Source organism: Halosimplex rubrum (assembly GCF_013415885.1).
Lineage (GTDB): Archaea > Halobacteriota > Halobacteria > Halobacteriales > Haloarculaceae > Halosimplex > Halosimplex rubrum.
On the sequence record NZ_CP058910.1, the window covers coordinates 890,810 to 999,648 of the forward strand.

General features: G+C 67.2%; 113 protein-coding genes, 3 tRNA genes, 3 rRNA genes and 1 pseudogene (1 of these 120 cut by a window edge). 71 read left to right on the forward strand and 49 right to left on the reverse strand.

Annotation, left to right across the window (positions count from 1 at the left end):
• The 3 genes in view from HZS55_RS04450 to HZS55_RS04460 are tightly spaced (at most 18 nt apart) and all read left to right on the forward strand, a layout consistent with a single transcriptional unit that may run on beyond the window.
• Positions 1 to 383 carry the end of a hypothetical protein gene (locus tag HZS55_RS04450; protein WP_246308358.1) on the forward strand. Its footprint begins 481 nt before the window's first position, so only the last 383 of its 864 coding nucleotides appear in the window; the start codon falls outside the window, past its left edge; it ends in the stop codon at positions 381 to 383.
• Positions 384 to 401: 18 nt separating this feature from the next.
• On the forward strand, positions 402 to 2,216 hold the full coding sequence (locus HZS55_RS04455) for an ABC transporter ATP-binding protein (RefSeq protein WP_179910537.1): 1,815 nt from the start codon (positions 402 to 404) through the stop codon (positions 2,214 to 2,216).
• Entirely contained in the window at positions 2,213 to 3,172 is a 960-nt protein-coding gene (locus HZS55_RS04460) for an energy-coupling factor transporter transmembrane component T family protein (protein ID WP_179910538.1), read from the forward strand. The genes HZS55_RS04455 and HZS55_RS04460 overlap by 4 nt, the downstream gene beginning before the upstream one ends.
• Before the next feature lie 40 nt (positions 3,173 to 3,212).
• Here HZS55_RS04460 and HZS55_RS04465 read toward each other — a convergent pair whose 3' ends face one another.
• The 5 genes from HZS55_RS04465 to HZS55_RS04485 all read right to left on the reverse strand — a co-directional run bounded on the left by HZS55_RS04465 (position 3,213) and on the right by HZS55_RS04485 (position 7,714).
• Entirely contained in the window at positions 3,213 to 3,989 is a 777-nt protein-coding gene (locus HZS55_RS04465) for a PHP domain-containing protein (protein ID WP_179910539.1), read from the reverse strand.
• Positions 3,989 to 4,726, reverse strand: a complete 738-nt coding sequence (locus tag HZS55_RS04470; protein WP_179910540.1) for a 2-phosphosulfolactate phosphatase — start codon at positions 4,724 to 4,726, stop codon at positions 3,989 to 3,991. Before HZS55_RS04470 ends, HZS55_RS04465 begins: the two co-directional genes overlap by 1 nt.
• 89 nt (positions 4,727 to 4,815) lie before the next feature.
• Positions 4,816 to 5,508, reverse strand: coding sequence for a rhamnogalacturonan acetylesterase (locus HZS55_RS04475; RefSeq protein ID WP_179910541.1), 693 nt, complete (start codon positions 5,506 to 5,508; stop codon positions 4,816 to 4,818).
• Positions 5,509 to 5,576: 68 nt separating this feature from the next.
• Positions 5,577 to 6,509, reverse strand: coding sequence for a lipoyl synthase (gene lipA, locus HZS55_RS04480; protein WP_179910542.1), 933 nt, complete (start codon positions 6,507 to 6,509; stop codon positions 5,577 to 5,579).
• Between the two features lie 62 nt (positions 6,510 to 6,571).
• Positions 6,572 to 7,714, reverse strand: coding sequence for a M48 family metallopeptidase (locus tag HZS55_RS04485; protein WP_179910543.1), 1,143 nt, complete (start codon positions 7,712 to 7,714; stop codon positions 6,572 to 6,574).
• 106 nt (positions 7,715 to 7,820) lie between these two features.
• Between HZS55_RS04485 and HZS55_RS04490 the strand changes: the two genes are divergently transcribed.
• From HZS55_RS04490 to HZS55_RS04550, 13 genes are all read left to right on the forward strand, one after another.
• A complete protein-coding gene (locus tag HZS55_RS04490) occupies positions 7,821 to 9,215 on the forward strand; it encodes an MATE family efflux transporter (RefSeq protein WP_179910544.1) in 1,395 nt (464 codons plus the stop codon).
• Positions 9,216 to 9,343: 128 nt separating this feature from the next.
• Positions 9,344 to 11,692, forward strand: a complete 2,349-nt coding sequence (locus tag HZS55_RS04495; protein ID WP_179911789.1) for a DEAD/DEAH box helicase — start codon at positions 9,344 to 9,346, stop codon at positions 11,690 to 11,692.
• Positions 11,693 to 12,100: 408 nt separating this feature from the next.
• Positions 12,101 to 12,349 (forward strand): hypothetical protein, encoded by a 249-nt coding sequence (locus HZS55_RS04500; RefSeq protein WP_179910545.1) that lies wholly within the window; start codon positions 12,101 to 12,103, stop codon positions 12,347 to 12,349.
• A gap of 189 nt (positions 12,350 to 12,538) precedes the next feature.
• A complete protein-coding gene (locus HZS55_RS04505) occupies positions 12,539 to 13,369 on the forward strand; it encodes a transcriptional regulator FilR1 domain-containing protein (RefSeq protein ID WP_179910546.1) in 831 nt (276 codons plus the stop codon).
• A complete protein-coding gene (locus tag HZS55_RS04510) occupies positions 13,369 to 14,022 on the forward strand; it encodes a hypothetical protein (protein ID WP_179910547.1) in 654 nt (217 codons plus the stop codon). Before HZS55_RS04505 ends, HZS55_RS04510 begins: the two co-directional genes overlap by 1 nt.
• 168 nt (positions 14,023 to 14,190) lie before the next feature.
• Positions 14,191 to 14,640: a hypothetical protein gene (locus HZS55_RS04515; protein WP_179910548.1), complete on the forward strand. Its 450-nt coding sequence runs from the start codon at positions 14,191 to 14,193 to the stop codon at positions 14,638 to 14,640.
• The gene (locus tag HZS55_RS04520; RefSeq protein ID WP_179910549.1) at positions 14,637 to 14,933 is read left to right on the forward strand and encodes a hypothetical protein; all 297 of its coding nucleotides are present in this window, start codon (positions 14,637 to 14,639) and stop codon (positions 14,931 to 14,933) included. Before HZS55_RS04515 ends, HZS55_RS04520 begins: the two co-directional genes overlap by 4 nt.
• Positions 14,934 to 15,062: 129 nt before the next feature.
• Positions 15,063 to 16,013 (forward strand): aminopeptidase, encoded by a 951-nt coding sequence (locus tag HZS55_RS04525; RefSeq protein WP_179910550.1) that lies wholly within the window; start codon positions 15,063 to 15,065, stop codon positions 16,011 to 16,013.
• A 366-nt stretch (positions 16,014 to 16,379) separates the two neighbouring features.
• Positions 16,380 to 17,132 carry a hypothetical protein gene (locus HZS55_RS04530; RefSeq protein WP_179910551.1) on the forward strand — a complete coding sequence of 251 codons (753 nt, stop codon included), beginning with the start codon at positions 16,380 to 16,382 and terminating at the stop codon, positions 17,130 to 17,132.
• A 5-nt stretch (positions 17,133 to 17,137) separates the two neighbouring features.
• Positions 17,138 to 18,247 (forward strand): hypothetical protein, encoded by a 1,110-nt coding sequence (locus HZS55_RS04535; protein WP_179910552.1) that lies wholly within the window; start codon positions 17,138 to 17,140, stop codon positions 18,245 to 18,247.
• On the forward strand, positions 18,240 to 19,280 hold the full coding sequence (locus tag HZS55_RS04540; protein ID WP_179910553.1) for a hypothetical protein: 1,041 nt from the start codon (positions 18,240 to 18,242) through the stop codon (positions 19,278 to 19,280). The genes HZS55_RS04535 and HZS55_RS04540 overlap by 8 nt, the downstream gene beginning before the upstream one ends.
• Position 19,281: 1 nt before the next feature.
• Entirely contained in the window at positions 19,282 to 19,866 is a 585-nt protein-coding gene (locus HZS55_RS04545) for a metal-dependent hydrolase (RefSeq protein ID WP_179910554.1), read from the forward strand.
• A 125-nt stretch (positions 19,867 to 19,991) separates the two neighbouring features.
• Positions 19,992 to 20,711 carry an endonuclease NucS domain-containing protein gene (locus HZS55_RS04550; RefSeq protein WP_179910555.1) on the forward strand — a complete coding sequence of 240 codons (720 nt, stop codon included), beginning with the start codon at positions 19,992 to 19,994 and terminating at the stop codon, positions 20,709 to 20,711.
• Here HZS55_RS04550 and HZS55_RS04555 read toward each other — a convergent pair whose 3' ends face one another.
• Entirely contained in the window at positions 20,712 to 21,359 is a 648-nt protein-coding gene (locus tag HZS55_RS04555) for an HAD family hydrolase (protein ID WP_179910556.1), read from the reverse strand.
• Positions 21,360 to 21,499: 140 nt separating this feature from the next.
• Between HZS55_RS04555 and endA the strand changes: the two genes are divergently transcribed.
• Complete coding sequence (gene endA, locus HZS55_RS04560; RefSeq protein WP_179910557.1) at positions 21,500 to 22,582, forward strand: tRNA-intron lyase; 1,083 nt, start codon at positions 21,500 to 21,502, stop codon at positions 22,580 to 22,582.
• Positions 22,583 to 22,610: 28 nt separating this feature from the next.
• On the opposite strand, the gene HZS55_RS04565 is transcribed toward endA, so the two are convergent.
• A complete protein-coding gene (locus tag HZS55_RS04565; RefSeq protein ID WP_179910558.1) occupies positions 22,611 to 23,231 on the reverse strand; it encodes an NUDIX domain-containing protein in 621 nt (206 codons plus the stop codon).
• A gap of 265 nt (positions 23,232 to 23,496) precedes the next feature.
• Here HZS55_RS04565 and HZS55_RS04570 point away from each other — a divergent pair, with 265 nt between their 5' ends.
• Both HZS55_RS04570 and HZS55_RS04575 read left to right on the forward strand, forming a co-directional pair.
• Positions 23,497 to 25,137: a tryptophan--tRNA ligase gene (locus HZS55_RS04570; protein ID WP_179910559.1), complete on the forward strand. Its 1,641-nt coding sequence runs from the start codon at positions 23,497 to 23,499 to the stop codon at positions 25,135 to 25,137.
• A gap of 117 nt (positions 25,138 to 25,254) precedes the next feature.
• Entirely contained in the window at positions 25,255 to 26,514 is a 1,260-nt protein-coding gene (locus HZS55_RS04575; protein ID WP_179910560.1) for a hypothetical protein, read from the forward strand.
• A 43-nt stretch (positions 26,515 to 26,557) separates the two neighbouring features.
• On the opposite strand, the gene HZS55_RS04580 is transcribed toward HZS55_RS04575, so the two are convergent.
• Complete coding sequence (locus HZS55_RS04580; protein WP_179910561.1) at positions 26,558 to 26,773, reverse strand: hypothetical protein; 216 nt, start codon at positions 26,771 to 26,773, stop codon at positions 26,558 to 26,560.
• A gap of 465 nt (positions 26,774 to 27,238) precedes the next feature.
• Here HZS55_RS04580 and pheS point away from each other — a divergent pair, with 465 nt between their 5' ends.
• The 3 genes from pheS (at position 27,239) to HZS55_RS22780 (ending at position 30,842) form a co-directional block, all read left to right on the forward strand.
• Positions 27,239 to 28,768: a phenylalanine--tRNA ligase subunit alpha gene (pheS, locus tag HZS55_RS04585; protein ID WP_179910562.1), complete on the forward strand. Its 1,530-nt coding sequence runs from the start codon at positions 27,239 to 27,241 to the stop codon at positions 28,766 to 28,768.
• A complete protein-coding gene (locus tag HZS55_RS04590) occupies positions 28,768 to 30,600 on the forward strand; it encodes a phenylalanine--tRNA ligase beta subunit-related protein (RefSeq protein ID WP_179910563.1) in 1,833 nt (610 codons plus the stop codon). The genes pheS and HZS55_RS04590 overlap by 1 nt, the downstream gene beginning before the upstream one ends.
• A 113-nt stretch (positions 30,601 to 30,713) precedes the next feature.
• A complete protein-coding gene (locus HZS55_RS22780) occupies positions 30,714 to 30,842 on the forward strand; it encodes a hypothetical protein (protein ID WP_281372963.1) in 129 nt (42 codons plus the stop codon).
• A 60-nt stretch (positions 30,843 to 30,902) separates the two neighbouring features.
• Here the strand turns inward: HZS55_RS22780 and HZS55_RS04595 are convergent, their stop codons facing one another.
• Positions 30,903 to 31,205 carry a MazG nucleotide pyrophosphohydrolase domain-containing protein gene (locus tag HZS55_RS04595; RefSeq protein WP_179910564.1) on the reverse strand — a complete coding sequence of 101 codons (303 nt, stop codon included), beginning with the start codon at positions 31,203 to 31,205 and terminating at the stop codon, positions 30,903 to 30,905.
• A 366-nt stretch (positions 31,206 to 31,571) separates the two neighbouring features.
• On the opposite strand from HZS55_RS04595, the gene HZS55_RS04600 reads away from it, so the two are divergent.
• Positions 31,572 to 32,540 (forward strand): ABC transporter ATP-binding protein, encoded by a 969-nt coding sequence (locus HZS55_RS04600; protein ID WP_179910565.1) that lies wholly within the window; start codon positions 31,572 to 31,574, stop codon positions 32,538 to 32,540.
• Positions 32,533 to 33,327, forward strand: coding sequence for an ABC transporter permease subunit (locus tag HZS55_RS04605; protein ID WP_179910566.1), 795 nt, complete (start codon positions 32,533 to 32,535; stop codon positions 33,325 to 33,327). Before HZS55_RS04600 ends, HZS55_RS04605 begins: the two co-directional genes overlap by 8 nt.
• Before the next feature lie 35 nt (positions 33,328 to 33,362).
• Here HZS55_RS04605 and HZS55_RS04610 read toward each other — a convergent pair whose 3' ends face one another.
• Complete coding sequence (locus HZS55_RS04610; RefSeq protein WP_179910567.1) at positions 33,363 to 34,418, reverse strand: quinone-dependent dihydroorotate dehydrogenase; 1,056 nt, start codon at positions 34,416 to 34,418, stop codon at positions 33,363 to 33,365.
• 43 nt (positions 34,419 to 34,461) lie between these two features.
• Positions 34,462 to 34,659, reverse strand: a complete 198-nt coding sequence (locus HZS55_RS04615; RefSeq protein WP_006882158.1) for a hypothetical protein — start codon at positions 34,657 to 34,659, stop codon at positions 34,462 to 34,464.
• A 267-nt stretch (positions 34,660 to 34,926) separates the two neighbouring features.
• On the opposite strand from HZS55_RS04615, the gene HZS55_RS04620 reads away from it, so the two are divergent.
• From HZS55_RS04620 to HZS55_RS04655, 8 genes and pseudogenes are all read left to right on the forward strand, one after another.
• Positions 34,927 to 35,274 carry a non-histone chromosomal MC1 family protein gene (locus tag HZS55_RS04620; protein ID WP_179910568.1) on the forward strand — a complete coding sequence of 116 codons (348 nt, stop codon included), beginning with the start codon at positions 34,927 to 34,929 and terminating at the stop codon, positions 35,272 to 35,274.
• A gap of 772 nt (positions 35,275 to 36,046) precedes the next feature.
• Positions 36,047 to 37,519, forward strand: a 16S ribosomal RNA gene (locus HZS55_RS04625).
• A 93-nt stretch (positions 37,520 to 37,612) separates the two neighbouring features.
• A tRNA-Ala gene (locus HZS55_RS04630) sits at positions 37,613 to 37,684 on the forward strand.
• Positions 37,685 to 37,969: 285 nt separating this feature from the next.
• A 23S ribosomal RNA gene (locus tag HZS55_RS04635) occupies positions 37,970 to 40,890 on the forward strand.
• Positions 40,891 to 41,020: 130 nt separating this feature from the next.
• Positions 41,021 to 41,142, forward strand: a 5S ribosomal RNA gene (rrf, locus tag HZS55_RS04640).
• Together the 16S, 23S and 5S rRNA genes with 2 tRNA genes alongside form the textbook arrangement of a ribosomal RNA operon.
• 175 nt (positions 41,143 to 41,317) lie before the next feature.
• Positions 41,318 to 41,393: transfer RNA gene (locus tag HZS55_RS04645), tRNA-Cys, on the forward strand.
• Between the two features lie 529 nt (positions 41,394 to 41,922).
• Positions 41,923 to 42,384 (forward strand): annotated as a pseudogene (locus HZS55_RS04650) (zinc ribbon domain-containing protein); the annotation flags it as partial.
• A 137-nt stretch (positions 42,385 to 42,521) separates the two neighbouring features.
• Positions 42,522 to 43,163, forward strand: a complete 642-nt coding sequence (locus tag HZS55_RS04655) for a class I SAM-dependent methyltransferase (protein ID WP_179910569.1) — start codon at positions 42,522 to 42,524, stop codon at positions 43,161 to 43,163.
• 56 nt (positions 43,164 to 43,219) lie between these two features.
• Here HZS55_RS04655 and HZS55_RS04660 read toward each other — a convergent pair whose 3' ends face one another.
• A complete protein-coding gene (locus HZS55_RS04660; protein ID WP_179910570.1) occupies positions 43,220 to 43,780 on the reverse strand; it encodes a class I SAM-dependent methyltransferase in 561 nt (186 codons plus the stop codon).
• 108 nt (positions 43,781 to 43,888) lie between these two features.
• On the opposite strand from HZS55_RS04660, the gene HZS55_RS04665 reads away from it, so the two are divergent.
• On the forward strand, positions 43,889 to 44,626 hold the full coding sequence (locus HZS55_RS04665) for a DsbA family protein (RefSeq protein WP_179910571.1): 738 nt from the start codon (positions 43,889 to 43,891) through the stop codon (positions 44,624 to 44,626).
• On the forward strand, positions 44,623 to 45,168 hold the full coding sequence (locus HZS55_RS04670; RefSeq protein WP_179910572.1) for a hypothetical protein: 546 nt from the start codon (positions 44,623 to 44,625) through the stop codon (positions 45,166 to 45,168). The genes HZS55_RS04665 and HZS55_RS04670 overlap by 4 nt, the downstream gene beginning before the upstream one ends.
• Before the next feature lie 238 nt (positions 45,169 to 45,406).
• Here the strand turns inward: HZS55_RS04670 and gdhB are convergent, their stop codons facing one another.
• Both gdhB and HZS55_RS04680 read right to left on the reverse strand, forming a co-directional pair.
• Entirely contained in the window at positions 45,407 to 46,702 is a 1,296-nt protein-coding gene (gene gdhB, locus HZS55_RS04675) for a glutamate dehydrogenase GdhB (RefSeq protein ID WP_179910573.1), read from the reverse strand.
• Positions 46,703 to 46,721: 19 nt separating this feature from the next.
• Positions 46,722 to 46,877 (reverse strand): rubrerythrin-like domain-containing protein, encoded by a 156-nt coding sequence (locus tag HZS55_RS04680; protein ID WP_179910574.1) that lies wholly within the window; start codon positions 46,875 to 46,877, stop codon positions 46,722 to 46,724.
• Between the two features lie 435 nt (positions 46,878 to 47,312).
• Here HZS55_RS04680 and HZS55_RS04685 point away from each other — a divergent pair, with 435 nt between their 5' ends.
• The 6 genes from HZS55_RS04685 to HZS55_RS04710 all read left to right on the forward strand — a co-directional run bounded on the left by HZS55_RS04685 (position 47,313) and on the right by HZS55_RS04710 (position 50,240).
• Positions 47,313 to 47,729 carry a helix-turn-helix domain-containing protein gene (locus tag HZS55_RS04685; RefSeq protein WP_179911790.1) on the forward strand — a complete coding sequence of 139 codons (417 nt, stop codon included), beginning with the start codon at positions 47,313 to 47,315 and terminating at the stop codon, positions 47,727 to 47,729.
• A gap of 84 nt (positions 47,730 to 47,813) precedes the next feature.
• Positions 47,814 to 48,227 carry a thioredoxin gene (gene trxA / locus HZS55_RS04690; RefSeq protein WP_179910575.1) on the forward strand — a complete coding sequence of 138 codons (414 nt, stop codon included), beginning with the start codon at positions 47,814 to 47,816 and terminating at the stop codon, positions 48,225 to 48,227.
• A gap of 7 nt (positions 48,228 to 48,234) precedes the next feature.
• Entirely contained in the window at positions 48,235 to 48,648 is a 414-nt protein-coding gene (locus tag HZS55_RS04695; protein ID WP_179910576.1) for a hypothetical protein, read from the forward strand.
• 85 nt (positions 48,649 to 48,733) lie between these two features.
• Positions 48,734 to 49,369 carry an IS6 family transposase gene (locus HZS55_RS04700; protein ID WP_179910577.1) on the forward strand — a complete coding sequence of 212 codons (636 nt, stop codon included), beginning with the start codon at positions 48,734 to 48,736 and terminating at the stop codon, positions 49,367 to 49,369.
• Positions 49,370 to 49,425: 56 nt separating this feature from the next.
• Entirely contained in the window at positions 49,426 to 49,644 is a 219-nt protein-coding gene (locus HZS55_RS04705) for a YgaP family membrane protein (protein ID WP_179910578.1), read from the forward strand.
• A gap of 2 nt (positions 49,645 to 49,646) precedes the next feature.
• Positions 49,647 to 50,240: a class I SAM-dependent methyltransferase gene (locus tag HZS55_RS04710; RefSeq protein WP_179910579.1), complete on the forward strand. Its 594-nt coding sequence runs from the start codon at positions 49,647 to 49,649 to the stop codon at positions 50,238 to 50,240.
• Positions 50,241 to 50,411: 171 nt separating this feature from the next.
• Here the strand turns inward: HZS55_RS04710 and HZS55_RS04715 are convergent, their stop codons facing one another.
• On the reverse strand, positions 50,412 to 50,966 hold the full coding sequence (locus tag HZS55_RS04715) for a DoxX family protein (RefSeq protein WP_179910580.1): 555 nt from the start codon (positions 50,964 to 50,966) through the stop codon (positions 50,412 to 50,414).
• 256 nt (positions 50,967 to 51,222) lie between these two features.
• Between HZS55_RS04715 and HZS55_RS04720 the strand changes: the two genes are divergently transcribed.
• The 5 genes from HZS55_RS04720 to HZS55_RS04740 all read left to right on the forward strand — a co-directional run bounded on the left by HZS55_RS04720 (position 51,223) and on the right by HZS55_RS04740 (position 54,820).
• On the forward strand, positions 51,223 to 51,459 hold the full coding sequence (locus HZS55_RS04720; protein WP_179910581.1) for a sulfurtransferase TusA family protein: 237 nt from the start codon (positions 51,223 to 51,225) through the stop codon (positions 51,457 to 51,459).
• Positions 51,456 to 52,601 carry an NAD(P)/FAD-dependent oxidoreductase gene (locus tag HZS55_RS04725; protein WP_179910582.1) on the forward strand — a complete coding sequence of 382 codons (1,146 nt, stop codon included), beginning with the start codon at positions 51,456 to 51,458 and terminating at the stop codon, positions 52,599 to 52,601. The genes HZS55_RS04720 and HZS55_RS04725 overlap by 4 nt, the downstream gene beginning before the upstream one ends.
• A 2-nt stretch (positions 52,602 to 52,603) precedes the next feature.
• On the forward strand, positions 52,604 to 53,230 hold the full coding sequence (locus HZS55_RS04730) for a DUF1641 domain-containing protein (protein ID WP_179910583.1): 627 nt from the start codon (positions 52,604 to 52,606) through the stop codon (positions 53,228 to 53,230).
• A gap of 117 nt (positions 53,231 to 53,347) precedes the next feature.
• Positions 53,348 to 53,686, forward strand: coding sequence for a thioredoxin family protein (locus tag HZS55_RS04735; RefSeq protein ID WP_218927273.1), 339 nt, complete (start codon positions 53,348 to 53,350; stop codon positions 53,684 to 53,686).
• Between the two features lie 15 nt (positions 53,687 to 53,701).
• Positions 53,702 to 54,820 (forward strand): aminotransferase class V-fold PLP-dependent enzyme, encoded by a 1,119-nt coding sequence (locus HZS55_RS04740; RefSeq protein WP_179910584.1) that lies wholly within the window; start codon positions 53,702 to 53,704, stop codon positions 54,818 to 54,820.
• Positions 54,821 to 54,944: 124 nt separating this feature from the next.
• Here the strand turns inward: HZS55_RS04740 and HZS55_RS04745 are convergent, their stop codons facing one another.
• From HZS55_RS04745 to HZS55_RS04755, 3 genes are read right to left on the reverse strand one after another with little or no spacing between them, the layout of a single operon-like run.
• Positions 54,945 to 55,166 carry a HalOD1 output domain-containing protein gene (locus HZS55_RS04745; protein WP_179910585.1) on the reverse strand — a complete coding sequence of 74 codons (222 nt, stop codon included), beginning with the start codon at positions 55,164 to 55,166 and terminating at the stop codon, positions 54,945 to 54,947.
• 6 nt (positions 55,167 to 55,172) lie between these two features.
• Entirely contained in the window at positions 55,173 to 55,769 is a 597-nt protein-coding gene (locus tag HZS55_RS04750; RefSeq protein WP_179910586.1) for a DsrE/DsrF/DrsH-like family protein, read from the reverse strand.
• A 2-nt stretch (positions 55,770 to 55,771) separates the two neighbouring features.
• A complete protein-coding gene (locus HZS55_RS04755) occupies positions 55,772 to 56,017 on the reverse strand; it encodes a sulfurtransferase TusA family protein (RefSeq protein WP_179910587.1) in 246 nt (81 codons plus the stop codon).
• A gap of 248 nt (positions 56,018 to 56,265) precedes the next feature.
• Here HZS55_RS04755 and HZS55_RS04760 point away from each other — a divergent pair, with 248 nt between their 5' ends.
• Genes HZS55_RS04760 through HZS55_RS04775 form a run of 4 tightly spaced genes read left to right on the forward strand, consistent with a single transcriptional unit; the run spans position 56,266 to position 59,683 of the window.
• On the forward strand, positions 56,266 to 57,459 hold the full coding sequence (locus HZS55_RS04760; RefSeq protein WP_179910588.1) for an MBL fold metallo-hydrolase: 1,194 nt from the start codon (positions 56,266 to 56,268) through the stop codon (positions 57,457 to 57,459).
• Between the two features lie 8 nt (positions 57,460 to 57,467).
• Positions 57,468 to 58,025 carry a YeeE/YedE family protein gene (locus tag HZS55_RS04765; RefSeq protein ID WP_179910589.1) on the forward strand — a complete coding sequence of 186 codons (558 nt, stop codon included), beginning with the start codon at positions 57,468 to 57,470 and terminating at the stop codon, positions 58,023 to 58,025.
• 1 nt (position 58,026) lies between these two features.
• On the forward strand, positions 58,027 to 58,485 hold the full coding sequence (locus tag HZS55_RS04770) for a YeeE/YedE family protein (RefSeq protein WP_179910590.1): 459 nt from the start codon (positions 58,027 to 58,029) through the stop codon (positions 58,483 to 58,485).
• 22 nt (positions 58,486 to 58,507) lie between these two features.
• Positions 58,508 to 59,683: an inorganic phosphate transporter gene (locus HZS55_RS04775; protein WP_179910591.1), complete on the forward strand. Its 1,176-nt coding sequence runs from the start codon at positions 58,508 to 58,510 to the stop codon at positions 59,681 to 59,683.
• Positions 59,684 to 59,761: 78 nt separating this feature from the next.
• Here HZS55_RS04775 and HZS55_RS04780 read toward each other — a convergent pair whose 3' ends face one another.
• Entirely contained in the window at positions 59,762 to 60,598 is an 837-nt protein-coding gene (locus tag HZS55_RS04780; RefSeq protein ID WP_179910592.1) for a universal stress protein, read from the reverse strand.
• Positions 60,599 to 60,968: 370 nt separating this feature from the next.
• Between HZS55_RS04780 and HZS55_RS04785 the strand changes: the two genes are divergently transcribed.
• From HZS55_RS04785 to HZS55_RS04810, 6 genes are all read left to right on the forward strand, one after another.
• The gene (locus tag HZS55_RS04785) at positions 60,969 to 61,121 is read left to right on the forward strand and encodes a DUF7512 family protein (RefSeq protein ID WP_179910593.1); all 153 of its coding nucleotides are present in this window, start codon (positions 60,969 to 60,971) and stop codon (positions 61,119 to 61,121) included.
• A complete protein-coding gene (locus tag HZS55_RS04790; protein WP_179910594.1) occupies positions 61,121 to 62,167 on the forward strand; it encodes a sulfite exporter TauE/SafE family protein in 1,047 nt (348 codons plus the stop codon). Before HZS55_RS04785 ends, HZS55_RS04790 begins: the two co-directional genes overlap by 1 nt.
• Before the next feature lie 127 nt (positions 62,168 to 62,294).
• A complete protein-coding gene (locus HZS55_RS04795; RefSeq protein ID WP_179910595.1) occupies positions 62,295 to 62,699 on the forward strand; it encodes a helix-turn-helix domain-containing protein in 405 nt (134 codons plus the stop codon).
• Between the two features lie 236 nt (positions 62,700 to 62,935).
• Positions 62,936 to 63,295, forward strand: coding sequence for a thioredoxin (gene trxA / locus HZS55_RS04800; protein ID WP_179910596.1), 360 nt, complete (start codon positions 62,936 to 62,938; stop codon positions 63,293 to 63,295).
• The gene (locus tag HZS55_RS04805) at positions 63,296 to 64,336 is read left to right on the forward strand and encodes an NAD(P)/FAD-dependent oxidoreductase (RefSeq protein WP_179910597.1); all 1,041 of its coding nucleotides are present in this window, start codon (positions 63,296 to 63,298) and stop codon (positions 64,334 to 64,336) included. It abuts the gene before it with no gap.
• On the forward strand, positions 64,336 to 64,707 hold the full coding sequence (locus HZS55_RS04810) for a hypothetical protein (RefSeq protein WP_179910598.1): 372 nt from the start codon (positions 64,336 to 64,338) through the stop codon (positions 64,705 to 64,707). Before HZS55_RS04805 ends, HZS55_RS04810 begins: the two co-directional genes overlap by 1 nt.
• A gap of 64 nt (positions 64,708 to 64,771) precedes the next feature.
• Here the strand turns inward: HZS55_RS04810 and HZS55_RS04815 are convergent, their stop codons facing one another.
• The 6 genes from HZS55_RS04815 to HZS55_RS04840 all read right to left on the reverse strand — a co-directional run bounded on the left by HZS55_RS04815 (position 64,772) and on the right by HZS55_RS04840 (position 69,680).
• A complete protein-coding gene (locus HZS55_RS04815; protein WP_179910599.1) occupies positions 64,772 to 65,695 on the reverse strand; it encodes a sulfite exporter TauE/SafE family protein in 924 nt (307 codons plus the stop codon).
• Positions 65,696 to 66,094: 399 nt separating this feature from the next.
• Entirely contained in the window at positions 66,095 to 66,448 is a 354-nt protein-coding gene (locus HZS55_RS04820; protein ID WP_179910600.1) for an SHOCT domain-containing protein, read from the reverse strand.
• A gap of 5 nt (positions 66,449 to 66,453) precedes the next feature.
• Complete coding sequence (locus HZS55_RS04825; RefSeq protein WP_179910601.1) at positions 66,454 to 66,870, reverse strand: DUF302 domain-containing protein; 417 nt, start codon at positions 66,868 to 66,870, stop codon at positions 66,454 to 66,456.
• Positions 66,871 to 67,080: 210 nt separating this feature from the next.
• Positions 67,081 to 68,022 (reverse strand): ABC transporter substrate-binding protein, encoded by a 942-nt coding sequence (locus HZS55_RS04830; protein ID WP_179910602.1) that lies wholly within the window; start codon positions 68,020 to 68,022, stop codon positions 67,081 to 67,083.
• Between the two features lie 64 nt (positions 68,023 to 68,086).
• Positions 68,087 to 68,752, reverse strand: coding sequence for a hypothetical protein (locus tag HZS55_RS04835; protein WP_179910603.1), 666 nt, complete (start codon positions 68,750 to 68,752; stop codon positions 68,087 to 68,089).
• A gap of 1 nt (position 68,753) precedes the next feature.
• Positions 68,754 to 69,680 (reverse strand): hypothetical protein, encoded by a 927-nt coding sequence (locus HZS55_RS04840; protein WP_179910604.1) that lies wholly within the window; start codon positions 69,678 to 69,680, stop codon positions 68,754 to 68,756.
• Between the two features lie 202 nt (positions 69,681 to 69,882).
• Between HZS55_RS04840 and leuS the strand changes: the two genes are divergently transcribed.
• Positions 69,883 to 72,669, forward strand: coding sequence for a leucine--tRNA ligase (gene leuS / locus HZS55_RS04845; RefSeq protein WP_179910605.1), 2,787 nt, complete (start codon positions 69,883 to 69,885; stop codon positions 72,667 to 72,669).
• A gap of 89 nt (positions 72,670 to 72,758) precedes the next feature.
• Here leuS and HZS55_RS04850 read toward each other — a convergent pair whose 3' ends face one another.
• The 5 genes from HZS55_RS04850 to HZS55_RS04870 all read right to left on the reverse strand — a co-directional run bounded on the left by HZS55_RS04850 (position 72,759) and on the right by HZS55_RS04870 (position 77,100).
• Complete coding sequence (locus tag HZS55_RS04850; protein ID WP_179910606.1) at positions 72,759 to 73,085, reverse strand: DUF7344 domain-containing protein; 327 nt, start codon at positions 73,083 to 73,085, stop codon at positions 72,759 to 72,761.
• Between the two features lie 55 nt (positions 73,086 to 73,140).
• Positions 73,141 to 75,207, reverse strand: coding sequence for a PAS domain S-box protein (locus HZS55_RS04855; RefSeq protein WP_179910607.1), 2,067 nt, complete (start codon positions 75,205 to 75,207; stop codon positions 73,141 to 73,143).
• A gap of 147 nt (positions 75,208 to 75,354) precedes the next feature.
• Positions 75,355 to 76,047 (reverse strand): protein sorting system archaetidylserine decarboxylase, encoded by a 693-nt coding sequence (locus HZS55_RS04860; protein WP_179910608.1) that lies wholly within the window; start codon positions 76,045 to 76,047, stop codon positions 75,355 to 75,357.
• A gap of 113 nt (positions 76,048 to 76,160) precedes the next feature.
• Positions 76,161 to 76,616 carry a peroxiredoxin gene (locus HZS55_RS04865; RefSeq protein WP_179910609.1) on the reverse strand — a complete coding sequence of 152 codons (456 nt, stop codon included), beginning with the start codon at positions 76,614 to 76,616 and terminating at the stop codon, positions 76,161 to 76,163.
• Between the two features lie 79 nt (positions 76,617 to 76,695).
• Positions 76,696 to 77,100 carry an Hsp20/alpha crystallin family protein gene (locus HZS55_RS04870; protein ID WP_179910610.1) on the reverse strand — a complete coding sequence of 135 codons (405 nt, stop codon included), beginning with the start codon at positions 77,098 to 77,100 and terminating at the stop codon, positions 76,696 to 76,698.
• 154 nt (positions 77,101 to 77,254) lie between these two features.
• Here HZS55_RS04870 and HZS55_RS04875 point away from each other — a divergent pair, with 154 nt between their 5' ends.
• A complete protein-coding gene (locus HZS55_RS04875) occupies positions 77,255 to 79,171 on the forward strand; it encodes a PAS domain-containing sensor histidine kinase (RefSeq protein ID WP_179910611.1) in 1,917 nt (638 codons plus the stop codon).
• Positions 79,172 to 79,173: 2 nt separating this feature from the next.
• Here the strand turns inward: HZS55_RS04875 and pheA are convergent, their stop codons facing one another.
• The 4 genes from pheA to HZS55_RS04895 form a co-directional block, all read right to left on the reverse strand.
• A complete protein-coding gene (gene pheA / locus HZS55_RS04880) occupies positions 79,174 to 79,983 on the reverse strand; it encodes a prephenate dehydratase (RefSeq protein WP_179910612.1) in 810 nt (269 codons plus the stop codon).
• Positions 79,984 to 80,345: 362 nt separating this feature from the next.
• Positions 80,346 to 80,630, reverse strand: a complete 285-nt coding sequence (locus tag HZS55_RS04885; RefSeq protein WP_179910613.1) for a DUF6360 family protein — start codon at positions 80,628 to 80,630, stop codon at positions 80,346 to 80,348.
• Between the two features lie 92 nt (positions 80,631 to 80,722).
• Complete coding sequence (locus HZS55_RS04890; RefSeq protein WP_179910614.1) at positions 80,723 to 82,498, reverse strand: nitrite/sulfite reductase; 1,776 nt, start codon at positions 82,496 to 82,498, stop codon at positions 80,723 to 80,725.
• A gap of 87 nt (positions 82,499 to 82,585) precedes the next feature.
• Positions 82,586 to 82,927, reverse strand: a complete 342-nt coding sequence (locus HZS55_RS04895; RefSeq protein WP_179910615.1) for a hypothetical protein — start codon at positions 82,925 to 82,927, stop codon at positions 82,586 to 82,588.
• 246 nt (positions 82,928 to 83,173) lie between these two features.
• On the opposite strand from HZS55_RS04895, the gene HZS55_RS04900 reads away from it, so the two are divergent.
• From HZS55_RS04900 to HZS55_RS04915, 4 genes are all read left to right on the forward strand, one after another.
• The gene (locus HZS55_RS04900) at positions 83,174 to 83,311 is read left to right on the forward strand and encodes a hypothetical protein (RefSeq protein WP_179910616.1); all 138 of its coding nucleotides are present in this window, start codon (positions 83,174 to 83,176) and stop codon (positions 83,309 to 83,311) included.
• Positions 83,312 to 83,442: 131 nt separating this feature from the next.
• Positions 83,443 to 84,114 (forward strand): DUF7119 family protein, encoded by a 672-nt coding sequence (locus tag HZS55_RS04905; RefSeq protein WP_179910617.1) that lies wholly within the window; start codon positions 83,443 to 83,445, stop codon positions 84,112 to 84,114.
• 40 nt (positions 84,115 to 84,154) lie between these two features.
• Positions 84,155 to 84,228: transfer RNA gene (locus tag HZS55_RS04910), tRNA-Lys, on the forward strand.
• 201 nt (positions 84,229 to 84,429) lie between these two features.
• Positions 84,430 to 84,636, forward strand: coding sequence for a hypothetical protein (locus tag HZS55_RS04915; RefSeq protein ID WP_179910618.1), 207 nt, complete (start codon positions 84,430 to 84,432; stop codon positions 84,634 to 84,636).
• 108 nt (positions 84,637 to 84,744) lie between these two features.
• Here the strand turns inward: HZS55_RS04915 and HZS55_RS04920 are convergent, their stop codons facing one another.
• Positions 84,745 to 85,806 (reverse strand): hypothetical protein, encoded by a 1,062-nt coding sequence (locus HZS55_RS04920; RefSeq protein WP_179910619.1) that lies wholly within the window; start codon positions 85,804 to 85,806, stop codon positions 84,745 to 84,747.
• A 195-nt stretch (positions 85,807 to 86,001) separates the two neighbouring features.
• Between HZS55_RS04920 and HZS55_RS04925 the strand changes: the two genes are divergently transcribed.
• Positions 86,002 to 87,297: a DUF7405 family protein gene (locus HZS55_RS04925; protein WP_179910620.1), complete on the forward strand. Its 1,296-nt coding sequence runs from the start codon at positions 86,002 to 86,004 to the stop codon at positions 87,295 to 87,297.
• Positions 87,298 to 87,351: 54 nt separating this feature from the next.
• On the opposite strand, the gene HZS55_RS04930 is transcribed toward HZS55_RS04925, so the two are convergent.
• Positions 87,352 to 87,735, reverse strand: coding sequence for a hypothetical protein (locus HZS55_RS04930; RefSeq protein WP_179910621.1), 384 nt, complete (start codon positions 87,733 to 87,735; stop codon positions 87,352 to 87,354).
• Positions 87,736 to 87,847: 112 nt separating this feature from the next.
• Complete coding sequence (gene ubaA / locus HZS55_RS04935) at positions 87,848 to 88,663, reverse strand: SAMP-activating enzyme E1 (protein WP_179910622.1); 816 nt, start codon at positions 88,661 to 88,663, stop codon at positions 87,848 to 87,850.
• An 87-nt stretch (positions 88,664 to 88,750) separates the two neighbouring features.
• Here ubaA and HZS55_RS04940 point away from each other — a divergent pair, with 87 nt between their 5' ends.
• Positions 88,751 to 89,356: a YIP1 family protein gene (locus tag HZS55_RS04940; RefSeq protein ID WP_179910623.1), complete on the forward strand. Its 606-nt coding sequence runs from the start codon at positions 88,751 to 88,753 to the stop codon at positions 89,354 to 89,356.
• Between the two features lie 41 nt (positions 89,357 to 89,397).
• On the opposite strand, the gene HZS55_RS04945 is transcribed toward HZS55_RS04940, so the two are convergent.
• The 6 genes from HZS55_RS04945 to HZS55_RS04970 form a co-directional block, all read right to left on the reverse strand.
• Positions 89,398 to 90,369: a methyl-accepting chemotaxis protein gene (locus HZS55_RS04945; protein WP_179910624.1), complete on the reverse strand. Its 972-nt coding sequence runs from the start codon at positions 90,367 to 90,369 to the stop codon at positions 89,398 to 89,400.
• A gap of 105 nt (positions 90,370 to 90,474) precedes the next feature.
• A complete protein-coding gene (locus HZS55_RS04950; RefSeq protein ID WP_179910625.1) occupies positions 90,475 to 91,995 on the reverse strand; it encodes a carboxypeptidase M32 in 1,521 nt (506 codons plus the stop codon).
• A 115-nt stretch (positions 91,996 to 92,110) separates the two neighbouring features.
• Positions 92,111 to 92,767 carry a helix-turn-helix domain-containing protein gene (locus HZS55_RS04955; RefSeq protein ID WP_179910626.1) on the reverse strand — a complete coding sequence of 219 codons (657 nt, stop codon included), beginning with the start codon at positions 92,765 to 92,767 and terminating at the stop codon, positions 92,111 to 92,113.
• 202 nt (positions 92,768 to 92,969) lie between these two features.
• On the reverse strand, positions 92,970 to 93,752 hold the full coding sequence (locus HZS55_RS04960; RefSeq protein WP_179910627.1) for an MFS transporter: 783 nt from the start codon (positions 93,750 to 93,752) through the stop codon (positions 92,970 to 92,972).
• A gap of 133 nt (positions 93,753 to 93,885) precedes the next feature.
• The gene (cofH, locus tag HZS55_RS04965; RefSeq protein WP_179910628.1) at positions 93,886 to 95,274 is read right to left on the reverse strand and encodes a 7,8-didemethyl-8-hydroxy-5-deazariboflavin synthase subunit CofH; all 1,389 of its coding nucleotides are present in this window, start codon (positions 95,272 to 95,274) and stop codon (positions 93,886 to 93,888) included.
• Positions 95,275 to 95,362: 88 nt separating this feature from the next.
• Positions 95,363 to 96,394: a sodium:calcium antiporter gene (locus tag HZS55_RS04970; protein ID WP_179910629.1), complete on the reverse strand. Its 1,032-nt coding sequence runs from the start codon at positions 96,392 to 96,394 to the stop codon at positions 95,363 to 95,365.
• Between the two features lie 131 nt (positions 96,395 to 96,525).
• On the opposite strand from HZS55_RS04970, the gene HZS55_RS04975 reads away from it, so the two are divergent.
• Together HZS55_RS04975 and HZS55_RS04980 are read left to right on the forward strand one after the other, a co-directional pair.
• Positions 96,526 to 97,578 carry a phosphoribosylaminoimidazolesuccinocarboxamide synthase gene (locus tag HZS55_RS04975; RefSeq protein ID WP_179910630.1) on the forward strand — a complete coding sequence of 351 codons (1,053 nt, stop codon included), beginning with the start codon at positions 96,526 to 96,528 and terminating at the stop codon, positions 97,576 to 97,578.
• A 16-nt stretch (positions 97,579 to 97,594) separates the two neighbouring features.
• On the forward strand, positions 97,595 to 97,981 hold the full coding sequence (locus HZS55_RS04980; RefSeq protein WP_179910631.1) for a CHY zinc finger protein: 387 nt from the start codon (positions 97,595 to 97,597) through the stop codon (positions 97,979 to 97,981).
• Between the two features lie 183 nt (positions 97,982 to 98,164).
• Here the strand turns inward: HZS55_RS04980 and HZS55_RS04985 are convergent, their stop codons facing one another.
• Positions 98,165 to 99,157, reverse strand: coding sequence for a formyltetrahydrofolate deformylase (locus tag HZS55_RS04985; RefSeq protein ID WP_179910632.1), 993 nt, complete (start codon positions 99,155 to 99,157; stop codon positions 98,165 to 98,167).
• A 197-nt stretch (positions 99,158 to 99,354) separates the two neighbouring features.
• Here HZS55_RS04985 and HZS55_RS04990 point away from each other — a divergent pair, with 197 nt between their 5' ends.
• From HZS55_RS04990 to purQ, 4 genes are all read left to right on the forward strand, one after another.
• On the forward strand, positions 99,355 to 100,320 hold the full coding sequence (locus HZS55_RS04990) for a GAF domain-containing protein (RefSeq protein WP_179910633.1): 966 nt from the start codon (positions 99,355 to 99,357) through the stop codon (positions 100,318 to 100,320).
• Positions 100,317 to 100,979 carry a DUF7504 family protein gene (locus tag HZS55_RS04995; protein WP_179910634.1) on the forward strand — a complete coding sequence of 221 codons (663 nt, stop codon included), beginning with the start codon at positions 100,317 to 100,319 and terminating at the stop codon, positions 100,977 to 100,979. The genes HZS55_RS04990 and HZS55_RS04995 overlap by 4 nt, the downstream gene beginning before the upstream one ends.
• A gap of 82 nt (positions 100,980 to 101,061) precedes the next feature.
• On the forward strand, positions 101,062 to 101,313 hold the full coding sequence (gene purS / locus HZS55_RS05000; RefSeq protein WP_179910635.1) for a phosphoribosylformylglycinamidine synthase subunit PurS: 252 nt from the start codon (positions 101,062 to 101,064) through the stop codon (positions 101,311 to 101,313).
• A gap of 55 nt (positions 101,314 to 101,368) precedes the next feature.
• On the forward strand, positions 101,369 to 102,046 hold the full coding sequence (gene purQ / locus HZS55_RS05005; protein ID WP_179910636.1) for a phosphoribosylformylglycinamidine synthase I: 678 nt from the start codon (positions 101,369 to 101,371) through the stop codon (positions 102,044 to 102,046).
• Between the two features lie 3 nt (positions 102,047 to 102,049).
• Here the strand turns inward: purQ and HZS55_RS05010 are convergent, their stop codons facing one another.
• From HZS55_RS05010 to secF, 4 genes are all read right to left on the reverse strand, one after another.
• Positions 102,050 to 102,259, reverse strand: a complete 210-nt coding sequence (locus HZS55_RS05010) for a hypothetical protein (RefSeq protein ID WP_179910637.1) — start codon at positions 102,257 to 102,259, stop codon at positions 102,050 to 102,052.
• Positions 102,260 to 102,332: 73 nt separating this feature from the next.
• The gene (locus HZS55_RS05015; protein WP_179910638.1) at positions 102,333 to 102,896 is read right to left on the reverse strand and encodes an NUDIX domain-containing protein; all 564 of its coding nucleotides are present in this window, start codon (positions 102,894 to 102,896) and stop codon (positions 102,333 to 102,335) included.
• A gap of 216 nt (positions 102,897 to 103,112) precedes the next feature.
• The gene (locus HZS55_RS05020; protein ID WP_179910639.1) at positions 103,113 to 104,708 is read right to left on the reverse strand and encodes a preprotein translocase subunit SecD; all 1,596 of its coding nucleotides are present in this window, start codon (positions 104,706 to 104,708) and stop codon (positions 103,113 to 103,115) included.
• Entirely contained in the window at positions 104,705 to 105,562 is an 858-nt protein-coding gene (secF, locus tag HZS55_RS05025) for a protein translocase subunit SecF (RefSeq protein ID WP_179910640.1), read from the reverse strand. The genes HZS55_RS05020 and secF overlap by 4 nt, the downstream gene beginning before the upstream one ends.
• Before the next feature lie 190 nt (positions 105,563 to 105,752).
• On the opposite strand from secF, the gene pan2 reads away from it, so the two are divergent.
• On the forward strand, positions 105,753 to 106,973 hold the full coding sequence (gene pan2 / locus HZS55_RS05030; RefSeq protein ID WP_179910641.1) for a proteasome-activating nucleotidase Pan2: 1,221 nt from the start codon (positions 105,753 to 105,755) through the stop codon (positions 106,971 to 106,973).
• A gap of 158 nt (positions 106,974 to 107,131) precedes the next feature.
• Here pan2 and HZS55_RS05035 read toward each other — a convergent pair whose 3' ends face one another.
• A complete protein-coding gene (locus HZS55_RS05035; protein ID WP_179910642.1) occupies positions 107,132 to 107,767 on the reverse strand; it encodes a class I SAM-dependent methyltransferase in 636 nt (211 codons plus the stop codon).
• A 158-nt stretch (positions 107,768 to 107,925) separates the two neighbouring features.
• Here HZS55_RS05035 and HZS55_RS05040 point away from each other — a divergent pair, with 158 nt between their 5' ends.
• Complete coding sequence (locus tag HZS55_RS05040; protein ID WP_179910643.1) at positions 107,926 to 108,834, forward strand: NAD+ synthase; 909 nt, start codon at positions 107,926 to 107,928, stop codon at positions 108,832 to 108,834.
• Positions 108,835 to 108,839: the final 5 nt, after the last annotated feature.

Genomic DNA, 108,839 nt, shown 5'->3' on the forward strand with positions numbered 1-108,839 from the left:
CGGTGTGGGCCACCGAGGGGATGGGCGCGCTGATGCAGATCGTCGTCGCCGGGATCGTCTTCGGCGCCGTTCCGACGCTGTTCCTGTATCCGCGCCTGCGCGGGAAGATCGAGCCGCTGCTGGGGATGCAGCCGGTCGACGGGCGTACCGGGCCGATGTTCACGCGCTCGTCGCTGAAGCGACTCGTCGCCTGGGTGGCGGTCCTGCCGGTCGCGTTCGCCGTCGAGACGTTCAGCGAGACCAGCGGCGGCATCGTCACGTTCACGCCGGAGTTCGTCGAGACCTACGGCCAGACGTTCCTGTTCGTGCCGATCGTCGCCGCGGCCCTGATCGCGTTCGGCCTCGTCGCCTACCGACAGCGCAAGGTCGAGGGCGGGGTCTAGCCCGGCGGTTTCGTTTTCATGCCTTCATCAGACATCGTCGTCGAGGACCTGACGTTCCAGTACCCCGGCGGCGACGAGCCGGTGTTGCGCGACGCGAACCTGCGGATCGAGCCCGGCGAGTTCACCGCCGTCGTGGGGGGGAACGGCAGCGGCAAGACGACGCTGTGCAAGACGTTCAACGGGCTGATCCCGCACTTCTTCGAGGGGCGGTTCGACGGCCGCGTCACGGTCGCCGGGACCGACACCCGCGAGGCCGGCGTCGCCGAACTCTCGAAGACCGTCGGCTACGTCTTCCAGGACTTCGAGAACCAGCTCGTCCAGGAGACCGTGCGCGACGACGTGGAGTTCGCCCCGCTGAACCACGGCCTCGAGGACTACGCCGAGCGGGCGACCCGCGCGCTGGAGATGGTCGGCCTGGAACACCTCGAAGACCGGTTCGTCTGGGAGCTCTCCGGGGGGCAACAACACCTCGTCGCGCTCGCGGGCGTGCTCGCGATGGACCCGGAGTTCGTCTTCGTCGACGAGCCCGCCGCCCAGCTGGACCCGCACAACGCCCGCGAGGCCTACGAGCAGCTCCGCCGACTCCACGAGGACCACGGCAAGACGGTGATCGTCATCGAGCACCACTCGGAGTTCGTCGCCGACTACTGCGACGAGATGGTGCTGGTCTCCGACGGCGGCGTCGCCTGGAAAGAGCCCGTCGAGGTCGGGCTCAACAGGCTGGACGACCTGAAGGCCCACGACATCCACCCGCCGCAGGTCACGGGCATCGGCGCCGACCTGCCGGAGGGGACGGGCGCGCTCGACGACGGGCGCTACCCCGTCACCGTCGACGAGGCGGCGACGGCGTTCCCGTCTGTCGGCCGCGGCGAGCGACTCCGCGCGGCTGATGGGGGCGAGCGGGCCGCGCGAGGGTCCCCAGCCGCCGGCGAAGGCGGCGACGCGCTGATCACCCTCGACGGCGTCGGCCACGGCTACCCGACGCTCCGGGAGGGGTACAACCGGGTGCTCGACGGCGTCGATCTGGACCTGTACGCGGGTGACCGCGTGGCGCTGGTCGGCGCCAACGGCGCCGGCAAGTCGACGCTCCTTCGACTGATCACGGGGCTGGAGTCCCCCGACGAGGGGACGGTGACGGTGCTCGGCCGGGACACGGGCGAGACGCTCCCGGAGACGCTGGCCGACGACACCGTCTACATCCACCAGAACCCCGAGGAGATGTTCGTCGAGGACACCGTCCGCAAGGACGTGGGCTACTACCTGCGGAACCGCGGCGCCGAGGACGCCGACGAGCGCGTCGACGATATCCTCGACTACCTCGACCTGACGGATCTGGCCGACCGCGACGGCCGGCTGCTGAGTCTCGGCCAGCAGCGCCGGGCCTCGCTGGCCATCGGCCTCGCGACCGACCCGACGGTCGTCCTGCTGGACGAGCCGACCGGCAGTCTCGACCTGCAGAGCCGCCGCGAAGTGACGGGGATGCTCCGGAAGGCCGAGAGCCGCGTCGAGACCGTCGTCGTCGCCTCCCACGACCTGCAGCTGGTCGCCGAGTGGGCCGACCGCGTGGTCGTCATGGGCGAGGGGACGGTGCTCGCCGACGCCCCGCCCGGCGAGGTGTTCGACGACCCCGACCTGCTGGCACGCACCGACCTCCGCCGCCCGCAGGTCGTCGAACTGAGCGACCGGCTGGGGGTCGACCCGGCCGCGCTCACCGCCGACGAGATGGTCGAGACCCTGACCGACGCGGCCGAGGCGACCGACGCACTCGCCGACGGCGGACCGGGCGTCGGCGGGGCCGACGACGGGACGAACACACGGGGTGACCGTCGGTGAAGTACGTCGACGCGGTCACCGACATCTCGATCGCCGACATCAAGGTCGACCTGATGCGGACGGCCTACGACAACGACCGGGCGCTTTTGAACAGCTTCGACCCCCGGGTGGTCCTGCTATGGACGGTCCTGTTCATGATCGTCCCGTGGCTGTTCTACGACCCGCTCCCGCTCGCGGTCTTGCTGGCGGCGGCGTTCGCCCTCGCCGCCCTCTCGCAGGTCAGCAAGTACCTGCTCGCGCTGCTTTTGTTCGGCCAGGTCACGAACGTCGGCTTCTTCGTCGTGATGGTGCCGGCGGTGGGCGGGGCGATCCAGGCCTTCGGCTACCTCGGGGACAACGCCGGGCGCGTCACCGAGGCGGTCGCGACGCTCGACCCCGCGGTCTTCGGCGAGGTCTGGTCGATCGCCGCGGGGGCGACCGCCCGCGGCGTCGACACCGCCCTCACCAGCCAGGAGGTCGGCATCGACGCCGTCGGCGCGGTCGTCCCCTTCTTCCTGAAGCTGACCATCATCTCGGTGATCAGCCTCGCGGTCTTCTCGGCGATGAGCCCGCGGAAGCTCTCGAAGGGGATGCTCCGGCTGGGCGTCCCCCGGCAGCTCACCTTCGCCATCGCCTACGGCTACCGGATGATGCCGCTGCTCGTCGAGGAATACCACGCCCTGGTCAACTCCTTCCGCCTGCGCAGCCAGGTACCCGAGAACACGGGCTTCCTGAAGTGGCGCTACTTCTACTACCTGCTGAAGTTGTCGGTGAAGGCGTTCTACCCGCTCATCTTCAACGTCGCGAAGCGCTCGCGGGTCACCGTCGAGGCGATGGAGACCAAGGGGTTCTCGCGCTCGCTCGGCGACGAGCAGAGCCGCGCGCTCCGGACGGAGGGTATGATGGTCCGGACCCGCGACGTGTCGTTCGTTTTCGGGTCGCTGCTGTTCGTCGCGGCCGTCTGGGCGTTCACCTGACGGTCGCCGTCCGTCCGTTCTCCAGAAGATCCGCACGAGGCTACTGTACGACCGTTTTCGGTTCGAACTCCGTCAGCGGAACGTCGTGGGCTTCGACGACCTCGCGGAGCGCCGGCACGCGCCGCTCGATCTCTCTCGGCGAGTGGCTGTCGGTGCCCAGGACGAAGCGCACGTCCCGGTCCAGAAACGCGTCGAGCATCGCGGGGTCCGGATGCGCGCGCCCGAGCGAGTCGTGGACGCGGCCGGCGTTGATCTCGGGGACCGTCTCCGAGTCGGCCAGGGCCGCGGCGACCCGCTCGTAGTCCGACCGGCGGGCGTGGCCGCGCAACGGCGCCATCCGCTCGGGTAGGTCGAGGTGGCCGAGCACGTCGAACAGCTCCGAGTCGACCGCCGCGACGACGGCGTCGAAGTAGCGCTCGACGGCCGCCCGCCGTTCCGCCTCGCTCGCGTCGGCGTACCCCGAGGCGGTCGTGTAGTCGTACTCGCCGGCGAAGTGGACGCTCCCGATCGTGTAGTCGAACTCGGCCGCGGCGAGCAAGTCGGCCGTCTCGGCCTCCGCGTCGGCGACGTAACTCACTTCGGCGGCGTCGTAGACCGTGAGGTCGGTCCGCGGGCGGAACCGCTCGATCGCCTCGCGGCGGCGCTCGTAGGTCTCGACGAGGTCGTAGCGCTCGCGGCGGCCGAACTCGTCGTCGACGACGATGCAGTGGTCGGTGAACCCCACGGCGTCCAGGCCCGCCGCCTCGGCCGCGCGGCACATCTCGGGGAGCGGCGACCCGTCCGAGTAGGTCGTGTGAGCGTGCAGGTCGGCGCGCATTACTCCTCGCTTACGTCGTGGAGCCGCTGGCCCTCGAGCGTTGGGACGACCGCGCTCTCGCTGAACCGCAGATCGTACTCGACGAGGTCGTTCAGCCGGATGTCGGCCTTCTGTTCGTACTTGGGCGCTTTGCCGAGCTTGGCGACCTGGCGGTAGAGCGCTCGCTCCTCGTCGGTCGGCGCCTCGCCGTAGACGTGGCGACCGATGACGACGGCGCCGACGGTGTCCTCGGGAGAGGGCTTGCCCTTCGAGCCCGCGGCGACCATGTAGGTCGGCTTCTCCGCGCCGTCGAGGTGGTCGGCCACCGCGCGGGCGTTGGCGAGGGTGCCGACGTACACGTCCACGTCGTCGCCGCCGCCCAGCCGGAGGTCCGTCACCGCGGCGCCGCCGTTGGTCGAGGTGAGCGCGGTCGGGCGGCCGGTCACGTCGGTGTCGTTCACCCACGTCGGGGAGTTGAAGAAGTCGTAGCCCTCGGTGGGGGTGTAGTCGTCGCTGGAGCCGCCGCCGATCCGCGCCTCGGGGTGGGCCTCCTTGAACGCGTGTTCGTCGCCGCGCTCCTCGGTGACGTGGACGTACTCGGCGCCGTTTTCGAACAGTTCGACGACGGTCGTCGAGAAGTGGGTCACGTCGATGACGACGTAGTTCCCCGCAGGCGGCTCCTCGGGGATCCGGGCCCGCGAGGGCAGGATGCGGTCGGTGAGTCGGTCCTCGATGTCGGTGTCGGCGAGCGACGCCATACCCCTGCCCGCGCGGACCGGACGGAAGCCCCTTGCTAAGAGCCCTATTGTCGGGAACCGTCGGGTCCGGACCGGTATTGAGCCCTCGGTCACCGACCGTCGCGGTCGACGCGGGCGGCCAGACCCAGGTCGAGCGCCTCGACCCCATCGAGTATCAGCTCGGCCATCCGGCGTGCGCCGCGCTCGCTGAAGTGCGTGTCGTCGGCCACGCCGTCGGGGTAGTTGGGGTGTTCGCCCGGCGGGAGGTGGTTGTAGAGGGGCTTCGACCCCTCGGGCCCCAGGTCGGCCAGGAGCGCCCGGCTCCGCTCGTCCGCGTCGATCAGCGCCACGTCGCGGTCCCGCGCGACCTCCCGCGTCAGCGCCGCGTAGTCGTGATGGGTGTCCTCGGGCTCGCCCGCCTCGTCGAAGTGCCGCCGCGCGATGGGCGTGAGCAACACGGGCGTCGCCCCGCGGTCGCGCGTCTCCGCGACGAACTGTTCGAGGTTGGCGACGAACGCCGACTCGGTCGTGTACTGCTCTTTCGAGGGGACCTCGTCGTTGTGGCCGAACTGCACGAACACGTAGTGGGTCTCGGTCAGACCGTCCACCACGGGGTCCCAGCGCCCCTCTTCGAGGAAGGTGCGGGTGCTACGCCCGTTGCGGGCGTGGTTGGCCACCGTCACCGAGTCGTCGAAACGCTCGGCGAACGGCGTCCCCCAGCCCGTCTCGGGGCGTTCGTCCGGATCTTTCTCCGCTGCGGTGGAGTCCCCGATCAGGTGGACGGTGGTCGAGTCGGACGGCATTTCCGTATCCGAAGTCCGACCGGGATATACGCGCGTCGGTTCCGCGCCGCTCGGCGGGATGACGGCCGTCAGTCGCCGCCGGCTCGCGCCTCGGCGCGGGCCCGCTCGACGCTCTCGCCCTCGCGGGCTAGGGCGTCGACGAACAGCTCGCCGGCCCGATAGGACGACCGGACCATCGGGCCGGCGGCGCAGTAGAGAAAGTCCAGTTCCTCCTCGGCGACCCGCCGCCAGGTGTCGAAGGCGTCGGGGTGGACGTACTCGCTGACCTCCAGGTGTGAGCGGGAGGGCTGGAGGTACTGGCCGAGCGTCACCACGTCGACGCCGACGCTTCGGAGGTCGGCGAGGGTCTGGTACACCTCGTGGTCGTACTCGCCGACGCCGAGCATGAGGCTGGTCTTGACGTACGAGTCGGACTCGCGGGCGGCCTGCCGGAGGACCGACAGCGACTGCTCGTAGCCCGCGCGTCGGTCCCGCACGGGCCACTGCAGGCGGTCGACCGTCTCGACGTTGTGCGCGAACACGTCCGGTTCGGCGTCCAGCACTCTCCGGACGAGTCGCTCCTCGCCCCGGAAGTCCGGCACGAGCGCCTCGACGAGGGTACCGGGATTGCGCTCCTCGATCGCCTCGATGGTCCGGGCGAAGTGGCCGGCACCCTGGTCGGGCAGGTCGTCCCGATCCACCGAGGTCAGGACCACGTAGTCCAGGCCGATCTCGGCGACGGCGTCGGCCACCTGCTCGGGTTCCTCGTGGTCGAGGGCGTCCATCCCGCCGGTCTCGACGTCGCAGAAGTTACAGCCCCGCGAGCAGCGGTCGCCCATCAGCATGAACGTGGCCGTTCCGGGGCCGTCGCGACCGGACCAGCACTCCCCGAGGTTCGGACAGTTGGCCTCCTCGCAGACCGTGTTGAGGTCGCGCTCACGGAGGCTCTCCTTGATGTCCGTGAAGCGCTCGCCCGACGGCGGCCGGGTCTTCAGCCACTCGGGCTTGCGGGCGCGACTCATTGGTGGGGGTTGGGTTCGGTCGGGCAAAAGCCTGGGGAGTTGGACCGGGCGTCGAACGAGGCTCAGCCGACCCGCGACCCCGGAGAACCCGGCGACCGCCCCCGCAGCCACTCGATCCGGTCGGCGAGGGGCGGGTGATACGAGAGCAACCGCGCCGGTCCGCCGCCCTCGACGATGTAGCGGCGGTCTGCCAGCACCTCCAGCGCACCGGCGAGGGCGGCCCCGCTCACCACCTCGGCGGCGTAGGCGTCGGCCTGTTCCTCCGTCCGGCGGACGACCCAGGCGAGGGCGACGGCGAACGGCGGCGTCCCGGCGAGGACCGCGACCAGTGCGGCGTCGGGCGCCACGCTCGCGGCGCCGAGGGCGGCCCCGGCGGCGACGGCGACCAGCAGGTACCGCAGGAGGACGTGCCCGCCCGCGTGGTGGCCGACCTCGTGGGCGACGACGGCGCGCAACTCGTCGCCGTCGAGGGTGTCGAACAGCGACTCGGTGAGGAAGACGTACTCGGCGCCCGGGACGATTCCGGCGGCGACGGCGCTGCCGAGGCGGGTGCGGTCGTCGACGACCCGCAGGCGAATGCCGTCGGGGAGGGCGGCGTCGACGGCCGCCCGCTCGGCGTCGGTCGGCCAGCGGGTCCGCAGTCCGACGACGAGCGCGAACGGCGCCAGCGCCGTCGCGACCAGCCCGAGGCCGACCGCGGCGACGACGCGAGGCCAGCCGGCGGGGACCAGCGCGATGACTCCCGCGGCCAGCAGGACCCCCGCGAAGCCGACCCCGTCGCGTTCGAGTTCCCAGGCGGCGGCGTCGCGGTAGCGGACGCGGAAGCCGCGGACCGCGCGGCGGTACGGGACCGTGGCAAGGCGCGCCGCGAGCGCGACGACGACGACCGGGAGCACGTAGGCGGCGACCGCGGCGACCACGCCGACGACCGCGCCCGCGGTCGGACTCACCGCCGCCGCGACCTCGGCGGTCGCGTCGGCCTGGACCGTTCGAGCGAGGCCGGACAGGCGGGTGCAGACGGCGGTGACCGCGGCGCCGACCAGGACGCCGCGGCGTCGCAGGCGGCCGAGCGCGGCGGCCGTCTCGGCGTCGTCCGCCGGCCCCTCGTAGGCCGACCGGCCCCGCCAGCGGACCGCCGCGCCGACGGTGATCGCGACGACGACCTGGAGGGCGACCGCCACCGGCGGGGTAAGGGAGGGACTCACGCGCGGACCGACGACCCCGACCGACAAAATGTCACCGAACGGTCCCGTAGATCGTTCAACACCTAAATACAAATATTTAACATGTATGGGGGCGAGACAGTGTGGTATGTTCGACGTGACGCGCGACGACATCGTCGGGGGATCCCTGTCGCGCGCGCTCGTGGTGCTGGCGGCGCCGCTGGTCGCCCAGAACTTCGCGCTGGTGGCCCAGTCGGTCGTCGACCTGTTCTGGGTCGGCCGCCTCGGGGGGACCGCGGTCGCGGCGGTCGGGCTCGCGACGGTCGTCGTCGGGCTGTTGACCGTCCCGCTCCGGGCGTTTTTCACCGGGAGCCAGGTGGTCACCTCCCAGCGAGTGGGTGCGGACGAGACCGAGGCCGCGCGCCGGGTCCCGTTCACCGCCGCGGTCTGTGCGATGGCCGTCGCGGCGGTGATCGGCGCGGCGCTCGTCGTCGGGGCGGACGCGGTCGCGGCGCTGTTCACCGACGACGCCGCGGTGGCGTCGGCGACCGCCGGCTACCTCACCGCCTACGCGCTGGCGCTGGTGACGACCGCGGCGAGCGACACGCTGGAGAGCGGCTTCACCGGCTGGGGGGACACGACGGCGGCGCTGTACGTCAACCTCACCGCTATCGTCGTCAACGTCGTCCTCGACCCGCTGTTGATCCTCGGCTGGTGGGTGTTCCCGCGGCTCGAACTGTTCGGCGCGGCGCTGGCGACGGCTATCGGCTACGGCGCCGGGGCGCTGCTGGCCGTCGCGCTCGCCGCGCGCGGTCGCGAGAGGTTCCGGCTGACCCGCGACGCGGTCCGCCCGCGTCTGGAGGCGGCCCGCGCCGTCCTCGACGTGGGGCTGCCCATCGCCGGCCAGTACGGCGGTCGGCAGGTCGCGCGGGTCGGCGTGATCGGTATCGTCTCCGCCGTCGGCGGGCCGGCCGCCCTCGCGGCGTACCACATCGGGTCGCAGGTCGCCACCGTCGCGTTCGTCCCCGCGCAGGGACTCGCCCAGGCCGCGACCAGCGTCGTCGGGCAGAACCTCGGGGCGGAGCAGCCCGCCCGCGCCCGCCGCGCGACCTGGGTCGGCGCCGCCATCGCGGCGGTCGGCCTCACAGTCTTCGGCGCGGTGCAGTGGGTCGTCCCCGCGCCCATCGCGCACGTGTTCGTGCCCGACCTCTCCGGGCAGGCCCTGGAGTACTCCGTCCTCTACCTCCAGATCCTCGCCTACGGCTACTGGGCGCTGGGGGTCATCTACACGGTCGAGGCCGGCTTCAACGGCGCCGGCAACACGGACGTGAGCATGTACTCGACGCTCGCGCAGTACTGGGCGGTCCGCCTGCCGGTAGCGGCGGTCGGCGCGTACGTCCTCGATCTGGGCGTCGCCGCGGTCTTCTGGGGGGTCACGCTGTCGAACGTCGCCGCGGCGCTGTGGCTGGCCGGCTACTTCTACCGGTCGACCGACGGCGGGATGTTGGTCCGTGCGGCCGACGACGCCGCGGCGTCGGACTGAGCGGGGGCGGCCGCTCCGGTCGCCGCGCGGCCGCCGCGACCGACTACTTTCAGTGCGCCATAGAAACGCATATGGCGGCGGGGCCCCCGGTTTCGTTCGTGTCACGGCACGCCGACGGCGAGACGGAACTGGCGGTGTCGGAGGTGCTGCCCGACTACGCCGGGGCCTTTCCCTTCGAGCGATTCAACGCGATGCAGTGCGAGGTGCTGCCGGCCCTGCTCGACTCCACGGAGAACGTCGTCGTCAGCGCGCCGACCGCCAGCGGCAAGACCGCCCTCGCGGAGGTGGCCATCTGCGAGGCGCTCGACGCCGACGGGACCGCCCTCTTTCTCGCCCCCTTGCGCGCGCTCACCAACGAGAAGGAGAGCGAGTGGGAGCGATTCGAGGACCTGGGGTATTCGGTCTACGTCGTCACCGGCGAGCGCGACCTGAACCCGCGCCGCGCCGAGCGGGCCGACATCCTCGTGATGACTCCCGAGAAGGCCGATTCGGCCACCCGGAAACACGACTCGCCGCGCTACTCCTTTATCACCGACGTGGACTGTTGCGTCATCGACGAGGTCCACCTGCTCGACTCGGAGAAGCGCGGGTCCGTGCTGGAAGTGACGGTGTCGCGCCTGCGTCGCCTCTGCGATCCCCGCGTGGTCGCCCTGTCGGCGACGATGCCGAACGTCGACGACGTGGCCGGGTGGCTCGACGCCCCCGCCGACAACACCTTCGAGTTCGGCGACGACTACCGACCGGTCCCGCTGCACGCCGACGTGCGGACCTACGCCCACGGCGACAACGCCTTCGCCGACAAGTACCGCCGCCTGTATCGCGCGCTCGACATCGCCGAGCCGCACATCCGCGACGAGGGCCAGGCGCTCGTGTTCGTCTCCTCGCGCCAGGACACCGTCCAGGCCGCCAAGAAATCCAGAGACGAGATCGTCGAGCGCGACATTCCCATGGGCGCCCGCGGCGACTACGACTTCCACAACGACGCCGCCGAGCTCTCGAACGACACGCTCAGGCAGTCGGTGCTCGACGGCGTCGGCTTCCACCACGCCGGCCTCTCGAAGGAGGACAAGAACCTCGTCGAGCAGTGGTTCAAGGAGGGGAAACTCCAGTTGCTGTTCTCGACCTCGACGCTCGCGTGGGGGGTGAACCTCCCGGCGCGCTGCGTCGTGATCCGCGACACCAAGCTTCACGACCCGCTGGAGGGCGAGGTGGACATGAGCCCGCTGGACGTGCTCCAGATGCTCGGCCGCGCCGGCCGGCCGGGCTACGACGACAAGGGCTACGCCTGGGTCGTCTGTGACTCCTCGGACGCCGACAAGTACCGCGCGTTGCTCCGGGACGGCAAGGAGATCGAGTCGCGGCTGGCCGAGGATCTCGACGCCCACCTCAACGCCGAGATCGCGCTGGGGACGGTGGGCGACATCGAGGACGTGATGGACTGGCTGGAGACGACGTTCTACTACGTGCGCGCGGCGAGCGCCCCCGACGAGTACGCCTCCGAGAGCGCGCTGCGCGAGCGCGTCAGCGACACGCTGCGCTCGCTCGTGGCCCGCGGGTTCGTCGAACGGGAGAACATGCGCCTCGAACCCACGCCGCTCGGACGGCTCGCCTCGAAGTTCTACCTGCGGCTCGACACCGCCCGGGAGTTCGCCGACCTGGCCGAGCAGGCGGAGGAAGACGACGCTCGCCTCGACCAGGACGGGATCCTGCGGGCCATCGCGACCGCGGCGGAGTTCGACAGCGTCAGCGCCCGGTCGGACGAGCGCGACGCCGTCGCCGCCGTCCTCGGCGAGACCGACGACCTGGATCCCGGCGGCCGGAAGGTGCTGGCGATCCTCGAATCGCGGATGCGCGGGACGACGCCCGGCGAGTTGCAGAGCGACGCGTGGGTGATCACCCAGAACGCGCTGCGCCTGCTCGCCGCGCTCCGGGCCTTCCTCGACCGGCTGGCCGGCCCCGCGGCCGCGAACCTCGCCTGCCGCATCGAGGCGCGCATCGAGGACGGCATCAGCGACGACGCGGTCGGGCTCACCGCCATCGACGGCGTCGGCTCCGGCCGGGCGAGCAAACTGGCCGCCGAGGGGATCACGACGCCGGCCGACGTGCGCGAGGCGGGCGTCTCGGGGCTACACGCCGCCGGCCTCTCCGAGGGCGTCGCCGAGCGCGTCGTCGACAGCGCCGGCGAGCTCCCCAACGTCGTCGTCGAGTGGGGCGAGTTCCCCGACAGCGTCGCCGCCGGCGAGAACGACATGCGGGAGGTGACCGTCCGGAACGTCGGCGGCGACGCCCGCGCGGGCCTGCGCGTCACGGTCAACGGGGTCGAGATGGCGACCAGGAACCGCTATCTCGGCGAGGCCGACCTTCCCGTGGGCGTCTTCGGCGGGAACGCCGACGAGCTGGAGTACGCGATCGAAGTCGCGTTCCCGGAACTCCCGCTCCACCCCGTCGTCGAGACGCGCTCGGTCCGCGTCGAGTGAACGACGGCCCGACGCGACCGCCGCCGGCGCCACGCGACTCGTCGACCGGCGGCACCGCCGACCGCGCACCGCCTCCCGAGCGCGCGCTCGCCTCTCCGGCCGCGCGCACCACTCCCCCGGCCGCGCGCACCGGCCCGGTCGCCCCGCCGAGTCGCCCCTCTTTCGACCCGAGACGTGGGGCGAATCGGCGTCCGTCGAAAATATACCCACGCTGTCTATTTTCCACTTAGATCCGGTTCTAAATCTTCTAACCGATTCTCGAACGGTACTAAAACGTTAGGGAGCCAACTGAAAGGTCGGTTCGGGGGCGGATAAAACGGGCCGTCGGGGAGAAACGACGCGAAATCACGCTAGCGGTCGTTCCTTTATATGGGGTAGTCGATGCAAGTGGGAGGTAGGTGACGAACAATGTCCAACGCCTCCCCGTTCCGTCGGTCCACTCCCGAACTCCCCTCGACTACCGGTGTACAGCGCCTCCAGTCGTTCGCGGTCGGTTCGGCCCAGTTCGCCGGCTTCTGGTCGGCCGTCGTCCTCCCGTTCGCGATGCTCGCCCTGATCGTCTCGGGGTCGGTCGTCCAGCAGGTCCCGCTGTTCGTCGGGCTGTTGCTCGCGAACGTCGCCGCGCTCCGCGTCGGACACGGCCACAAGCAGGACTGACCTCGCCCGTCCGACCGACTGCGCCCACCGCGGTCCCCGCGGTCACCTGCCCGTTCCTCCGCCGACTGCTCTCCTCGTCCCCGACCGATTCGACCACGCGACCACACCGACGAGGCGGCCAGAATCCCGCGTTCAATCGTTGTACGTGGGCAAATCATTTGAACGAGGAGTGGAAACGGTGGGACCGACATGCCTGACGAAAGCGACGTGAAGGCCGTTCTCGATCAACTGAACAGTCTCACGCAGTCTCGGGTCAAATTTCAGATTCTCCTCGACGCCGCCGACGGCCTCGACGCGGACGCGGTCACCGAAGCGTACCCCGGAGTCCCGTACACGAACAAGAGCAAGAAAGACGAGCTGAAAAAGGAGGGGCTCGTCCGCGAGGACGACGGGGAGATAACCCTGACCCAGCGGGGGAGACACATCGAGCGCTCGCTGCGGACCCTCTTCGACGAGTTCCTCATCGACAACCGAGTTCGACCGTTCTTTCGGTCGATCGAGTGCGACGACGAGTACGTCCCGGACGTGACGCACTTCGCGCAGGACGCGACGATCCACCGGGAGTCCGACGACCTCGACCTCACCGTGAAAAACCGGTACAAGGAGTGTCTCCGGGAATCCGAGACGCTCCGGGAGCTGTTGCCGTTCCCGCTGGGGCTGCGGCAACCGACCGAGGCGGAACTGGTCACCGACGACGCGTTCGACGCGGAGTACGTCCTCAGCGACGATTTCTTCTCCGATATCACCAACAACGCTCACTACCAGCAGCGGATGTACGACTACGCCGCCGACGGGACCGTCTCGTGGTACGTCGCCTCGGAGTTGCCGTACATGCTCAGCGTCTTCGACGACAGGGTGCTGTTCATCACCCAGAACGGGCGACTCAAGATCGCCCTCGAATCGGCCGACGAGGACATCGTCGACTGGGCGCGCGAGCGGTACCGAACGATTCGAGAGGCGGCGGCCGAACTCGACCTCGCAAGCGAGAACGGGGGCGTCCGTATCGAGCGGACAGAGTGATGAGCGCGGACGCCGACCACTTCCCCCGCGACCCCCGTCGGACGCTCCTCGTCGACAACGTCCGCGTCGCGACCGAGGTCGACTTCCTGGTCCCGCCGGCTGAGGCGTTCGCGACGGTCGAGTGGATCGACGAGCGGGCGGAGACGGACGACGGGTTCGGTGCCGCGGTCCGCGAACTGGACGACGAGGGGCTGGTCCGGTTCTACACCTCCGGGATGGTCGACTGCATCGACGTCGACGATCCGGTCGGAGCCTGCACCGCGCTCGGGTCGGTGGTCGAACGGCTCCGCGAGTCGGGCGTGGTCGGCGGGAGACGGTACGACCGCCGGATATCCAACATGTCGGCGAGGGCGGTTCTGGGCGTCCCGGTCCGGTTGAACAGGCTCTATCACGTGCTCCCCGTCCCGAAAGGCGACGTACAGCCGCCGGACGAGGGGTCGAACTCCCTCGACGTCGTCGTAGAGAGCGACGCCGTTCCCACCGAGCGGTACAACGACGAGCGCGACCTCGATTCGATGACGATGCGCGTCTCCGTGTTCGGCACCGGCACGATCCAGATCAAGGGGGCCAGACACCCCGATATGCTCGAGTGGGCGGTCTCTCTCGTCGCCGAGTCGGTGACCCCGGAGTGTCTCGGCGCCGACGCTCGGTGACGGACGTGACCGCACGGTTCGCTTCGCTCGGCTACCTCCGCCTCGGCTAGGGGGGTTTGGATCCAGGACCCGCTAGGTGACGGAGGGGTCGACGGAACTGAGCCGGGGCGGGATCGAACCGTCCGCGATCCGAGCACACGCAGCGACCGCGCCCCTATCTTCGTCCGTATGTCCGAGACGCGTACACTCGAACGGCACGAAGGCGCGGTTCGCGTCGCCGGCGCGGACGACCTGTCGTCGGAGGCGGTCGCCGAACTGCTGGCGTTACAGTCTCGAAAGGAGCGGCTCGAGGCCCGAATCGACGACATCCGTCGGGAGCGGAGCCTCCAGGCCGACTGTATCGGCGAACTGAAGTTTCAGGGCGAGGACGCGGCGGTTCGGACCCACGAGGAGCGGATGGCGACGCTGGGCGAGGAGCTGACGGCCGTCCGGGAGCGGCTGGAGACCGTCGAGACGGAGATCGACCGGACGCTGGCCGCAGTGGTGGACGCCCGCGAGCGGGCCGGGCGTCGACGAGGGGTCGAGGGCTCCGACGACAGTGCCGACGCTACCGACGACAATGCCGACGGGGCGGTCGACGCGCCCGACGAGGACTCGGGGGGGCCGTCGGCCCGATGAGCCGAGACGTCGCGAGCGAACTGGCCGCCGAGCACGGTGACGACTACTCGGGCGCGCAACTGCGAGCGGTCGAGGCGGTGATCGAGAACAAACTGGACGGGGACCGCTCCGGCGAGGCGATCGACCTCGAACCGGGACCCGAATCGGTCGTGGTCGTGCGCTTCGACGGCGAGCGGTACTACGCAGACCCGGACAACGAGTACTGCATGAACCACGGTGTCAGGGCCGGGAACGCCCCGCCGGAAGCGGAGACGACCGACGGACGCGGGGAGACGAACTACGGCGTTCGATGAGTCCGCCGCGCCGGTCGTCTCCCGCCTGCATCCGGGTGCGGTGGCACCGCGTCCGCGGATTTCCGGCCGCGAGAACGGATCTGTGGGGCGCTTCGTAATACATATTGAGCCCGGACTCGATGATTCGCTGTGACCGATCTCCGCCGGCCAGCCGAGACGGCAGTCGAGAAGTGTCTGGGACTCGAGTCCGCAGAATCGTGTCTCGTCGTCACAGACGAGGTGTGCCAGTCAGTGGGGGAAGCCATCTACGAGGTCGCTCGGGAGACCACCGACGACGCCGCCATCGTCAGGTACGGATCCGGCGACCAGTTCAGCGAGGAGCCGCCGACGCCCGTGGCGGCGGCGATGCAGCACGCGGACGTCGTGTTCGCGCCGACCGCCAACAGTCTCAGCCACACGCAGGCGCGGTCGGCCGCGACCGACGCCGGCGCCCGCGTCGCGACGCTCCCGACGATCACCGAGACGGTCTTCGAGACGGGGCTGAACGCCGACTACGACCGGATCGCCGACGCGTGCGAGGACATCTTCTCGCAGGTCGTCGACGCCGAGGAGATCCGGGTCGTCACCGACCGCGGGACGGACATCACCCTCGAAACCGGTTCGGCCGACTGGTACCAGGATACCGGGATCCTCCGCGAACCCGGTGAGATGACGAACCTCCCGGCGGGCGAGGTGTTCACGAGTCCGACCAGCGGCGACGGGACCTTCGTGGTCGACGGGACGATGCGCCCCCACGGGCTCCTGGACGACACCGACCCGATCGAGATCGACGTCGAGGCGGGGCAGGTGACCCGCATCAGCGACCCGGCGGTCCGCGAGGAGATCGAGTCCGCGGCCGAGACCGCGGGCGACGCCGCCTACAACCTCGCGGAGCTGGGTATCGGGACCAACACCGGCGTGACCGAGCTCGTCGGCTCGGTCCTCCTCGACGAGAAGGCCGCGGGGACCGTCCACATCGCGGTCGGCGACGACCACGCGATCGGCGGTGACACGGCGGCCCCGATCCACCTCGACGGCGTCATCCGCGACCCGACGGTGTACGCCGACGGGGACGAGATCGAACTGCCGAGCGGTATCTGACTGTTTCTGCCCGACCGTCGCGGCTCCGGTTTCCTGGGTAGCCGGTGGTCCGACAGGGCCGCCGATCGGAACGGGTGTCGAATCTAGCGGGGGTTTGTGTCAAACGGCCCCGCCGGTTCCACCGTTCGGAACGGTTCGCCGGGGGTCCGGCGTTCGAACCCGCCCGACGGGAGCGGCACGCCCGCCTCGCCAACGGCGGTCACGTTCGAGTCGACCCCGGGCGGTCGGACGCCGCCCGGAATCCGGCGGTGGCCGTACCGAAGCTCGCGGACTCCTACCCCCATTACGTACTGTTGTCGCATGCTTCGGAACGAACCGGGAGACCGGCCGACTCGACCGTCGCTCGGACACGACAGCGCCGCCGCGGTGTCCGGACGCGAGTCCGCCGTCGCTCTCCTCCGACGAACCGGTACCGACGACGACAACCACGCCCGCTCGCGGGTCGCGGCCTACACCGCGTGTCTCCTGCTGGTCTCGCTGGCCGTGTTCGCACCGGCGGCCGCGGGGATGCCGAGCGAGGGGGACGAGTCCTGTGACGCGCCCGTCTCGGTGCGCGAGACCGCTCACGAGCGGCTGAACTCGATGCGCCAGGTCGACGACGACGCGCTCGTCGGCGTCCCCGAGGAGACGATCGACGCCGCGGCGCGGCAGGTGTCCGACGGGGACACGAGCTACGACCTCGGCGAGTACTGCAGCGCACGGGACGCCTACCGGGCGGCCGTCGAGCAGGCGACGCCCGCGCTCCGCGAGGCCTACCGCACCGGTGCCGCCCGCTCGCTCAACGCCTCGCGACGCATGGTCGAGGCCGAGCGGGCGGACGGGAACCCCGCCCCCGAGACCGGCGCGCTCGCGGTGAAGATCGACCAGCAGTCCCGAGAGCTGGCGAACGCCTCGTCGCTCGCGGCGCTGGAGACCCGGTACGAACGGGCGACCGCCCTGCAGCGGGAGACGCGCCAGCGGCTCCCGACTCGGCCCGCCGGGCTGGTCGCCGAAGCGCTGACCGAACAGCCGGTGGTCACGGCCGTCGCCGCGGTCGCGACGCTCCTGGCCGCCGTCTTCGCCCGCCTGCTGTGGGCCACCCGCACCGACTCGTCCACGACCGCCCACCTCACCCGGTGATTCACATGAACTTCGACATCGACACCCTGTTCGATTCGCGCACCGAACTCAAACGCCACCAGCAGTCCAAAGCGATGGTCAACCTCTGGTCGAGCCTCAGCGACCAGAGCCACGAGGAGTTCGCCGCGCTGCTGGAAACCCTCGGTATCGACCACGCCGTCACCACGTACCGCTGCGAGGACCGCCCCGGCGGCCGGAGCGTCCACCGGGCCGCCGACCAGGCGCAGGTCGGCGGCCGTCACGAACTCGACGACCTCTCGGAGGCCCTCGGCGACTGCGCGGAGGTGCTGACCTACCAGACGCCGAACGGCACCGGGATGATCCGCATGGAGTCGATCCGGCCGTGCGGCAGCGAGCCGCTCGACGCCATCACCCGGATCCTCGTCGTGAGCCCGTCGCCGACCGACCGCGAGCGCATCTGTAACGCGTTCAACCTCGCCACGCTCGACCGGGACAACGCGCAGAACGTCTTCGTCTCGAAGGCGTCGCACAACGAGACGCCCCGGTACCCGGCGGCGCTGGGCGAACTCGGCACCACGATGGTGTTCGTCGACACGATGAACCTCTTCTGCCCGGCCGTCACCCACGGGACGGTCCCGGCCGGCGGGGTCAGCGTCACGCGCCAGCGGATCGCCTCGGAGATCCTCGACCAGCGCGCCCGACTGGGCCGCGCGCACAACGAGCTGCTCGGGTTCGACCCGAACGACTGGTTGCCTCCCGGTCTCGCGGCCGACGACCTGCGGGTCTGGAGCGACAACGACACCCGAGCGTACCTCGTCTTCCCGCGCGACTACGACCAGACGCGGCTGACTGACGACCTGCTGGCCGACGACGACGGGATCCGGATCACGTCCTTCGAGGCGCCCGTCGACCGCATCCGGGTCATGCTCACGCGGGAGCTCGCCGACGAGTTCGTCCGGACGGTCAAGGTGTCGAACGTCCGCTGGCTCTACGAGAACGCCGCCGACCTCGACGCCTGGCGCAAAGAGGTCGACCGCGAGTGCAGCCCGACGACCGACCCCCGGGAGGAGGTCGTCCGGTTCCTCACCGAGGAGATGAACGTCTACGACCCGGACGTCCGGGCCGCGCTCCGGGAGGCGGGCGCCGATGTCTGACCACGAACGCGACGGTGCGGTCCGCGCCGTCGAGGTCGGCGAGGTCCTCCCGCGGGTCGAACGCGCCGCGCGGTCGCCCGCCACGCTCGGGGCCGTCCTCGCGGTCGGCTTCGCGGCCGCCCTCGCGGTCGCCGTCGCCACCGCGGGGCCGGTGCGCCTGCTCGCGGTCGTCCCGGCCGCGGCCGCCGCCGCCCTCGCGGTCCGGCTCCGACGGGCGACCCGGGCCGTGCTGCCGGCCGTGCCGAGCGTCGACCTCCGGGCGTTCCCCGAGGTCGACCCCGGGTGTATCGCGGACCACCTCGTCGGCTCGCACGGGGGACCGCCCCGGGGGCTCCCCGGCGGGGAACTCGTGGTCGCCGAACTCGACACGGAGTCGGCCGACCGCCTCGCCCGGATCCCCGACGAGTGCGCGTCGCGGTGGTCGGACGAGGGGCTCCACACCGTCCTCGTCGCGGTCCCGCGAGCGCCGGCCGACGTCGTCGAGTCGGTCGCCGAGTCCTACGACGCCACGCTGCTGGTGAGCGACCCGGCCGATATCCAGCCGCTGCTGGGGTACCTGCCGGACCTCATGGCCGAACCCGAAAGCGACGCGCTCACCGGGGTCGGGTCCGCGACGGTTCGGCAGACGCCCGTCGACGGCCGCCTCCCCGGCGACCCGGCGCTGCGCGAGGACCTCAAGAACGGGAAGGGCAAACCCCTCAACCCGGTCGTCGAGAGCCTCCGCGAGGAGCCCGGTCGGCGGCCGAGAGCGACGATACTGTCGGCGCCGCGGGACTACGTCTCGCCCGCGCTCACGGCGCGCGAACGGACCGCGCGGCGGCTGGTCACCGTCCAGCACGACGAGCCGACGGTCGACCTCGTCCGGTTCTACCTGGCCGACGAGCTGTCCGGGGACGACCGGCCCGTGACCTGGCGCCGGAACTCCATCCGGGAGGACGACCCCGAGCGCTCCCGACGGAAGCCGGACCGCGACTGCCGGACGCCCGACGACGGCGCTCCCGAGGCCGACCGCCGCCTCGGATCCGAGTGCTAGCATGGGTTCGTTTCGGGCACACCTGCGCGCCGGGGCCGGCGCGCACCTCGCGCTCGTCTCCGGGACCGTCCTCCTGGCGCTCCCTCACGCGCCGGTCGAAGCCGTCGTCGCGGCCGTCGTCGGGGCTCCGGTGACCGTCGCCGGCGCCGTCGTTCCGGACGTCGACCACCCGAACAGCCGTCCGTACCGCGTCGCGCGGGTCTGGGTGCCGCGCCTGACCGCGGGGGCCGTCGGATTCGCGGGCGCGGCGTCGCGGGAGTCGGTCGTCGGTCTCTTCCGGCGCGGTCCGGTGCCCGACCCCGCGCCGTTCTGGGCCGGCGTCGCCGTCACCGCCGCGACCGCGACCGCGTTCGTCGCGACCGCGCGCGCCGTCCCGTTGGTCCGTCCGACCCACCGGGGAGTCACGCACCATCCGGCCTTCGGGGTCGCCGCGGGTCTGGCGCTGACCGCGCTCACCCTGACGCTCCTCCGCGCTGCCGGTGTCGAGCATCTCCGCCTCGTCTCGCTGGTCGTGGGGCTCTGTTTTCTCTGCGGGTTCGGGTCGCACCTGTTCGTCGACGACATCTGGCAGGTGCCGTCGCGCTGAGCGCCGCCCGGTCCGTCTTCGCTCCCGGTTGGCCGCCGTGTCGACCGCGACGACCGACCGGTCGCCGTGGCCCCGATGCGCGGCCACGCGTAGGTATAAGTCGGAGAGCGCGACCAGGCCGACCCATGCACGACGAGGTGCGCGTCGTCGCGGGCGACTGCACGACGACGTTCGACGGCCGCAACGAGCGCGAACACCGCGGCGACGTGGTCACGGTGGTCAAACCGGACAACACGGTGCTGGTCCACGACGCCGACGGCTACCAGCCGGTCGCCTGGCTCACCAGGGCCGACAGCGTCCAGTTCGTCGACGGCGTCCTCGACGCCCGCGAGGGCGACCAGCACCTCCGCGTCGAGGTCCACGACGAACACGGCGCCGCCCGCCACCCCGTCTCGCGGGCGGGCGTCCCGGTCGGCGACTGCCCGACCTGTGAGGGGCGGCTCGTCCTCGCCCGCGGGGCCGTGCTGTGTCGGACCTGCGACGAGGAGTACTCGATCCCGCGGGACGGCGCGGTGCTGGAGGAGTCCTGTCCGGTCTGCGCGCTCCCCCTGCTTCGGGTCGAGCGAGGCGCAGAGTTCGAGGTCTGCGTCGACCGCGACTGCGAGTCCATCGACGACCGGGTGACCGAGCGCTTCGACCGGGAGTGGGACTGTCCGAACTGCGAGGGGGACCTGCGGATCCTCCGTCGGGGCGGCCTGATCGCCGGCTGCGAGCGCTACCCCGACTGCGATACCGGGTTCGGCGTCCCCACGGGCGTCGTCGACGGGACCTGCGACTGCGGCCTGCCGGTGTTCGAGACGCCGTCCGGTCGGCGGTGTCTGGATACGGGGTGCGAACGGCCCTGATCAGTCCCCGTCCGCGCGGGCGAGCAGGTGCTCGCGCAGGTCGTTCGGGGAGTCGGCGACGTAGTCGGCCCCGCTCCGGTCGGTCTCGTCGGCGGCGCCGTGGCGGAAGCCGACGACGTGCATCCCCGCCCGACCCGCCGACTCGATCCCGTGCAGCGAGTCCTCGACTGCGACCGTCTCGACGGGGTCGACGCCGATCCGCTCGGCGGCGTGTTCGTAGACGCCCGGTTCGGGTTTGCCGGGGCCGTCGAAGGCGTCGGCGCTGACGACGGCGTCGAAGTCGAGACCGAAGCGGTCGAGCACCACGTCGATCCAGTCGTGGGGCGACGAGGAGACCAGCGCGACGGTGACGCCGCGCTCGCGGAGTTCGGCGAGCAACTCGTCGCCGTCGGCGAGCAGGGCGACCTCCTCGCCGTAGATGGCCGTCGCGGTCTCCTCGTACCAGCCGAGGAACTCCCCGCGATCGGCCTCGATCTCGTAGGTCTCGGCGAGGTAGTCGTAGATCTCCCGGTAGTTCATACCCGTGATCTCGTCGAGATCGAGGTCCTCCAGGCCTACCAGCGGGAGGAGCTGTTCGCGTTCGTAGGGGTGCCAGTAGTCCTCGGAGTCGACCACCACTCCGTCCATGTCGAAACAGACCGCGTCCATGGCCCGTGGTCGCCCGGCGGCGTGGTGTGTCTTTCGGCGGGGAGCGTCCCCGCCGTCCGTCGCCGGTGCGTCTCCGAGGCCCCGTCGACTCGGAACCCGTGATCGCAGGTGCTTTCCGCGGCGGTAGGTTGCTCTCACACATGCACGCGACGCTCTCGGGGGACGTGGTTCGAGCGGGCGAGCGGGCCCGCGAGCGCTTCTACGACTCGAGCGGCTACGGCCATCCCGTCGACAGCGGGTCGCTCGAACTCGCGCCCGTCGAGGCGGCCCACCTGCTCTACCGCGGCGACCTCGACGCGGTCGAGGGGCCCGACGGCGCGGCGATGGACTTCCGGGCGTTCCTCTCCTCCGCCGCGGTCTCGGAGATCGCCTTCCTCGTCTACAAGGACCTGCGCGACCGCGGGTTCTACCTCTCGCCCGCACGCGCTGGCTGGAGCGACTCCTCGGCCGCCCGGGCGGCCGTCGACGACCCCGCGGTCGACTTCGTCGTCTATCCCCGCGGCTCCGGCCCGTGGGACGACGAGGTGGCCTATCGCGTCGGCGTCGTCAGCGAGCGCGAGGCCGTTCCGGCGAGCGGTCTGGGCGACCTCGTCCTCGCCGTCGTCGACGAGGAGGGCGCGCTCACCTACCTGCAGACGGAGCATCGGGAGGTGTCGGGGACGAGCGAGGCGGACCTTCCGACGGGCGTCTCAGGCGAGTTGCTGTCCGACCGGTCGCTCCTCTGGGACCCGCCGGCGGCGATCTACGACCTGGGGTTCTACGGCCAGCCGCTCGACGACCGGGACGGCGACGTGATACAGCTCTCGCTGCTCGAAGCGTCGTATCTCGCCCGCGAGGGCGTGCTCGACGTCGAGGGTGGGGTGGCGGCCGTGGTCGAGCGCGGCCGCGAGGTCGAGGGCGAGCGCTTCGACCGCCGCCTGCGGGTGTACGAGTCGCTGCGCGAGCGCGGACTCGTGCCCAAGACCGGCTACAAGTTCGGCGCGGACTTCCGGACGTATTCGGACGTGCAGTCCGTCGACGACCTGGGCCACTCGGAGCTGTTGATCCGGGTGCTCGCCGGCGACCACACCTTCTCGCCGCGGGATCTGGCGCTGGACGTGCGGCTGGCCCACGGCGTCCGGAAGACGATGGCGTTCGCGCTGGTCGGCGACGAGGACGACACCGCCGACACCGACGATTCGGACGGGATCGAGTGGCTGTCCGTGACGCGGCTGACGCCGTAGGTCGTCCCGACGTTTCGTCTGGGTGGCGTCAGTCGAGGACGGCCCGGACGTCGCCGATCACGTCACCGCTCTCGTCGGGGTCGGCCGGGAGTTCGTCGTACCAGCCGGCGCGCCACCCGTCGACGCCGCTGGAGACATCGTCGGACGCGTCGACGGGTGACCCGCGGAACAGCACGTGCCAGGTCGTGTTCTGGTGTCGGGTGTCGCCGTCCGTTCCGACGACGTGGTCGACCGTCCGAAGCCGTTCGACACCGTCCAGTCGGACGGTCGTGCCCGCCTCTTCGGCGACCGCCCGGCGAGCGGCGTCCGCCCAGTCCCCGTCCGCCTCGACGACGGTGTTGGGCAGAAAGACGCGGTCCGCGTCTTCCGGGCGGAGGAGCAACACCGCTCCGCTGTCGTTCGTCACGCCGACGACCGCCCGACCGGCGGCCGTCGCCTCGCAGTGGTCCGGGTCCTCGTGCGCGTGCGTCCGCTCGGCGACGGTCGGTCCCTCCCGTCCGCGCAGGGATCCCGGGTCCGTCAGCGATTCCACCGGCGTCTCGGTCGTCGGATCGATCTCCGTCGCCGTGACCTCCGCGTTCGCCTCGTCGTTCGTCTCCCTCTCCGTTCCGCCGTCCGCGGCGAAGCCGTATGGTGCGAGTACTGTCATATGGGTGGCGCTGTCGCTGGTCGGCAGGCAGTGCATCCGGGCCGTAGCGGTCGAGAGCCGTCGACGCTCTCGGGATACCGGTATAGTTGCGACTCCCGGATAAAATTTACTACTTGGATTAAGTTTACTCTTCACTTACAAATTCGCGTGCCTAGGTGATAAAGTTTGGGGCGGCGGTCGACCCGCGGTGGGCGGCGGATCGGCGCGGCGGGGTGGGGGAAAGCGAACGCTATTAGTGCGTGTCGGGGCGAATACCTCCCAATCGATGACATCCGATTCGCCCGATTCAGACGCGGCCGAGGGGGACGCCGGCACCGAGGAGGCCCGGCTCCACACAGACGGTGGGGTCAACGCCGAAGGCGCCGACGACACGACGCTGGACCCGTGGGGGTCGGCGACCGTCTCGGACTACCGGAAGCTGTTCGCCGAGTTCGGCATCGAGGCGTTCGACGAGGTGCTGCCCGAGGTGCCCGACCCACACTACCTGATGCGCCGCGGGGTCATCTTCGGCCACCGCGACTACCGCCCGGTCGCTCGCGCGATGCGCGACGGCGAGGACTTCGCCGCGCTCTCGGGGTTCATGCCCACCGGCGACCCGCACATCGGCCACAAGCTCGTCTTCGACGAGATCATCTGGCACCAGCAACAGGGCGGCGACGCCTACGGCCTCATCGCCGACCTCGAAGCCCACAGCGCCCGCGGTCTGACCTGGGACGAAATCGACACGCACGCGCGGGACTACGTCCTCTCGCTGCTCGCGCTCGGGTTCGACCCCGAGGAGGGCGAACTGTACCGCCAGTCGACCAACCGCGACGTGCAGGACCTGGCCTTCGAACTCGGCGTCGAGGCGAACTTCTCGGAGCTGCAGGCGATCTACGACTTCGACGGCGAGACGGACGTCTCGCACATGCAGAGCGTCGTCACGCAGATGGCGGACATCCTCTACCCGCAGGCCGACGAGCCGCGCCCCACGGTGATCCCGGTCGGCCCCGACCAGGACCCGCACATGCGTCTCGCGCGGGACCTCGCCGCGCGGATGCGCTACTTCCGCGTCACCGAGGCGTTCGCCGGGTTCGAAGTCGCAGACGAGCGCGAGCGCGCCCTGCTCGGCGAGGTGTACGAGTCGCTCGACGAGGGCGACGCGGCCGCCGGGGACGCCGGCGACGACACCCTGCGCTGCGAGGACGCCGCCGACGCCCTGCGCGCCGACCGCGCCGACTACGAGACCGCCGGCTACGACGCGGCCACCGTCGAGGGGGTCCTCGAGAAGCTGGAGAACGCCGGCATGGAGCCGATCCGCCGGCGGACCCGGTTCCTCGGGCGCAACGCGACCGACGCGGCTTTCGACGCGCTGGTCGAGGCCGTCGACGGCGAGAAGCGCGTCTACGACGAGCACGTCGACGCCTTCGAGCTCTCCCGCGAACGAGCGGAGGACCTCGCTCGCGAGGTCGAACTCGACCACGGCGGCTACGGCTTCCTGGCGCCCTCGTCGATCTACCACCGGTTCATGACCGGGCTGACCGGCGGCAAGATGTCCTCGTCGGTGCCCGCCTCGCACATCTCCCTGCTCGACGACCCCGAGGAGGGCTACGACAAGGTCAAGGCGGCGACCACCGGCGGTCGCCAGTCCGCCGAGGAACAGCGCGAACTCGGCGGCGAGGCCGACGAGTGCCCGGTCTACGAGCTGTACGCTTACCTGCTGGCGGGCGACGACGACGAGTTCGCCACGGAGGTCTACGAGGAGTGCGTCGGCGGCGAGCGCCTCTGCGGCGGGTGCAAGGAGCAGGCCGCCGAGCTGATGGCCGAGTTCCTCGAAGACCACCAGGAGAAACGCGCGGAGTGGACCGAGAGGCTCGACGAACTGGACATCGACCTGAACGTCGCGGCCGATCGACGGGGCCGGTGAGGCGGGGACTGCAGGGCTCGCGGGACGGGGACGGCGGTCTCGGCCGTCTCGCACACCCGCACGAACGCGGCACGAATCCCCAAGGGTAATGTTCGTAAGTGGCATACGAACGAGCGGATGACTGACAGTGGTAGTGGACGGGGTAGTATCGACACGGACGAGCGAGGCCGGTTCGGTCGCGCGATGACGACGGCCCGGTCGCTCGCGATCGTCGTGCTGGTCGTCACGGCCGCGAGTCTCGCCGGGTGTGGGATGCTCGGCGGCGGTGGCGGCGGTGGCGGCGGTGGCGACGACGGCGTCGACGGCGCAGCACAGGGGAACGTCGACGCGCCGCGCGAGGTCTCCGAACCGATGGACCCCTCGGCGAGCGAGGTCTTCAGCCGCGTCACCGAGATCATGGACGTAGAGGCCGAGGCGCCGGGCGTCAGGGTGACGAACCTGCCGACCGGCCAGAATCAGTCGACCGCGTTCGTGACCGCGATGGTCGGGCTGCCCGACGACCCACAGCGGTTGCGGGTCCCGGTCAACGCGACGTACGACCCCGAAGAGAACTCGGTCCTGTTCAACGACGAGACCGTCTTCGACCTGAACGGCTCCCGGACCGAGTATCTCCTCGCATACAACTTCGCACTCGGGATCCACTACCAGAACGACTGGATCGATACCAACAGCTCCCAGAGCGCCGTCTTGCGGGGGACGTTGGAAGCCGTCATGCGCGAGTACGCCGACGAGTACGACCTGGACGGCAACCTCGTGACCGCGCACGACTCCGCCGACGCCGCCTTCGAGGCGTCGACGCCCTACGAGTGGGCGACCTTCGACGCGCTGAACTACTACGGCGCCGAGTACGTCGACTCGCAGATCGACTCGGCCAGCGAGATCCCGTCGATCTACGAGGACGGCCTTCCCGAGACGACCGAGCAGTTGCTCCACGACACCGACGAGGGGCCGACCGACCTCTCGGTGAGGACCGACGTGTCGAACTGGTGGATCGACGAGCGGATGCCGTTCCTGGAGTCGACGCTCGGTGAACTCGGGACCCGAGCGGTCCTCCGAAGCCAGCTCTCGGCCTCGGACGCCGCCGCCGCGGCCGATGGCTGGGGCGACGACACCGGGATGGCGTTCACCTCGGCCCGCAACAGCTCCGCCGGCGCCGTCTGGGTCCACAGCTGGGACTCGGCGTCCGAAGCCGACGAGTTCGTCAACGCGACCGAGGCCTACGCCGAGGCCAGAAGCGACGACACGTACGCCGTCAACGTCACGCGACCGGCCGAGGACACGACCGTGGTGGTCGCCCACCGCGGGAACTTCATGTCGAACGTGGAGATCGCCTACGCCGACGGGACCGTCGAGGTCGTCGTCGGCGGCGGCTCGTAGATCCTATCCGCGGATTCTCCGTTTTCCACCGTCGTAGCGGCCGCTACTCCTCTATCTCGATCTCGATCGGCTCGGCGGCGGGCTCGGCGCCACCGGCGTCGAACCGCTCGGCCAGTCGCCAGCTCGCGACGGCACCCACGGTCCCGAGGACGACGCCCGCCCGAACCCCGGTGTCGCGGTCGCGCAGGACGCGACCGAGGACGTAGCCCACGAGGAAGTTGATCGCGAAGTTACCCACGGCGCTGCGAGTGCGGTCCATACGCGCCCTTTGTGACCCGGCGGCATAGACGTTGCCTCGTGGTCACCTCGGACGGGTCGCGGTGGTCGGACCCGGTCGTCGAGTCCGGAACGCTTTTGCGCGGCGCCGTGAATGGCCTTCACATGGCACCCGAACCCTCGACGGGACGGATCGCACGCGAACGGCCAGCAGTGCGATCCGGGTTCGGGTTTTTCTCCGGCGCCTGACGGACGGCGGACGCCCGGGCCGACGGTTCGTGTCGAAACGAACGCCCGGGGTCCCGGCGGAAACCGTCCGCGTCGGCTCGCGGCGCGGCGCCGACCGCGTCACCCGTGGCCCGCGGCCGCTCGCATCGTCGAGGTCCTCACGTCTCGCGGGAACCGCCGTTTCCCGCTCGCGTCGCCGAGGCGCTCCCGGTGGTCGCGCCTCGCTTCGCTCGGACCTCGCAACCGTTAACTGACGACCACGCAGATTCACGACCAACGAATGAAACTTCCGGAAACGCAGGTCGCCGTGCTCGAAGCCGCGAGCGCGGACGACCCCACACCAGTCGAACAGATCGCCGAGGAGACCGGCGAGCAGGTCCAGGCGGTGGCCGGCGCCGCCTTCGAACTCGAAGCACAGGGCTTGCTCGCCGTCACCGAACGGACCGACGCCGAACTCGTCCTCACCGAGGAGGGCGATGACTACGCCTACGACGGCCTGCCCGAACACAGCCTCTGGGTCGGCGGCCTCTCCAACGACGCCGTCGACGAGCCGATCGAACTCGGTCAGGCCATCGGCCGCGGCGGCCTGGAAGACGAACAGGTCGAGATCGCGCTCTCGAACTTCGCCCGCAAGGGCATGGGGACCATCGACAGCGGCTCCATCCAGGTCGACCCCGACTTCGACCTCGAAGCCGATGCCGAGCGCACGCTCCTCGAAGTGCTCCGCGGCGAGGAGGGCGAGATCGCCCCCGACGAGGCCGACGAGGAAGCCGTCGCGTCGCTCGAACGCCGCGGGCTCGTCGAACGCGAGGAGTCGACGGTGCGGGAGGTCACGCTGACCGACGAGGGCGTCACCGCGATGATGGAGGGCATCGAGGTCGCCGAGACCGTCGGTCAGATCACGCCGGAACTGCTGACCTCCGGCGAGTGGGAGGCGGTCGAGTTCGCCGAGTACAACGTCCAGGCGGACGCCGAGACGGTCCACGGCGGCAAGCCCCACGCGCTGCGGGAGATGTCCGAGCGCGTCACGGACGTGCTCGTCGGGATGGGCTTCGAGGAGATGCAGGGGCCCCACGTCGACGCCGACTTCTACATCAACGACTGCCTGTTCATGCCCCAGGACCACCCGGCGCGCAACCACTGGGACCGCTTCGCCCTCGAGGAGCCGGCGGCGATCGACCGCGAGCACCTCCCGCCGGATCTCGTCGACCGCGTCGAGGCCGCCCACCGCGACGGCGTCGGCCCCGACGGCGAGGGGTATCACTCCCCCTGGGACGAGGACTTCGCCCGGGCGCTCGCGCTGCGCGGCCACACCACGAACCTCTCGGTGCGTCACCTCGCCGGCCTCGCCGAGGGCGACCTGGAACCGCCCCAACGGTACTTCTCCATCGAGAAAGCGTATCGCAACGACACCCTCGACTCGACGCATCTGCTGGAGTTCTTCCAGATCGAGGGCTGGGTGATGGCCGAGGACCTCTCGGTGCGGGACCTGATGGGCACGTTCACCGAGTTCTACGAGCAGTTCGGCATCACCGACATCCAGTTCAAGCCCCACTACAATCCCTACACCGAGCCGAGCTTCGAGCTGTTCGGCCGCCACCCCGAGACGGACGAACTCATCGAGATCGGTAACTCGGGCATCTTCCGCCCGGAGATGCTCGAACCGCTCGGCGTGGAGGCCGACGTGATGGCGTGGGGACTCGCGCTCGAACGGCTGTTCATGCTCGCGACCGGCGCCGAAGACATCCGCGACGTCCACGGCACGCTCGTGGACCTGGAGTTCCTGCGGAACGAGGAGGTGGTGTACTGATGCCGACCGTCGAGATAGACCCCGACGAGCTCCGAGAGCTCACCGGCCACGACGAGAAGAGCGACGAACAGCTGCGCGAGGACATGTTCGCCCTCGGCCTCGAGTACGAGGGCGAGACCGACGACGGCGAGTTCGAGCTGGAGTTCGCGCCCGACCGACTCGACCGCCTCTCGGTCGAGGGTGTCGCCCGCTCGCTGCGCTACCAGTACGGCGACGACCGGGGCGTCTACGTCCCGACGACCAACGACGCCGACTGGACCATCGAGGTCGACGCCGACGTGCCCGACGAGCGCCCGTACGTCACCGGCGCCGTCGTCCGCGGGCTGGACATGGACGAGGCCGCCCTCGAATCGCTCATCCAGCTGCAGGAGAAGCTCCACGCGACGATGGGCCGCCAGCGCGCCAAGGGCGCCATCGGCGTCCACGACCTGACCATGCTGAAGGGCCAGGTCGGCGCTACCGGCGGCGAGGACACGCCCGAGGAGGAGGCCGACCCCCGCACCGAGGTCGCGCCCTCGGGCGGCAACTCCGTCCGCTACACCGGGATCGGCAAGCGCGAGGACCGCTTCGTCCCCCTGGAGGAGAACCACGAGATGACTCCCCAGGAGGTCTTGATGGCCCACCACACCGCAAACAAGTTCTCCGACTTGGTCGAGGACTACGGGTCGATGCCGGCCATCTACGACGACGTCGGGATGTTCTCGTTCCCGCCGATCATCAACGGCAAGCGCACCGAGGTCACCACCGACTCCCGGGATCTGTTCGTCGAGATGACCGGCACCGACCAGTGGACGATCGACCACATGCTCAACATCGTCTGCTACGCGCTCGACGCCCGCGGCGGCCGCGTCGAGGAGATCGAAATCGAGTACGCCGACGACGCAAGCGGCGACTACGCGGGCAACACGCTCGTCCGCCCGAACTTCGAGACGAAGACCAAGACCGTCGACCACGCCGACATCGAGTCGATGCTCGGGATCGACCTCGACGGCGAGGAAGTCGTCGACCTGATGCAGCGCGCCGGGTTGGACGCCGCCGCGGACGACGACACGGAACGCGAGCCCGAGCGGCGGGAGACCCCGGACGCGAGCGCCGACGCGCTGTCCTACGAGGTGGAGATCCCGCCCTACCGCGTGGACGTGCTCCACCCCGTCGACGTGATCGACGACGTGGGCCGGGCCTTCGGGTTCAACGAACTCGACCCCCGCTACCCCGACGTGTCCACCGTCGGCGGTCGCCACGACCGCTCCCGGCTGGAGCGGGCCGCCCGCGAGTCGCTCGTCGGGCTCGGCTTCGAGGACCTGCTCAATTTCCACCTCATCAGCGAGGCGGCCAACTACGAGCGACCGGGCGTCGAGCGCGGCAGCGACGCCCTCGGCGGCGGCGAACCCGCCGTCATCGGGGAACCCTACAGCGAGGACTACGAGATCGTCCGCACCTGGGCGTTGCCCTCGATCATGCTCGTCCTCGAAAACAACACCCACCGGTCGTACCCCCAGCACCTCTCGGAGGTCGGGCTCGCCATCGAGCAGGACGAGACCCAGCCGACGCTGGTCGACGAACGGCACACCGTCGCGGCCGCGCTCGCCCGCCACGACGCCTCCTACGAGGACGCCAAGGCCAGCCTCCAGGCGCTGTGTCGCGCCTTCGACGTCGAGCTGGCCACCCCGCCGACCGACCACCCGACGTTCATCTCCGGCCGCACCGCCGACATCGTCATCGACGGCCGGAAGGTCGGCGTCATCGGCGAGGTCCACCCGAAGGTGCTCGTCGAGTACGATCTGGAGGTCCCCGTCGCGGCCTTCGAGTTCGAACTGGACGCGCTCCGGTAGCTCCGCGAGCGAACGGGGCGAGGTGCGACCGGAGGACGCACCTCGGTGTGAACGGGGAGCGAAGCGACCCGTGAACGGAGTGAGCGAGCGTCTTTTTGCCCCATCTTTTTGCGGTGAGCGGTGCCCGCAACCCGGCGAAGCCGGGTGAGGACATCCGAACCGGAAAAAGGTGGTCGCAGTACGACCTGGAGGTCCCCGTCGCGGCCTCCGAGTTCGAACTGGACGCGCTGCGAAGCGACTGACGGCGTATCCGTCCGTTCCCCCGAGCCGCTTTCTGTGGGCGATCCGCTAGCAGCCGACGGTCACTCCGAGCCGGCCGACCCCGACTCCGCCAGCCGACGCTCGTACTTCGCCAGCGAGGTCTCCAGCGCTTCCTCGGCGTCGATATCCAGCGCGTCGGCGGTCGCCAGCAGCGCGAAGACGGCGTCGCCGAGTTCGTCCTCGCTGACGGCCAGTTCCTCGGGTGCGGCGCCGTACTCGCTGGACTTGGCTGCGTCGGCGGCGATCTCGCCGACCTCGGCGGCCAGGTCCAGCACACGGTAGGCCGGGTCGGCGTCCATGTCGTGTTCGTCGGCGAACGCGGCGACGCGGTCCTGTGCGTCCATGGAGCGGGGTTGAATCGGTGTCCGGAAAACGATTCGGTGCCGAGAGCGGCGGATCGGTACCCTTCGGTTCGGTGTGCTCGTCGATCGGTTGTGTCTGCTGGGATCGGTTCGGACGGAAGTCGCACGAGAGATCCGCGCTCTCGGCACCGCCCGCTCACGGCGGAGCCGTCTGCTCGCGGGCCGGAGGCCCGCTCGCACGGTCCGTGGGAGCTTCGCTCCCACGCTATCGCCGCCACGCGCGGCTACGTCGCGCCACGGAGGCCGCGACAGCGCGCGCCGACCGCACCGCAACCGACACCGCCTGTACTGAACACTCCTGGCGGGCCGCGGCGAGGCTATTAGTGGGTGCCCGTCGCACTGAGAGGCATGGCAGCGCTCGAAGTCGCGGGGCTCACCAAGGACTACGGGGAGGTCCTCGCCAACGACGACGTGACCTTCGCCGTCGAGGAGGGCGAGGTGTTCGGCTACCTCGGCCCCAACGGCGCGGGGAAGACGACGACCATCCGGACGCTGATGGGGTTCCAGTCGCCGACGAGCGGCGGCGGGACGGTCCTCGGCCACGACGTGACCGACGAGCGCGACCTGATCGCGGCCAAGCGACGGATCGGCTACCTCCCGGCCAACCCCGCGTTCGACGAGGGCGTGACCGGCCGCGAGATCCTCGACCTGCACGCGTCGATCAAGGGCGACGAGCGCCGCGGGGAGCTGCTGGAGACGTTCGATCCGCCGGTCGACCGCAAGGTTCGGGACTACTCGACGGGTAACGTCCAGAAGCTCGGGCTCGTCCAGGCGTTCATGCACGACCCCGACCTGGTCGTGATGGACGAGCCCACCGCCGGCCTCGACCCGCTCATGCAGCGGGCCTTCAACGACTTCGTCGAGGCCGAGCAGGAGCGCGGCCTCACAGTCTTCCTCTCCTCGCACGTCCTCAGCGAGGTCCGTCGGATCTGTGACCGGGTAGCCATCCTCCGCGAGGGGCGACTCGTGACGACCGAACGGATCGAGGACCTGCTCCATCGCACAGGCAAGTTCGTTCGCGTGCGCGTCGCGGGCGACGTGGGCCCGGCCGCCTTCGATGTCGACGGCGTCCACGACATCTCTTGCAGCACGACCGACGGCGGTCGAGCCGAGGACGCCGCCGACGCGGTCGACGCCTCCGACGCGACCGGCCGCCGCCGCATCGACGGCCCGATCACCGAGTGTACGTTCACCTTCACCGGCGACGTGAACGAGCTGATCGCAACGCTGGGCGAGCGGCGAGTCCTCGACCTCGACATCGAGGAGGCACCGCTCGAAGAGGTGTTCATGCGGTTCTACGGGGGAACGGATGCTTGAGATAGCCCGCTACGAGGGGGGCCACCGGATCCGCGGGGCCGCGGCCGCGACCGCCGCGCTCGCGGGGTTCGCCCTTCTCTATATCTTCGTCTACCCGACCTTCGCCGAGAGCCTCGGCGCCGACATCGACCAGTTGCTCGAAGCCTACCCGGAGGCGCTCTCGAAGGCCTTCGGCGTCCAGTCGCTGGCGACCATGGAGGGGTATCTCGCCTCCGAGCTGTACACGTTCGGCTGGCTGCTGGTCGTCGGGATCTACTTCGCCTACGCCGGCGCGTCGCTGATCGCCGCCGACGTCGAGCGCGAGCGGATGGATATGCTCCTCTCGCTGCCGGTCTCGCGGGCGCGGGTCGTCCTCGAATCGTTCGCCTCGCTTGCCGTCCCGCTGGTCGCGCTCTCGACGGTCGTCCCCGTCGTCGTGGTCGTCGCCACCGAGGTCGTCGGCTACCCCGTCTCCGCCGTCGACGTGGCCGCCGTCCACTTGCTCTCGGTCCCGTATCTCACGACCTGCGCCGCGCTCGGCCTCGTCGCCTCCGTCGTCTTCGACCGGGCGGGGGTCGCCCAGCGGGTCGCCGCCGGCGCGCTGGTCGGGCTCTTCTTCGCCGAGTCGCTCGTCACCGACACGGACTTCGAGGCCGTGGGCGCCGTCTCTCCGACTCGGTACGTCGACCCCAACGCCGTCCTCCGGGAGAGCGAGTACGTCTTCGGCGACGCCGCCGTCCTCGTCGCCGCGACGCTGGCGCTGCTCGCGCTCGCAGTCGTGATCTTCCGGCGGAAAGACATCGAGTAGCGCCGTCCGCTCGTCCCGCCGCGCCCGTCGCCCCGCTAGTTCAGGTCGGCACCGACGGCCGCTTCGACCGAGTCGAAACCGTCCCGTTCCAGCAGGTCGAGGAGGCCGAGATTGATCTCGCGGGCGATGGCGGGGCCGCGGTAGAGGAAGGCGGTGTACAGCTGGACGAGCGAGGCGCCCGCGCGGATCTTCCGGTAGGCGTCTTCCGCGGTGGCGACGCCGCCGACGCCGACGACCGGTACGTCGACGCGTTCGGCGACGAAGCGGGTCATCTCCGTGGCCCGGGCCTCGATAGGGGCGCCCGAGAGCCCGCCGGTCTCGACGCGGTTGGGGCTCTCCAGGCCGTCCGGTCGTTCCGTCGAGGTGTTGGTGGCGACGACGCCGTCCAATCCGAGTTCGGTGACGAGATCGAGGGTGTCCGCGACCGCGGGCTCGGGGAGGTCCGGCGAGAGCTTGATGAGGAGCGGCGCGGCGCCGGCGTCCTGCAGCTCGGTGAGGATCGCCGTCATCGCCTCGCGGTTCTGTAGCTCCTCGAACCCCTGGGAGTTCGGACAGGAGACGTTGACGACGAAGAAGTCGCCCCCGGCGGCGACCTCCTCGTAGGTGGCCAGGTAGTCCGCGGGCGCGCCCGCGGTGTCGACGTGTTCCGACTTGGCGATGTTGACGCCGACGGGGACCGGCGCGTCGAGGGCCGCGAGGCGCTCGCCGACGACCTCGGCGCCGTCGTTGTTGAGGCCCATGCGGTTGATGACGGCGTCGTCGGCGCGCAGGCGGAACATCCGCGGGCGCTGGTTGCCCGACTGGGGGACGGCGGTGACGCCGCCGACCTCGACGAAGCCGAAGCCCAGCGCGGCCAGTCCGCGGACGGCCTCGGCGTTCTTGTCGAAGCCCGCGGCCACCCCGACGGGATTGGGGAACGACTGCTCGAGCGCGTCGACGCGCAGCCGCGGGTCGTCGACGGCGTAGTGCCGGGCGAGCGCGCGGTCGAGCGGTGCGTGGCCAGCGAGGCCGACGACGCCGTGGCCGAGGCCGTGGGCGGTCTCTGCGGGGAGCGAGAACAACAGTGGTTTTGCGATATCGTACGCGTTCATAGGGGTGAGATCGCCCCTTGGTGGGGCGGGGCCGGCCCGGGCGCTAGAACTCGTGCTCCACGTCGTCCGGGTCGGCCTTCTGAATGATGATCTTGTTGTCGCGGACCCGGACGAACACCTCGTCGCCGATCTCCATGCCGGCGACGGCCAGCTCGTCCTCGTGGATGTTGATATGGACGTTGTGGTACTCGCCGTCCTCGTCTTTGGCGCCACTCGGGCTGAGCTTCTTCTTTCGCACCATCGCGCTATCCTATTCGGCCCTTCGCCGCAGGATCCACTTAAGTCTACCGTGCCCGCCCGCCGGTCGCGGTCGATCCCGTTCCGACGGCGCTGATCGACCGTGCGCGCGAGTTTTATTCCCCCCGCTCGAGGCGGAAATCTGGTCGATATCGACCGCCGTCAGCCCACCGACCGGGCCAGCTTATAAACGAATCGCCAGCACGCGCCCCGATCCGGGGGTATATTTATAATGAATCATGTGCTGGGTTGTCATGGAGCGGTCGAACCAATGGCACCCGATAGCGACAAGCGCAACTTCGCGCTCAGGACGGAGAACGGTGAGGAAGACAGCGTCTTTTCGGGGAGTACACCTCGGCAGGCGGCACTGAAGGCGGCGCGGCGGCTCGACCCGGCCAGCAGCGAAGCGGCGGCCGCACGGGAGTCGATCCGCCTGCGGGAGAAGGGCACGCACAAGGTCCACATCTACGAGGGGTGGTCCTGGAAGGAGTCGCCGCCGGACGTCGACATGAACGAGTGGGACGCCGAGGACCCCTCGGACGTGTGGATGAACCAGGTCGACGAGATCACGAAGGCGAACGTGTCGAAACAGGGCGTCGAACACCTCGACGATATTTGAGTCGGTCGCTGACAGTTCTCCCCGACTCCCCCCCTCCGACGCCCGATCCCGTCCAAGCCGCGGGACCATCACCCGCGTGTCGCGCTCGGCGTGCGTGAACTACATAGGGCAGCCGCCCCGACGAGCGGATGCGTGGCTCCCACTCGGCCACACCGAGCGCGCGACGCGCGGGATGACTGGCCGCCCTCCTGCCACGCGACACCCGACTCGACCAGCGACGGCTCCGACTCCCGCCCGTCACCCGGTCGCTCGTGTGAGCTGGACCCATGAAATCGCATGACGTGGCGGGTACCGATTCGACGGCCTTAAGTGAATCACCCCCATCGGAATAGATACGAAGCGGCGCGGGGCACACGCCCCCGCCGGGCCGCGGGACGCGCCCCTCGTTCGCCGGACGACCGGCCGAACGGATCGGGCACCTGTCCCCGTCCCGTCGTGCGGTTTCGACGGGAATCGATCCGACGCCCTTAAGTGTAACAGGGCACTCGGATGGATTGCAAGCGCGGCCCGGTCGGGGCCGACGAAACCCGGCCGTCCGGACCGACGCGATGTCGAAGGGGTTATGTACCCTCCTCGACCTACGTTGAGGTCCGAAGGAAATGAGGATTCCACCCCTGCGGTCCGCCGTACAGATGGGATCTGATGTTAGCCCTGGTAGTTCGGTGACACTCGGTCTGTGACTGCGTGTCGCCGGATGCTAGACAACGATAGCGATCGAGATCACACTCATATCGAGTGTGTTCCCGCCTAACCCCCCTGCTTTGCAGGGGACATTCCGGTTGATCCTGCCGGAGGCCATTGCTATCGGAGTCCGATTTAGCCATGCTAGTCGCGCGGGTTCAGACCCGCGGCAGATAGCTCAGTAACACGTGGCCAAACTACCCTATGGACGGAGATAACCTCGGGAAACTGAGGCTAATATCCGATACAGCTCGCATGCTGGAGTGCAGCGAGCTGGAAACGTTCCGGCGCCATAGGATGTGGCTGCGGCCGATTAGGTAGACGGTGGGGTAACGGCCCACCGTGCCGATAATCGGTACAGGTTGTGAGAGCAAGAGCCTGGAGACGGAATCTGAGACAAGATTCCGGGCCCTACGGGGCGCAGCAGGCGCGAAACCTTTACACTGCACGACAGTGCGATAGGGGGACTCCGAGTGCGAGGGCATACAGTCCTCGCTTTTCTGCACCGTAAGGTGGTACAGGAACAAGTGCTGGGCAAGACCGGTGCCAGCCGCCGCGGTAATACCGGCAGCACGAGTGATGGCCGATTTTATTGGGCCTAAAGCGTCCGTAGCCGGCCGAGCAAGTCCGTTGGGAAATCCACGCGCTCAACGCGTGGGCGTCCAGCGGAAACTGTTCGGCTTGGGGCCAGAGGACTCGAGGGGTACGTCTGGGGTAGGAGTGAAATCCCGTAATCCTGGACGGACCGCCGGTGGCGAAAGCGCCTCGAGAAGATGGACCCGACGGTGAGGGACGAAAGCTTGGGTCTCGAACCGGATTAGATACCCGGGTAGTCCAAGCTGTAAACGATGCTCGCTAGGTGTGCCACAGGCTACGAGCCTGTGCTGTGCCGTAGGGAAGCCGAGAAGCGAGCCGCCTGGGAAGTACGTCTGCAAGGATGAAACTTAAAGGAATTGGCGGGGGAGCACTACAACCGGAGGAGCCTGCGGTTTAATTGGACTCAACGCCGGACATCTCACCAGCACCGACAACGGTAATGATGGTCAGGTTGATGACCTTACCCGACGCCGTTGAGAGGAGGTGCATGGCCGCCGTCAGCTCGTACCGTGAGGCATCCTGTTAAGTCAGGCAACGAGCGAGACCCGCATCCTTAATTGCCAGCAGCACCCTTGTGGTGGCTGGGTACATTAGGGAGACCGCCACGGCTAACGTGGAGGAAGGAACGGGCAACGGTAGGTCAGCATGCCCCGAATGTGCTGGGCAACACGCGGGCTACAATGGCCGGGACAGTGGGAAGCTAATCCGAGAGGATACGCTAATCCCCTAAACCCGGTCGTAGTTCGGATTGAGGACTGAAACTCGTCCTCATGAAGCTGGATTCGGTAGTAATCGCGTGTCAGAAGCGCGCGGTGAATACGTCCCTGCTCCTTGCACACACCGCCCGTCAAATCACCCGAGTGGGGTCCGGATGAGGCCATCATGCGATGGTCGAATCTGGGCTCCGCAAGGGGGATTAAGTCGTAACAAGGTAGCCGTAGGGGAATCTGCGGCTGGATCACCTCCTACTGACCGGGACTGGGGCGTCGCCCCAGCCCACCTTCTAGCGTCCCGCGACCGCCCGCAGACCGGGCACCTATGAACTACCAGGGTTAACGACGGGCCCATAGCTCAGCGGCAGAGCGCCGCCTTTGCAAGGCGGAGGCCCTGGGTTCAAATCCCAGTGGGTCCATGTCACGTACGGCGATTCGAACCGTGTCCCTTAAGTGGGTCACTCCACTCGAATCGTAGTACGGAAGACCGGTGCACCATCCCGTGCGAACGCGGATGGGAAGGGTCGATGCACGCGCCACCTCACTCGTGGGTGTGCAGATGAGACTGTGTGTACGTGCGATCCAGGCGTCCACTGGACTCGTTCATCGAGTCCAACGACGTAGGAGATCCATCACTGGATCTCCACATTCGGAGGTCCCTCACCGGACCTCCACATTGAAGGTCCCTCACCGGACCTTCTCCACTAACGTGGCTGCTATGCCACCTGGTGAATAGCTCGGCTCGAGAGCCGACGAAGGACGTGCCAAGCTGCGATAAGCCTGCGGGAGCTGCATGGAAGCGAAGAACGCAGGATATCCGAATGGGAATCCCCACCGCAATTGCTTCGCGCAATGGGGAACGCCGGGAATTGAAACATCTTAGTACCGGTCGGAAAAGAAATCAAGTGAGATATCGTCAGTAACCGCGAGTGAACGCGATACAGCCCAAACCGAAGCCTTCGGGCAATGTGGTGTATTGGGCCGGCACTCATCGTCGGAACCCTTCTGTGAAGTCTCCTGGAACGGAGCGCGACACAGGGTGAAAGCCCCGTAACGGAAGCTAGTATGACGTGAGCCGGTTCCGGAGTAGCGGGGGTTGGAAATCCCTCGTGAATATGGCAGGCATCTACTGCCAAGGCTAAATACTCCTCGAGACCGATAGCGAACAAGTAGCGCGAGCGAACGCTGAAAAGTACCCTCAGAAGGGAGGCGAAACAGGGCTTGAAATCAGGTGGCGATGGAGCGACGGGGCATGAAAGGCCCGTTCGAAAACGACAGAGGCGCGAGCCTCCAGTAGGACCGAACGGGAGCCGATGTTCCGTCGTACGTTTTGAAAAACGAACCAGGGAGTGTGTCCGTTTGGCGAGTCTAACCGGTTCATCCGGGAAGGCACAGGGAAACCGACATGGCCGCAGTGCTTTGCACCAGGGCCGCCGTGTTCAAGCGCGGGGAGTCAAACTGACACGACCCGAAACCGGACGATCTACGCGTGGGCAAGACGAAGCGTGCCGAAAGGCACGTGGAGGTCTGCTAGTGTTGGTGTTTTACAACACCCTCACGTGACCTACGTGTAGGGGTGAAAGGCCCATCGAGTTCGGCAACAGCTGGTTCCGACCGACAAATGTCGAAGCATTACCCCTGCCGAGGTAGTTCGTGGGGTAGAGAGACTGATTGGGCGGACCGCCCTCGAGAGAGGTCGGCCGTCCTGTCAAACTCCGAACCTACGAACGCTTTTGACGCGGGGAGTTCGGTGCGCGGGGTAAGCCTGTGTACCGTGAGGGAGACAACCCAGAGTCGGGTTAAGGTCCCCAAGTGTGGACTAAGTGCGATCGAAGGTGGTCTCAAGCCCTAGACAGCCGGGAGGTGAGCTTAGAAGCAGCTACCCTCCAAGAAAAGCGTAACAGCTTACCGGCCGAGGTTTGAGGCGCCCAAAATGATCGGGGCTCAAGTCCACCACCGATACCTGACCACGCTCGTTACAGAGCGATTGTGTAGGTCGGCGTTCTGATCGGGTGGAAGCACGGCCGAGAGTTCGTGTGGACCGATTAGAAACGAAAATCCTGGTCATAGTAGCAGCGAAAGTCGGGTTAGAATCCTGACGGCCAAAAGGGCAAGGGTTCCTCAGCACTGTTCGTCAGCTGAGGGTTAGCCGGTCCTAAGTCTCACCGCAATTCGAATGAGACGAAATGGGAAGCAGGTTAATATTCCTGCGCCACCGTCCACTCAAAGTCGACGCCTTGGGGTAGACCGAGCCGGGCCATCGCCCGGTCGAACTGTCCAACTCCGTGGAAGCCGTAATGGCACGAAGCGGACGAACGGCGGGATAGAGAAATTCGGTTCAACCTGGGGCCCGTGAAAAGACGAGGACGATGTCCGTACCGAGCACCGACACAGGTGCCCATGGCGGAGAAAGCCTAGGCCTGTCGGGATCAACCGACGTTAGGGAATTCGGCAATCTAGTCCCGTACCTTCGGAAGAAGGGATGCCTGCCTCGGAAAGAGGCAGGTCGCAGTGACTTGGAGGCTCCGACTGTCTAGTAACAACATAGGTGACCGCAAATCCGCAAGGACTCGTACGGTCACTGAATCCTGCCCAGTGCGGGTATCTGAACACCTGGTACAACAGGACGAAGGACCCGTTAACGGCGGGGGTAACTATGACCCTCTTAAGGTAGCGTAGTACCTTGTCGCTTCAGTAGCGACTCGCATGAATGGATCAACGAGAGCCTCGCTGTCCCAACGTTGGGCCCGGTGAACTGTACGTTCCAGTGCGGAGTCTGGAGACCCCCAAGGGGAAGCGAAGACCCTATAGAGCTTTACTGCAGGCTGTCGCTGGGACGTGGTCGCTACTGTGCAGTGTAGGTAGGAGCTGTTACACAGGTACCCGCGCTAGCGGGCCACCGAGGCATCCATGAAACACTACCCGGTAGTGACTGCGACCCTCACTCCTGGCGGAGGACACCGGTAGCCGGGCAGTTTGACTGGGGCGGTACGCGCTTGAAAAGATATCGAGCGCGCCCCAAGTCCATCTCAGCCGTGTCGGAAACGCGGCGAAGAGTGCAAAAGCAAAAGATGGACTGACAGTGTTCTTCCCAACGAGGAACGCTGACGTGAAAGCGTGGTTTAGCGAACCAATTCGCCCGCTCGATGCGGGCCATTGCTGACAGAAAAGCTACCTTAGGGATAACAGAGTCGTCACTCGCAAGAGTACATATCGACCGAGTGGCTTGCTACCTCGATGTCGGTTCCCTCCATCCTGCCCGTGCAGAAGCGGGCAAGGGTGAGGTTGTTCGCCTATTAAAGGAGGTCGTGAGCTGGGTTTAGACCGTCGCGAGACAGGTCGGCTGCTATCTATTGGGGGTGTCATTGGTATCTGACGGGAACGTCCGTATAGTACGAGAGGAACTACGGATGGTGGCCACTGGTGTATCGGTCGTCCGAGAGGGCGCTGCCGAGCAGCCACGCCACACGGGGTAACGGCTGAACGCATCTAAGCCGGAAACCCACCTGGAAAAGAGATACCACCGAGGTCACTCGTAGAAGACGAGATCGATAGACTCGGGGTGTACGCACCGAGGCAACGAGGTGTTCAGCCCGCGAGAACTAATCGACCGAAGCCACCAATCATACGCACTGCGACTCGCTGAACGAGTCCAGGCGCAATCTGGATCGCACGTATCACACGGTTCCTATCGACCACCGATACTGGTATCCGAACGCGGTGTTCGGACGCGGTTCGATTCCGCGGATCGGCGTTAGGGCGGCCATAGCGGCGGGGCGACACCCGTACCCATCCCGAACACGGACGTTAAGCCCGCCTGCGTTCCGGCGAGTACTGGAGTACGAGAGTCTCTGGGAAACCTGGTTCGCCGCCTCCACTCATTTCTGGCCATCCCGGCCAGGTTCATCACCCTCGACCAGTCTCATCGCTGGTCGGGGGTTTTCGTCATTTATTACCGAGTGCCGACAGTGTCGATCGGGTTCCCGGAAGCGACCGACGGACGGGCCAGAATCCGATGGGCTTAAGCGACGCAGGCGGATACTATCGGACGCGCCAAGGTGGCAGAGTCCGGCCGAACGCAGCGGCCTGCAGAGCCGCCCATCGCCGGTTCAAATCCGGCCCTTGGCTCTCACACGATACCCTAAAGCCCAAGACGACCTTCTCTTGGGTTTCTTACTATCCCAGAGCCAAATTTTTAGATACTGACAGAAGTATGTGAGGGACAGCTTTGACTTCACGGAGTGGCAGCCCCATCGAATGAAGTCGGACCGCGAAACAGCGCACGGGTATCGGCGTGCGATCATTCTCCCAAGTGTCTTGATTCTCGATGTCTAAGGGCTCTCTGAGGAGGTCTAGGAGTTGCACGGACACTTCTCGCTACGACCTCCTCGCTTCTCAAACTCGCTGAACTAGACAGTGCCACTCCACGAGGTTGGTTCCTTACACCGTAAATGAACAAGAAGAAAAACGGGTCTGCGAACTGTTCAATGAGCCCTGTTGCTGCTAACGTACAACCGTGAGGCACCGTTGGCTCTACGTGGAAGAGTTCGATTTTCTGATCATCGGATCAGGATCCGGCCTCGACGTAGCGAACGTCGCTGTGAACCAGGGACTATCAGTGGCTATCGTCGAGAAGGGGCGGCTCGGAGGGACGTGTCTCAATGAACGACTGTACGACGAGGGCGTGGCGACGGTGTACGTTGGCGACTTGACCGACGTGCTGGAAACGCACTGGTCGGTCAGGGTGAACGAGAAGACGCACAACTTCTGGGCGTTCAAGCAGTTCATCCACCGTCTCGCGCGCGTCCGTGAGGAGTCCGGCATCAGCCTCGAAGCCGAGTCGGAAGCGTGGACGAGTCAGACGTGTCCCGAGTGTGGCGACCGCGAAAAGACGGTTCGCCACGAGGATACGCTGACGTGTCCGTGCGGTTTCGAGGGGCACGCCGACCTCACGGCGTCAGAGACGTTCCTTCGGGAACACAGCGATACGGAAGTCAGGCCGATGGCACGGCCCGTGCGATTCGAGTGGGACGACCACGACTGGTCGGAGTCACCACGCTCTCACGAAAGTCCCAAAGAAGTGCGCACAAATCCGCAAGTTGCATCCGTGGGTCGGTAGCCGAATCCCCAACGGAGGAATCCTCGCGCTTCAGCGCGGGGAGGATGTCAATGAGCGACCGGCGGAGAATCTGTGGGGACGCTCGAAGCCGCCGATCGCGCCTCTGGATTCATCAGACAGACGCCCGTAGGTACCGTATGGACGACCGACAAGGGCCATCATATCCGCTGTTCGCTGCGATATACGACCCGGCGATGGCAGTCGTCGAGCGAACGCTACTGCGCCCTCATCGAAGCTATTTGGTCGACGATATCCACGGTGCGGTCCTCGATATCGGTGCCGGAACTGGAGCTATGTTCCCGTACTTCGACGCCGTCGCCGATGGGAACGTCTCGTTTCACGCGATCGAACCCGACCCGCACATGCGACGACAGGCAAGCGAGAAGGCGGTCGAGTTGGAACTCGAGATCGACCTCCGGGCAGCGGGCGCCGAATCGCTCCCGTACGAGGACGACTCGTTCGACGTCGTGATCGCCTCGATGGTGTTCTGTACGATCCCGGATATCGAGGCGGCGCTCTCGGAGGTCGCCCGCGTGCTACGGCCCGGCGGCGAGTTCCGCTTTTTCGAACACGTACTGGACGACGGGTGGCGTGCTCGCGTCCAGTCGCTTCTCGCACCGGTCTGGAAGCGGGTCGCGGGCGGCTGTCACCTGACGAGACAGACTGCGTCCGTGTTCGCCGCCGACCGATCGTTCGACGTCGTCGAACTCGATCGGATGAACCTCGGTGTGACGCCGATACGACCGTTCGTTCGAGGCCGATTGCGGAAACGAACGTGAACGAGAGGTAGTCGGCACCACTCCTCACGCTGCCGGCTCGTACCCTTCCCCGGGCTTCATGTAGCTGTGGCGACCAACAGGAACGTCTCTGGCCGAACGGCCTCGTGCTCGATGTGGAACCCGGCGTTCGACAGTGCGTCTGCCGCTTCCGTGGCAGTGAACCGCTCATCGAGGGGTGGGCCGGCCTCCTCGGTCCCCGTCGCACTCCAGTCGACGATGACGAGTCGCTCCTCGGGCGCGAGGACACGATCGATCTCGGCGAGCGCGTCGTCGCTGGCGAACTCGTGGTAGGTCATCGTCGAGAAGGCGGCATCGATCGAATCCGCGTCGACCGGCAGGTCGCTCACCTCGGTGGTGAAGAGGTCGACGTTCTCGGGGAGGCCCCTCTTGCGATAGTAGTCGTGCATCGCCTCCTGCACGTCGACGCCGTACACGGTCCGCGCGTGGGGCGCTACGTCGTCCGTGTAGAATCCCGTGCCGCTCCCGAGATCGACGACGGTCTCGTCGGACGAGAGGTCGAGCGCCCAGAGCAGTTCCTCGGCCGAGAGAAACCGGTATCGCCGCTCGGCCCGTTCGAGTTTGTCGGCCCGGGACGCGTCGAATGTGTGATGGCCCATGCCCGCAATATCGTTGTCGCCGGGAAAGACTCTTCCGTATTGTACTGCGCCTACGCCGGTACGTAGTCGTAAAACCCTTCGGTCACCCTCATGTACGCCTGTGTATTGATGGAAACAGAGAACAATATTACGGGGCGGCGAGCACTCCTCGCCGGTGGTGGAACCATCGCGTTCGGTGGTGCTGTCGCGTATTTTGCGTCGCGCTCCGAGTCGGGCGGACAGGAATACGTCCCCGACACCTTTCACACGAGCGAGGAGACGACGGGATTCGGGGTGGAACTCGCGGGTCGACCGATCGCCGGCGACGCCGACGCCCCGGTCGACATCTACTACTGGACTGACTACCTGTGCCCGTTCTGTAAGCAGTTCGAGACGGAGACACTCCCGGACGTTGGGCTCGACTACGTCGACGCTGGCCAAGCGCGAATAATTACCCTCTCATATCCGAACATCGGCGAGTACTCCACTCCGTCAGCGGTCTGGGGCCGTTGCGTCTGGGAGCAAGTCGCCGATACCGACCCAGCTGCCTTCTGGCGGTGGCACGGCGCGGCCTTCGACGCCCAGTCGGAGTCAGGACACGATTGGGCGGACGAGGAACGGTTCACGAGCATCACCGAACAGACGGAGGCTGTCTCCGTCGCCGACGTAGACGCTTGTCGACAGGACCGCGGCGATGCGATCCGCGAATCCATCGACACTGACATCGCGACGGCGCAGTCGGCCCGAATTCAGGGGACGCCAGGATTCGTGCTCTACAACCGCGAGAGCGACGTCGCCGGAAAGATCGTCGGTGCACAACCCTACGACAACTTCGCCGACGCACTCGATCGAGTTAGAGAGGCATGACAGAGACGGATTCAGCAGTCCATCCTGCGTGGCTTCGTGATCTCCGCGATGCACTCGTATATCCGCTCACGTCGAACGGGCGGTTGCTTACCACCGGCGTCGCAACGGGTGTAACCTACGTCATACTGGTACTGAGTGCGTTTCCGCAGTTTTCAGTACAGGTGCTTACCCGAGACCCGACCGACCTCGCGTACGCCGTGACGGCCCTCACGCGGGAGGTGTTCCTCGGAACCGGATGGTTGGGTATCGGACTCGTCGCCGTCTACGCGCTTTTGACGGGCGTCGCCGTGACGAACGCCGTTGCCCTCATCCGGCGCGCCCGGCGCGCTGGCGCGTCGACGCTCGCCGGGATCGTTCCGGGCCAGCTCGCCGCCGGTTGTGCGAGCTGTGGCGCAGGTGTCCTCGGGGCGTTGGGCTTCGTCGGCGCGATGGCGGCGCTCCCGTTTGACGGAAACCTGCTCCGGATCGGTGGTATCGCCCTCCTCGCCATCTTCCTCGGGCGAGCCGGCGATCCGCGAACCTGTTCGATCGATCCAACGTGACCATGCGATCGAACAATCGACGACGGTTGATCGGGACGCTGGACGCAGTGCGCAGACGAACGAACGTCGCTCGTCGACGGGAGGTGGGCCGGTGACCGAACGTCCACGCCTGGGATACGACCGGATCGATTCGGCATTTCCGTCCGAGTCCTCGATCTATTGAGTGGTATTACCGCTCGGTCCCGCTTGTTCTTTTGGGGTCGCTTCCTCGGAACGGTAGAACGTATATCCACCCGGATTACGGCCAGAGCCCGCGACTCTCGTGAGCATCGGCGATCCGCGAAAGTCCGACGATGTACGCGCCTTGCCGCCAGGTCGCATCGTGGGCTTCGAACTCTTCTCGGACGGCGTTCCACGCGGCGACCATCTCAGCTTCGAGCTCGTCGTTGACCCGGTCGAGCGACCACGCGCGCCGATTGATGTCCTGTAGCCACTCGAAATAGCTGACCGTAACCCCACCGGCGTTGGCGAGAATATCGGGGATGACGGGGATTCCCCGCTCGGCTAAGATCGAATCGGCAGCGAACGTGATCGGCCCGTTGGCCCCCTCGACGATGAGGGCGGCCTGGATGTCGCCGACGTTGTTCTCGGTGATGACGTTTCCGACGGCCGCGGGGATCAGGACGTCGACGTCGAGTTCGAGCACGTCCTCGTTGCTGATCGTCTCGTCCGCGTACTTCGTGACGGCTTCGGGTTCCTCGTCGTGGGTCGGGATAGCGCGGGTGTCGACCCCGTCCGGATCGTAGGCCGCACCGTTCACGTCGCTCACGGCCACGATGGTCGCTCCCCAGTCGTCGAGCAGGCGGGCCGCATTTGCGCCGACGCTCCCGAAGCCCTGGACGGCGACTGTCGTCTCTTCGAGCGGGAAGTCGTAGTACTCGCAGGCCTCGCGAGTGATGATGGCGACGCTTCGGCCGGGTGCTTCCTCTCGCCCTTTACTCCCGCCGATGACCGGTGGTTTCCCGGTTACCACGCCAGGAGTCGTCTCGGCTTCCTGGACGCTATAGGCGTCCATGATCCACGCCATCTCCTCGGAGCCAGTCCCCATGTCCGGCGCCGGAATGTCGGTCATGGGACCGATAACGTTGCGGAGTTCGTTGGTGAACCGGCGCGTCAAGCGTTCGACCTCGTCGTCACTCAGATCCTTGGGATCGACGACGACGCCGCCCTTCGCGCCGCCGAACGGGAGGTCCATGACTGCACACTTCCAGGTCATCCACATCCCTAACCCGATACACTCCTCGCGGGTGACCCCCGGATGATATCGCAGGCCGCCTTTATACGGCCCACGGACGCTATCGTGCTGGGCCCGAAATCCCTGATACATTTCGACGGAACCGTCGTCCCGTTTTAGGGGAACTGTTACTTCGTGGACTGCTGCGGGATAATTGAGGCGTGTGACAACGTTTGGATCGACGTCGATGAACGCGGCCGCTTCGTTGAGCTGATGCCGGGCAGTATCGAGCGCTGATTCCGGAGCTTCGTCCTGTCGTGCGTCTACATCCTCCGCTGTCGATGGGGTATCGGAAGCCATGGTGGGGAGTTCAGTAGGGTTATTCGAGGGACTTCGCCCGGTTCTGGAACTCGCCGCCACACTCACAGGCGCCGGGGTGAGAGTCCGCCTCGACGATGGTGCCACACTGGAGACACTCGTACTTCGACGGCGACGTCGGGTCGTTCTCGTGCTCGTAGTCTTGGCCTTGTGGCATACGATACACTTGTGGCGCCAGCGGTAAGTATTAATCGTAATGAGAATATAAGGGGCATTAGATACCACACGATCCGTCAGGAACGGGTCCCCCTCTGGATCCTCCCTGTCGAGGTACGCGTCCCCTGTATCGAACGGTCCCTCGTTCGCCCACACGGAGGGAACTCGACCGGGGAGACGACTGCTACGGAGAGACGGACAGTCCGTCTTCGGCCACGATCACTTCGCCGATGTCCGCAAGCTCGATCTGGCTCGGGTCGATTGGGAGCACCATTAATGTATTATATTGGGAATATAATACAAAGTATCTTTGGATAAGATCGAGGGAAAGGGTGGTAACAGGAATCAGGATAGCCACACCACATTCTGGGCTAATGTAGTATTGTGGTATTTGGGAACATCTTAAATCTTCTCTGTCACCGTAGTCTCTGATATGATGGCCACCTCCGTGCGTGAGGATCTTGAGCGCGACCTGGGATGTCTCGACCTCCTGGGATGCGTTCACGGACTCAACGAGCGGGATCAGACGGTCTTCCGCCTGCTACAACAGGCGGAAGAGAGACTCACCGTCGATGACGTAGCAGACCGATTGGATTGTGAGAGATCTACGGCGTATCGCTCGATTTCCCGGCTTCACGAGGCTGGCGTCGTCGTACAGGAGCAAGTAAACTACGAGAACGGTGGGTACTACTACGTGTATCGTCCGCGGACACCCGAGAAAATTGCTCACGATATGCAGCGGTTGCTCAACGACTGGTATGCGGATATCGGACAGCTCATTCAGGAGTTCGAAGATCGATATAGTCGGGACTCGGATAGCCGAGAGAACCAGCCGCTGCAGTCCTGTTCCTGACCCAATTCACTCACTTCCATCACAAAATAGTATTGTTCAATATCCACAAAACAATTAAAGCGGCGCGATTCTAACGAGCAATTAATGGCTGAAGATATTGAAGAGATCCGGCGACAGAAACTGGCGGAGCTTCGAAATCGGACTGAAACGGACGGTACTGAGGAGTCTGCCTCGACGATCCCGTCCGAACCGGTCCAGATCAACGGTAGGCCCGAGCTATCCGAAACTGTCACCGAGTACGACCTCGTGCTAGCCGACTTCTACGCCGACTGGTGTGGTCCGTGCCAGATGCTCGAACCAGTCGTCGAAACGATCGCGGCCGAGACCGGTGCGACTGTAGCGAAGATCGATATCGACGCGAACCAGCAACTCGCCGCCGAGTACGATGTTCGGGGCGTTCCGACGCTCGTTCTGTTCGCCGACGGACAGCCGGCGGAACGACTCGTCGGAATGCAGGACGAAGCTCAGCTTCGCTCCGTGATCGAAACCCACGCGTGAATCACCGATGACCGATGGATTCGCTGACGCGGATAACCGCCTCTCGGAGGACCGCCCGCTTGGGGATATCGCTGGCTCCCTCGAATCGACACTGAAGGCTGATCTCGGTGAGACGCTGGTCGGCCTGGCTTCCTACGAGGATGGCGAGTACGATGTCCTATACCGAGACGAGGCGGCATCCTCACAGTACTCTGCGTCGGACATCCGGACGATTCTAAAGCACATTCAGCTGGAGGCGATCGGCACTGCAGTCTACGAGGAGTCCCACGGAGAGCCGTTGCATGCGACCGTTCGCGTTTACGATACGCTGGTCACCATTGCCGTACCAGTCGAGGGGACGACCGGGCTCGTGGTCGTGGTACGGAATGATGGATCGCACGATCCGTATTCAGCGATCGAGACAGTCAGACACGCGGTATAGACGTTGCAAAGGGTGTTTGTACTTCCAGAGGCGCGGTGTTCAGATAAGGTTTGAAAGGTGAGGCGTAGCGTTTTCTGAGTGATTCATGCCCGAAAACGCTAGCCTCGGCGGTAATCTGGACCAATTCGACTTAGATTTTGTGGAGCGGGAAGCGACACCGCGACTGTTGATGAAGCTGAGTATTCAGTTGCATCTGGCTAGATTCTCACTTTCGAATACTGTTTCTGTTCTTGGGGTATTCGGTGTCAAACGTGCTCGTTCAACTGTTCATAATTGGGTTCACAAGGCTGATTTACAGCCCGAAGGTGGACACTCACCGGATCACGTCGCGGTTGACGAAACCGTGATCCGACTCAACGACGAGCAGTATTGGCTGTACGCTGCTGTCGATCCGGAAACGAACAAACTGCTGCATACAAAGCTGAGACCAGCTACAACGAAGGTGCTTGCTCAGTTATTTCTCGCCGAGCTCAGCGAGAAACACGACGTTGACGACGCCGTGTTTCTCGTCGATGCCTCCAAATCGTTACAAACTGCGTGTCACCGACATGGCTTCGATTTCAGATACGAAAAACATGGAAATCGGAACGCTGTTGAACGTGTCTTCAGAGAAATAAAGCGGCGAACTGTACGATTCTCAAGTTGTTTCAGCAACGCCGACGCAGAAACAGCCGACGATTGGCTCAAATCGTTCAGCTTCGCATGGAATCAGCTTATCTGAACACGATGGGCGCGCTCCGGGTAAGACTTAGGGTTCTGTATTGTGTATAGTTGTGTATGGAGAACAATATCGGTGCCACAGACAGACTGATCCGGATCACCGTCGGCATCGCACTCGCGGCCGTGGGACTCGCGTCGCTCGGTGACCTGCTCGGCTTCGGTGTGACGGTCGGCACGGTTCTGACGCTGCTGGGCCTCGTGCTCGCCGGGACCGGGATCGTTCGGGTCTGTCTCCTGTACCGCCTGCTGGGTGTGGACACGTCGAGGTCCCGCTAGGGATGGATCGGTTCCAGAACACCGGACAGCCCGACTGGGACTGGTGGAGCAGACTCTGGCCGACGCCCGGTGCGACGCTCCGGAAACTCGGTCTCGCGTCCGGCGAGTCGGTCGCCGAGGTCGGCTGTGGGAGCGGCTACTTTGCCCTTCCAGCCGCCCGTATCGCCGAACCTGAGCCAGTGTACGCGATTGACTTGGACGCGTCATTGCTCGACGAACTCGATAGTCTCGCCGAACAGCAGGACATCGAGAACGTCGTCCCGATCCACGGCGACGCCCGGAACCTGACCGGCGTCCTCCCCGAACCAGTCACCACGCTCGTCGTGGCAAACACGTTCCACGGCGTCGACGACCAGGCGGGATTGGTCGAACAAGCGTTCGAAGCCATCGAGTCCGGCGGGCGTCTGATCGTCGTCAACTGGCACGAGCGCCCGCGGGAGACGACGACTGTCGGAGGTGACCCTCGGGGACCCCCGACGGGGCTTCGGATGACGCCAGAAGAGACCGAAGCTGCCGTGCTCTCGACGGCCTCCTTCGAGCGTGACCGACAGGTCGAGCTACCCCCGTACCACTACGCGCTCGTATTCGAGCGGTAGTCGGGCGACCCTCCCTGTGGTTTCCCGATTGCCACCCAGTCTAGGGTGGCATAGACGAGTTCACAAGGTGGTTGAATTCAGAACTACCGAGGATGAATTCCCTGCTCAGTGCGTATGCATACTTAGCGCCGACACTCTGTTCGAAAGCGAGTCGAAGGTGCGAAAACGGCCCTACCCAAGGAGATACCGAGTCCAGGGATATCGTTCGACGAGCGGCTGCCCATTGATTTCGTACTGTTCGATATAGGCGTCCACCCCGAGGATACGGCCGGCACCGAAGGCGGCGACCGAGAGGAACACGAGCATGTACGCGAAATCCCCGTTGATGTAGCCGTGAGCGATATCCCAGTTTCCGAGGTAGAACATCAGCATCATGAACGCGCCCCAGAACGCAGCGAGGCGCGTGAGTGCACCGAACAGAAGCCCTAATCCGATAAATACCTCCCCCCATGGGACAGCAATATTTACGAAGTCTACGAACCACGCAGTGTCACCCATCGTAACAAAGAGGTCGGCAACGGGACTTCCGTTGGCTGGTGGCGCGTTCTGCAAGTATCCCGACGCGCTAAAGCTCCCGGATAAGATCTTTTCAAAACCACTCTGGAAGAATGCCAATCCCATCATCAGTCGCAACGCGAGGATAAACCACACACTCAGCGTATGAAGTCGTCCATTTGCTGTGAATCCAGCAACCGTACTTTGAAGTTGTACCTCTTGAGAGGACATACTGAGATCCATACATAGCCAACTGGTAAAGAGTCTTCGTCACTTAGAACGCCCGTGCCAGACTTCTGCGGTACCGCTGTTGTATCTCTAACCGTACTGAGCAGGTGATTCATCTCCAGTAGTTCTGAAACCAGCCACCTTGTGAACTGTTCTGTGACCGCTTCACCCACCCATCTTCCCTACGGATTTTCAGAATCTTGGAATCCATACACAATACTAATACTGTCCGTTCCCAACTGTCGCCTGTGAGATACCCGTGACTGACATCGAGCCTGACGGTACGGTCGACGCCAGAGGCGCAACCTGTCCCGGTCCACTGATGGACCTCATCGGAAAGATCCGGGGCGCTGAGTCGGGGGACGTGATCCGACTCCTGAGCGACAACGAACAATCGCTCACCGACGTGCCCGAGTGGGCCGAGGAAGCCGGCAACGAACTACTCACGGTCGAGGAACGCGACGACTACAACGCGTTCTACGTGGAGAAAGCATGACCGAGCACGTCGTCATCGTCGGTGGCGGGACCGGCGGGACCGTCCTCGCGAACGACCTCGCGGACCGACTCGAACCCGAACTCGACGCCGGCGACGTCCGCGTCACGCTGGTCAACGACGACCCCGACCACGTCTACAAACCGGTCTGGCTGTACGTGCCGTTCGGCCAGCGCGAGCTAGACGACGGACGCCGCCGGCTCGCTGACCTCGTCGATGACGCAATCGATCTCCGGATCGGCCGCGTGTCCGACATCGACACCGAGTCCCAGCGGCTCCAGTTCCACGGGAGCGCCCCGTCCGTCGGCTACGATTACCTCGTGCTGGCGACCGGGTCGACGCTAGAGCCCGACCAGATACCTGGCCTCACGGAGGACGGTCACAACTACTACAGCGAGTCGGGCGCGACCGAACTGCGCGACGAACTGCTCTCGTTCACCGAGGGCGACCTCGTGTTGAGCGTGATCGGAACTCCGCACATGTGTCCGGCTGCGCCACTGGAGTTCGTCTTCATGGCCGACGACTGGCTCCGCGAGCGCGGTCTCCGGGAGGACGTCGACATCACGTACACGTACCCGATACAGCGCGTCCATGGCAACCCCCACATCGCCGAGTGGGCTCGTCCCATCATGGAGGAACGGGACATCCAGGTGGAGACGTTCTTCAACGCCGAGTCGGTCGACCCGGAGACGGAGACGATCACGTCGATGGAGGGGACCGAACTCGACTACGACCTGCTCGTGGCCATCCCGCCCCACCGCGGTATCGACCTGATCGAGGAGGCGGGGCTCGGCGACGACGGCTGGGTCGACGTCGACAAGCACACGCTGGAAGCCGAGGCCGCCGAGAACGTCTACGCGCTCGGGGACACCGCCGACACCGGCGTCCCGAACGCGGGCAGCGTCGCACACTACCAGGCCGGCGTCGTCGGCCAGCGCCTCGCCAGCGAGATTCGGGGCCGCCCGGCGACGGCGACCTACGACGGGAAGACGCTGTGCTTCATCGAGACGGGGATGGACGCGGCGTCGTTCGTGGAGTTCGACTACGAGAATCCGCCGTCGCCGGCGCCGCCCTCGGAGAAACTCCACTGGTCGAAGCTGGCGTACAACGAGTCGTACTGGCTGACCGCTCGAGGACTGCTCTGACCATGTCCGAACAGGAGAACTCCGACCAGTCCGAGCTGGAGGCGGCGATCGAACAGAACCCCGAGGCAGTCGCCGAGTTCGTGGAGCACCTCGACGCCGTCAACGAGCTACTGGACGTGCTCTCGCTGGGCGAGAGCGCGCTCGACGACGAGATGGTCCGCGAGCTCTCGGCGACGGGGTCGACGCTGGCGGAGTCCGCCGACGGGCTGGCGACCGACGAGACCGCGGCGCTGGCCGAGACGGTCGGGGAGAACGGCGACGAACTGCGTGAGGCACTCGACACGTTGCTCGCGCTCCAGCGCAGCGGTACGCTCGACGAACTGGCCGAGATCGCGGAAGTCGGGTCGCTGGCGACTGCGGCACTCGACGACGAGATGGTCACGTCACTGGCGGGCACCGGCGCCGCGCTTGGCGAAGTCGCGCAGACGGCGTCCGACGACGACACTCGTGACGGCATCGAAACGTTGTTAGAGAGTGTCGGTGAAGCGGAGCGGAACTCACCCGAGCAGGTCGGAGCCGTCGGCCTGGTTCGCGGATTACGTGACCCGGATGTCCAGTACGGGCTGGGCTACCTGCTGGCGCTTGCAGGCGCGCTCGGCCGTGCGCAATCTACCGAGAAGTCGTACTAATCGGTCCCTTCGGGTCGGGCCACTCTCCCAGTCGATGTAGACGGGGGAGTGACCGATCCAAGTTATATTGTGCAATCGACCCAAGACTATTAAACAGCCGGTGCGTAGCGTCTCGTAATGGCAACACAGACAGCGGAGACGGACAGCGTGGTTTCGCTCGGTGAGGACGACATCGAAGCGGTCGTCGAGGACAGTCGCGTCACGCTCGTGGAATTCTACACGGAGTGGTGTGGCACCTGCAAACGGATGGAGCCGGTTCTCGAGACGATCGCCGTAGACACGGACGCGACGATCCTGACGGTCGACATCGAATCCAATCTCGAAACCGCGATCGAGTACGGTGCCCAGAACACGCCCACCTTCGTCCTGTTCGTCGACGGGCAACCGGTGAAACAACTCCGTGGCGGCCAGACCGAACAGTCACTCCGAGAACTGATCGCCCGGTACAGTGACTAATTTGCGGAGGATGAGATGAACCCTAGAGAACTCCGCGCCGATACGCCCGCCCTGCACGAGGACATCTACCTGAATTTCGGTGCTCACGGCCCGAGTCCACGGTACGTCGTCGAGGCCGCAGACGAGTTCGTGCAGTCACACGAGTACGATACGAGTACTCGAAACGACCCCTACGAGGTGGCCTTCGACACCTATGACCGCGTGCGGGAGCGTGTCGCCACCTTCGTCGGTGCGGACACCGACGAGATCGCACTCACGGAGAGTACGACCGCGGGTATCAACGCCGTCGCGACCGCCATCGACTGGGGGCCCGGCGATACTGTCGTTCGGACCGACCTCGAGCATCCAGCCGGGACGCTCCCGTGGCAACGCCTCGAACAGGAGGGCGTCGAGGTTCGCGTCGTCGAGACCGAGGACGGCCGCGTCGATCTCGACGCCTTCGCCGAGGCCGTCGCCGACGCGCGTCTGGCGTGTTTCAGCGCGGTGACCTGGACGCACGGTACCCGGTTACCCGTCGCCGACCTCGTCGACATCGCCCACGAGGCCGGCGCGTTCGCGCTCGTCGACGCCGTGCAAGTGCCGGGACAGCTCCCCCTCAATGTCGGCGAGTGGGGCGCGGACGCCGTCGCGGCGGCCGGCCACAAGTGGTTGCTGGGGCTGTGGGGCGGCGGCTTCCTCTACGTCGACCGCAACGCCGCTGAAGCTCTCCAGCCCACCACAGTTGGCTACCGAAGCGTCGAAACCCCGACTGCAGATCCCTACGAGTTCGCGCCCGGCGCCCGACGATTCGAGGTCGGGTCGTCGAATCCGGCTCCACACGTCGCCCTGGCCGAGGCCATCGATGCGATCGGTGAGGTCGGTGTCGACCGTATCGCCGACCGGAGCCAGAAATTGGCCGGCCATCTGGCTGATGGCGTCCCTGACGACAGGCTTCTCAGTCCTATGGACCCCGAGTCGGGACTCGTGACGATCGACGTCGACGACCCCGAAGCGACGGTGGACCGACTCGCGTCGGAGGGGATCGTCGTTCGTGCCCTGCCAACGCCGGACGCCGTCCGCGCGTCGGTCCACGCGGTCAACACGCACGCAGAAATCGAGCGGCTGCTGGACGCCCTCGAACCGGAGTGGAACTGACGCGAACGCCGTTCTCTGCCGTACCACGCTCCGATGTCTCTCGGACTGTGTGTAGAAAGTGGACGTCGCTGCTGGAGTAGCCGTCCGTGGGATACTGCGTATCAGAGAGAATTGACGGCCTACTTTACTCGACCTGTACGCGACCGTTCTCGTCGACGACGACGTCGTGACCACGATACGCGAAACGAATCTCGAGGGCAGACGTTGCCGAATCCTCGATCAACGTTTCGAGCGCATCCGGGTCGGTGACTTCGGCTAGCGGCGGGTCGAGTGTGACGGGCTCGACGCCCTCTTCCTCTGCGACGGTATCGACGATCTGGGGGATAGGGTCTTCGAGTTCATTCATCGAAGGTTAGACGAGAAGTTGGATGTCGGCGTCGGCCATGTCTTGGAGGGCGGTGGCGGCGCCGACGCCCGTGGTGACGCCGTCGTAGAAGTCGTCCTCGTCGTAGTCCATCAGGTCGATAGTCATCTGACAGGCCTGGAACTCCACGCCCATGTCGAGGCTCGTCTCGAGGAGCTCCTCGATGGTGGCGGTGTCGTTGTCGTCGATCTTCTTCTCCATCATCTTCGTCGTCACGCGGTCCATCCCGGGGAGGGCGGCGACCGCGTTGGGCACGGGCATGTTGGGGTTGCCGACCGAACTCAGCTTGAGGTTCTTCGAGCGCTCCTCGTGGAGGATGTCCAGTCCCCAGAACGTGTGGAAGACCGTCACCTCGTAGCCGAACGCGGCGGCGGTGCTGGCGAGGATCAGCGGCGGATAGGCCATGTCCAGTGTCCCCTTGGTCGCGATGATGGACATCTTCTTGCCGGCGTCCTCGTCGCTCGCCTCGGCGAGCGATTCCTCGAGCTCCTCGACGCGCGCGGCCAGCTCCGCGCGGGAGGGCGCGTCACTTTCGGCCGCGTCGGGAGCGTCTTCGGCTGTCGTGTCTGACGTGTCCGTGCTCATCTTCACTCCGTCTTGCGCACGTAGTGTTTGTACACGTCACCGCTCTCCTCCTGTGCGAGTAGCTCGACGCCGTCCGTGCCGTCGGCCCAGCCGTCGATGTCGCTCATACTGCCCGAGTCGGTCGCGAGTACCTCCAGGACCTCGTCGGCGTCGAGGTCGTCGATGGCCGATTTGGTCTTGACGACCGGCATCGGGCACGATGCACCTTTCACGTCGAGCGTCTCCGCGATGTCGTATTCTGCACTCATTGTTGTGTCCGCTCCGTTGGTCTGTCTTGGAGCTAATGCACAATATTGGCCCTGTAGTTAAAAGAATGTCGATTCTTGTGATGGCTACAAACAACCGGACGATAGATAGTATCGTAAGCACCCCAGTATTGGGTGTGTAGTCGTCTATACTGTTCTCGCCAGAACTTCGGCCCTAGTAATATTGTATGATTTGTGGATTTCCATGCAAACTCTTTAGTACGTCCATCCAGTAGGCAGGGATGCACGACATGAACGCAGAAGACTTCCCGACTCCGGACGCCGACGTGGAATCCGTCGACCCGGAGACGCTGAAGGATCGCATCGACGCGGGCGAAGACCTGACGCTGCTCGACGCGCGGATGAACTCGGACTACGAGGAGTGGCGTATCGACGGCGAGAACGTCACGTCGATCAACGTCCCGTACTTCGAGTTCCTCGAGGACGACATCGACGAGGATGTCCTCGATCAGATCCCCGACGACCGCGAGGTAACCGTCCTGTGCGCGAAGGGCGGCGCCAGTGAGTTCGTCGCGGGGACGCTCGCGGAACACGGCTACGACGTGAACCACCTCGAAGACGGCATGAACGGCTGGGCGAGCATCTACGAGACCGTCGAAGTCGAGCGCTACGACGGTGCCGGCACGCTCCTCCAGTACCAGCGTCCCTCTTCGGGCTGTCTCGGCTACCTCCTCTACGACGACGGCGAAGCCGCGATCATCGATCCGCTGCGGGCGTTCACCGACCGCTACCTGGAGGACGCAGACGACCTCGGTGTCGATCTGAAGTACGCGCTGGACACCCACGTCCACGCCGACCACATCTCGGGCGTGCGTGCCCTCGACGACGAGGGTGTCGAGGGCGTCATCCCCGAGGCGGCCGTCGACCGCGGCGTCACGTACGCGGACGAGCTGACCACGGCCGAGGACGGTGACACCTTCGAGGTCGGCGACGCCAGCATCGAGGCCGTCTACACGCCCGGCCACACGACCGGAATGACCTCCTACCTCGTCGACGGCAGCCTGCTCGCGACCGGTGACGGGCTGTTCATCGAGAGTGTCGCTCGCCCCGACCTCGAGGAGGGTGACGATGGCGCACCGGACGCGGCCCGCATGCTCTACGAGTCCCTGCAGGAGCGCGTGCTGACCCTGTCCGACGACACCCTGATCGGGGGCGCGCACTTCAGCGATGCCGCCGAGCCAGCCGCGGATGGGACCTACACGGCGCCCATCGGCGAGCTCGTCGCGGAGATGGACGCGCTCACGATGGACGAGGACGAGTTCGTCGACCTGATCCTCTCGGACATGCCGCCCCGGCCGGCCAACTACGAGGACATCATCGCGACGAACCTCGGACAGAACGCCGTCGACGACGAGGAAGCGTTCACGCTCGAACTCGGCCCCAACAACTGCGCGGCGAGCCAGGAGTCGCTCGCGGGTGACTAACGACGCCAATGGTGACTGATCCAGTCCCGCTCCAGCTCGCCGCCGACCTGTTCCCCAACGGGATCAGCCGGTACGCCGTCGGTGGGCTACTCGTCGGGCTCGGCACCGTCGTCATCTACCTCGGGACGGGCATCCCAGCAGGGGCGAGCACGTTCCTCGAGTCGACGCTGTCGTACGTGTCCGGCCAGTCGCGGTTCCAGCAGTACGTCGCCTCGCGGGACTGGCGGCTCGTGTTCACGGCCGGCATCATCCTCGGCGGACTGGCCTTCGCCGCGACCGTCCAGTCTGGAGTGGTCACGAGCTCCCTGTACGAACCCGGGACCACCGGCCAGCTGTACGAGGTCGCCGGTGTCACGCTCTGGACGACGGACGTCCAGCCGTGGCGGCTGTTCCTCGGCGGCATCCTCGTCGGCATTGGGACCCGCGTCGGCAAGGGCTGTACGTCCGGTCACGGCGTCTGTGGCGTCGGCTCGGCGTCGAAGACCTCGCTCGTCGGCGTCCTGACGTTCCTGACGGTGGCGATCGGGACGGCACAGGTCGTCTCGGCATTGGGGGTGAGTCCGTAACATGGCGGATCGTCACCCGCTGTTCAAGCCGCTGATCTTCGTCGGTGGCCTGATATTCGGGTTCGGCCTCGGGTTCAGCCACATGGCGCGCCCGGAGGTCGTGCTGAACTTCCTCCAGTTCGACGACCTCGGCCTGCCGTTCGTGATGTTCGGCGCCGCCATCGTCTCCGGGGTCGCGTTCGCGTTGCTCCCCCGGATTCGAGACGCCGCGCCGCTCACCGGCAACCCCTACGAGCGGCGGCTGAAGCCGTTCGACCGGAACGTCCTCGTCGGCGGCGCCGTCTTCGGCGTCGGCTGGGGGCTCTCCGGGATCTGTCCCGGGGCAGCGTACGCAAGCCTCGGGACCGGCAACGTGACCATCCTCTGGGCGCTCGCCGGGATGTTCCTCGGCGCGTACGTCCAGGGGTACTGGCGGAGCCGCGCGGCCGGCTCCGAGCCCGTTCCTTCGGGAGCGGACTGACACCGGACTCCACGCTTCGCTCATGGACCCATCAGTTATCGGCCTGTTCCTGGTCGCCGGACTGGCGAGCCTCTTCATGGCGTGGGTGATCGGCGCGGGGTCGAGCGGTGCGACGCCCTTCGCACCCGCGGTCGGTGCCAACGCGATCTCGACGATGCGAGCGGCCTTTATCGTCGGGATCTTCGGGTTCGCCGGCGCGGTCGTCCAGGGCGCGAACGTCTCCGAGGCCGTCGGCCGCGGCCTCGTCGGCGGTATCAGCCTCCCCGTCACGGGCGTCATCGTCGTTCTGGCGATCGGCGCGGGGCTGATGGCGGTCGGGATCCGTACCGGGTATCCGATCGCGACGGCGTTCACCGTCACCGGCTCGGTCGTGGGCGTCGGGTTGGCGCTGGGCGGGTCGCCCGTCCCGTCGAAGTACCTGCAGATCGGCGCGGTCTGGCTGCTGACGCCATTTGTCGGCGGCGGGCTGGCCTACGCGATCGCGAGCGTCCTCCCGCGGGCGGACGTGCCCGAACGGTACAGCGTCGCAGCGCTGGCCGCGCTCGTCGGCGCCGTCCTGGCGAACGTCGAGTTCACGTACGTCGGGCCGGGGACGACGGCGGGCTCGTTCGTCGGTCTCGCCCGGCGGACGGTCGACTTCGCGATGGTCGGGCCGGTCGCGGTCTCGGGAGCCGTCGCGCTCTCGATCGGTGTCCTCGTCTGGTGGGACATCCGACGGGACACGGCCGGCGGGCTGCGGCGCGTGTTGCTCGCGCTCGGCTCGCTCGTCGCCTTCTCCGCCGGCGGGAGCCAGGTCGGGCTGGCCGTCGGGCCACTGCTCCCCCTGCTCGACTCGGTGGCGGCGGTCCCGATGGCGGCCGTGCTCGTCGGCGGCGGGTTCGGGATCCTCGTCGGGTCGTGGACCGGCGCGCCGCGGATGATCAAGTCGCTGGCGCAGGACTACTCCTCGTTAGGACCCCGCCGCTCGATCGCCGCGCTCGTCCCCTCCTTCCTCATCGCCCAGCTCGCCGTGCTGCTGGGCGTCCCGGTTTCGTTCAACGAGATCGTCGTCAGCGCGATCATCGGCAGCGGCGCCGCCGTCGGCGGCAGCGACGCGGTGAGCGCGCGCAAGATCCTCGTGACGGTCGGCGCCTGGGCCGGGTCGTTCGTGCTCGCGTTCGCGCTCGGCTACGGCGCGATCGCCGTGTTGCCGGTGTGATGCGACAGTGCCTCGGGAACTTACCTGCTCCAAGAAGTTGTGTGGTGGTAGCTCGTCGGTGGTGCGAGCGGCGTGCCCTCAGGCCGTGCGGGGCGGCGGGACCAGGTAGACGTTCCCCTTCGCCCGAGCGACTAAGTCCTCGGAGACGCTCCCGAGCATCAGTCGGCGGATCCGACTCTGCCCGCGCGAGCCGACCAGCGTCGTGGTCGGCGTCACCGCCGTCTCGATGTCGAGGATCTCCTCGGCGGGGTCGCCCCGGCGGACCTCGATCGCCGTCTCGATATCCCAGCCGTCCAGCGTCTCCGCGAGGTCGGCGAGCCGCTCCTCCGGGCCAGTCTCACCGCGGTCTTTCGGCGACTCGACGTGTACGAGCGTCGCCTCCTGGGTCGCGTGACGGAGATACGAGAACGCGTCGAACGCTCGCTCGGCGTTCTCGGAGAAGTCGGTGGCGTAGAGAACTCGCTGGAACAGGTGCTCGCGGAGCACCTCCGGCTGTTCGTCCCCGCGTTCGACGCGGTTGACCAGGAGCGGCACGACGGTCGTCCGCGCGAGGTTTCGGGCAGTCGACCCGATCACGCGGTTGGCGAGCGGGCTCTGTCCCCGGGAACCGACGATCGTCAGGTCGGCGTGAACCGTCTCCGCGATGCCGTTGATGCGCCGGTGGGGCGTCCCCCGGACGACGTGGGTCTCGATGTCGAAGCCCGCCGCCTCCATCACGCTGCGGTAGCGGTCGAGCGCGCGCTCACGGCGCCCTTCCAGATCCATCCCCGGCATCCCGGGGTGGACGTTCGACGGGACGACCGTGACCAGGTGGACCGTCTCGACGCCGATCCGTTCGAGACACTCCAGGCAGGTCTCGTTCTCGATGGCCGCCTCGCTCGCCGCAGAGAGGTCCGTCGCGTAGATCGCCCTCATGATCGGACCGACGCACCGCTCGCATAATATTGTTTCTATCATACAATTGGGGGCAGAGACACGACTTTGGCAGTGGGAAGTCACGTCGATCGGTCGCGTACGTGCCGGCCAGAATATGCAGACAACTTATCATTAGAGAGCCGAACCGATACGCGCGCTCTACCGAGTCTGAACCGCCTCGGCCGCCGTTCGCGTCGATCGATGGGGACCGAATATTCCCATAACGTACGGGGATATTCGAGTGGGATAGCGATTCCATCCGTTGCAGTAATATTGTATACTGGTCCCAAAACCGTTAAATACAGTAGTCGATTACGAGGACGTGAGCAGAAATCCATGAACTACGCACTATCGATCGAGGTGTCGACGAATGTTCGGACTTGAGAGCGCGGCCGGCGTCGACGGTGCCGCGCTCGTGATCGGGGTCGTGCTGGTGGAGGCGCTCGTCCTGTACGTCGGCTACGGGCTCCTCGAACGGGCGGTCGGCCCACGACTGGTCGAGGCGCTGCGAGGTGAATCGTGATGGAGGTGTTCGGCGTGGCAGTCACGCTGCTCGCGCTGTTCGCCGGCTTCGGGGTGCTGATCGGTCTCCTCTTCGGTTTCTTCGGGATGGGGGGATCATTTCTCGTCACGCCCGCGCTGATGGTGATGGGCTACGAGACGGACGTGGCCGTCGCCTCCGGGCTGGCGTTCGTGTTCGCCACGTCGGTGATCGCGACGCTCAAACACCGCGACCTCGGGCAGGTCGACTACAAGCTCGGCGTCCTCATGATCGCCGGGACGACCGCGGGGATCGAGGTCGGGAAGATAGGACTGCACTGGCTCCAGGATATCGGACTGGCCGACACCGTCGTCAGCGTCATCTACGTCGCCCTGCTCGGCGGTATCGGCGTGTTCATCACGTACACCGCCACGCGCGGCGACGGCGATAGTGGCGGCGGTATCAGCCACGACGCGGACGGCGAGGCCGAGGACGATATCGACGGCGAGGACATCCCCGATATCGCCAAGACGATCCAGTCCTACCGCGTACCCCCGATGATGCGCCTCCGCGGGGGGGTCTCGGTGTCGCTGTGGCTGATCCTCGCGGTGGCGTTCGCGACGGGACTGCTGTCGGGATTCCTCGGCGTCGGCGGGGGGTTCATCCGCATGCCCGCGCTGTTCTACCTCATCGGCGTGCCGGTCCCGGTGGCCGTCGGGACCGACCTGTTCGAGATCGTCTTCTCGGGCGGGATCGGGAGCTTCCTCTACGCGATGGACGGCGCGGTCGACCTGTCGATCGTCGTTCCGCTGCTGGCCGGGAGCGCACTCGGCGCGCGGCTGGGCGCCGCGGCGACCGACCTCGTCGACGAGGACGAGATCAAGGTGTACTTCGGCGTGATGCTCCTGCTCGGCGCGCTGGCCGTCGCGATCCGCAAGGTCGGGGAGTTCGCGGACATCCCCGTCCTCCAGACGGTCTCGCTGGTCGTCATCCTCGGCGCCGCCGCGCTGGTGTCCGGCGCGGTCGTGGTCAGCTCCGTCCGGGCGCTCCGGTCGGAACCCGCGCGCGCTACCAGCACTGCGGACTGACGACCGTCTCCGCGTCCGGTCGAACCGTCCCAGGTGGCCCGGCTCGTCGTTCCCGACTCGTGAATGAAATTGTGCATTCTATGCACAAGTCTTATAATCGCGTATTTCATAGGTTCAAGTGATAACGATGCCAGATTCGATGTCAGAACAACTGCAGCAAGACATGGTGTGCGAGGGGCTCCTCGAGTGTTTCCACGGGCTCAAACAGCTCGACAGGGACGTTTTCCAGGCGCTGGTGACCACCGACGAACCGCTCACTGTCGACGAGATCGCCGAGGCTGTCGACCGCGAGCGCTCGACTGCGTATCGGGCTGTCCAGCGCCTGATCCAGACGGGGTTCATCGAGAAGGAGCAGATCAACTACGACCAGGGCGGCTACTACCACGTCTACTCGCCGACGGACCCGTCGAAGATCACCGATGACATGCAACGGATGCTCAACGACTGGTACGCCAAGATGGGCCAGCTCATCCAAGAGTTCGAAAACAAGTACGAGCAGTCCGAGACTTCGGCTCCCGCTGCCGAAAGCTGACTCTCCTCTCCGTATCAGAACTATAGTAGAATTTGAAAGATATCGCTCGGATGACCGCACGATTGCGTGCGGTCGACCGTGCAAACGCTTTCAAACTCTACTATAACCCGGATCGGCGCTGAACTGAGATTTTTGTGGTGCAGAGCCACCCGAGTATCCGTGTTGCATTTTTGATTGGGCAGTATTGTACATATTACCCAAAATCCTCAACTGGCACCGGTGCATACGTACTCGTGATGGCAACCGATACTGCGTCCGACGCTGGCACCGCTACCACGAGTGAACCGCTCCACGTCAACGGCCAGTCCCAACTTGACGATGTCGTGGCCGAGCACGACGTCGTTCTCACGGACTTCTACGCCGACTGGTGTGGGCCGTGCCAGATGCTCGAACCGGTTGTCGAGACGCTGGCCGCGGAGACCGACGCGACCGTCGCCAAGGTCGACGTCGACGCCAACCAGCAACTCGCTCAGTCCTACGGCGTCCGTGGTGTTCCGACGCTCGTCCTGTTCGCCGATGGTGAGCAAGTCGAGGAGGTCGTCGGGGTACAGGGCGAAGAGCAACTGCGCTCGCTGATCGAGAGGTACGCCGAATAAATGACGGAGGAGATACGAGACCTCGTCATCGCTGGTTCGGGTGTCGCCGGCCTCTCGGCGGCCGTCTACGCCGCCCGGGCTGACCTGGAACCGCTCGTGCTCGAGGGTGACGAGCCGGGCGGCCAGCTGACGCTCACGACCGATGTCGAGAACTACCTCGGGTTTCCTGAAGGCGTCGGCGGCATGGAGCTGATCCAGCGCGGCAAGGAGCAGGCCGAGCAGTTCGGCGCCGAGTTCCGGCACGGCAGCATCGGGTCTGCAGAGCTGGACGGACAGCCGTTGGAGCTGTCACTGTCGACCGGCGAGACGCTCCGGACTCGCGCACTGATCGTCGCGACGGGTGCGAGCGCCCGCTGGGTCGGCGCCGAGGGAGAAGACGAGCTGATGGGTTACGGTCTCTCGACGTGTGCGACCTGCGACGGTGCGTTCCACCGCGGCGACGACGTCCTCGTCGTCGGCGGCGGCGACAGCGCGATGGAAGAGGCCCTCTTCCTCGCGAAGTTCGCCGACTCCGTGACCGTCGTTCACCGCCGCGACGAACTCCGAGCCTCGGAGATCATGGCCGACCGAGCTCGCGGCGACGAAGACATCGAGTTCGCCTGGAACACGGAACTCGCGGCGATCGACGGGTCGCAGGAAGAAGGCGTGACCGGTGCGACGCTCGTCTCTCACACAGACGGCTACCCTGCCGAGAAGTACGAAGCCGGTGACGACGTCGAAGTCCAGGAGGTCGACGTCGGCGGCGTCTTCTACGCCATCGGCCACGAGCCCAACACCGACTTCCTCCGCGACACGCCAGTCGCCCTCGATGATGCCGGCTATGTGCGAACCACCAGCGTCGGCGACGCGTGGGCGACGACGGCGACGGCCGCCGACGGCGTCTTCGCGGCCGGTGACGTGATGGATCGCGAGTACCAGCAGGCGGTCACTGCTGCCGGCATGGGAAGCATGGCCGCCCTCGATACAGAGGAGTGGCTCGAATCAGTAGAGGCGGTGTCGGCCGACAGTACTGGATCGATCGCGACGGAGGCCGACGACTGATGGGATCGACAGAGAGACGCGACGTCAATACGACGGACCCTGCCACTGTTGAGGATCAGGCGGATCGAGTCCTTGTCTCGTTTCGTTCACCCGAGACAGATCCCGACGAAGACGACGACTGGTGGATCGCCGATAGCGAGTGGTTGCGGGAGAACATGACCGAACACACGTACCGTCGGTACCTCCGATGGACTCACGCTGGCCCGGTCTCTGTCGGCGACGAGTGGGACGAGTTCGTGAACTGTGGCTGTGCGAGCCCGGAAGACGTGATCCTTCGCGTCGAGAACGTCGCAGGCGGAACGGCGATCGGTTCGGAGACGACGATGGAAGTGGTTCCACGCAAGGATGTCATCGAAGCCGACATCGAGTAGATAGAGACTGACACCTGCTAGTGGGCTGTTTTGCTTACTGTCGGTTTTTAAACCACCGTCAATCTCACATGAACAGTGCCGGGATCGTATTCCGGAAGATATTGAGTGAGATGACGAACAGCAGCGCGACGACGAACCAGTTGAACTTCTCCTCGTCGACTTCGAGACGGCGGAGGTACGTCCCGAGAAGCAGGCCGACGATAGTGACAACCGCGATCACCGACCCGAGCCACAGCCGATAGGTCGTCAGCAGGTCTGTGAACAGCGCCATCTGGATGATTCGGACCGTGAAAATGGCGCCGAGGACCATCGAGAGGCCACCGATGTACCGTTCGGTGTCCCGCTCGAACGTGTGGAAATACGCCGGGAGCAGCGGGCCGAGGTTCGCGACGGCCAGGAGGAACCCCTCAAGGAACCCCGCGACGCTGAGCCCAAGCGGATTGTGCGTCCTCTCGACGGTGACGAAGTCCTGGACGACCTGGAAGACGACGTATCCGAAGATCACGAGGCCGATGAGGAACGGAACGATCGGACCCGTGCTAAATTCGGCGAGGAACACGACTCCGATTATCGAGCCCACGGTGGCTAGAAGAACGAGAACCCATTCCTCGCGGAGGAAGGTCAGACCGGTGTTGGTCTCTCCGATCTGGAACATATTGAGCATCCACGGCGGAATAGCCAGGACGACGACTGCAAAGGTCGGATCGATCACGGAGGCAAAGATAGGTGTCGTAATGAGTGCATAGCCGAAGCCCACCATCCCTTTGACGACACCAGCGATAACTGCAACGAGAATGAATGCCGCCAACAGTGTGAGCGAAATATCGGCTTGCAGGCCCTTGCTGAGATTATCGAACCCCGGGAAGAAGACGATAGATCCTGCCACGACAGCAAGCGTCGCGAAAACCATCATCACCTCGCGGTACTGGAACTCGAGAAAGTTCGAGACAAACTGTTTGACGTCTATTCGTGACTCTGGATTACTCATAGGTACCACCGTTCAGGCGAATCCGAATTCAACACTTACGGGAGAGAACCATCTCGAGACGTATCCCCGTCCTCTTCACGGCGATATCCACGGCTACTTGGGTTCCGTCAGGTCGGCAAATATATCGATATTATCCGATTGGGCCGCTCAATACCCCGTTCAGTTCATTTCCGATGGTGTCTTAGTTCGGGGAAATCTTTGCGGGTGAAAATCAGATGACTTCGGGCACATAGTATACTACGGTGTTGGATATTAACCACATTACTCCTCAGAATCGTAAGCTGAGATTGCCCTATCTCTTCGATTCGAAGGCGCGCTCACACAGTGGTGATCGGGAGTAGCATCGCGAATTCGATCACGCAGGCGTGGGAATCCGCACCTCGGTGCGTACTCGTTGGCTCACTCCGACCGTTCGAGTCTCTCGCGGCGGGATTCGAACTCTTCGTCAGTGAGGTCTCCACGAGCGTATGCCGCGCGGAGCTCCTCCATCGCGGGATTTCGAGACGTCTGCGTTTCGCTCATGCGCCGGAAGACGAGGTAGCCACCGCCGAGGAGGACGAGGAGGAAGATGAGCGGGACGAGCATCCCGACGAACGGCCACCACCCGCCAGTACCGCCATACTGGCCCATCATCCCGCCGTACCCCATCATCCCGCCGTACCCCATCCCCATTGTGAGCAACGGAAGCAAGATGATCGCTCCGAGGATCAGGAGAACGATGGTCGTGGTGTCGAGCTGGTTCGATGAAGACATCGAGATCAGGCCTCCGACTTGGATCCTAGTTCGTCGGTAACGGCCGAGAGAACACGCTCGAAACGCTCGTTGACCTCAGTCGCTATCGAGTCGAGCGCATCGTTGTCCGCGATGCCGACCAATTGCTTTGGATCAACGGCACTCACGACGATCTCGCCGTCGTCGGTTTCGTAGACGATAACGTTACACGGGAGGAGTGCGCCGAGAGCGATTTCTTCGGTCAGTCCCTCGTATGCCAGGGGTGGATTGCATGCACCGAGAATGCGGTATCGGCGGAATTCTTCGCCGAGTTTCTCCTTGAGTGTCGCCTGGATGTCGATGTCACAGAGGACGCCGAATCCTTCGTCTTTGAGCGCAGCAATCGTCGTGTCGACGACGTCGTCGAACTCACCGGTGACTGAGGTCTGTATTGTGTATCCCATGGAATATCATACCCCGTCCACGGGGTTAACGGTTGGGTGCCGCAACGGTGGGCGTTGGGGATGTGGTGCATTGGTTGGAACAGCAACTGTTCCGGTCATCCGGTGCGTTCGCAGTGCCCCGGACGCGGGTTGATGCGTGTGGCGACACAACTGGCGGGCGTGGACGCCGACGAACCGTCGCGGTGGGGCCCTTCTCGTCACGGCGCGCCGTCACGCCGACGGTCCTTTCCGTCTCGGGGCGTCGACCGGCAGTTCGCGAGCGACGGAGTCGGGTGGCGCGTCGAACAGTTCGGGGTGGAGGAGCCCGGCGAGGTGTTCGAGCGTATCGACGAGTCTGGGGCCGGGGCGGTTGACGAAGTGGTGGCCGTCCATCGCGTAGGCCCGCTCGGATTCGACGGCGGTGAGGTCCGCGAACCCCGGCCGGCCGGTCAGGTCGTCGACGGTGTCGAGCGTCTGGTCGAGCCCGCAGCCGCAGGGCGCGGCGACGGCGACATCGGGGTCGGTCTCGCGGACGCTGGCCCACTCGCGCGGGGTCGAGCGGTCGCCGGCGTCGGCCATCGGATAGCTGGCGCCCGCCGCTTCGACCAGTTCGGGCATCCAGTGGCCGGCGACCATGACGGGGTCGAGCCAGTCGAAGACGGCGACGCTCGGCCGCTCCTCGGGAGAGATCGAGTTCGTTCGCTCGCGGACGGCCGCGACGCGCTCGCGCAGGTCCGCGACTAGCTCGGCGGCCCGCCCCTCGCGGTCGAACACCTCCCCGAAGCGCTCGACGTCGGCGTAGAGGTCGGCGAGTCCGTGAACGTCCGTCGTGAGTACCTCGGCGTCGAGACCCGCTTCGGCGATGGCCTCCTCGACGAGTAGCGTGTCGACGGCGCACACGTCGCAGACGCCCTGAGTGACGACCACGTCGGGGTCGGCCGCGCCGAGGGCGCCGAGGTCGATCTCGTAGACGCCGCCGTGTTCCCGCTCGGCCTGCGCGACCTGTTCGTTGATCGCGGCGCTGGACTGGTCGGGGTCGACCCGCGAGCGGTCCAGCGTCGGGAGGTCGGCGGCCTCGGGCGGCCAGTCGCACTCGTGGGAGACGCCGACGGGTTCGACCCCGAGGGCGTAGCAGATCTCGGTGGCCGACGGCAAGAGGGAGGCGACGCGCATACCGGAGACTGGGGACGGTCGGACGTAAAACCACGCGTCGTCCCTAAAGCACCAGTGATAACCCTCAACTGCCAGTAAAAGCTACAGCCTCAACTGAATCAACAGACGTATTTTCAATGATCAACTTCTGACGGTTTCCGTTTGCTAAGTCGTCAAGATCTGTCGTAGCTAATTCTGTCTCGTCTGAGGTCCTTTCTCCCAGGTCATGCGCATCTACACAGACCCAGTAGTCTTCTTCTTTGTCCTCTCGAATGCTCCGGAGGCTTTCTTCTAGGTCTGGATAATCTTCCTCTCTTGTCCAGATCTCAACTAACTCATCAAATTCATCCTTACGGCTGCTCACATGGGATTCCATTCCTCGAGCAAATTCACGGAGGTCGTCAACGACATCCCTTGGATTAGCAAATTGCTTTCCTTCGTAGTAGTGCTTCAGGTATTTCCAAGCATCATTGGATCTTCTATCGAGGCGACGACGAACCTCTTGCAGATCCATTGGACCCATTTCAGAATCATAATTCTGTTCGATATACCGGACATGTTTTAGGACTGCAGTCCGGTGAGCTTGGATTTTCTCACGTTTTTTCGCTGCGTAAATTGATTCAATATCTTCTGTTAGATAGAACTCTCTCGCCTCGTCTTCGAGATATTGCCTACATAACCGGTGGTGAAGATCAACAGGGAAACAAAAACCGAGTACGAGTCCTTTGTCTAAAAAGGCGTTATCTGTCATCTCACTCGTTTGCTCCAGTTAGAATAACCTCATCGTAGCTTTCAGCGAGTTCGTAGAAAATATCGCTTGTCGGGCGCTCGTCAATCAACCCTTGACGAACCGATTCCAGCCTTGTATCTAGTTCCTGAATCTGACTTGGCCGTTCGTTTCTCCAATCTTCCAAGCGGTCTTCCGGGATATTCTGACGGTACTTAAACCTTAACGTAACTTGGCTGAGTTTCTCGATGAAAAACTCTAGGAAGGCAAGTTGCCTTCCTGGATGAGAGTCCTCTTCAACAAGCATCCGCATTGTGTCATCCCACGTTAAATAATACTCGTAGAGTTCATCATACTCGTCTTCAGGGTAAGCAAGAAACATTTCGTCAAGGAATAATTCCGTCTGTGAGGGCCCTTCCATGAACGCATCTAACGATTGAATACCCCCTTCTCGGGCTTGAGACTCAGCTGAAAGATGCCACCTGAGATCGCTGTATTTCTCAATGAACCCTTCGTGCGCATATTCTCGATACTGAAGCTGTTCAAGTTGTTTTCTGGTCTTCTGGCCGTGTTCCTGTACAACAGAATTTGCTGCTGAGAAGATCGCGTTCTTAAGATCCTCTTCAAGATCGAAATCTGCTTCACTAACTTGATTTGCGGGATAGTATGCTTGTCCCTGCTGATGATTAGCACTCGGTGAGAAAATTACGGACTGATTTATTGAATGTTCTTCAACCACCTCACCGTATTTATACCAATGGCGAGGAAATCCAATATTGATCTCGAATTCTTCAATTAGTTTTCGATCGGTGAGGCAAGACAGTTTGAAGAATTTTGTTCTTCCAGTTTCTTGATTGTCTTGCTCTCGCCGCTCCATAAGAACCCGATATATGAGGTACTCAGACGCTCCCAAATTATATTCGCTGCCCTCCGATCCGTCTGAGTCTGACATATATTCGGGTCTTTCTCCCGTCTTATCTGAACATACCCGGTCAGCCACTAAAGTGTATGCGGATTTGATAGCATAAAAAGGACCGATCAGCCAGATTATTACGAGTTAAATCGGATGTGCTTGATTCCACAGGGTATTCGTCCGTGTGTCCCTCTCCCAGCGAAGGGAAAGGTATAGCAACGTCGCTGTCCGACGTACGCGCATGACCGCCGGGACCGGAGAGTACGACGAGCGAGAGCGGGGGTTCGACCACGCGGAGATCGAACCCCGGTGGCAGCGCACGTGGGACGATGAGGGTGTGTTCCGCATCCCCGACGACGCCGAGGACCCCGAGTACGTCCTCGCGATGTTCCCCTACACGTCGGGCGACCTCCACATGGGCCACGTCCGCAACTACACGATCACGGACGCCTACGCCCGCTTCGAGCGGATGCGCGGCGAGCACGTCTTGCACCCGATGGGGTGGGATTCCTTTGGCCTCCCGGCCGAGAACGCCGCCGAGGAACGGGACACCAACCCCCGCGACTGGACGATGGACTGCATCGACACGATGAAATCGCAGTTCCGGTCGATGGGCTTTGGCTACGACTGGGACCGGGAGATCACCACCTGCGAGCCGGAGTACTACCGCTGGAACCAGTGGCTCTTCGAGCGGTTCCGCGAGGCGGGGCTCGTCGAACGGCAGGCCGCCGAGCTGAACTGGTGTCCCTCCTGCGAGACGGTGCTGGCCGACGAGCAGGTCGAGGAGGCGGAGACTCCGAAGGAGTCTCCCGGAGGCGGCGGAGCCGCCGGAGACGGCGCCGAGATCTGCTGGCGCTGTGACACCCCCATTGACCACCGCGAGATGGACCAGTGGTTCCTGACGATCACCGACTACGCCGAGGAGCTGCTGGAAGCGCTGGACGACCTGGAGGGGTGGCCCAACAACGTCCGCGAGATGCAGCGCAACTGGATCGGCCGCCAGGAGGGCGACTCCGTCGAGTTCGAGCTGACGACGGGCGACACGGTGGAGATCTTCACCACCCGCCTCGATACGATCCACGGCGCGACCTTCTTCGCGATGTCGCCCGGCCACGAGGTCGCCCAGGAACTCGCCGAGGAGGACGACGACGTGGCCGAGTACGTCCACCGCGTCGAGGGCGCCGACGAGGACGAGGTCGACGAGACCTCCGGCGTCTTCACCGGCGAGTACGCGACCAACCCCGCGACCGGCGAGGAGATTCCGGTGTACGTCGCCGACTACGTGCTCGAGGACGTGGGCACCGGCGCGCTGTACGCCGTCCCGGCCCACGACGAGCGCGACCACGCCTTCGCCGAGGAACACGACATCCCGATCGAGCAGGTCGTCGAGCCGAAACCCGACGCCGACGTCGACCCCGAAGACGTGGACGTACAGGAGGCGGCCTATCCCGAGGACGGGGTTCTGGTCGGCAGCGGCGAGTACGACGGGCTGACGAGCGAGGAGGCCCGCGAGACGTTCGTCGAGGTCTTCGACGGCGAGCACCGCGTCGAGTACCGCCTGCGCGACTGGGGCATCTCCCGCCAGCGCTACTGGGGCACCCCGATCCCGATGATCCACTGCGACGAGTGCGGTTACGTCGAGGTGCCAGAGGAAGACCTGCCCGTCGAGTTACCGGAGTTCGTCCAGACGACGGGCAACCCGCTGGACGCCGCCGAGGAGTGGAAGGCCGTCGAGTGTCCCGACTGCGGCGGCCCCGCCGAACGGGAGACGGACACGATGGACACCTTCGTCGACTCGTCGTGGTACTTCCTGCGGTTCCTCTCGCCCGACCTCGACGACGCCCCCTTCGACGGCGAGCGCGCCAGCGACTGGATGCCCGTCGACCGCTACGTCGGTGGCATCGAACACGCCGTCATGCACCTGCTGTACGCCCGCTTCTTCACGAAGGTGCTCGACGACATCGACCTCTTCGAGGGCGCCCCCGCGAGTGACGCGAGCGGGGGCTCGCCGGAACGGAGCTCCGACGGTGTGCGCGAGCCGTTCGCGAACCTCACTAACCAGGGGATGGTGCTGGGCGAGGACGGCAACAAGATGTCCAAGTCCGGCGACAACGGGGTCTCGCCGACGGAGATCGTCGAGGCGTACGGCGCCGACACCGCCCGCCTGTTCATCATGGAGGCCGCCCAGCCCGAGAAGGACTTCGCCTGGAGCCCCGAAGGTGTGCAGTCGGCCCACCAGTTCCTCCAGAACCTCCACGGCCTCGCGGCGGAACTCGCCGAGTCCGACGGCGACGGGGCGACGGGCGACGACCCCGTCGCGGCCTACGTCGACCGCGAGACCGACGCGGCCGCCGCGCGGGCCACCGCGGAGTTCGAGGACTTCCGGTTCAACCACGCGCTGCAGGCGGTGCGGGACCTCGTCTCGCTGCTGCGCCGGTACCACGAGCGGGCGGACGCCGACGCCGCCGTCGTCGAGCGCGGCGTGCGCACGGTCGTCAAGCTCCTGGGGCCGGTCGCGCCCCACGTCGCCGAGGAGGTCTGGGGCCTGCTCGGTGGCGAGGGGCTGCTCGCCGAGGCCGAGTGGCCCGAGGCGGCCCTCCCCGAGGACTACGACGTGGCCAGCCGCCTCGTCGAGGACACCCGCGAGGACGTGCGCGACATCGTCGACACCGTCGGCATCGAGGACCCCCAGACGATCACGCTCGCGGTCGCCCCCGAGTGGAAGACGCGCGCCCACGAACTCGCCCGTGACTCCGAGGCCGACAACCTCATCGGCGACCTGATGGGCCACGACGAGATCCGCGAGCGGGGCGACGCCGCCGCCGACTTCGCCCAGGACCTCCAGGCCGAGCGCGAGGCGCTCTCGGAGGTGCTCGCGCCCGAGGCGGAGAAAGCCGCCCTGGAGCGAGCCGCGTGGCTGATCGAGGAGGAGTTCGAGGCTCGCGTGGTCGTCCGGTCGGCCGGGGACGCCGACGGCGACCTGGCGGGGAAGGCCTCGCCAGGTCGGCCGGCGATCGACATCGAATAGGCGTCCCACGGGCGGTCGGCGGGACCGACCCGCGCGGCCGCCGCTCGACTGTCTTCCGTGAGGTGTCGGTGAGGAGTCGCAGCGGTCGGTTACAGGTGTTCGACCAGGTCGAGCGAGCCGGCGGCGTCGTCGGTCAGCCGGACCGTCTCGTCGTACTCGACGAGGCCGGCGTCTCCGAGCTTCGGCAGGTGGACGTGGTGGAGCGCGATGCGGGCGTCCTCCCGGGTGAGGTCGTCGTTCCACTCGGCGAGCGCGCCGGCGAGCGGGTCGAGGGCGGGCGGCGTCTCCCGCTGGGCGAGATGCGAGAGGACGAACCGGCGGTTCGCGTCCGAGAGGACGGCGAACAGTTCGTCCGTCTCGGCGGTCGAGGTGGCGTCGGGGGCCGGCTCGAGTGCCTCGTGGTGGTTTCGTCCCATCTGTATCGATCCATACCCCCCTACGGTATTCAGTGACGTGGCTAAACGGTTAGTGTCACTCGTCGCTCCCGTCGCCGAAGCGGGCGGCGAGCAGTTTCCGTTCGGCGACCCGGAGGTGCTTGTGGAACGTCGGCGCCGAGACGCCGAGCGACTCGGCGACCTCCTCGCCGGTGGACTCGCGGGGCCACTGGAAGAAGCCGGCGTAGTAGGCGGTCTCGATGGCCGTCCGCTGGCGGTCGGTCAGGTCGGCGTCGAACGACGGCGCCGAGGCGACCGAGTCGGTCTCCGAGCGCGAGCGGTCGCGCTGGGCGCGGACCTCGATCCCGTCGAACGCCTCGCGGAGCGCCTCGACGACGGCGCGCACGTCCGCCGAGACCGGGAGCTCGGCCACCACCTCGCACTGCCCGTCGACCGCCGAGGCCGACCGGACGGCGCCGCCGTGGCTCGCGACGACGCCGAACGCGCTCCCGGCGTCGAGCGTCGCCTCCAGCAGCGACTCCCCGTCGGGCCCGACGCTGACGACGCGGGCCGACTCGACGCCGGCGAACCCGTCGGCGAACCCGAGCACCTCGTCCGGGTCGGCTCCCGCGACGGTCAGGTAGTAGCGGAAGGTCTCGTCGGCCTGGACGGTCGCCCCCTCGAAGTCCACCTCGCAGTCCAGCGCGGCCGACAGCGCCGCGAAGAAGTGCCGGTCGTCGTCGACCGCCAGCCGGAGCTCCGTCACGCGCTCGGCCACGAGCGCCTGCCGGGTCGTCACCGCGTTGATGGCGTGGCCGATCGTTCCCCCGAGTTCGGCGAGCACGTCCTGTTCGGTGTCGTCGAAGGCGCCCGGTTCGTCCGCGTAGACGGTCAACACGCCGTATATCGTTCCGTCGTACACCAGCGGGACGCTGGCCGCCGAGCGGATGCCGTGGGCGGCCGCGGCCGCGCGTACCTCTTCGAAGGCCGGGTCCGTGTCCACGTCGTGGGTGACCTGCACCGACCGCGAGCGGATCGCCCGGCCCGCGGGACCGGTGCCGTTCGGCTCGGCCGACCGCGTGACCGTGATCGCGTCGAGGTAGTCGGCCACGTCGCCGCCGTGGGCCCGCGGGGTCACCTCGTCGCTGCTGGCGTTGACGTCGCCGATCCAGGCCGAGCGGTAGGGGTCCGCGGCCGCCAGCGCCTCGCAGACCGCCTCGTCGATCTCCCGGCGCGTGGTCGCCTGCACCAGCGCCTGGTCGATCCCCCGGATGACGGCGTTGATGCTGTCGAGCCGTTCGAGCTGTTCGTTCTGCTCGCGCAGCCGACGCTCGCGGGCCTTCTGATTGGAGATGTCCTCGACGACGACGACGACCCGGTCGCCGCCGTCACCGTCGGTCAGCGGCGCCGCGCTGACCCGTACCCAGACGCGCGAGCCGTCCGTCCGTTCGACCCGCTGTTCGACCTCGGTCACCGGTCGCCCGGAGTCGCGGGCGATCTGGAACACCCGCTCGTCGGGCGGGACCGACTCGCCGTCTGCGTCCAGCAGCCGCCAGGCGTCGGTCTCCCGGGAGTCGCCGATCACGTCCGCCGGGTCGGCGCCCAGGATCTCGCCCGCGCGGTCGTTCATCCGCTCGATGACGCCGTCCTCGGAGAGGACGACCAGTCCCGTCGGGACCGTCCGCAGGAGCTGCTCGGTCAGGTCCCGCTCGCGGCGGCGCTCGACCCGCTCGGCGTGGCGGTCGGACACGTCGCGGACGACGGCGGTCAACAGCCACGCCCCGTCGTCGCGGTGGGCGCGCAAGGAGAGCTCGATCGGGACGAGCCGACCGTCGCGGTGGCGGCCGACGGTCTCGATGCCCTCCCACTCCGACGGCGGTGCCGGCGCCGACTGCAACGCCTCGAAGGCCGCCCGGATGCGCGGGCGCTGGTCCTCGGGCACGAACGCCGTCACCGACCGCCCGATCATCGTCTCGGGGTCGTACCCGAACGTCTCCTCGATGGCCGGGTTGGCGAAGACGATCCCGCCCGTCTCGTCGACGGTCACGATCGCGTCCGACGCGCTCTCGACGAGCGTCCGGAAGAACGACTCGCTCGCCACGACCGACGAGTCGTAGGCGCAGTCGCCCCCGGACCGCGCGTTCCCCCCCTCTGTCCGTGTCATTTCTCGGCCGCTACTGGTCGCCCCGCCCGTAAATATGTCAGGTTATTAACTGGTATGCGAGCGTGACGGAGACGCACGTACTCGGTCAGTGTGCGGGACGTAGTCGGGTTGACGACCGCGGCGAGCGCCCCGTTCGCGCCGGGGCGGTCAGGCCGAGGAAGCCGAAGAGGCGGCGGCGTCCCCTGTGGGTTCCTCGACCGCTTCGGCGCCGGCGGCGTCGGCCGCGCGTTCGGCGTCACTGGTCACCTGCGAGCGCTGGGGGGCGATGACCGTCTCGCCGCCGTAGAGGCGGTGGCCCACGTCGACGGTGAGGTCGTCGGGGCCGTACTCGGGCGGGAACACCATGTCGAAGCGGCTGCCGAAGGAGATGTGACCGATGCGCTGGCCGCGGGCGACCGCCTGACCGGGGTCGACGTAGGAGTAGGTCCGGCGGGCGAACGTGCCGGCGATCTGTTCGAGGGTGTAGTCCTCGAACTCGAAGCGCAGCCGCTCGTTCTCCTCGGCGTCTTTCGTGAACGCGAGCTTGTTCGCGCCGGGGACGTGCTCGACGTTCGCGACGGTCCCGTCCATCGGCGCGCGGTTGACGTGTACGTCCCAGCCGCTCATGTAGATCCCCAGCCGGAGTCCGTCTTCCTCCTCACGGATCACAGTCACCTTGCCGTCCGCGGGGGCGACGACGCCCTGGGGCGGCACGACCCGCGCGGGGTCGCGGTGGAAGTATATCACGCCGACCGCGGCGACGACGCAGGCACCGCTCGCGACCCGCGAGAACGGAAACAGGACCGCCCCGACGACCACGGCCAGCAGCGCGTATCTCAGACTGCCGTTCGCGACGCTCATTGCCGGTAGTCCGATCCCTTCCGGTGATAAGCCTTCTGAAGGGACCGGTGGTCGGCCGCTCGGTCGACGGCCGGGAGCCCGTCGCTCGTCAGTCGGCCGACGGCCGGCCCCGGTCAGTCCTCGATCGAGACGACCCCCGTCTCGACCAGGTCGGCGAGCACGTTCCGGGCGTGACCCTCGGGGTCGACACCGGTGTAGGTCGCCTGGACAGACCCGTCGACGACGACGAACGTCGTCCGACTCGCGACGCCCCGCGAGCGTTCCACGTCGAAGGCGTCGACGACCTCGCCGTCGGGGTCGGCCAGCAGGTCGAACTCGATCCCGTACTCGTCGGCGAACGCGGCGTGGGAGTCGACCCCGTCGACGGAGACACCGTAGACGGTCACGCCCGCGTCGCGGTAGCTCTCCAGTTCTGTCTGGAACTGCTCGGCCTCGGTCGTGCAACCGGGCGTGTCGTCTTTCGGGTAGAAGTAGACGACCGAGACGCCCGCCCAGTCGGGTTCGACCGTCTCGCCGTCCTGGTTCGGAGCCGCCACCTCGGGCGCGGGGTCGCCGGGTTCGAGTGCCATACCGGCGACTCGGGCGGCCGGCGAAAGCCGTTTGCGGTTCCGGTGGCGATCGACCCGTCGAGCGCAGGGTCGACCCCGATCAGTTCACCGGGATGTCGGTGCCGTCGTCGTCGCCCGTCGTCTGTTTGGGGAGCGTGACCGTCAGCACGCCGTTGTCGTAGCTGGCGCTGGCCTCGGACTCGACGACCGGTTCGGGCAGCCCGACTCTGCGGGTGATCGACTCGCTGTGGCGTTCGCGGGTGACGTAGCGGTCGGCCTCCTCGACGGCCTCGGTCTCGCGGCTGGCCGACAGAGACAGGGTCGTCGAGTCGGTCAGCTGCACGTCGATGTCCTCCCGGTCGTAGCCGGGCAGGTCGGCGACGACGGCGAACGCCTCGCCGGTGTCGGCCACGTCGACCGCCAGGTCGCCCGACGGTTCGAGCCCGCCGGTCATCACGTCGATCAGTTCCTCGATGTCGCCGAACGGGTCGGTTGATCGTGTCATGTCACTCGACGGTACGTCCCCGCGCGTCTTAAGCCGCGCGTCCGCGACGGCCCCTCGTCCCCGGCGAACGAGCCGACCCACGGTCGGGACGGGTTCACCTACGGAGTGAAAGACACCGGGCGCCTTTTCCGTGCCAGCGGCCGAACTGTGATCGATGACCTCGCGCGACCGAGTCGGGAGCGGCGGCGGTGCCCCGCCGTCCGACCGTCCGGAGCCCCCCACCGGACCGGCGACGGACCTCCCCGACGAGTACGAGACCCTCTTCCGGACCGTCGACGACGCGGTCTTCCTCGTCGAGGTCGGCGGCGAGGACGCGACCGACGCGTTCCGATATCGCCGCGTCAACCCCGCCTACGAGTCGCTGACGGGTCTGTCTCCGTCCGAAATCCGCGGCGAGACGCCCCGGGAGGTGTTCGGCGAGTCCCTCGGGAGCGACATCGCCGCGGAGTACCGCCGCTGCGTCGAGACGGGCGAAACCGTCGAGTACGAGGAGACCCTCCCGCCGTCGGCCGGCGGTCGGACGTTCGAGACGAAACTGACGCCGGTCCGCGCCGACGACGAAGTGACGCGGATCGTCGGCATCTCGCGGGACATCACCGAGCGGCGCGAGCGGGCGCGCGAACTCGAACGGAACCGTGACCTCCTCTCGAAGACCGAGCGGCTCGCGCGCGTCGGCGGGTGGGAGCTCGATTGCCGAACCGAGACGCTCCGCTGGACGGACGGGACGCGGTCGATCTTCGACGTCGACGGCGGGTACGAACCGACGCTCGCCGACGCGATCGAGTTCTATCACCCCGAGGACCGCTCGCGGATCCGACGCCTCGTCCGCCGGTGCCGGGAGACGGGGACGCCCTACGACGTGGTGCTCCGGGCGCACACCGACGCGGGCGAGGAGCGGTGGGTCCGCTCGTTCGGAGAGACCGTCGCCGCGGACGGCGAGACCGCCGCCGGCGACGCGGCCGACGCCGAAGCCCCGGGAAGCAGCGACGCGGTCGCGGTGCGCGGCGCCGTGATGGACGTGACCGAGCAGCGGTCTCGCGAGCGCGACCGACGGGTGTTCGAGAAGGCCGTCGAACAGGCGGGCCACGGCATCGTGATCACCGACCGCGAAGGCACGATCGAGTACGTGAACCCCGCCTACGCGGCCGACACCGGCTACGACCGCGCGGAGGCCGTCGGGCTGAACCCGCGGATCGTCAAGTCCGGGAAACACGACCGGGAGTTCTACGAGGACCTGTGGGAGACGATCCTCGCGGGCGAGACCTGGGAGGCCGAGATCGTCAACCGCCGCAAGTCCGGCGAGTTGTACCACGTCGACCAGACGATCGCCCCGATCGCCGACGACGGCGAGATAACCCACTTCGTCGGCATCGAATCGGAGACCACGGACCGACGGCTGCGCGAACAGCGACTGAACGTCCTCAACCGCGTTCTGCGACACAACCTCCGGAACGCGATGACGGTCGTCCGCGGACACGCCTCGGTGCTCCGGAGCGAACTCGACGACGACGACCTCCGGTCGCACGCGACGACCATCGAGGAGTGGGCCGACGACCTGACCGCGATCGGCGAGAAGGCCGCGACGGCCAGGTCGCTGTTCGAGCGCGAGCGCGACTCCGACGCCGTGCGCGAGGTTCGCGAGACGCTATCGACCGTCGCGAGCGAGTTCGCGGAGCGATACCCCGACGCCGAGATCGCGGTCGACGCGCCCGCGGGGCTCCGGGTCAGAGCCGACGACCGACTCTCCGTCGCGCTCCGCGAAGTCGTCGACAACGCGCTGGCCCACCACGACCGGACCCCGCCGGCGGTGACGCTCGAAGCCGAGTCCACCGGCGGAGCGACGAACTGGGCCGATATCGTCGTCGCGGACACCGGGCCGGGCCTCCCCGAGTCCGAGCGCGCGGCGATCGAGGCCGGCGAGGAGACGCAGGTCACGCACGGGACCGGGCTCGGCCTGTGGCTCGCCCGCTGGGTGGTCGCGGGGTTCGGCGGCGAGCTGTCCATCGAGGACAACGACCCCCGGGGGACCGTCGTGCGGCTCAGGCTCCCGACACCGGCCGACGGGACGTAGCGTCAATCCAGCACCGTCTCGCTGTCGTAGGAGCCCAGACGGCGGACCCACCCCTCCTCGGCGATGGCCTCGATCTCCGCCAGCGCCTCCTGGGTGCGCTCCTCGTAGAGGCCCGCCTCGACGTCGATGTGGAAGACGTAGTCGCCCAGCCGCTCGCCGCTGGGCCGCGACTCGACGCGCGTGAGGTTGATGTCGCGGTCGGCGAACGGTTCGAGCAGTTCCAGCAACAGCCCGGGGTAGTCGACGTTCGGGTAGACGATGAAGGAGGTCTTCGAGCCGGCCTCGCCCCGCTCGCTCGCGGGCGCGACGACGAGGAAGCGGGTGGCGTTCGACGACTGGTCCTGCACGTCCTCTGCGACGACACTGAGGTCGCCGTCGGCCGCGTTCTGCGGGTGGCCGATGGCGGCGACGCTCGGGTCCTCGCGAGCGCGCTCGACGCCGGCGGCGGTCGAGGTCATCGACTCCAGCGTCGCGCTCGGGTAGTTCTCGTCGAGGTACTCGCGACACTGCGCGAGCGCCTGGGGGTGGCTGGCCACCACGTCGAACTCCGGCCCCTGCGCGATGAGCGCGTGGCGGATGGGGGTGATGAGTTCGCGGACCGCGGCCACGTCGAACTCGGCGAAGGCGTCGAGCGACTCCGTGACCGGTCCCTCCGTGCTGTTCTCGACGGGGACGACCCCGCGCTCGTACTCGCCGCTGGCGACCGCCTCGACGATGGCCGTCTTCGAGTCCGTGAAGACCACCTCGTCGGCCACCGCCTTCGCCGCCCGGTGGGAGTACGTCCCCGCCGGACCGAGCGTGAGTGCTTCCATTACCCCTCGATTCGCCGGTCGCCCTGAAAAGCCTCGTGGTCGCTAGCAGTGGTTCTCTCGGTCGGTTCGGGCTGGAAGGACTCTGCGGTGGGATCGACCGCTTCGAGTACCACTACCGCAAACAGCCTGAAAGCCCCCGTCCGCCCCTTTCATTCCCACCCGTGTCGGCTGGCCGGTCAGTCTGAGCGGATGGGAATGAAAAGGGCGACGCGTTCGACGAAGCCCGGAGCCTCAAGCACCGCAGGCCGGAGGCCGACGAGCGCAGAGCGTTCCGCGCGAGTCGAACGCGTCGGGACTTTCACGTTGTTCGCGGTTCCGGTTCGAGTAGCGGTTTCCTCCCAGTCACGTACCCCAACAGCGACTCACTCCTCGGCGGCCTCGACCCGGCCGGCGTACTTCTCCAGTTCCGAGGCGAGTTCGCGGGCCTGGGCGGCCGACAGTTCGACGTGGTCGGCGTGGGCGGTCACCTCCTTCAGGTCGGTGTTGTCCATCTCGACCTGGAGTTCGACGTGATCGGGGTCGTCGCGGCTGTCCGTCGTGACGTTCAGGACGGAGAGCGCCTCCGTCTCGAAGCCGTGACCCTCGACGCGGCCGTCGAGTAGATCGAAGGTCGTGTAGGCGTTGACCTTGAGGATGCGGTCGACCATACCGTCGGTCGGCGGGCCAGTCACTTAAGCGACGCCGACTGGATGCGTCACCGCGCGAGAATACGGAACCGACGAAGTCGAGAATCGACGGGTCAGTCGTCGGCGGGCGCGAGCGACTCGCCGTCGCCGTCGGTCGGCGCGGGCGAGTCGCCCATGTCGTCCTCGTCGGCGTAGGGGTACCACGTCATCTTCGTGTTGTGCATGTACGGGTCCTCGTAGGAGGTTTCCTCGGCCTCCGCGAGGTCCTGGAGCGTCTCCTCGTCGCGCTCGGCGACGAAGTCGCGGAACGTCTGGCCGTCCGCTCGTTCGTCCTCGAAGGTGGCGAGCAGGTTCTCGACGTAGCCCGGCACCTCGTCGGCGGGGACGCGCATCTCGACCCAGTCGGCGAACTGCGGGTCCTCCCCGAGGCCGCCGCCGAGGCCGATGTCGAGGGCCTCGACCGGCTCGCCGTCCTTGCGCGTCTTCATCCCGCGCAGGGAGATGTCGGCGATCTGCGGCTGGGCGCACGAAGCGGTACAGCCCGAGAGGTGGATGTGGAAGTCCTCGACGCCCTCCGGGAGGGAGACGTTGTCCTTGAGCCAGCGGGCGTAGCGGACCTGCCGGTTCTTCGTCTCGACGATCGAGAGCGAGCAGAACTCCGTGCCCGTGCAGGCGATGGAGCCGCGCATGAACGGATGGGGGTCCGGCGAGTACGTCTCCAGCAGCGGCTCGTCGAGGAACTCGTCGAGTCGGTCGCTGTCGACGTCGGTGACGATGATGTTCTGACGCTGGGTCAGCCGCACCTCACCGGAGCCGTACTCGTCGGCGAGCTCCGCGAGTTCGTACACGTCGTCGACGCCCATCCTGCCCACAAGAACGTCGAGGCCGACGTAGTAGTTGCCGTCGGGCTGTTCGTGGACGCCCACGTGGTCGCCGTGTTCCTCGCCGCCGGCGTTGTACGTGTAGGACTCGCGCATGTTCTCGCCCGCGGTCTCCAGCTCGAAGTCGACGAACTCCTCCTGGAGCACGTCGCGCATCTTCTCGGGCCCCCACTCGTCCATGAGGAACTTGATGCGGGCGTTGAAGCGGTCGTCGCGGTCGCCGTACTCGCGGAACAGCGCGGACATGCCGGCACCGATGTCGGCGGCCTGCTCGGGCGGCACCCACACGTCGATCGAGCGGGAGAAGCGCGGTTCCTTCCGGGAGAGTCCGCCGCCGACGCGGATGTTGAAGCCGAGTTGCTCTTCGCCGTCGACCTCCTTCGTCGCCGGCTCGTAGGCGAGGTCGTTGATGTCGCCCTGGCCGCAGCCCTGGTCGCAGCCGGTGACGGCGACCTTCCACTTGCGCGGGAGGTTCGAGAAGTCGTCGTTGCCCTTGAAGGTCTCGTGGAGCTCCTCGGCGACCGGCCAGGCGTCGATGTGCTCGTGTTTGTCCTTGCCGGCGACGGGACAGCCGACGATGTTTCGCCACGAGTCGCCGCAGGCCTGCTGGGTCCCCAGGTCGTTGGCTTCGAGCTTCTCGAAGATCTCCGGCACGTCCTCGATCTTGATCCAGTGGAGCTGGATCGACTGGCGGGTCGTCCAGTCGCAGTAGGCACCGCCGAACTCCGGGTTGTCGACCGGGCCGCGGGCATACTCGTCGGCGATCTCCGCGACGACCTCCAGCTGGCCGGGCTTCAGGACCCCGTTCGGTGTCCCGATGCGCATCATGAAGTAGGACTCCTGTCCCTTCCGCTGGTGGTACAGCCCCCACCACTTGAACCGCTCGAACCAGGCGTCGTGCTCGTCCTCCGGGATGGCGTCCCATCCCTCCTCGGCGAACTCCATCAGGTGTTCGCGGATCTCCGACCCGTAAATCTCGCTCTTCCAGTTCTCTACTTTCGTCGGCATTCTTGTACAGGCCCACGCCCTCCGTTCTTAAAGGCACGCGTATCTCGACAAGTGCCCCCACCTCTCCCCAGAAGAGGATATTGTTGCCTACTCTTCCGGCCTGGCGAGGCGGTGTCGTCTGTCCGGGACGTGGACGCTCGTAACGTCGACGGCGGAGAATTCGCCCGTCTCGGGGTCGATGACGCGGCCGACGGTGATCCAGTCGGTGACGGCTTCGGTCCCGCAGGTGATACAGCGGCCGGCGACCCTCGCCTGGACGTCGGGGTGTTCGACACCCACCTCGGTGAACCCCTCGACGAGGAAGTCGGCGATCTCGCAGGAACAGACGTCGTGGCGGGCGAGCGGCCAGAGATCGCTGACGTTGATCCGCCGCTCGTCGTTGACGCTGATCCAGGCACCGTCGTCGAGCTGGTGAACGTCGGTCGTCACTTCCTGTAGGTCGGTCCCGAGCGACCCAGAGGCTGTCGGCCCGCACAACACTCGCCGCGGGCTGCGACGCCGGGTCGTGCCGCGGCCGACCGCTCCGTCGCGGTGGCGGCTCGTCGACGCGGTCGGTCCGAACGGGCGCGTCCGAGATAGGTGAAGGGATTGCCGGTACGCCCAAGCCCGGGTAGCACTTACGGGAGCGCGACGGGTTAAGGGAGTCCGGCGTATACGGAGGTGTACGACGAACCGATGACCCAGACGACAGACACCCACGACGACGAAGCGCCCGAGCCGGACACCAGCCACCTCGACGACGTCGACGACGGCTGTGGCTGCGCCGAGGTCTGGGAGCACCTCTCCGAGGAGCGCGCGGAAGCGTCCGACTGACGACCCGCGGACCGAAGCGCCGCTCTCCGACGAGCGGGCCGAACACGGGCGTCCGCGACCGCCGCGCACACGTGCGTCGCCCGTGCCAACAGACGGGAACCTTTTGAGAGACCGTTCCAAAGGAGGAAGTGATGAGTCACGAGGGGCCAGGCGATCCGCCGACCGACCGCGAGTCGCCGGTCGGCGCGCCGGTCATCCGGGGGGACCCGAGCGTCACCGGCCAGCGGCCGGAGGAGGCCGTCGAGTTCGACCCCGACGACCCCGAGAGCCTCGAAACCGCCGCACAGACCGTCCGAAAGTTCGCCGGCGACGCCGCCGGCGAGGCCGACACCGTCTTCATGCTCCGGGGGGCCGCCGCCTGCGCCGCGCTGGTCCGCGGCGAGGGGTCGTACAAGGCCGCCGCCAAGCGCGCCGGCGGCGAGGCCACCGTCGCCTTCATCCGCAAGTGGTCCCGCGTCCACGACCTGCCCCGCTCGATCCGCAAACACGTCGCGATGGGCGAGATCGCCCCCACCGCCGCCAAGCACATCGCCCGCGTCGCCGGCGCCGCCCGCCTCCAGCTCGCGTGGGCCGTCCTCGACCACGACATGACCGTCCGCCAGGTCCGATCGGTCGCCAGCGACGTCAACGACGGCGTCTCCGTCGAGGACGCCCTCGCCGTCGAAGGGATCATCCTCGGCGAACTCACGATGGAACTCCCGCCCGAGATCTACCGGGAACTCCGCAGACGCGCCGCCCTGGAGGACGTCGACCCCGACGAGATCGTCGCGACCGCGCTCGAACGCCGCTTCGAGCAAGGCTGATCGTAAGTACTTAACCGAAAACTCCCGGAGAGGATAACGCGGGCCGGTAGCTCAGTCAGGCAGAGCGTCTGGCTTTTAACCAGATGGTCGGGGGTTCAACTCCCTCCCGGCCCGCTTTTGCGAGGAACGAACGTGACGAGCAAAGCGGCTAGTGGAGTTGAATCCGGGGAGTCGCAGCGGTCGAGCGAAGCGAGGCCGACCGTCTCCACTCGGTTCAACTCCCTCCCGGCCCGTTCTCGCGACATCGTAGCACCCGACGAGCGGCCGGCACCGCGAACCAAGAGACTTACCACGGAGAGCCGCGAGAGGTGGTGTATGAACGCCACGAACGACACCTCGGACCGACTGGAGCCGGTCGGCATCGCCGTCGGCGTCCTGCTCGTGCTCGTCGCCGTCGGGACGCTCGTCGGCGCCCCCTGGACGACGAAAGGCAGCGTGGCCGCCTCGGCGCTGCAGGTGGTCGGTGCCGTCGGCACCGCCGCCCTCGGCGCCGTCCTCGTCTGGATCAGCCGCACCGACTGACTCCGCCTCCGTTCTCGTTCGCTCTCCACACGTCCGACAGCACCGGCGCTGTCCCGTCGAGCGCGCTCGCAAAAACGTCTCGCCCGAAAGCGACCGCGCCGCGGACGGTCAGCCCCGGACGGGCAGGTACGCGATGGCGACCAGGAGGATCGCGGCGAGGAGGCTGAGCTGCGCGACGCCCCACAGGCCGTTCATCCGGTCGTTGTAGGAGCTGATCTCGTTTTCCTGCGCCCGGTAGTCGCCGTAGCGCTCGCCCGTCTCCATGAAGTACACCGACGAGTTGTCCGGGAAGTGCGCGAAGTACTGCGTGTCCGCGACGGTGAAGTTCCCGCCCTCGGAGAAGCCGACGGTGGCGGTGTTCTGGCCGGGCCGCGTGAGTTCGACGCTGGTGTTGGTCACGGCGTCGACGGTCGTCTCGTTGCCCTGGTAGGTCAGCGTCTCGCCCTCGGAGACGGTGTGGCGCTCGACGGGCGGGAAGTAGTCGTCGAGGGGGACGTTCGTCTCGTTCGCGCGGTAGGTGACCTTCCGCGTGCCGTTCTGCGTGATGATCTCGTCGTACAGCGCCGGGTCGTCGGCGACCATCGCCTCGAGGTCGCGCTGCTCGACGAACGTCGCGTCGGTCGGCTCCGTCACGTTCTCCGTCTGGACGACGAGCAGGTACGGCCCGCCCCAGACGACCGTCGCGGCCTCGCCCGTGACGCTCGTGACCGTCGCCTCGCTGCCGTCGACGGGGATCGAGTCACCGACGGCGTAGCTCTGGTTCATCGAGGCGTTGTTCGCGAGCGCGAGCGTGAACGACCCCGCGCTCTCGTTGACGCTGACCTCGTACTCGCTGCCGTTGTACTGGGTCGTCGAGCCGGCCTCGAAGACCCGCTCCATGCGGGCCGACTGGTCCGACCAGCGCACGTCGGTCACCGGGACCTCGGTGCCGTTGTCGACGGTCGTCGAGACGACGGCCGACTCGTTGACCCACGCCAGCTCGCCGCTGCCGGCGTCGGCCTCGGCGACGGTCCACGTCCGGTCACCGAACGCCACGGTGTCCCCCGCGGAGTACGCGGTGTCGCCTTGCAGTGAGATCGTCGGTTCCTCCGCCGTCTGGATGAGGCCGTACGCCCCGGCCCCGATGACGAGGAAGAACACGAAATAAATCGCCGCGGCTCGTCGTTGCATACCCGGGTGGTCGGGCGCCCCCGCGTATAATGATTACCAATTCCGCCGATACGGCGGCGTCTGTCCTCCCCTCGGACCGACCGACCCTGCCGTCACGCGGGCCGGTTCGGGGACGGGCCCGCCGTAGCCGGGACCGGTTGGACGCCCGACCGACCAAAACCCCCTTTTCGATCCACACGGTACCGGCCCACACAGATGGTCCCCGACTCCGACCTCCCCCGCCGACAGTTCCTTCGGACCGCCGTCGCGCTGGGCGGCGCGAGCGCGCTCGCGGCCTGCCAGGAGCGGACCGACGGCGACGCCGTCCCCGCGGGCGACCCCGAAGCCAAGCCCCCGCGCCAGCACGCCTGGCGCGACCACGTCCCCCACGACGACAGCGGCAACTCCCTGCTCCCCGAACACCAGGTCCTCCTGTACGTCGAGTTCGACGGCGACGGTCCCCCGGACGCGGACGCTCGCTCGACGCTCGACGCCGCGCTGTCGACGCTCGACCGCGCCTACGAGTGGAGCGCCGACGGCCTGCTCCACACCGTCGCCTACTCCCCCGCCTACTTCGACCGCTTCGAGGGGAGCCTCCCCCCGTCGGTCGACCTCCCGCCGCCCCGCGCGCTCTCGGACTTCGAGGACCCGACGTTCGACACCCAGGACGCCGTCGTCCACCTCGCGAGCAACCGCGCGGACGTGGTCCTCGAAGCCGACGAGGCCCTGACCGGCGACCGCGACTCGGCCAACGGCGAACCCGTCGACGCGCGCCTGACCGACATCGCGACCGTCGACTCCCGCCGTACCGGGTTCGTCGGCGCCGGCCTCCCCGCCGAGCGCCAGGACGCCGCCGGCATCCCCGATTCGAACCCCGTCCCCGCGGAGTCGCCGCTGTTCATGGGGTTCAAAGCCGGCTTCCTCGGCAACCAGGCCAGCGAGGACTACGTCACTATCGACGAGGGGCCGTTCGCCGGCGGGACCACGAAGGTGATCGCGAACCTGCGCCAGCGCCTCGACGACTGGTACGGCGAGCAGGACTACCCCCAGCGCGTCGCCGAGCTGTTCAGCCCCGCCCACGCCGAGAACGACCTCGTCGAGGGCGTCGGCACGAACCTCGGCGACGACAGCGGGATCGACCGATTCCTCGACGATGTCGAGGCGCAGGCGAGGGCCACCGGTCGCGTCGGCCACGCTCAGAAGGCCGCGCGAGCCAACCGCGACGAGGAGGGCAACGTCCGCCTCCTGCGGCGCCACTTCGAGTCGACCGACGACATCGGCTCCGAACAGGCCGTCGCGAGCCTCCACTTCCCGTCGCTCCAGCGCCGCATCTCGGCGTTCGAAGCCGTGCGAGCGGCGATGAACGGCACCGACATCACGGCCGCCACGCCGGCCGTCCGCCAGCGCGTCAACAACGGCATCCTCGAGTACATCTTCGTCCGCCGCCGGGGGAACTTCCTCGTCCCGCCGCGGCGCCACCGGGCGCTGCCGACACCCCGACCCGAGGGGTAGCGGACGGTCGCGGCGGTCGCAAACGGGCCGGATCGGACGGGAGACCCGAACGGCTCACACCGCAGCGACGGCGGCCAGGCCGACGTAGACGTTGGTCACCACCACGGCGATGCCGAGGCCGATGACGCCGAGGAACCAGGCGCGCCAGCCGGGGACGCGTTCGACGACCGTCCGACACTCCAGCAGGACGACGCCGGCGTACAGCACGACGGCGGCCTTCAGCGCGACCACCAGCAGCGGGTGATGTATCAGCAACAGACGGATCCACGGGTTTGCCTCCAGCGAGGGACCGGCGAAGGCGGCCGCCACCAGCGTCGACACGGCGTCGCCGAAGCCCCAGATGATCACCAGCGACAGCACCAGCTCGACGTATCCGGGCATCTCCAGCCGTATCTCCGAGCAGTCCAGCGCTTCGCCGATCGTCTCTGCCTCTGACATTCGACCAGGAGCGACGGGACGCTCCACTCCCACGTCGCGACTACCCGCTGATAAATCCTCGCGACGGAGTATCACCGCTGAGATTCAGGATATGTGACGTGAACGGGACCGGTCAGTCGGCGGGGACGGCGCAACTCTCCGAGTACTCCACCTCGTCGACGGAGTCGATGGGGTCGTCGCCGCAGACCGGACAGGAGGGGTTCGGTCGGACGGTGACCTCCTCGAAGGTCATGTCGGCGGCGTCGTAGACGACCATCCGGCCGTCCAGCGACTCGCCCACGCCGACGAACTGTTTGACGGTCTCGGTGGCCTGGATGGCGCCGACCGTACCCGGGAGGACGCCGAGCACGCCCGTCGTCGCGCAGTCGGGGACGGCGCCCTCGGGCGGCGCCTCGGGGAACAGACAGCGGTAACACGGCCCTTCGCCGGTGAAGGCGGTCACCTGGCCCTCGAAGCGGTAGATGGCCCCGTGGACGAAGGGGACGCCGGCGAGCGTGCAGTAGTCGTTGATCAGGAATCGAGTCGGGAAGTTGTCCGAGGCGTCGACGACGAAGTCGTAGCCGTCGACGAGGTCGGCGACGGTGTCGGGCGAGACGGCGACCTCGTGAGGTTCGGCGGTCACGTCGGGGTTCAGCTCGCGGACGAACTCGGCAGCGCTGTCGACCTTGGGGCGGCCCACGTCGTTGTCCCCGTGGACGACCTGGCGCTGGAGGTTGGAGCGCTCGACGGTGTCGTGGTCGGCAATCCCGATGGTACCGACGCCGGCGGCGGCGAGGTACTGGAGGACTGGCGAGCCCAGTCCGCCGGCGCCGACGACCAGCACCGCGGCGTCGAGCAGGCTCGCCTGGCCCTCGGGTCCCACCTCGTCCATGATGATGTGCCGGGAGTACCGGTCGAGTTGCTCGGGGTCGAGATCCGGCCCTGCCATGCCCCCGAGTACCGGGTCGAACGGGTTAAGCGACGCGCTCTCGTCCACCGACAGAAGACTTATCGGACGGCCGTCACCACTCGGGGTATGGCGCCCTCCACGCCGCTCGTCCGCCCCTCCGAGTACTTCGGCCGCTACGACCGCCCGTCGATGACCGCCGCGTTCGCGATCGTCCTCGTCCAGGCGACCGGGACCGCCATCGCGATGTGGCTGTTCCTCCAGCGGGTGGTCGCCCACGTCGACGCCCCGCCCGAGGAGAAAGCGCAGGTCCAGGGCGCCGTGACCGGCGCGATCGTCGGCACCTTCGTCGCCATCTTCGCCGGGTGGTTGCTGCTCGCCGCCCTGTTACACCTGTTCGTGTGGCTCGCCGGCGGCCGGCGGACGTTCGGGACCACCCTCGCGGTCACCGGCGAGGCCGAGATCGCCGGGGTCGTCATGCTTCCGGTCACGACCGTCGGGCTGATCGGCCTGCTCGGGCAGGCGCCGAGCGACCCTGCGGCGTTCGTCGACTTCTTCGAGCGGGCGGCCTCGTTCAGTTCGCCCGTCCTGCTGGTCTCCAGCCTGCTCGGCGCGCTCTGGACGGCCGCGATCCAGGGCTACGGCCTCGCCGTCGCCCACGACCTCCCCGTCGAGAAGATGCTCGCGCTCGCGTTCGGTATCGGTATCCTCGGGTTCCTGCTGAACCTGGTCTGAACGCTGATCGGGTCCGGCCGGCGGGGTCGGCCCGCGGCCGCTCACCCGTCGATCAGCCGGTCCATCTCGCGGTTGATGTCGCTCACCTGGTCGGTCTGGTCGTCGGCCTCCTCGGCGATGTCGGCGGTCGAACCGGCGATCTCCTCGGCGGCACCGGTGGCCTGGTCGACCATGCTTGCCACCTCCTCGGTGGAGGCGGCCTGTTCGTCGGTGGCCGCGGCGACCTCCTGGATGCCGTCGTTGACCTCCTCGACGGCCCGGTGGATGTCCTCCAGCACCTCGATGGCGTCCTCGACCATGTCGATGCCGCGCTCGATCTGCTCGCTGGACTCCTCGATGGTCTCGACGGCGTTGCTCGTGTCGTTCTGGATGCCCGCCACCATCTCCTCGATCGTCCCGGCCTGGGACTGGGACTCCTCCGCGAGGCTCTTGACCTCGTCGGCGACGACGGCGAACCCTTCGCCGGCCTCGCCGGCGCGAGCGGCCTCGATGGAGGCGTTGAGCGCGAGCATGTTCGTCTGGTCGGCGATGTCGTTGATCACCTCGACGATCTCGTCGACCTCGCCGACGCTGTTCTGGATGGTCAGCACGTCGTCGGCGACGCTCTCCGACGCGTCGTGGATGTCCTCCATCGCATCGGAGATGTCGGTCGCCGACTCCCGTCCGTCCTCCGCGAGTTCCCGCGCCGTGGCGCTGGCCGAGGAGACCTCCTCCGAGGAGGAGGCGATCTCCTCGACGGCGGCGCTGAGGTTCGACACCTCGTCGGCCACTTGAGACATTCCTTCGTGCTGCTCGGCGGCGTGTTCGCGGATCGCGTCGATCTCCTCGGCGATCCCGATCGAGGAGTCCTGTAGCTCCGCCAGCGAGGTCTGGATCTCGCTGGCCGCCGCCGAGTCGTACCCCTGGTTCCGGTCGATCCCTTCGCCGATCTCCTCGTCGATGTCCTTCTCGATGTCCTCGTCGAGTCCGCTCTCGGCCGCCAGATCTGTGGTCTCGTTACCGGTTCCTGCCATGCTATCGGAGCGGAGGAACAGTCCGGCAAAAGCGTTCGCCCGCGATTCTCCCGCGTGAGAACGCCAGTGGAACCGAGTCGATACGACGCCGGTCGATCGCGGACCTCAGAGGTCGTAGAGGTCGCCGAACTTCGACTCCGCGTAGTCGAGGAAGTAGTCGGCGGTGAAGCCCTCGCCGGTCGCCTCGGCGACGAGGTCGTCGGTCTCGTAGCGACAGCCGTGGCGGTGGACGTTCTCGGTGAGCCACTCGCCCAGCGGGTCGAACTCGCCGGCCCGGACCTTCCCGTCCAGGTCGTCGATGGCCGCCTCGGCGCTGGCGTACAGCTGGGCCGCGAGGACGCTCCCCAGCGAGTACGTCGGGAAGTAGCCCAGCGAGCCGTGGGTCCAGTGGATGTCCTGCAGACAGCCCTCGCTGTCGGTCTCGGGCCGCACGCCGAGGTACTCCTCCATCTTGTCGTTCCACACGCCCGGCACCTCCTCGACGTCCAGGTCCCCGGAGATGAGATCCCGCTCGATCTCGAACCGGAGGATGATGTGCATGTGGTAGGTGAGCTCGTCCGCTTCGACGCGGATGCGGTTGTCGGGGTAGATCCGGTTGGCGGCCTCGTAGAACTCGCGGGGCGAAGCGTCGGTCCCCAGTCTCTCGTTGACGGTGTCGGTGAAGTTGTCCCAGAAGGGGCGCGAGCGGCCGACGTGGTTCTCCCAGAGCCGGGACTGGGACTCGTGGACGGTCAGGTCACGGGACTGGCCCAGCGGCGTCCCGTAGTGTTCGCGCGGCAGGCCCTGGGTGTAGGTGGCGTGGCCGAACTCGTGGATCGTCGAGCCGATGGCGCCCATCGGGTCGGCGGGGTCGAACCGCGTCGTCACGCGGGCGTCGAACTGCGTCCCCGTCGAGAACGGGTGGGCCGCGGTGTCGAGCCGTCCGTGCTCCCAGTCGTAACCCAGCTCGTCCAGCGCCGCCCGCACGGTCTCCTCCTGGGCGTCCTCGCCGTACTCGCCGCCGGCGAACGGGTCGGCCAGGTCCGCGTCGCTGTCCTCGATCTCGTCGATCAGCGGGACGAGTTCGTCGCGCAGCCGTTCGAGCACCCGCTCGGCCGTATCGAGGCCCAGATAGGGTTCGTACTCCTCGAACAGCACTTCGTACGGATCGCGGTCGGGGTCGATCGCCTCGGCGTAGTCCCGTTTGAGCTCGATCATCGTCTCCAGGGTCGGGGCGAAGGCGTCGAAGTCGTCCTCGGCCTTGGCCTCCTCCCAGACCGGCAGGGCGTTCGACGCCGTCTCGGAGATCTCCGTCACCAACTGTTCTGGCACCTCGACGGCCCGGTCGTGCTCGCGGCGGACCTCGCGGACGACGGCCTCCCGGCCGCCCGACAGATCGGCGTCGTCGAGGGCGTCGAGCCACTCGCCGACCCGCTCGTCGGTCAGCTTCTCGTGGGTGACCGCCGACAGCGCCGAGGACTGCTTCGAGCGGGCTGGCGTGCCGCCCTCGGGCATCGTCACCTGCTGGTCCCAGCCCAGCACCCCGCCGGCGTCGTTGAGGTAGGTCAGTTGCTTCACGTGCTCCTCGAAGGCCGGGTAGGGCTCCGGTGCGGACTCGGGCTCCGACTCGGGGGATTCCGTCGTCATCACCCCACGGTAACGGCCCTGTCCGTATCAAAACACGGGTGATCTGCCGGCCGGCGCGACCGACCGGTCGGCCGGCGACTCGGCGCTTCGGTCGCGCCCGTACGGACGGCTCGCACTACTCGCCGGCGACGAATCCGGAGAAGACGCGCGACTCGATCTTCCGGAGGTGTTCGCCGACGGTGGCGGGCGACACGTCCAGATCCGCGGCCAGGTCGTCGTGGGTCGCCTCGCGGGGGTTCTCGTAGTAGCCGGCCCGCACCGCCGTCTCCAGCACCTCCCGCTGGCGGGCGGTCAGCCGACCGAACAGCTGGCGGACGCCGGGGTCGTACTCCCCGGTCTCGACGACTTCGACGCTCACTTCCTCGGGGATGCCGTCGAACGCGCCGGCGAACGCGGAGGCGTCGCCGACGAGCGTGACGACGGTCGCGCCGTCCGGTTCGGACTCGATGGGCATCTCGACGATCAGCTCCGAGCTGCGTCGGTACTGCATGAGCCGCCGTATCAGGTCGTCCAGCTCGAAGTGCGCGTACGCGAACCCCCGGTCGGCGCCCGTCGTCGTGTACTCGATGACGTGCGGCGACTCGCCGAGGATCTCGCTGTAGCGGTCGAGCCCCGACCGGATCTCCGACAGCGAGACGCCCGTGTCGCCGTCGATCAGCTCCAGCTGGTGGATCGGCCCCGTCGTGACCGCCGGCTCGTCGGCCACGACCGCGCTCAGCGGGTGGAACGCTTCGCCTTCGACGTGGGTCACCCGCACCGTCACGTAGCGCATACCGACCACCAGACGCCCCCGACGGAAAACATTCACGTATAAACCCACCTCGTATGACTGGCAACAGCGATAGGGGGGAAGAGTCCCAACCGACTGCTGCTGGACGGGCACGGTCACGGCGGTCCCGGGCGCTCGTCCCACGTCGCCCTGAATCACTCTCCCTCTCCCGGGCCCGTCGTTCCCTCGCTGACGCCACCCGCGCTCAGCGGTCCGCCGTCTCGTACTCGCGCTCGTGACCCCGCTCGCCAGCCGCGGCGTCGTCGCGGTCGCTCCGGTCGTCGCGACTCTCGACGGCGTCCGCCCGGTCGGCGGGCCCCCGTTTCGGGTCGACGCCGTCCACCTCGCCCTCGTCACCGCCGAGTTCGAGGGTGAGCGGGCGGGCGATCCGTCGGGCCAGCCCGGCGAGCCGCCCCGTCAGTCCCCCGTCGTCGGGGTCGACGGCGCGGAGCGCGCTGCCCTCGCGGACGACGACGCCCCGGGACCGGAGCTTCGCGACCGCCGCGTCGATGGCCTCGTCGTCGGCGTCGAGCGCCTCGCACAGTTCCCGTCGCGTCCGCGGGCCGTCGTCGAGGGCCTCGCGGACCCGCCGGCCGACGTAGTCGTGGTACACCTCGCGGCCGGTGGGCTGGCTCTCGGTCGCGCCCTCGTGGCGGACCGTCTGGACGGCGTCGAGGACGAACCAGGCGCCCACGAGCAGGAACGCGACCGGGAGCGCGGCGACGTTCGGATCGCCCAGCAGGGCCATCGCGGCGCCGCCGACCAGCGCGTAGACGCCGAACCCCGCGTTCCTGACCGACTGGCGCACGTCGTACACGTCGGTGACGAGTTCGGACAGCCCGAAGATCCCCATCGAGACGGTCGTCGTGACGAACTGCGCGGGGGAGGGGTCGAGGAGGTAGTAGAGCACGCCGCCGGCGACGAGCCACTGGGCGACCGCCCTGAGCGTCACCTGCTCCCGGAGGGCCTCGCGGAGGGTCGCTGCCATCGGCGTCGTGTTCGCCCACCGAACGGATAGACTCGTCGGAGTCCGCCCCGCGTCAGTCGTCGGCGCTGGTCGCGCCGCCCGCGGCGTCGCGGCTCGCGGGTCACTTCGTTCCCCGCTCGCTCCACCGAGGCGCTCACTCAGTTCGCGCCTCGCTCTCCAGCCACTCCGGGTCGACCAGCGGCGTCCCGTCGGCCGCCGGGCCGAGCTGTGGCCCGTGGGGCCCGTCCTCGGGGTCGAGGCGGCGGCGCTGGCGGTAGTCCGTCGACCGCTCGACGGGGACCCGGCCGATGGCGTCGATCATCTCGACGTACTCGTCGAACGAGCGGACCTCGCCGTAGGCCCCGCCAGCCCGCTTGGTGATCTCCTCGCTCAGGATGGTGCCCATGAAGTCGTCGGCGCCACACGAGAGCATCTTCAGTCCCTGTTCGTCGCCGTACTTCACCCACGACGACTGGACGTGTTCGACGTTGTCGAGGAAGAGCCGCGAGACCGCGATCAGCAACTCGTCCTCGTCGGTCGTCGCCCCCGTCTCGACCATCCCCTCCTCGTAGAGCGGGGTCTCTTGATGGACGAAGGATAGGGGGACGAACTCCGTGATCGCGTCGGTCCGCTCCTGAAGCTCGCGGATCCGTTTCAGGTGCAGCACTCTGTGCATCTCGTTCTCGACGTGGCCGTACATGATCGTCGCGGTCACGTCGAGGCCGACGTTGGCGGCGGCCTCCATCGCCTCGAGCCACTCGTCGGTGCCGATCTTCCCGGGGCAGATCACCTCTCGGACCTCGTCGACGAGGATCTCCGCCGCGGTGCCGGGCACCGAGTCCAGTCCCGCGGCCTGCAGGCGGCCGTACACCTCCTCGTAGGACCAGTCGGTGCCGCGACGGCCGTGATAGGCCTCCTCGGGCGTCATCGAGTGGACGTGGACGCCGTCGACGCTCATCGCGTCGATCTGCTCGCAGTAGGTGCCCGGGTCCACGTCGTACTCCGCGGGCGACCGGTAGTTCAGGTCGCCCCGGTCGCTCGATTCGAGGACCTCGCGGTGCTCGTCGTCGAGCGCGAACGCCGGGTGCAGGCCCGAGACGGAGGTGACCTCGTAGATGCCGCGTTCGACGGCCTCGCGGACGATATCCCGGGACTCGGCGGGCCGCTTGGTGAACCCGCCGTGGGACTCGTCGTTGGCCGAGCGGAACCGCTCGGAGCGGTCCTTGAAGTTACAGAACAGACAACCGGTGTTGCAGGCGGTCGTGACGTTGTTGTTGAGGTTGGCGACGAAGGTCACTTCCTCCCCGACGACCTCGGCCCGGCGCCGGTCGGCCGCTTCGAGGACGAGTTCCTTCCGTTCGCGGTCGATCCCGGGGCTCCCGGTGCCCGTCGTCAGCAGCTCGACGCCGTCGTCGACGGAGAGGCGCTCGCCGTCCCGGGCTTTCGCCAGCGCGGTCTCGAACGACCCGTCGGTCTCGGGGACGCGGTCGAACCCGAACTCCCCTCTGGGCACATTCGGCCGCGACTCGCCGACGCCTGTCATTGCACGCTACCACAGCATCCACCGGTATAAGCGGCCGGGAACCGGCCGATGGCCCCGCTGTCCGTGACGACGAGGCGTCGACCCTCGGTCAGCCGGCGGTGTTCGGCAGGAACGCGACCGCGTCGGTGGCCGCCTCCAGGACGACCCAGACGACGAACAGGGCGTAGGCGACCAGCAGAGCCACCGACTCGGGCGTCGAGAGCGCGAGGTCCGTCCGGAGCGCGGTGAAGAGGAGCACCGTCGCCAGCGTCAGGACGGCGAACATCGGTACGGCGAGTTCGAAGTTGAACGCCCACGTGCCGGCGATCAGGACGCCGACCGGGATGGCGACGAGCAGGTCGAAGGTGTTCGATCCGAGGACGTTCGCCAGCGACGCCACCCCGCGGTCGTCCCGGGCGGCGCGGACGCTCACCAGCGCGTCGGGTAGGCTCGTCGCCGCGGCGGCGACGGTCACGCCCATGATGAACTCGCCGACGCCGACCGCGGCCCCGATCGCCTCCACCGCTCCGACGAGTTCGTGGACCGCCACGAGGATCACGGCGAGTCCCGCGAGCAGGTAGGCCCACTGGCGCCGGGCGTCGATCCCGTCCGCGGCGTCGGGGTCGGCGACGTGGTCGGCGGTGTCCTGAGCCTGGATGAAGATGTAGAGTCCGTACAGCGCCAGCGGGATGGCCGCCAGCGAGCGGTTCATCTCCCCCGAGATGAACTCGGTCCCGTCGACCGGATAGTAGATGACCGCCATCGCGAAGGTGATCACCAGCGCCGACACCGCCAGCATGTAGAACTGCGCCTCCTTGTAGACGAGCGTCCGGTTGGCCTCGATGTCCTCCCCCGTCGAGATACCCGCGACCGCGGGGATCACGAGGACGTTGAAGATCGCCGACCCGACGATCGCGCCGGTCCCGAGCCCGAGCGCGCCGCCGAGCGCCGAGACCACCACCGTCGCCAGCTCGGGAAAACTCGACCCGACTGCCGCGACGATCGACCCTTGGACGACCTGCGGGAGCCCGTAGTACTCCGAGAGTCGTTCGCTCGCCGACTCGAGCCAGGAACTGCCGAGCCAGACGGCACCGGTCGTGACGACGACGATACCGACGGCCAGCCCGACGGATTCGACCATCGGGCGCAACTGTCGGCCCGACCCGCATAGACGTTTGGGCGGCCGGCCGGGCTCCCGGCGAGGCCGGAGCGCCGCGACGGCGCGGCCGCGAGTGAGAAACGACTTTGCCGCGGGGGCGAGAGGCTCCGGCAATGACCTCTGTGAAGGAGTTCCGGGTGGGCGAGCCCGCCGCGGCCGACGAGCTGGGCCGCGGCGCGTTCGTCTTCACCGACGACTACTCGGTGTTCGACTGGGGGAAGATGCCCGACGAGATCCCCGACAAGGGGTGTTCGCTCTGCACGATGGGCGCGTATAACTTCGAACTGCTCGAATCCGAAGGGGTGCCCACCCACTACGAGGGCGTCGCCACCGACGCGACCGACGGCGCCGTCTCGCTCGACGAGGCGCTCGACTCCGGCGCGGCGCCCCGCGAGATGGTCATCGAACTCACGCAGGTGCCCGACCTCCCCTTCGAGGGCGACGACACCGAGGACCCCAGCGGCTACGACTACGACGCATACCACGCCGACGCCGGCGAGAACTACCTCGTCCCGCTGGAGATCGTCTTCCGAAACCGCGTCCCCGTCGGCTCCTCGCTCCGCAAACGCACCGACCCCGCCGACCACGGCCTCGACTTCGACGCCTGGCCCGACGAGGCGGTCGACCTGGACGACCCCGTCGTCGAGTTCTCCACCAAGTACGAGGAACAGGACCGCTATCTCTCCCGCGCGGAGGCCGACCGCATCGCCGGGTCGGCCGATGTCGCCGACCTCGAATCGGTCGCCCGCGAAGTCAACCGACTCGTCACCGACCGCGCCGCCGACGCCGGGCTGACCCACGAGGACGGCAAGATCGAGTGTCTGTACTACGAGGGCGAGATCCGCGTCGCCGACGTGGTCGGTACCTTCGACGAGAACCGCTTCGCCTACGGCGACCAGCAGGTCTCGAAGGAGGTCGTCCGCCAGTATCACAAGCGCACCCAGCCCGAGTGGGTCGAGGCGGTCTCCGCGGCCAAGGCCGAGGCCGACGAGCGCGGCGTCGCCGACTGGAAGTCGCTGTGCGAACGCGAACCGGAACCGCTCGACGAGCGCGTCGTCGCCGCCGCCCGCGATCTGTACTGTGCCGGCACGAACGCCTACGTCGGCCGCGAGGTCTTCGATGCGCCCTCCCTCGACGCGGCGGTCGAGAGCGTCCGGGACCTCTGACTCCGGCTCGAAACCGATGACGGCACAGCCGGGCTCGGAGCGGCGAACGACCCGTCCGCCGGAGACGGACGGCCGGTTTTCCGTCCCGCTCCGAGGTGTCGACGTCGACCCCGAAACCCGCTGTGTCCACTACGACGACGCGGTCGACGTGGTCGCGCTCCGATTCCCGTGCTGTGACCGCTACTATCCCTGTTTTCGCTGTCACGACGCGGTGACCGACCACGACCCCGAACGCGTCCCGCGCGCAGCGTTCGGCGAGCCGGGGGTCCTCTGCGGCGTCTGCGGTACGGCCCTCTCCGTCCGCGAGTACCTCGACTGTGACGACACCTGTCCCGAGTGCGGCGCGTCGTTCAACCCCGGGTGCCGTCGCCACCGCGACCGGTACTTCGCCGTCGGGGAGTGACCCCGAGCCGGGCGTCGGCCGAGCAGTCCACCGCCGACACGCGCGAGCCGTAGCTTCAAGTACGGGAACGGGACCAGCCGGTCCCGTGACCTGAGTTCCGTCGCGGGGCGCTCCGCGGGAGCGCGACACGCCGCCCCGCGAGCCGTCCGTGTCGCCTGTTCGCGAGAGAAGCGGGAGCGACCGTCAGTCGTCGGCCTCGGCTTCCGGTTCGTCCTCGCCCTGCTCGGCGACGTACTCGCCGAGGCCGTCGATCGGCCGGTCGGGATTGGCCTGGTCGAGGTCGCGGGGCGCCCCCAACTGCGCGTCGATCGCCTCGGGGTCCCGGAGCTTCGTCCGCCCGCGGTGGACGGTCATCTCGTCGTTGAGGTGCAGGTCGATGGCCTCCAGCAGCGCCTCCGCTTCGAGGGGCTGGCCGATCTCCTGGAGCTCCTCTTCGGTGGCGTCGTCGGGGACGTTGAACGCCCGCTGTGTGATGATCGGCCCTTGGTCCAGATCCGTGGTCACGTAGTGGGCGGTGACGCCCGCGATGCGGACGCCCTCCTCGATGGCCTGCATGTACGCCGACGCGCCGGGGAACGCCGGCAGTAGCGACGGGTGGACGTTGATGATGCGGTCCTCGTAGCGGAAGACGACGTCCGGGCTGAGGATGCGCATGTACCGCGCCAGCACCACGAGGTCCGTGTCGTACTCCGCCAGCAGGTCGAGCAGCTCGCCCTCGTCGGGCGTGCCCTTCTCGTCGCCGATGTCGTGGAAGGGCACGTCGTACTTCTCGGCGAGCGGCTGCAGGTCGGAGTGGTTGCCGATGACGACCTCCACGTCGGCGCCCAGATCTCCGCTGGCCCACGCCTCGAAGATCGCCTCCAGGCAGTGCGATTCCTTGGTGACGAGGACGGCGATCTGCTGGGTCTCTCGATCGTCGGGGAACCGGACCTGCACGTCGACGCCGAGGTCGTCGCCGAGGTCGTGGAGCTTCTCCCGCAGGGTCTCCTCCTTGACGATCATCTCGGAGGTGTCGACTCGCATCGTCATGCGGAAGACGCCCTCGCGGACCGCCTGATCTAAGTCCTCGATGTTGATGTTGCGCTCGAACAGCGTCGAGGTGATCTCCGCGATGAGCCCCGTGTCGTCGTCGCCGACGACGACGATCTCGGTCAGATCGCTGGTCACGGCGACCACCGACGGGACGCCGACGAACGAGTGTGCGAACGGACAGTCATCGGGTAACGCTGACGGGCGTCTGTGCCTAAAGCGTTCTCGTCGCTCGCCGTCGCCTCACACGGATCGGCCGCTCCGGGCGGTCCGCCGATATCAACGATGGATCGCGTACGCAGAGAATTATAACCGTGGAGTCGAAAAGACCGTCAGAGACGGACATGCCCGAACTGATTGTGTTGTGCGTCGACGCCGACGAAACCGAGTGCGCGGCTACGCGCCAGGCTCTCGTCGCGGACGGCGAAGTCGAGGTGACGGTGGCCGATTCGGTCGCTGCGGCGGGCGACGCCCTCGAAGCGGGGGGCGTCGACTGCGTCGTCACCGACTACGACCTCCCGGACGGGACCGGCCTCGATGTCGCCGCGCGGGTCCGGGAGACGACGCCCGACACGCCCTGTATCCTCTTTACCGACGCGTCGCCCGACCGGATCGACACCGCCGACCGCGAGGACGTGGTCGTCGAGTACCTCCCGCGGGCCACCCCCGACGCCCGAGAAGCGTTAGCTCGCATGGTCGGGAACCTCGTCAGCCAGCGCACGCAGGTCGGTTACCCGCTCCCGACGCGGGAGGACGAACGACTCGCCGCGCTCGAACAGTACGACCGTCCGGGCATGGCGGCCGCCGACGCGTTCGACCGGCTGACGGCGCTCGCCCGCACGCACTTCGACGTGAACGTCGCCTTCGTCGGCGTGATCGACGCCCACGAGGAGCGCTTTCTCGCCTGCGCGGGCGCCTCCTGGGAGACGCTCTCCCGCGAGGACTCGATGTGTACCCACACGATCCTCCGGGACGATCTGATGGTCGTCGAGGACACCCACACCGACGACCGGTTCGCCGACAACGACCGCCTCGACGAGCTCGACATCCGCGCCTACGCCGGCGTCCCGCTGGAGACGCCGCGCGGCGCGACGATCGGCGCCTTCTGCCTCACGCACGACGAGCCGCGCTCGTTCACCGGCGACGAACTCGTCGACCTACGGCGATTCGCCGCCGAGGCGATGGACCAACTCGAACTGCGTCGCCAGCTCAACGGGTCCGGAGACGACCACGGGACGGACGGAGACGAGCGCGACGCGATCGAACGCACGGGGACGGGGTCCGGAGACGACGGCGGTGATGGGCCGTGAGCCTGCAGGAGCCGACGTACACGTTCGAGAACCTGCCCCTGCGAGGTGTCGAGACGGGGACCAACATCCTCGTCACCGGGCCGGCGCTGGGCGGTATCCGCGAGCTGACGATGCGGATGCTCCTGCGCCGGCACTCCCGCGAGGGGACGCTGTTCATCGCCGCCGACGTCGACGGCCGCGAGACGCTGTCGGGCTACGAGGCGCTCGGGGGGGACCTCGACTTCGCGCGGGTCGGCGTCGTCGACTGTACGGAGAACGGGGCGGACGACGAGAGCTGCAACGTCCACGCGGTCGGGAGCCCGGCGGACCTGACCGGCGCGGGCATCGAGTTCTCCTCGCTGTACGAGCGGATCCACGAAAACGGCGCCGCGCGGGTCCGCACCGGCGTGTACACGCTCTCTCCGTTCGTCGTCTACGCGCCCGCCAAGTCCGTGTTCCGCTTCGTCCACACGCTGACCGGCCGCATCCGCGCCGCCGACGGCCTCGGCGTCTGCGCCATCGACCCCGACGCCGTCGACGACCAGACCCTCTCGTCGATCGCCCAGGCGTTCGACGGCCAGGTCGAACTCCGCGAGGTCGACGGCCAGCGCGCCATCCGCGTCCGCGGGCTCCCCGACCAGCCCGACGGCTGGCAGCCCGTCGAGTTCGACACCGCCTGACCGCCCACGCCCGGGGTCGCCACGCGGCTCCGACCGGGGCGAGTCAAAACCGTTTTCTCCCGGCGCCGCCGCCACTCAGGTGATGACTGCCTACACCGCGACGGTCGAGGTCCGCCTGAAACACGGCGTGCTCGACCCGGAGGCGGAGACGACCGGCCGCGCGCTCGAACGGCTCGGCTTCGAACTCGAGGAGCTGCGGGCCGCCGACCTGTTCGAGGTCGACCTCGACGCCGAGAGCGCCGACGGCGCGGCCGAGCGCGCCGGCGAGATGGCAGAGCGCCTCCTCGCCAACCCGACCATCCACGACTACGAGGTCACCGTCGAGGAACGATGACCGTCGCCGCCTCGTCGACGCCGACGCTCGGATCGCACACCGGGGGGTGCTCGCCGTGACCGTCGCCGTCGTCCAGTTCGGCGGGTCCAACTGCGACCGCGACACCGTCCAGGCGCTCGCCCATCTCGGCATCGACGCCGACCTCGTCTGGCACGAGGACGGCCTGCCCGAGGAGACGACCGGCGTCGTCCTCCCCGGCGGCTTCTCCTACGGCGACTACCTGCGGGCCGGCGCGATGGCCGCCCGCTCGCCCGTCATGGACGAGGTCCGCGAGGCCGCCGACGCCGGCACGCCCGTTCTCGGCATCTGCAACGGCGCACAGATCGGCTGCGAGTCGTCGCTCACGCCCGGCGCCTTCACCACCAACGAGAGCGCCCGCTTCCAGTGCGAGCGGGTCACCCTCCGCGTCGAGAACGCCGACACGCCGTGGACCGAGGGCTTCGACGAAGGCGAGGTCGTCGAGTTCCCCATCGCCCACGGCGAGGGTCGCTACGAGATCGACGACAACCGTCTGGACGAACTCGAAGCCGACGGCCGGGTCCTGTTCCGCTACTGCGACGAGGACGGGAACGTGACTCCCGAGGCCAATCCCAACGGCTCGAAACACAGCGTCGCGGGCGTCCTCGGCGACCGCGACTCCGTCGCCGTCCTGATGCCCCACCCCGAGCGCGTCTCCCTGCCCGACATCGGCTCGACCGACGGCCAGGGCGTCCTTCGCGCGTTCGGCGAGTAGCTCTCAGTCGTCGTCGCTCGCCCGCTCTCCGGAGTCGCGCTCCTCGCGCAGCTCCTCGACCTCGGCCTCCAGGTCCTCGATCCGTTCGTCGTCCCCGGAGTCGGTGACTCGACGGACGAGGTAGACGACACCGCCGATCACGCCGGCGACGATACCGAGGTTCACCAGGATGACGACCAGCTCCGTCAGTCCGAGGACCAGCGGGGGGACCATACCGGCGATCTGTTGGGTGCGCGACTTGTCTCTGTGGGGTCGGCGCGGCGTCCCTCGCCGCGGCTCCGACGGCTCACTCCCTCCCGAGCGCCAGCGCGGCCTCGTACACTTCGCGGGTGTGGTCGGGATTGAACACGTCCTCGAGCAACGACCCCAGCCAGGCCGCTTCGGTGATCTCCTCGTCGGGGTCCCCCAGGTCGCCGCCGTCGGCCACCGCCGGGTCGGTCGCGCGACACAGGAAGTGGACGAACGCCATCTCGACGCGGCGGTCGTCGTCCCCGTCGCGCTCGCCGACCCCGCCGCCGGCGGCGGCCTCGCGGACGACGCTCTCGTCGACGCCGACGGGTCGCACGGGCTCGACCGCGACCCCGGTCTCCTCGCGCACCTCCCGGACGACCGCGTCGGCCAGCCCCTCGCCGTCTTCGACCGCGCCGCCGGGGAGTGTCCACTCCGTGGGATACGCCTCGTTACGGATGGCCAGCAGGCGCCCGCCGTCGAGGACGACGCCCGCGACGCCCCAGCCCGACCGGAACACCTCGGCGTCGCGCAGTTCGTCGAACCGCCCGGGGTCGACCGCGTGGCGTTCCCGCCGGACGACGAGGTCGTCGTAGCGCCGGCGCGGGTCGGTCCGATCCATGGCGTCTGGTTGCCCCTTCCGGTCGATAATCCCATCGGATCGCGACACCCGCGGGTCGTCGGCCGAGATCAGAACAACCGGATCTCCGCTATCGGTCACTCGACGAGCACGGTTCACCGGCACGGGTCGAGGGGCTGGGCGAGCGCTGCGGACTCTCGCACTCGCAGGCCGAGTCGGCGAACCGGTGGACGACGGACCCCGGAACGGGAGCGACGGTCAGTCGCGCTGTTCTTCGCTGAGCATCAGGTTGCGCAGCACGTCACCGTAGGCGGGCCGGGTCACCAGCACGCCGATGAGCACGCCGACGATGGTGACGATGGCGAAGCCCTGCAGGTCCCCGAGCGAGAGAAACGCGAGCGGGCTCATGGCGATGATGGTCGTCACGGCGGCGGCGCCGATGACCCAGAACGCCTTGCGGAAGCGGCTCTGGAACACCCTGCCGGTCGCGATCTCACCCTCGTTGAGGATCTCGTCGGCGATGATCAACAGGTCGTCGACACCGGTCCCGATGACGGCGATGAACCCGGCGATATACGAGAGGTTCAGCGGGAGGCCGATGGCCGCGGCGAACCCGAGCAGCAGGTACACCTCGGCGGCGGCGGTCGCGAGCATCGGGAGGGCGACTCGGGGGTTCTTGTAGCGCAGGAAGACCGAGCCGCTGACAGCGAGCCAGGCGATCAGGCCCGTCAGCAGGGCCTGCCACTTGAAGCGGTCACCGAGGCTCTGCTGGAGGAACAGGACGGTCCCGTCCTCGACGGCCAGCCGCGTCGGCAGCGCGCCGGCGCGCAGGTTGACCTGCAGGCGCTGGGCCTCGTCGATCGACCGCGTCTGCATGATGAACGACGGCGCCGTCTCGAACTCGCCGGACTCGATGTCCTCCGCGAGACCCGGGTCGAGACCGGCCGCGTAGACGATCTCGCCGTCGACGGTGGTGTACAGACAGTACCCGGGGTCCTCCGGGCTCTGTCGGTACCGACAGCTCTGGGGCCCGGTCGCCTCGCTGGAGGTGAAGCCCAGGTCCACGAGGTCCTGAGAGTAGTTCCGGGCGGCGTCCTCGGTCAGCGTGATGGGAACGTAGGGCTGGCCGGCGTCGTTGGTCTGGGCGATGCCGATCTGGGAGTCCTCGAGCTGACGGTTCGTCAACACCGTCTGGTTGCGGTAGACGGTGCCGTTGTCGGCCTCGACGGGGACGGTGGCGACGATGCTGACCTCCCCCTCGTCGCCGATGAGATTGAGCACCTCGGTGGTGTTGGCGTTGGGCACGTCGATGACCACGTAGTTCTCGCCGGTCGCCGAGCGCTGAGTCGCCACCTGTCCGCCGCTCAGCCCGCCGCGGTTGATCTTCGCGGTGATCGTCTCGACGGTCTGCTGGCGGGTCTGGGCGGTCACACCGCCGCGGATCGTCGCCGCCTCGCCGTCGAGCCCGGCCTCCGTCAGGGCCGCGCGGAACTGCTGTTCGCTGACGTTCTCGACGAGCACCTCGACGGAGTCGCCGTCGTCGGCGTTCAACACGACGGACACGTCGCCGGCCGAGACGTTCAGCCGGTCGCCGACGGTCTGTCGGATGCTCGACCGCTGGCCCTGCTCGATGTCGAGGTCCTCGGCGGTCGTCCCGACCAGCGGGGCGCGGATGCGCGACCCGCCGGCCAGTTCCAGCCCGAACTGGAGGTTCGTCGGTCCCGTCGCGGCTCCGTACGAGGAGCTGTTGTTCGCGCCGGCGTCGGGCGCCCCGGCCGGTCCGAACAGCGCGAACGTCGACGCGAGGACGAACACGACGAGCATGACGATCCGCCAGTTCTCGCGGAGGTTCATCGAGCCACCCCCTCGTACTTGTACCAGCGAAGCAGGCTCAGGTTCAACATGTAGGTGTTCATGAGGTCGGCGACCAGCCCGAACACGAGCACGATCGCGAGATCGGGCAACAGCGGGATGCCGAACAGCGACGAGACGATCCACATCACGGTCATCGCGGAGATCGAGGTGACGGTCATCGTCACACCGGTCTGCATCGCGCGGTAGGTGCTCTCGTAGAAGCTCCCGCGCCGGCGGAGGATGTGGTTGTTCAGCAGGATGTCCGAGTCGACGGAGTACCCGATCAGCATCAACAGGGCCGCCACCGAGCCCAGCGAGAGCTTGATCCCGAAGACGTTCATCAGCGCGAGCGGGATGACGATGTCGGAGAACGCGGAGGCGACGACCGCGATGGAGGGCACGAACGTCCGGAACAGCGCGAAGATGAGCAGGCTCATCCCGACGAAGGCGACGCCGATGCCGATCAGCGCGAGGCGCTGGGCGTCGGCGCCGAAGCTCGCGGATCGGGACTGGACGGAGACGATCTCGTAGCCCGCCGACCGAGCCGCCGAGCTGATGGCGTCGGAGTCGGTCGCCTGAGTCGTGACGATGTACTCGTTCGAGCCGGCGATCGGCTGGACCGAATCGATCTCGAAGTCGAGGCTCTGTCTGACCTCGGACTGGGAGGCGTCGGTCGCGACCTGTATCTCGGTCCCCCCGGTGAACTCGATCCCCGGTGTGACCGGTGTCCCGGTCATCAGGGTCCACCCCGCGAGGACCAGCAACGCGAGCGCCAGCACGGCCAGCGGCACGGCCGCGAGCTGGCGGTTTGAGTACCGGTCGTAATCCGGTTCCGGTACTACGAACTCGACCATGCCCGTCGGTGTGCGACGCCCGCCGATAAGCCTTCTCCATTGCGTCGACACCGCCGAACCGGACGACACCGCCGCCGTCCGCCGGGGTCGGCCCGTTCGGTACGCGTCCGACCGCCGGATGGGGCGCGGATCGGTCGGTCGGCGCACCCAAAGGCACTTTTTCTTTCGCTCGTTACCACCCACTAACCCGATGTCCCGTAGTCCCTCGCTCCCCGAGCGGCCCCGGCTGGAACTCGACCCCGACATGACGCCGTCGGAACGGCTGGGCGCGCTCACGGACCACCACGCACAGCTCGTCAAGGTGAACCGCGAACTCGAAGCGCAACTCGACTCCGCGCGCGCCCGCCGCGAGGACCTCACCGACGAGGTCGACCAGCTCGAACGGGAGAACGAGACGCTCAAGACCTCCTCGCTGTACGTGGCCACCGCCGAGGAGATCATCGACGACGGCGTCGTCGTCAAACAGCACGGCAACAACCAGGAGGTGCTCACCGAGCTCCCCACGCAGCTGCGCGAGGGCCTCGAAGCCGGCGACCGCGTCGCCATCAACGACTCCTTCTCTATCCAGTCCCAGCTCGAGAGCGAGACCGACGCGCGCGCCCAGGCCATGGAGGTCGACGAGTCGCCCACCGTCACCTACGACGACATCGGCGGCCTCGAGGAACAGATCCAGGAGGTCCGCGAGGCCGTCGAGGAGCCCCTGATCAACGCCGAGCAGTTCGACGAGATCGGCATCGAACCGCCCAGCGGCGTCCTGCTGCACGGCCCGCCCGGCACCGGCAAGACCATGCTCGCCCGCGCGGTCGCCAACGAGACCGACGCCACCTTCATCAAGATGGCCGGCTCCGAGCTCGTCCGCAAGTTCATCGGCGAGGGCTCCCGGCTCGTCCGCGACCTCTTCGAACTCGCCAGCGAGCGCGAACCCGCCATCATCTTCATCGACGAGATCGACGCCGTCGCCGCCAAACGAACGGAGTCCAAGACCTCCGGCGACGCCGAGGTCCAGCGCACGATGATGCAACTGCTCTCGGAGATGGACGGCTTCGAGGACCGCGGGGAGATCCGCATCATCGCCGCGACCAACCGCTTCGACATGCTCGACCGGGCCATCCTCCGCCCCGGTCGCTTCGACCGCCTGATCGAAGTGCCCGAGCCCGACGCCGAGGGCCGCAAGCGCATCCTCGAGATCCACACGGGAGACATGTCCCTCGCCGACGAGGTCGACTTCGAGCGCCTCGCCGAAGAGACCGACGGCTTCTCCGGCGCGGAACTCGCCTCGCTGGCCACCGAGGCCGGTATGTTCGCCATCCGCGACGGCCGCACCGACGTGCGCACCGAGGACTTCGTCGACGCCCTCGAGAAGATCGAAGAGGGCGACCAGACCGAAGGACAGCCGGTCGCGTTCTACTGAGACCATCTTTTTCGACCGGGGGCTTCCTCGGTCGCTCCGCTCCCTGCGGAGAGCCCCCGGTCCAAAAACATGGGTGAAAAAGCCGCATCTCGGCCTTCGGCCTCGATGCGGTGAAACGCCTCGCTTCGCTCGGCGTATGCCCGAGATCGCGGGAGGCGCTACCGTCGCACGAACACGGCGGGGCTGTCCCCGGACCGTTGATCGGCCGCTCCGACGAACGACCAGTAGTCGCTAGCTTCCGTGCCGAGCAACCGTTCGATCTCCGTTCGAGTGATCAGGTTCGTCCCCGAGTCGACGAGTGCGAAGAACTCCCGCTTCTGCTCGGGTTGGCCCCTGAGCCACTCCCGGGTCGCCTCGTTCGGGTAGTTGAAGATCAGATAGCCGCCGGGTTCGACGTGGTCGTAGAGCGCTTCGATAGCGTCCTCGATCGCCTCGACGAAGTACAGCGTCGCCATGCAGTACACGATATCGAACTCCCGGCCCACGTCGAGGTCGGGCAGCGAGCGAACGCGGAAGGAGATGTTCGACAGGTCGCGTCGATCGGCCACCTCGTGGTCGTCGCGGATTACGTCCTCGGAGATGTCACAGCAGTAAAACTCCATGTCGGGGTGGCGCTCGGCGAGCGCGAACTCGGTGACTGCTGGCCCACAGCCGACCGAGGCGAACGAATCGGGGTCCGCCCCCGTCTCATCGAGAAAGCGGTCGACGTACTCGTCCATCTCCTCCCCGGCGAGATACGCGCACCGCTCGTAGTCGCCGGCCTCGTAGAACTCCCGCCATCGGTCCTCGACCATACCGCTGTCGCAGTACCGCGCGGATAAAGTACCTCACGACGGCCCGAGGACCGAGAGTGTCTTGATCACCTTTTAGGCAACTCTTTATGACTTGTTTAAGGATCAAAACTAAATACGAGACGTTCGACCAGTGAAAACGTATTACGGTGACCGAACACATGGTATCCAGTGACAGCGGAAAGGGGGGCGCGTCGATCCGGACGGACGGACCGGGCTTTCTGACTGACCGCGACGACCTTGCGGCGGTCCGCGAGGAGGCAGTGGCGTTCATCAAGGACACGGTGACGAACGCGGGGGCTCGGGGGGTCGTCGTCGGGTTGAGCGGCGGCGTCGACTCGACGCTGACGGCGAACCTGGCCGTCCAGGCGCTCGGCAGCGACCGCGTACTGGGGCTGGGGCTGCCGGCCCACACCGACGAGGACAACGCCCAGGAGGCCCGGACGATGGCCGAGGGGCTGGGGATCGAGTTCCGCGAGGTCGACCTGCGGCCGCTGCTGGACCTGTTCGAGGACCACGTCGCGCCCGAGGTCGCTCCCGACGGGGGACGGCGGGCGATCGGTAACCTCACCGCGCGCCTGCGGATGTGCGCGCTGTACTACGCGGCCAACGCCCGGTCCTCGCTGGTCTGCGGGACGGCCAACCGCTCGGAGCTACTGCTGGGCTACTTCACGAAGTACGGCGACGGCGGCGCGGACCTGTTCCCGCTCGGCGACCTCTACAAGACGGAGGTGCAGGCGCTGGCCCAGCAGGTGGGCGTCCCGCGGCGGATCGTCGCCAAGGAGCCGACGGCGGACCTGTGGGCCGGACAGACCGACGCCGAGGACCTGGGGGCGCGCTACTCGGAGATCGACCCGGTCCTCCGCAGAGTCGTCGACCGCAGCGAGCGCGTCGAGGACGCCCTCGACGACCTCGACGTGAGCCCCGAGACCGCCGAGACGGTCGCGCGGATGTACGTCGACTCGCTCCACAAGCGGGCCGTCCCGCCGACACCGGGCATCGACGGCCGCGGGGAGGGGTCGGGCGGTTCGTACCCGCTGCACCTCGCGCCGATGGCCAGCGGGCTGTGACAGCG

Bases quoted from the DNA above. Each gene is read 5' to 3' on its own strand.
- trxA (WP_179910596.1), top strand. From the start codon at position 62,936: ATGGCAACCGATACTGCGTCCGACGCTGGCACCGCTACCACGAGTGAA.
- HZS55_RS04780 (WP_179910592.1), bottom strand. From the start codon at position 60,598: ATGAGGGCGATCTACGCGACGGACCTCTCTGCGGCGAGCGAGGCGGCC.
- HZS55_RS04680 (WP_179910574.1), bottom strand. From the start codon at position 46,877: ATGCCACAAGGCCAAGACTACGAGCACGAGAACGACCCGACGTCGCCG.
- lipA (WP_179910542.1), bottom strand. From the start codon at position 6,509: ATGAGTCGCGCCCGCAAGCCCGAGTGGCTGAAGACCCGGCCGCCGTCG.
- HZS55_RS04920 (WP_179910619.1), bottom strand. From the start codon at position 85,806: ATGCAACGACGAGCCGCGGCGATTTATTTCGTGTTCTTCCTCGTCATC.
- HZS55_RS04940 (WP_179910623.1), top strand. From the start codon at position 88,751: ATGGCGCCCTCCACGCCGCTCGTCCGCCCCTCCGAGTACTTCGGCCGC.
- HZS55_RS04865 (WP_179910609.1), bottom strand. From the start codon at position 76,616: ATGGCACTCGAACCCGGCGACCCCGCGCCCGAGGTGGCGGCTCCGAAC.
- HZS55_RS05035 (WP_179910642.1), bottom strand. From the start codon at position 107,767: ATGGTCGAGGACCGATGGCGGGAGTTCTACGAGGCCGGCGACTACGAG.
- ubaA (WP_179910622.1), bottom strand. From the start codon at position 88,663: ATGGCAGGGCCGGATCTCGACCCCGAGCAACTCGACCGGTACTCCCGG.
- HZS55_RS04945 (WP_179910624.1), bottom strand. From the start codon at position 90,369: ATGGCAGGAACCGGTAACGAGACCACAGATCTGGCGGCCGAGAGCGGA.
- HZS55_RS04600 (WP_179910565.1), top strand. From the start codon at position 31,572: ATGGCAGCGCTCGAAGTCGCGGGGCTCACCAAGGACTACGGGGAGGTC.
- HZS55_RS04595 (WP_179910564.1), bottom strand. From the start codon at position 31,205: ATGGACGCACAGGACCGCGTCGCCGCGTTCGCCGACGAACACGACATG.
- HZS55_RS04815 (WP_179910599.1), bottom strand. From the start codon at position 65,695: ATGAGTAATCCAGAGTCACGAATAGACGTCAAACAGTTTGTCTCGAAC.
- pheA (WP_179910612.1), bottom strand. From the start codon at position 79,983: ATGGAAGCACTCACGCTCGGTCCGGCGGGGACGTACTCCCACCGGGCG.
- HZS55_RS04860 (WP_179910608.1), bottom strand. From the start codon at position 76,047: ATGAGCGTCGCGAACGGCAGTCTGAGATACGCGCTGCTGGCCGTGGTC.
- HZS55_RS04510 (WP_179910547.1), top strand. From the start codon at position 13,369: ATGAGCGCGGACGCCGACCACTTCCCCCGCGACCCCCGTCGGACGCTC.
- HZS55_RS04570 (WP_179910559.1), top strand. From the start codon at position 23,497: ATGACATCCGATTCGCCCGATTCAGACGCGGCCGAGGGGGACGCCGGC.
- HZS55_RS04750 (WP_179910586.1), bottom strand. From the start codon at position 55,769: ATGAGCACGGACACGTCAGACACGACAGCCGAAGACGCTCCCGACGCG.
- HZS55_RS04955 (WP_179910626.1), bottom strand. From the start codon at position 92,767: ATGCGCTACGTGACGGTGCGGGTGACCCACGTCGAAGGCGAAGCGTTC.
- HZS55_RS04580 (WP_179910561.1), bottom strand. From the start codon at position 26,773: ATGGACCGCACTCGCAGCGCCGTGGGTAACTTCGCGATCAACTTCCTC.
- HZS55_RS04660 (WP_179910570.1), bottom strand. From the start codon at position 43,780: ATGGGCCATCACACATTCGACGCGTCCCGGGCCGACAAACTCGAACGG.
- HZS55_RS04500 (WP_179910545.1), top strand. From the start codon at position 12,101: ATGTCCAACGCCTCCCCGTTCCGTCGGTCCACTCCCGAACTCCCCTCG.
- HZS55_RS05040 (WP_179910643.1), top strand. From the start codon at position 107,926: ATGGTATCCAGTGACAGCGGAAAGGGGGGCGCGTCGATCCGGACGGAC.
- HZS55_RS04765 (WP_179910589.1), top strand. From the start codon at position 57,468: ATGGTGACTGATCCAGTCCCGCTCCAGCTCGCCGCCGACCTGTTCCCC.
- HZS55_RS04805 (WP_179910597.1), top strand. From the start codon at position 63,296: ATGACGGAGGAGATACGAGACCTCGTCATCGCTGGTTCGGGTGTCGCC.
- pan2 (WP_179910641.1), top strand. From the start codon at position 105,753: ATGTCCCGTAGTCCCTCGCTCCCCGAGCGGCCCCGGCTGGAACTCGAC.
- HZS55_RS04825 (WP_179910601.1), bottom strand. From the start codon at position 66,870: ATGGGATACACAATACAGACCTCAGTCACCGGTGAGTTCGACGACGTC.
- endA (WP_179910557.1), top strand. From the start codon at position 21,500: ATGCACGCGACGCTCTCGGGGGACGTGGTTCGAGCGGGCGAGCGGGCC.
- pheS (WP_179910562.1), top strand. From the start codon at position 27,239: ATGAAACTTCCGGAAACGCAGGTCGCCGTGCTCGAAGCCGCGAGCGCG.
- HZS55_RS04970 (WP_179910629.1), bottom strand. From the start codon at position 96,394: ATGGTCGAATCCGTCGGGCTGGCCGTCGGTATCGTCGTCGTCACGACC.
- trxA (WP_179910575.1), top strand. From the start codon at position 47,814: ATGGCTGAAGATATTGAAGAGATCCGGCGACAGAAACTGGCGGAGCTT.
- HZS55_RS05020 (WP_179910639.1), bottom strand. From the start codon at position 104,708: ATGAACCTCCGCGAGAACTGGCGGATCGTCATGCTCGTCGTGTTCGTC.
- HZS55_RS04685 (WP_179911790.1), top strand. From the start codon at position 47,313: ATGGCCACCTCCGTGCGTGAGGATCTTGAGCGCGACCTGGGATGTCTC.
- HZS55_RS04700 (WP_179910577.1), top strand. From the start codon at position 48,734: ATGCCCGAAAACGCTAGCCTCGGCGGTAATCTGGACCAATTCGACTTA.
- cofH (WP_179910628.1), bottom strand. From the start codon at position 95,274: ATGACAGGCGTCGGCGAGTCGCGGCCGAATGTGCCCAGAGGGGAGTTC.
- HZS55_RS04615 (WP_006882158.1), bottom strand. From the start codon at position 34,659: ATGGTGCGAAAGAAGAAGCTCAGCCCGAGTGGCGCCAAAGACGAGGAC.
- HZS55_RS04605 (WP_179910566.1), top strand. From the start codon at position 32,533: ATGCTTGAGATAGCCCGCTACGAGGGGGGCCACCGGATCCGCGGGGCC.
- HZS55_RS04840 (WP_179910604.1), bottom strand. From the start codon at position 69,680: ATGTCAGACTCAGACGGATCGGAGGGCAGCGAATATAATTTGGGAGCG.
- HZS55_RS04785 (WP_179910593.1), top strand. From the start codon at position 60,969: ATGTTCGGACTTGAGAGCGCGGCCGGCGTCGACGGTGCCGCGCTCGTG.
- gdhB (WP_179910573.1), bottom strand. From the start codon at position 46,702: ATGGCTTCCGATACCCCATCGACAGCGGAGGATGTAGACGCACGACAG.
- purS (WP_179910635.1), top strand. From the start codon at position 101,062: ATGACTGCCTACACCGCGACGGTCGAGGTCCGCCTGAAACACGGCGTG.
- HZS55_RS04830 (WP_179910602.1), bottom strand. From the start codon at position 68,022: ATGCGCGTCGCCTCCCTCTTGCCGTCGGCCACCGAGATCTGCTACGCC.
- HZS55_RS04890 (WP_179910614.1), bottom strand. From the start codon at position 82,498: ATGCCGACGAAAGTAGAGAACTGGAAGAGCGAGATTTACGGGTCGGAG.
- leuS (WP_179910605.1), top strand. From the start codon at position 69,883: ATGACCGCCGGGACCGGAGAGTACGACGAGCGAGAGCGGGGGTTCGAC.
- HZS55_RS05015 (WP_179910638.1), bottom strand. From the start codon at position 102,896: ATGGATCGGACCGACCCGCGCCGGCGCTACGACGACCTCGTCGTCCGG.
- HZS55_RS05010 (WP_179910637.1), bottom strand. From the start codon at position 102,259: ATGGTCCCCCCGCTGGTCCTCGGACTGACGGAGCTGGTCGTCATCCTG.
- HZS55_RS04915 (WP_179910618.1), top strand. From the start codon at position 84,430: ATGAACGCCACGAACGACACCTCGGACCGACTGGAGCCGGTCGGCATC.
- HZS55_RS04655 (WP_179910569.1), top strand. From the start codon at position 42,522: ATGGACGACCGACAAGGGCCATCATATCCGCTGTTCGCTGCGATATAC.
- HZS55_RS04715 (WP_179910580.1), bottom strand. From the start codon at position 50,966: ATGTCCTCTCAAGAGGTACAACTTCAAAGTACGGTTGCTGGATTCACA.
- HZS55_RS04470 (WP_179910540.1), bottom strand. From the start codon at position 4,726: ATGGCGTCGCTCGCCGACACCGACATCGAGGACCGACTCACCGACCGC.
- HZS55_RS04705 (WP_179910578.1), top strand. From the start codon at position 49,426: ATGGAGAACAATATCGGTGCCACAGACAGACTGATCCGGATCACCGTC.
- HZS55_RS04505 (WP_179910546.1), top strand. From the start codon at position 12,539: ATGCCTGACGAAAGCGACGTGAAGGCCGTTCTCGATCAACTGAACAGT.
- HZS55_RS04990 (WP_179910633.1), top strand. From the start codon at position 99,355: ATGCCCGAACTGATTGTGTTGTGCGTCGACGCCGACGAAACCGAGTGC.
- HZS55_RS04695 (WP_179910576.1), top strand. From the start codon at position 48,235: ATGACCGATGGATTCGCTGACGCGGATAACCGCCTCTCGGAGGACCGC.
- HZS55_RS04590 (WP_179910563.1), top strand. From the start codon at position 28,768: ATGCCGACCGTCGAGATAGACCCCGACGAGCTCCGAGAGCTCACCGGC.
- HZS55_RS04900 (WP_179910616.1), top strand. From the start codon at position 83,174: ATGACCCAGACGACAGACACCCACGACGACGAAGCGCCCGAGCCGGAC.
- HZS55_RS04740 (WP_179910584.1), top strand. From the start codon at position 53,702: ATGAACCCTAGAGAACTCCGCGCCGATACGCCCGCCCTGCACGAGGAC.
- HZS55_RS04575 (WP_179910560.1), top strand. From the start codon at position 25,255: ATGACTGACAGTGGTAGTGGACGGGGTAGTATCGACACGGACGAGCGA.
- HZS55_RS04885 (WP_179910613.1), bottom strand. From the start codon at position 80,630: ATGGTCGACCGCATCCTCAAGGTCAACGCCTACACGACCTTCGATCTA.
- HZS55_RS04620 (WP_179910568.1), top strand. From the start codon at position 34,927: ATGGCACCCGATAGCGACAAGCGCAACTTCGCGCTCAGGACGGAGAAC.
- HZS55_RS04475 (WP_179910541.1), bottom strand. From the start codon at position 5,508: ATGCCGTCCGACTCGACCACCGTCCACCTGATCGGGGACTCCACCGCA.
- HZS55_RS04870 (WP_179910610.1), bottom strand. From the start codon at position 77,100: ATGACACGATCAACCGACCCGTTCGGCGACATCGAGGAACTGATCGAC.
- HZS55_RS04710 (WP_179910579.1), top strand. From the start codon at position 49,647: ATGGATCGGTTCCAGAACACCGGACAGCCCGACTGGGACTGGTGGAGC.
- secF (WP_179910640.1), bottom strand. From the start codon at position 105,562: ATGGTCGAGTTCGTAGTACCGGAACCGGATTACGACCGGTACTCAAAC.
- HZS55_RS04795 (WP_179910595.1), top strand. From the start codon at position 62,295: ATGCCAGATTCGATGTCAGAACAACTGCAGCAAGACATGGTGTGCGAG.
- HZS55_RS04790 (WP_179910594.1), top strand. From the start codon at position 61,121: ATGGAGGTGTTCGGCGTGGCAGTCACGCTGCTCGCGCTGTTCGCCGGC.
- HZS55_RS04730 (WP_179910583.1), top strand. From the start codon at position 52,604: ATGTCCGAACAGGAGAACTCCGACCAGTCCGAGCTGGAGGCGGCGATC.
- HZS55_RS04980 (WP_179910631.1), top strand. From the start codon at position 97,595: ATGACGGCACAGCCGGGCTCGGAGCGGCGAACGACCCGTCCGCCGGAG.
- HZS55_RS04775 (WP_179910591.1), top strand. From the start codon at position 58,508: ATGGACCCATCAGTTATCGGCCTGTTCCTGGTCGCCGGACTGGCGAGC.
- HZS55_RS04725 (WP_179910582.1), top strand. From the start codon at position 51,456: ATGACCGAGCACGTCGTCATCGTCGGTGGCGGGACCGGCGGGACCGTC.
- HZS55_RS04520 (WP_179910549.1), top strand. From the start codon at position 14,637: ATGAGCCGAGACGTCGCGAGCGAACTGGCCGCCGAGCACGGTGACGAC.
- HZS55_RS04770 (WP_179910590.1), top strand. From the start codon at position 58,027: ATGGCGGATCGTCACCCGCTGTTCAAGCCGCTGATCTTCGTCGGTGGC.
- HZS55_RS04540 (WP_179910553.1), top strand. From the start codon at position 18,240: ATGTCTGACCACGAACGCGACGGTGCGGTCCGCGCCGTCGAGGTCGGC.
- HZS55_RS04670 (WP_179910572.1), top strand. From the start codon at position 44,623: ATGACAGAGACGGATTCAGCAGTCCATCCTGCGTGGCTTCGTGATCTC.
- HZS55_RS04550 (WP_179910555.1), top strand. From the start codon at position 19,992: ATGCACGACGAGGTGCGCGTCGTCGCGGGCGACTGCACGACGACGTTC.
- HZS55_RS04925 (WP_179910620.1), top strand. From the start codon at position 86,002: ATGGTCCCCGACTCCGACCTCCCCCGCCGACAGTTCCTTCGGACCGCC.
- HZS55_RS04565 (WP_179910558.1), bottom strand. From the start codon at position 23,231: ATGACAGTACTCGCACCATACGGCTTCGCCGCGGACGGCGGAACGGAG.
- HZS55_RS04465 (WP_179910539.1), bottom strand. From the start codon at position 3,989: ATGCGCGCCGACCTGCACGCTCACACGACCTACTCGGACGGGTCGCCG.
- HZS55_RS04735 (WP_218927273.1), top strand. From the start codon at position 53,348: ATGGCAACACAGACAGCGGAGACGGACAGCGTGGTTTCGCTCGGTGAG.
- HZS55_RS04610 (WP_179910567.1), bottom strand. From the start codon at position 34,418: ATGAACGCGTACGATATCGCAAAACCACTGTTGTTCTCGCTCCCCGCA.
- HZS55_RS04665 (WP_179910571.1), top strand. From the start codon at position 43,889: ATGGAAACAGAGAACAATATTACGGGGCGGCGAGCACTCCTCGCCGGT.
- HZS55_RS04855 (WP_179910607.1), bottom strand. From the start codon at position 75,207: ATGACACGGACAGAGGGGGGGAACGCGCGGTCCGGGGGCGACTGCGCC.
- HZS55_RS04515 (WP_179910548.1), top strand. From the start codon at position 14,191: ATGTCCGAGACGCGTACACTCGAACGGCACGAAGGCGCGGTTCGCGTC.
- HZS55_RS04950 (WP_179910625.1), bottom strand. From the start codon at position 91,995: ATGACGACGGAATCCCCCGAGTCGGAGCCCGAGTCCGCACCGGAGCCC.
- HZS55_RS04960 (WP_179910627.1), bottom strand. From the start codon at position 93,752: ATGGCAGCGACCCTCCGCGAGGCCCTCCGGGAGCAGGTGACGCTCAGG.
- HZS55_RS04905 (WP_179910617.1), top strand. From the start codon at position 83,443: ATGAGTCACGAGGGGCCAGGCGATCCGCCGACCGACCGCGAGTCGCCG.
- HZS55_RS04545 (WP_179910554.1), top strand. From the start codon at position 19,282: ATGGGTTCGTTTCGGGCACACCTGCGCGCCGGGGCCGGCGCGCACCTC.
- HZS55_RS04755 (WP_179910587.1), bottom strand. From the start codon at position 56,017: ATGAGTGCAGAATACGACATCGCGGAGACGCTCGACGTGAAAGGTGCA.
- HZS55_RS04760 (WP_179910588.1), top strand. From the start codon at position 56,266: ATGAACGCAGAAGACTTCCCGACTCCGGACGCCGACGTGGAATCCGTC.
- HZS55_RS04930 (WP_179910621.1), bottom strand. From the start codon at position 87,735: ATGTCAGAGGCAGAGACGATCGGCGAAGCGCTGGACTGCTCGGAGATA.
- HZS55_RS04535 (WP_179910552.1), top strand. From the start codon at position 17,138: ATGAACTTCGACATCGACACCCTGTTCGATTCGCGCACCGAACTCAAA.
- HZS55_RS04835 (WP_179910603.1), bottom strand. From the start codon at position 68,752: ATGACAGATAACGCCTTTTTAGACAAAGGACTCGTACTCGGTTTTTGT.
- HZS55_RS04975 (WP_179910630.1), top strand. From the start codon at position 96,526: ATGACCTCTGTGAAGGAGTTCCGGGTGGGCGAGCCCGCCGCGGCCGAC.
- HZS55_RS04490 (WP_179910544.1), top strand. From the start codon at position 7,821: ATGTTCGACGTGACGCGCGACGACATCGTCGGGGGATCCCTGTCGCGC.
- HZS55_RS04745 (WP_179910585.1), bottom strand. From the start codon at position 55,166: ATGAATGAACTCGAAGACCCTATCCCCCAGATCGTCGATACCGTCGCA.
- HZS55_RS04850 (WP_179910606.1), bottom strand. From the start codon at position 73,085: ATGGGACGAAACCACCACGAGGCACTCGAGCCGGCCCCCGACGCCACC.
- HZS55_RS04820 (WP_179910600.1), bottom strand. From the start codon at position 66,448: ATGTCTTCATCGAACCAGCTCGACACCACGACCATCGTTCTCCTGATC.
- HZS55_RS04555 (WP_179910556.1), bottom strand. From the start codon at position 21,359: ATGGACGCGGTCTGTTTCGACATGGACGGAGTGGTGGTCGACTCCGAG.
- HZS55_RS04810 (WP_179910598.1), top strand. From the start codon at position 64,336: ATGGGATCGACAGAGAGACGCGACGTCAATACGACGGACCCTGCCACT.
- HZS55_RS04455 (WP_179910537.1), top strand. From the start codon at position 402: ATGCCTTCATCAGACATCGTCGTCGAGGACCTGACGTTCCAGTACCCC.
- HZS55_RS04875 (WP_179910611.1), top strand. From the start codon at position 77,255: ATGACCTCGCGCGACCGAGTCGGGAGCGGCGGCGGTGCCCCGCCGTCC.